General features: G+C 33.4%; 96 protein-coding genes and 2 tRNA genes (1 of these 98 running past the window's edge). 28 read left to right on the forward strand and 70 right to left on the reverse strand.

Translation table 11 applies throughout. The features are described 5' to 3' along the window. Positions 1 to 157: 157 nt before the first annotated feature. Genes murA through IEV72_RS10855 form a run of 3 tightly spaced genes read right to left on the reverse strand, consistent with a single transcriptional unit; the run spans position 158 to position 2,434 of the window. Positions 158 to 1,471 (reverse strand): UDP-N-acetylglucosamine 1-carboxyvinyltransferase, encoded by a 1,314-nt coding sequence (gene murA / locus IEV72_RS10845; protein ID WP_188459140.1) that lies wholly within the window; start codon positions 1,469 to 1,471, stop codon positions 158 to 160. Then, the gene (locus IEV72_RS10850; protein WP_188459141.1) at positions 1,471 to 2,112 is read right to left on the reverse strand and encodes a DUF4290 domain-containing protein; all 642 of its coding nucleotides are present in this window, start codon (positions 2,110 to 2,112) and stop codon (positions 1,471 to 1,473) included. Before IEV72_RS10850 ends, murA begins: the two co-directional genes overlap by 1 nt. A gap of 31 nt (positions 2,113 to 2,143) precedes the next feature. Continuing rightward, positions 2,144 to 2,434 (reverse strand): DUF493 family protein, encoded by a 291-nt coding sequence (locus IEV72_RS10855; RefSeq protein ID WP_188459142.1) that lies wholly within the window; start codon positions 2,432 to 2,434, stop codon positions 2,144 to 2,146. 63 nt (positions 2,435 to 2,497) lie between these two features. On the opposite strand from IEV72_RS10855, the gene IEV72_RS10860 reads away from it, so the two are divergent. The 5 genes from IEV72_RS10860 (at position 2,498) to IEV72_RS10880 (ending at position 7,015) form a co-directional block, all read left to right on the forward strand. Next, the gene (locus IEV72_RS10860; protein ID WP_188459143.1) at positions 2,498 to 3,040 is read left to right on the forward strand and encodes an AAA family ATPase; all 543 of its coding nucleotides are present in this window, start codon (positions 2,498 to 2,500) and stop codon (positions 3,038 to 3,040) included. Further along, positions 3,040 to 4,944 carry a RecQ family ATP-dependent DNA helicase gene (locus IEV72_RS10865; protein ID WP_229731893.1) on the forward strand — a complete coding sequence of 635 codons (1,905 nt, stop codon included), beginning with the start codon at positions 3,040 to 3,042 and terminating at the stop codon, positions 4,942 to 4,944. The genes IEV72_RS10860 and IEV72_RS10865 overlap by 1 nt, the downstream gene beginning before the upstream one ends. After that, positions 4,944 to 5,906, forward strand: a complete 963-nt coding sequence (gene fmt, locus IEV72_RS10870; RefSeq protein ID WP_188459144.1) for a methionyl-tRNA formyltransferase — start codon at positions 4,944 to 4,946, stop codon at positions 5,904 to 5,906. The genes IEV72_RS10865 and fmt overlap by 1 nt, the downstream gene beginning before the upstream one ends. Positions 5,907 to 6,070: 164 nt before the next feature. Further along, positions 6,071 to 6,343, forward strand: coding sequence for an HU family DNA-binding protein (locus IEV72_RS10875; RefSeq protein ID WP_188459145.1), 273 nt, complete (start codon positions 6,071 to 6,073; stop codon positions 6,341 to 6,343). A gap of 111 nt (positions 6,344 to 6,454) precedes the next feature. After that, complete coding sequence (locus tag IEV72_RS10880) at positions 6,455 to 7,015, forward strand: YqgE/AlgH family protein (RefSeq protein WP_188459146.1); 561 nt, start codon at positions 6,455 to 6,457, stop codon at positions 7,013 to 7,015. Between the two features lie 4 nt (positions 7,016 to 7,019). Here IEV72_RS10880 and IEV72_RS10885 read toward each other — a convergent pair whose 3' ends face one another. After that, entirely contained in the window at positions 7,020 to 7,868 is an 849-nt protein-coding gene (locus tag IEV72_RS10885; RefSeq protein WP_188459147.1) for an aminotransferase class IV, read from the reverse strand. A 10-nt stretch (positions 7,869 to 7,878) separates the two neighbouring features. Then, positions 7,879 to 8,265 carry an START-like domain-containing protein gene (locus IEV72_RS10890; RefSeq protein WP_188459148.1) on the reverse strand — a complete coding sequence of 129 codons (387 nt, stop codon included), beginning with the start codon at positions 8,263 to 8,265 and terminating at the stop codon, positions 7,879 to 7,881. Positions 8,266 to 8,401: 136 nt separating this feature from the next. Between IEV72_RS10890 and IEV72_RS10895 the strand changes: the two genes are divergently transcribed. Further along, positions 8,402 to 8,475 (forward strand) — tRNA-Met (locus tag IEV72_RS10895). Between the two features lie 54 nt (positions 8,476 to 8,529). On the opposite strand, the gene IEV72_RS10900 is transcribed toward IEV72_RS10895, so the two are convergent. The 5 genes from IEV72_RS10900 to IEV72_RS10920 all read right to left on the reverse strand — a co-directional run bounded on the left by IEV72_RS10900 (position 8,530) and on the right by IEV72_RS10920 (position 19,249). Continuing rightward, complete coding sequence (locus IEV72_RS10900; RefSeq protein WP_188459149.1) at positions 8,530 to 13,152, reverse strand: T9SS type A sorting domain-containing protein; 4,623 nt, start codon at positions 13,150 to 13,152, stop codon at positions 8,530 to 8,532. Positions 13,153 to 13,450: 298 nt separating this feature from the next. Beyond that, on the reverse strand, positions 13,451 to 15,616 hold the full coding sequence (locus tag IEV72_RS10905) for a T9SS type A sorting domain-containing protein (protein ID WP_188459150.1): 2,166 nt from the start codon (positions 15,614 to 15,616) through the stop codon (positions 13,451 to 13,453). 269 nt (positions 15,617 to 15,885) lie between these two features. Continuing rightward, positions 15,886 to 16,812 carry a T9SS type A sorting domain-containing protein gene (locus IEV72_RS10910; protein WP_188459151.1) on the reverse strand — a complete coding sequence of 309 codons (927 nt, stop codon included), beginning with the start codon at positions 16,810 to 16,812 and terminating at the stop codon, positions 15,886 to 15,888. A gap of 725 nt (positions 16,813 to 17,537) precedes the next feature. After that, positions 17,538 to 18,056 (reverse strand): DinB family protein, encoded by a 519-nt coding sequence (locus IEV72_RS10915; RefSeq protein ID WP_188459152.1) that lies wholly within the window; start codon positions 18,054 to 18,056, stop codon positions 17,538 to 17,540. After that, positions 18,056 to 19,249 carry a proline dehydrogenase family protein gene (locus tag IEV72_RS10920; protein WP_188459153.1) on the reverse strand — a complete coding sequence of 398 codons (1,194 nt, stop codon included), beginning with the start codon at positions 19,247 to 19,249 and terminating at the stop codon, positions 18,056 to 18,058. The genes IEV72_RS10915 and IEV72_RS10920 overlap by 1 nt, the downstream gene beginning before the upstream one ends. Positions 19,250 to 19,343: 94 nt before the next feature. Between IEV72_RS10920 and aroB the strand changes: the two genes are divergently transcribed. Then, positions 19,344 to 20,414, forward strand: a complete 1,071-nt coding sequence (aroB, locus tag IEV72_RS10925) for a 3-dehydroquinate synthase (RefSeq protein ID WP_188459154.1) — start codon at positions 19,344 to 19,346, stop codon at positions 20,412 to 20,414. On the opposite strand, the gene IEV72_RS10930 is transcribed toward aroB, so the two are convergent. Together IEV72_RS10930 and IEV72_RS10935 are read right to left on the reverse strand one after the other, a co-directional pair. Then, positions 20,402 to 22,471, reverse strand: a complete 2,070-nt coding sequence (locus tag IEV72_RS10930; RefSeq protein WP_188459155.1) for a TonB-dependent receptor family protein — start codon at positions 22,469 to 22,471, stop codon at positions 20,402 to 20,404. The genes aroB and IEV72_RS10930 overlap by 13 nt on opposite strands. A gap of 270 nt (positions 22,472 to 22,741) precedes the next feature. Then, on the reverse strand, positions 22,742 to 23,620 hold the full coding sequence (locus IEV72_RS10935; RefSeq protein ID WP_188459156.1) for a T9SS type A sorting domain-containing protein: 879 nt from the start codon (positions 23,618 to 23,620) through the stop codon (positions 22,742 to 22,744). Positions 23,621 to 23,680: 60 nt separating this feature from the next. Between IEV72_RS10935 and IEV72_RS10940 the strand changes: the two genes are divergently transcribed. After that, a complete protein-coding gene (locus IEV72_RS10940) occupies positions 23,681 to 25,399 on the forward strand; it encodes a M14 family metallopeptidase (protein WP_229731895.1) in 1,719 nt (572 codons plus the stop codon). Here the strand turns inward: IEV72_RS10940 and IEV72_RS10945 are convergent. Further along, the gene (locus IEV72_RS10945; RefSeq protein WP_188459158.1) at positions 25,377 to 25,988 is read right to left on the reverse strand and encodes an NUDIX hydrolase; all 612 of its coding nucleotides are present in this window, start codon (positions 25,986 to 25,988) and stop codon (positions 25,377 to 25,379) included. The two genes, IEV72_RS10940 and IEV72_RS10945, sit on opposite strands and share 23 nt — an antisense overlap. An 8-nt stretch (positions 25,989 to 25,996) precedes the next feature. Here IEV72_RS10945 and pyrE point away from each other — a divergent pair, with 8 nt between their 5' ends. Both pyrE and IEV72_RS10955 read left to right on the forward strand, forming a co-directional pair. Then, positions 25,997 to 26,647 carry an orotate phosphoribosyltransferase gene (pyrE, locus tag IEV72_RS10950; protein WP_188459159.1) on the forward strand — a complete coding sequence of 217 codons (651 nt, stop codon included), beginning with the start codon at positions 25,997 to 25,999 and terminating at the stop codon, positions 26,645 to 26,647. A gap of 3 nt (positions 26,648 to 26,650) precedes the next feature. Continuing rightward, a complete protein-coding gene (locus tag IEV72_RS10955; protein ID WP_188459160.1) occupies positions 26,651 to 27,049 on the forward strand; it encodes an SRPBCC family protein in 399 nt (132 codons plus the stop codon). Between the two features lie 4 nt (positions 27,050 to 27,053). On the opposite strand, the gene IEV72_RS10960 is transcribed toward IEV72_RS10955, so the two are convergent. Continuing rightward, complete coding sequence (locus IEV72_RS10960) at positions 27,054 to 27,791, reverse strand: biotin--[acetyl-CoA-carboxylase] ligase (RefSeq protein ID WP_188459161.1); 738 nt, start codon at positions 27,789 to 27,791, stop codon at positions 27,054 to 27,056. A 93-nt stretch (positions 27,792 to 27,884) separates the two neighbouring features. Between IEV72_RS10960 and rsfS the strand changes: the two genes are divergently transcribed. The 6 genes from rsfS to IEV72_RS10990 all read left to right on the forward strand — a co-directional run bounded on the left by rsfS (position 27,885) and on the right by IEV72_RS10990 (position 32,812). After that, on the forward strand, positions 27,885 to 28,250 hold the full coding sequence (rsfS, locus tag IEV72_RS10965) for a ribosome silencing factor (protein ID WP_188459162.1): 366 nt from the start codon (positions 27,885 to 27,887) through the stop codon (positions 28,248 to 28,250). An 18-nt stretch (positions 28,251 to 28,268) separates the two neighbouring features. Next, complete coding sequence (gene ftsH, locus IEV72_RS10970; RefSeq protein WP_188459163.1) at positions 28,269 to 30,389, forward strand: ATP-dependent zinc metalloprotease FtsH; 2,121 nt, start codon at positions 28,269 to 28,271, stop codon at positions 30,387 to 30,389. 74 nt (positions 30,390 to 30,463) lie between these two features. Next, complete coding sequence (locus tag IEV72_RS10975) at positions 30,464 to 31,066, forward strand: LUD domain-containing protein (protein ID WP_188459164.1); 603 nt, start codon at positions 30,464 to 30,466, stop codon at positions 31,064 to 31,066. A gap of 3 nt (positions 31,067 to 31,069) precedes the next feature. Beyond that, positions 31,070 to 31,873, forward strand: coding sequence for a phosphatidate cytidylyltransferase (locus IEV72_RS10980; RefSeq protein WP_188459165.1), 804 nt, complete (start codon positions 31,070 to 31,072; stop codon positions 31,871 to 31,873). Next, positions 31,863 to 32,513, forward strand: a complete 651-nt coding sequence (locus IEV72_RS10985) for a phosphatidylserine decarboxylase family protein (protein WP_188459166.1) — start codon at positions 31,863 to 31,865, stop codon at positions 32,511 to 32,513. Before IEV72_RS10980 ends, IEV72_RS10985 begins: the two co-directional genes overlap by 11 nt. Positions 32,514 to 32,515: 2 nt before the next feature. Beyond that, entirely contained in the window at positions 32,516 to 32,812 is a 297-nt protein-coding gene (locus IEV72_RS10990; RefSeq protein WP_188459167.1) for an acyl-CoA-binding protein, read from the forward strand. A gap of 26 nt (positions 32,813 to 32,838) precedes the next feature. Here IEV72_RS10990 and IEV72_RS10995 read toward each other — a convergent pair whose 3' ends face one another. Then, positions 32,839 to 35,469 carry a valine--tRNA ligase gene (locus IEV72_RS10995; RefSeq protein ID WP_188459168.1) on the reverse strand — a complete coding sequence of 877 codons (2,631 nt, stop codon included), beginning with the start codon at positions 35,467 to 35,469 and terminating at the stop codon, positions 32,839 to 32,841. Positions 35,470 to 35,530: 61 nt separating this feature from the next. After that, positions 35,531 to 36,880 (reverse strand): aspartyl protease family protein, encoded by a 1,350-nt coding sequence (locus IEV72_RS11000; protein WP_188459169.1) that lies wholly within the window; start codon positions 36,878 to 36,880, stop codon positions 35,531 to 35,533. 89 nt (positions 36,881 to 36,969) lie between these two features. Here IEV72_RS11000 and IEV72_RS11005 point away from each other — a divergent pair, with 89 nt between their 5' ends. After that, positions 36,970 to 38,160, forward strand: a complete 1,191-nt coding sequence (locus IEV72_RS11005) for a pyridoxal phosphate-dependent aminotransferase (RefSeq protein ID WP_188459170.1) — start codon at positions 36,970 to 36,972, stop codon at positions 38,158 to 38,160. Continuing rightward, entirely contained in the window at positions 38,161 to 39,174 is a 1,014-nt protein-coding gene (murB, locus tag IEV72_RS11010; RefSeq protein ID WP_188459171.1) for a UDP-N-acetylmuramate dehydrogenase, read from the forward strand. 116 nt (positions 39,175 to 39,290) lie between these two features. Here the strand turns inward: murB and IEV72_RS11015 are convergent, their stop codons facing one another. The 8 genes from IEV72_RS11015 to IEV72_RS11050 form a co-directional block, all read right to left on the reverse strand. Then, positions 39,291 to 42,095, reverse strand: coding sequence for a T9SS type A sorting domain-containing protein (locus IEV72_RS11015; protein ID WP_188459172.1), 2,805 nt, complete (start codon positions 42,093 to 42,095; stop codon positions 39,291 to 39,293). Between the two features lie 107 nt (positions 42,096 to 42,202). Then, positions 42,203 to 43,009 carry an NAD(P)-binding domain-containing protein gene (locus tag IEV72_RS11020; protein ID WP_188459173.1) on the reverse strand — a complete coding sequence of 269 codons (807 nt, stop codon included), beginning with the start codon at positions 43,007 to 43,009 and terminating at the stop codon, positions 42,203 to 42,205. Further along, positions 43,006 to 45,300: a M20/M25/M40 family metallo-hydrolase gene (locus IEV72_RS11025; protein WP_188459174.1), complete on the reverse strand. Its 2,295-nt coding sequence runs from the start codon at positions 45,298 to 45,300 to the stop codon at positions 43,006 to 43,008. The genes IEV72_RS11020 and IEV72_RS11025 overlap by 4 nt, the downstream gene beginning before the upstream one ends. 1 nt (position 45,301) lies before the next feature. Continuing rightward, a complete protein-coding gene (locus tag IEV72_RS11030) occupies positions 45,302 to 45,649 on the reverse strand; it encodes a hypothetical protein (RefSeq protein ID WP_188459175.1) in 348 nt (115 codons plus the stop codon). 108 nt (positions 45,650 to 45,757) lie between these two features. Then, positions 45,758 to 47,689 (reverse strand): OmpA family protein, encoded by a 1,932-nt coding sequence (locus IEV72_RS11035; RefSeq protein ID WP_188459176.1) that lies wholly within the window; start codon positions 47,687 to 47,689, stop codon positions 45,758 to 45,760. A 25-nt stretch (positions 47,690 to 47,714) separates the two neighbouring features. Next, entirely contained in the window at positions 47,715 to 48,635 is a 921-nt protein-coding gene (locus IEV72_RS11040) for a PorP/SprF family type IX secretion system membrane protein (RefSeq protein ID WP_188459177.1), read from the reverse strand. 33 nt (positions 48,636 to 48,668) lie between these two features. After that, on the reverse strand, positions 48,669 to 51,482 hold the full coding sequence (locus tag IEV72_RS11045; RefSeq protein WP_188459178.1) for a choice-of-anchor L domain-containing protein: 2,814 nt from the start codon (positions 51,480 to 51,482) through the stop codon (positions 48,669 to 48,671). Between the two features lie 14 nt (positions 51,483 to 51,496). Beyond that, the gene (locus IEV72_RS11050; protein WP_188459179.1) at positions 51,497 to 56,920 is read right to left on the reverse strand and encodes a T9SS type B sorting domain-containing protein; all 5,424 of its coding nucleotides are present in this window, start codon (positions 56,918 to 56,920) and stop codon (positions 51,497 to 51,499) included. Between the two features lie 172 nt (positions 56,921 to 57,092). Here IEV72_RS11050 and hflX point away from each other — a divergent pair, with 172 nt between their 5' ends. Continuing rightward, positions 57,093 to 58,325, forward strand: coding sequence for a GTPase HflX (gene hflX, locus IEV72_RS11055; protein WP_188459180.1), 1,233 nt, complete (start codon positions 57,093 to 57,095; stop codon positions 58,323 to 58,325). A gap of 492 nt (positions 58,326 to 58,817) precedes the next feature. On the opposite strand, the gene IEV72_RS11060 is transcribed toward hflX, so the two are convergent. The 6 genes from IEV72_RS11060 to IEV72_RS11085 form a co-directional block, all read right to left on the reverse strand. Next, entirely contained in the window at positions 58,818 to 60,137 is a 1,320-nt protein-coding gene (locus IEV72_RS11060) for an HTTM domain-containing protein (RefSeq protein WP_188459181.1), read from the reverse strand. Continuing rightward, a complete protein-coding gene (locus tag IEV72_RS11065; RefSeq protein WP_188459182.1) occupies positions 60,134 to 61,069 on the reverse strand; it encodes a bifunctional riboflavin kinase/FAD synthetase in 936 nt (311 codons plus the stop codon). Before IEV72_RS11065 ends, IEV72_RS11060 begins: the two co-directional genes overlap by 4 nt. A 3-nt stretch (positions 61,070 to 61,072) precedes the next feature. Then, positions 61,073 to 61,639 (reverse strand): aminoacyl-tRNA hydrolase, encoded by a 567-nt coding sequence (gene pth, locus IEV72_RS11070; RefSeq protein ID WP_188459183.1) that lies wholly within the window; start codon positions 61,637 to 61,639, stop codon positions 61,073 to 61,075. A gap of 126 nt (positions 61,640 to 61,765) precedes the next feature. Continuing rightward, positions 61,766 to 62,398 carry a 50S ribosomal protein L25/general stress protein Ctc gene (locus IEV72_RS11075; protein WP_188459184.1) on the reverse strand — a complete coding sequence of 211 codons (633 nt, stop codon included), beginning with the start codon at positions 62,396 to 62,398 and terminating at the stop codon, positions 61,766 to 61,768. 72 nt (positions 62,399 to 62,470) lie between these two features. After that, the gene (locus IEV72_RS11080; RefSeq protein ID WP_188459185.1) at positions 62,471 to 65,254 is read right to left on the reverse strand and encodes a delta-60 repeat domain-containing protein; all 2,784 of its coding nucleotides are present in this window, start codon (positions 65,252 to 65,254) and stop codon (positions 62,471 to 62,473) included. 38 nt (positions 65,255 to 65,292) lie between these two features. Beyond that, complete coding sequence (locus tag IEV72_RS11085; RefSeq protein WP_188459262.1) at positions 65,293 to 66,234, reverse strand: ribose-phosphate pyrophosphokinase; 942 nt, start codon at positions 66,232 to 66,234, stop codon at positions 65,293 to 65,295. Between the two features lie 313 nt (positions 66,235 to 66,547). Here IEV72_RS11085 and IEV72_RS11090 point away from each other — a divergent pair, with 313 nt between their 5' ends. Next, positions 66,548 to 66,793, forward strand: coding sequence for a GIY-YIG nuclease family protein (locus IEV72_RS11090; RefSeq protein WP_188459186.1), 246 nt, complete (start codon positions 66,548 to 66,550; stop codon positions 66,791 to 66,793). 16 nt (positions 66,794 to 66,809) lie between these two features. Further along, positions 66,810 to 66,891, forward strand: a tRNA-Leu gene (locus IEV72_RS11095). Positions 66,892 to 67,021: 130 nt separating this feature from the next. Here IEV72_RS11095 and IEV72_RS11100 read toward each other — a convergent pair. The 3 genes from IEV72_RS11100 to IEV72_RS11110 form a co-directional block, all read right to left on the reverse strand. After that, on the reverse strand, positions 67,022 to 68,794 hold the full coding sequence (locus IEV72_RS11100; RefSeq protein ID WP_188459187.1) for a MutS-related protein: 1,773 nt from the start codon (positions 68,792 to 68,794) through the stop codon (positions 67,022 to 67,024). A gap of 101 nt (positions 68,795 to 68,895) precedes the next feature. Next, entirely contained in the window at positions 68,896 to 70,500 is a 1,605-nt protein-coding gene (pckA, locus tag IEV72_RS11105; protein ID WP_188459188.1) for a phosphoenolpyruvate carboxykinase (ATP), read from the reverse strand. A 59-nt stretch (positions 70,501 to 70,559) separates the two neighbouring features. Continuing rightward, a complete protein-coding gene (locus tag IEV72_RS11110) occupies positions 70,560 to 70,967 on the reverse strand; it encodes a DUF423 domain-containing protein (RefSeq protein WP_188459189.1) in 408 nt (135 codons plus the stop codon). Positions 70,968 to 71,040: 73 nt separating this feature from the next. Between IEV72_RS11110 and IEV72_RS11115 the strand changes: the two genes are divergently transcribed. Further along, positions 71,041 to 72,408: a saccharopine dehydrogenase family protein gene (locus IEV72_RS11115; protein WP_188459190.1), complete on the forward strand. Its 1,368-nt coding sequence runs from the start codon at positions 71,041 to 71,043 to the stop codon at positions 72,406 to 72,408. Positions 72,409 to 72,555: 147 nt separating this feature from the next. Here IEV72_RS11115 and IEV72_RS11120 read toward each other — a convergent pair whose 3' ends face one another. The 3 genes from IEV72_RS11120 to IEV72_RS11130 form a co-directional block, all read right to left on the reverse strand. Next, positions 72,556 to 73,701 carry a geranylgeranyl reductase family protein gene (locus IEV72_RS11120; RefSeq protein WP_188459191.1) on the reverse strand — a complete coding sequence of 382 codons (1,146 nt, stop codon included), beginning with the start codon at positions 73,699 to 73,701 and terminating at the stop codon, positions 72,556 to 72,558. Positions 73,702 to 73,928: 227 nt separating this feature from the next. Then, on the reverse strand, positions 73,929 to 74,093 hold the full coding sequence (locus IEV72_RS11125; protein WP_188459192.1) for a hypothetical protein: 165 nt from the start codon (positions 74,091 to 74,093) through the stop codon (positions 73,929 to 73,931). A 52-nt stretch (positions 74,094 to 74,145) separates the two neighbouring features. Beyond that, positions 74,146 to 74,301: a T9SS type A sorting domain-containing protein gene (locus IEV72_RS11130; protein ID WP_308420176.1), complete on the reverse strand. Its 156-nt coding sequence runs from the start codon at positions 74,299 to 74,301 to the stop codon at positions 74,146 to 74,148. Positions 74,302 to 74,454: 153 nt separating this feature from the next. Here IEV72_RS11130 and IEV72_RS11135 point away from each other — a divergent pair, with 153 nt between their 5' ends. Next, complete coding sequence (locus tag IEV72_RS11135; protein WP_188459194.1) at positions 74,455 to 75,036, forward strand: helix-turn-helix transcriptional regulator; 582 nt, start codon at positions 74,455 to 74,457, stop codon at positions 75,034 to 75,036. A 30-nt stretch (positions 75,037 to 75,066) separates the two neighbouring features. On the opposite strand, the gene IEV72_RS11140 is transcribed toward IEV72_RS11135, so the two are convergent. The 16 genes from IEV72_RS11140 to dusB form a co-directional block, all read right to left on the reverse strand. After that, positions 75,067 to 76,440: a leucine-rich repeat domain-containing protein gene (locus tag IEV72_RS11140; protein ID WP_188459195.1), complete on the reverse strand. Its 1,374-nt coding sequence runs from the start codon at positions 76,438 to 76,440 to the stop codon at positions 75,067 to 75,069. A 7-nt stretch (positions 76,441 to 76,447) separates the two neighbouring features. Further along, positions 76,448 to 77,923, reverse strand: coding sequence for a hypothetical protein (locus tag IEV72_RS11145; RefSeq protein WP_188459196.1), 1,476 nt, complete (start codon positions 77,921 to 77,923; stop codon positions 76,448 to 76,450). Between the two features lie 225 nt (positions 77,924 to 78,148). Then, positions 78,149 to 79,675 (reverse strand): carbon-nitrogen hydrolase family protein, encoded by a 1,527-nt coding sequence (locus IEV72_RS11150; protein ID WP_188459197.1) that lies wholly within the window; start codon positions 79,673 to 79,675, stop codon positions 78,149 to 78,151. 389 nt (positions 79,676 to 80,064) lie between these two features. Next, positions 80,065 to 81,042: a deoxyhypusine synthase family protein gene (locus IEV72_RS11155; RefSeq protein ID WP_188459198.1), complete on the reverse strand. Its 978-nt coding sequence runs from the start codon at positions 81,040 to 81,042 to the stop codon at positions 80,065 to 80,067. A gap of 97 nt (positions 81,043 to 81,139) precedes the next feature. Continuing rightward, complete coding sequence (locus IEV72_RS11160) at positions 81,140 to 81,622, reverse strand: PIN domain-containing protein (RefSeq protein ID WP_188459199.1); 483 nt, start codon at positions 81,620 to 81,622, stop codon at positions 81,140 to 81,142. Beyond that, positions 81,615 to 81,863 (reverse strand): UPF0175 family protein, encoded by a 249-nt coding sequence (locus IEV72_RS11165; RefSeq protein WP_188459200.1) that lies wholly within the window; start codon positions 81,861 to 81,863, stop codon positions 81,615 to 81,617. Before IEV72_RS11165 ends, IEV72_RS11160 begins: the two co-directional genes overlap by 8 nt. Before the next feature lie 117 nt (positions 81,864 to 81,980). Next, on the reverse strand, positions 81,981 to 82,856 hold the full coding sequence (speB, locus tag IEV72_RS11170; RefSeq protein ID WP_188459201.1) for an agmatinase: 876 nt from the start codon (positions 82,854 to 82,856) through the stop codon (positions 81,981 to 81,983). Beyond that, positions 82,846 to 84,246, reverse strand: coding sequence for an arginine decarboxylase (locus IEV72_RS11175; RefSeq protein WP_188459202.1), 1,401 nt, complete (start codon positions 84,244 to 84,246; stop codon positions 82,846 to 82,848). Before IEV72_RS11175 ends, speB begins: the two co-directional genes overlap by 11 nt. A gap of 108 nt (positions 84,247 to 84,354) precedes the next feature. Next, positions 84,355 to 85,257, reverse strand: coding sequence for an MORN repeat-containing protein (locus IEV72_RS11180; protein ID WP_188459203.1), 903 nt, complete (start codon positions 85,255 to 85,257; stop codon positions 84,355 to 84,357). Next, entirely contained in the window at positions 85,257 to 86,114 is an 858-nt protein-coding gene (locus IEV72_RS11185; protein WP_188459204.1) for a DUF2490 domain-containing protein, read from the reverse strand. The genes IEV72_RS11180 and IEV72_RS11185 overlap by 1 nt, the downstream gene beginning before the upstream one ends. A gap of 12 nt (positions 86,115 to 86,126) precedes the next feature. Beyond that, entirely contained in the window at positions 86,127 to 88,109 is a 1,983-nt protein-coding gene (locus IEV72_RS11190; protein ID WP_188459205.1) for a hypothetical protein, read from the reverse strand. A 15-nt stretch (positions 88,110 to 88,124) separates the two neighbouring features. Further along, positions 88,125 to 88,934 carry a pseudouridine synthase gene (locus tag IEV72_RS11195; RefSeq protein ID WP_188459206.1) on the reverse strand — a complete coding sequence of 270 codons (810 nt, stop codon included), beginning with the start codon at positions 88,932 to 88,934 and terminating at the stop codon, positions 88,125 to 88,127. An 11-nt stretch (positions 88,935 to 88,945) separates the two neighbouring features. Further along, positions 88,946 to 89,566 (reverse strand): porin family protein, encoded by a 621-nt coding sequence (locus IEV72_RS11200; RefSeq protein ID WP_188459207.1) that lies wholly within the window; start codon positions 89,564 to 89,566, stop codon positions 88,946 to 88,948. A gap of 85 nt (positions 89,567 to 89,651) precedes the next feature. Continuing rightward, positions 89,652 to 90,557 carry a geranylgeranylglycerol-phosphate geranylgeranyltransferase gene (locus IEV72_RS11205; RefSeq protein ID WP_188459208.1) on the reverse strand — a complete coding sequence of 302 codons (906 nt, stop codon included), beginning with the start codon at positions 90,555 to 90,557 and terminating at the stop codon, positions 89,652 to 89,654. A 14-nt stretch (positions 90,558 to 90,571) separates the two neighbouring features. Next, a complete protein-coding gene (locus IEV72_RS11210) occupies positions 90,572 to 91,510 on the reverse strand; it encodes a mevalonate kinase family protein (RefSeq protein WP_188459209.1) in 939 nt (312 codons plus the stop codon). A gap of 141 nt (positions 91,511 to 91,651) precedes the next feature. After that, entirely contained in the window at positions 91,652 to 92,653 is a 1,002-nt protein-coding gene (gene dusB / locus IEV72_RS11215) for a tRNA dihydrouridine synthase DusB (protein WP_188459210.1), read from the reverse strand. A 209-nt stretch (positions 92,654 to 92,862) separates the two neighbouring features. On the opposite strand from dusB, the gene IEV72_RS11220 reads away from it, so the two are divergent. Continuing rightward, positions 92,863 to 94,449, forward strand: a complete 1,587-nt coding sequence (locus tag IEV72_RS11220) for a peptide chain release factor 3 (protein ID WP_188459211.1) — start codon at positions 92,863 to 92,865, stop codon at positions 94,447 to 94,449. A gap of 166 nt (positions 94,450 to 94,615) precedes the next feature. Here IEV72_RS11220 and IEV72_RS11225 read toward each other — a convergent pair whose 3' ends face one another. The 3 genes from IEV72_RS11225 to IEV72_RS11235 form a co-directional block, all read right to left on the reverse strand. After that, positions 94,616 to 95,596, reverse strand: a complete 981-nt coding sequence (locus IEV72_RS11225; RefSeq protein ID WP_188459212.1) for a PLP-dependent cysteine synthase family protein — start codon at positions 95,594 to 95,596, stop codon at positions 94,616 to 94,618. 337 nt (positions 95,597 to 95,933) lie between these two features. After that, complete coding sequence (locus tag IEV72_RS11230) at positions 95,934 to 96,227, reverse strand: Bor family protein (protein ID WP_188459213.1); 294 nt, start codon at positions 96,225 to 96,227, stop codon at positions 95,934 to 95,936. A gap of 61 nt (positions 96,228 to 96,288) precedes the next feature. Next, complete coding sequence (locus IEV72_RS11235) at positions 96,289 to 96,477, reverse strand: hypothetical protein (RefSeq protein WP_188459214.1); 189 nt, start codon at positions 96,475 to 96,477, stop codon at positions 96,289 to 96,291. 36 nt (positions 96,478 to 96,513) lie between these two features. Here IEV72_RS11235 and IEV72_RS11240 point away from each other — a divergent pair, with 36 nt between their 5' ends. Continuing rightward, on the forward strand, positions 96,514 to 96,903 hold the full coding sequence (locus tag IEV72_RS11240; protein ID WP_188459263.1) for a pyrophosphohydrolase domain-containing protein: 390 nt from the start codon (positions 96,514 to 96,516) through the stop codon (positions 96,901 to 96,903). A gap of 3 nt (positions 96,904 to 96,906) precedes the next feature. Here the strand turns inward: IEV72_RS11240 and IEV72_RS11245 are convergent, their stop codons facing one another. The 5 genes from IEV72_RS11245 to IEV72_RS11265 form a co-directional block, all read right to left on the reverse strand. Continuing rightward, positions 96,907 to 97,521, reverse strand: coding sequence for a deoxynucleoside kinase (locus IEV72_RS11245; protein ID WP_188459215.1), 615 nt, complete (start codon positions 97,519 to 97,521; stop codon positions 96,907 to 96,909). Between the two features lie 5 nt (positions 97,522 to 97,526). Continuing rightward, a complete protein-coding gene (locus tag IEV72_RS11250) occupies positions 97,527 to 98,312 on the reverse strand; it encodes a hypothetical protein (RefSeq protein ID WP_188459216.1) in 786 nt (261 codons plus the stop codon). Between the two features lie 8 nt (positions 98,313 to 98,320). Then, positions 98,321 to 99,703, reverse strand: a complete 1,383-nt coding sequence (locus IEV72_RS11255; protein ID WP_188459217.1) for a sugar transferase — start codon at positions 99,701 to 99,703, stop codon at positions 98,321 to 98,323. Positions 99,704 to 99,792: 89 nt separating this feature from the next. After that, the gene (locus IEV72_RS11260; RefSeq protein ID WP_188459218.1) at positions 99,793 to 100,719 is read right to left on the reverse strand and encodes a 2-hydroxyacid dehydrogenase; all 927 of its coding nucleotides are present in this window, start codon (positions 100,717 to 100,719) and stop codon (positions 99,793 to 99,795) included. Between the two features lie 169 nt (positions 100,720 to 100,888). Further along, on the reverse strand, positions 100,889 to 102,124 hold the full coding sequence (locus tag IEV72_RS11265; RefSeq protein WP_188459219.1) for an ABC transporter permease: 1,236 nt from the start codon (positions 102,122 to 102,124) through the stop codon (positions 100,889 to 100,891). On the opposite strand from IEV72_RS11265, the gene IEV72_RS11270 reads away from it, so the two are divergent. From IEV72_RS11270 to IEV72_RS11280, 3 genes are all read left to right on the forward strand, one after another. Next, entirely contained in the window at positions 102,125 to 103,315 is a 1,191-nt protein-coding gene (locus IEV72_RS11270; RefSeq protein WP_188459220.1) for an exo-beta-N-acetylmuramidase NamZ family protein, read from the forward strand. 225 nt (positions 103,316 to 103,540) lie between these two features. Next, positions 103,541 to 104,530 carry an aspartate-semialdehyde dehydrogenase gene (locus IEV72_RS11275; RefSeq protein WP_188459221.1) on the forward strand — a complete coding sequence of 330 codons (990 nt, stop codon included), beginning with the start codon at positions 103,541 to 103,543 and terminating at the stop codon, positions 104,528 to 104,530. 484 nt (positions 104,531 to 105,014) lie between these two features. Further along, positions 105,015 to 105,251 (forward strand): Fjoh_0651 family PID-CTERM protein, encoded by a 237-nt coding sequence (locus tag IEV72_RS11280; protein WP_188459222.1) that lies wholly within the window; start codon positions 105,015 to 105,017, stop codon positions 105,249 to 105,251. Between the two features lie 85 nt (positions 105,252 to 105,336). Here IEV72_RS11280 and IEV72_RS11285 read toward each other — a convergent pair whose 3' ends face one another. The 10 genes from IEV72_RS11285 to IEV72_RS11330 form a co-directional block, all read right to left on the reverse strand. Next, the gene (locus IEV72_RS11285; RefSeq protein ID WP_188459223.1) at positions 105,337 to 105,945 is read right to left on the reverse strand and encodes an acetyltransferase; all 609 of its coding nucleotides are present in this window, start codon (positions 105,943 to 105,945) and stop codon (positions 105,337 to 105,339) included. After that, entirely contained in the window at positions 105,946 to 106,548 is a 603-nt protein-coding gene (locus tag IEV72_RS11290; RefSeq protein WP_188459224.1) for a sugar transferase, read from the reverse strand. It lies immediately after the preceding gene. Between the two features lie 241 nt (positions 106,549 to 106,789). Further along, complete coding sequence (locus tag IEV72_RS11295; RefSeq protein WP_188459225.1) at positions 106,790 to 107,260, reverse strand: HAD domain-containing protein; 471 nt, start codon at positions 107,258 to 107,260, stop codon at positions 106,790 to 106,792. A gap of 18 nt (positions 107,261 to 107,278) precedes the next feature. After that, the gene (locus IEV72_RS11300) at positions 107,279 to 107,659 is read right to left on the reverse strand and encodes a hypothetical protein (RefSeq protein WP_188459226.1); all 381 of its coding nucleotides are present in this window, start codon (positions 107,657 to 107,659) and stop codon (positions 107,279 to 107,281) included. A 111-nt stretch (positions 107,660 to 107,770) separates the two neighbouring features. Continuing rightward, complete coding sequence (locus IEV72_RS11305) at positions 107,771 to 109,102, reverse strand: glycosyltransferase family 4 protein (protein WP_229731896.1); 1,332 nt, start codon at positions 109,100 to 109,102, stop codon at positions 107,771 to 107,773. Positions 109,103 to 110,203: 1,101 nt separating this feature from the next. Further along, on the reverse strand, positions 110,204 to 111,373 hold the full coding sequence (locus IEV72_RS11310; RefSeq protein WP_188459227.1) for a flagellar type III secretion system protein FlhB: 1,170 nt from the start codon (positions 111,371 to 111,373) through the stop codon (positions 110,204 to 110,206). Next, positions 111,370 to 112,440, reverse strand: coding sequence for a glycosyltransferase (locus IEV72_RS11315; RefSeq protein WP_188459228.1), 1,071 nt, complete (start codon positions 112,438 to 112,440; stop codon positions 111,370 to 111,372). The genes IEV72_RS11310 and IEV72_RS11315 overlap by 4 nt, the downstream gene beginning before the upstream one ends. Positions 112,441 to 112,444: 4 nt before the next feature. After that, a complete protein-coding gene (locus IEV72_RS11320; protein ID WP_188459229.1) occupies positions 112,445 to 113,536 on the reverse strand; it encodes a glycosyltransferase family 4 protein in 1,092 nt (363 codons plus the stop codon). Then, positions 113,536 to 114,531, reverse strand: a complete 996-nt coding sequence (locus IEV72_RS11325) for a nitroreductase family protein (RefSeq protein WP_188459230.1) — start codon at positions 114,529 to 114,531, stop codon at positions 113,536 to 113,538. Before IEV72_RS11325 ends, IEV72_RS11320 begins: the two co-directional genes overlap by 1 nt. Before the next feature lie 7 nt (positions 114,532 to 114,538). Further along, positions 114,539 to 115,343: the 3' portion of a polysaccharide pyruvyl transferase family protein gene (locus tag IEV72_RS11330; RefSeq protein ID WP_188459231.1), read on the reverse strand. 281 nt of this gene lie beyond the right edge of the window; the window shows 805 of its 1,086 coding nt (coding positions 282-1,086); its start codon lies off the right edge, out of view — the gene reads right to left on this strand; the stop codon is at positions 114,539 to 114,541.

A 115,343-nucleotide genomic window follows, 5' to 3' on the forward strand; every position in this document is an offset into this window, starting at 1 on the left:
TAAATATTTTTACAAAACACTCTACATTACCAAAACCAAACATCATAGCGAACTTGCGGGGCGCAAAAATACAACCTTTTTGCAATACAAAACAAATGTTTTTAAGGAAATAATTGAGGGAATTTTTACACCATCATAACACTCTCATAACAAGCATTTAAGCAACACGAGTAATCTTTGCTCCGATATTTTTTAATCGCTCATCGATATTTTCATAACCTCTATCGATTTGTTCTATGTTATGAATAGTAGAAGTTCCTTTTGCAGAAAGTGCTGCAATCAATAATGAAATTCCAGCTCTAATATCTGGACTTGTCATGGTAGTAGCTTTCAATTTAGATTGAAAATCATGTCCAATAACAGTTGCTCTGTGTGGATCACAAAGAATAATCTTTGCTCCCATGTCGATTAGTTTATCTACAAAAAACAATCGACTTTCAAACATTTTTTGATGTATAAGCACACTTCCTCTAGCCTGAGTAGCGACTACTAAAATTATACTCAATAAATCTGGTGTAAAACCTGGCCAAGGAGCATCACTAATATTCATTATTGATCCATCTATAAAACTAGCTACTTCATAACCATTTTCATGAGCTGGAATATATAAATCATCATTACGTCTTTCTACAGTAATACCTAGTTTTTTGAATGTAGCAGGAATTAAGCCTAAATTATCCCAGCTAACATTTTTGATTGTTATATCACTTTTGGTCATAGCAGCAAGACCAATCCATGAACCTATCTCGACCATATCTGGCAGAACAGTATGTTCACAACCTTTTAGCGAATCAACACCATCTATATGTAATAAATTAGAGCCAATACCTTCAATTTTGGCTCCCATGCTAACTAACATCTTACAAAGTTGTTGCAAATAAGGTTCGCATGCTGCATTGTAAATTGTTGTTTTTCCATTTGCTAAAACTGCGGCCATTAAAATGTTTGCTGTTCCTGTAACAGAAGCTTCTTCTAGAAGCATGTAAGTTCCTTGTAAGCCATCAGGAGCTTCAACACCATAAAAACGCTCTTCTTTATTGTAACGAAATTTCGCCCCCAATTTAATAAAACCTTCAAAATGGGTGTCTAGTCTTCTTCTTCCTATTTTATCTCCTCCGGGTCTTGGAATATACCCCTTTCCAAATCTTCCTAAAAGTGGACCAACAATCATAATTGAACCACGTAAACTACTCCCTTCTTCTTTAAATAGCTCACTTTCTAAATAATCTAAATTAAGTTCATCGCTTTTAAAGGAATAACTACCATTTCCTAATTTTTGTATCTTAACACCAAGATTACCGAGAATTTCAATTAACTTATTTACATCTCTGATATCTGGAATATTATTGATAACTACTTTTTCTGGTGTTAATAAAACGGCACAAAGAATTTGTAAAGTTTCATTTTTTGCTCCTTGTGGTTTAATTTCACCTTTTAGCTGATGACCACCTTCTATTTGAAAAGTTCCCATTAACGAATTCGTTTTTTTCGATTATTTTTATTGCTGCTTTTAACTCCTTTTTTTACAACATTTCTAGGCTTCTTCTTTACTAGATCTGAAGCTTGTTTTAATGCTTCTTCTTCCGTTTTAAGTTTGATTTTGCCATTACTTAATTCGTTTAGATGTTGAAAAATCACTTCATCTTTAACTGAATCTTTGTTCCAATTGAGGTAACATTTCTTCATATGGTTGGCTATGTTCAGAATTAGAGCTTCCTTCAAGTCACCTTCATCCATAGCAATAGCTTCATCAATCATCAATTGAATATTGTTTCCATAAAAACGATATTTAGGGTGATTTTGCGGATAATTTAATGGCTCAGGTCTTTCAAACAAAAGTTCTCTTGTTGGTTTGGGAAACGGAGCATCTACATCTAACTCAAAATCGCTGATTATAAATAATTGATCCCATAATTTATGCTGAAAATCTGCAACATCTCTTAAATGTGGTGACATATTTCCCATTACAGTAATGATGTTCTGAGCAATCTGGTTTCGTTCATTTTTATCTTCAACAGTTAAGGCATGCTCCACCATTTTTTGAACATTTCTGCCATATTCTGGCATTCTTAACTGTGTTCTTCCTGAATTGTATTCTAAATCTTCTATCAAAGTATTTATTTTAGAGTTGCAAAATAAGCAATTAAAGAGAAATAACTCCTTCAATTTTTTCGCCTACTTCTTTATATTTTGAAATTACATCTTGTGGGTTTTTCATTTTCAAATGAATAGATACACTGGTAAATTTACCCTTAGATGATTTTTTGGTTTTTATTACCGCTCCCAAGTTGTCAAATATTTCAACTAGCTTCTCTATCTTTGCATCTGAAGTTGGAACAATAAATTTATATAAATATGCCGATGGCCAATTGGATGTTTTAGCTAGTTTATTTTCTAAATTAGCATAAAATTCAGCATCATTTTTTTGTGGCATATATCTGTTTTTTTGCAAATATACTTATTGTTTTAGATAAAATATACTCAAACTTACCACTTAATGATACAGAAAATCCAAAAGCATTTGTTAATAGGCGGTCCTGGAACTGGTAAAAGTACAACTTTAAATTATTTGTCTAGCTTAGGTTACTGTTGTTTTCCTGAAATAGCAAGAGAAATTACTTTAGCTGCAAAAGAAAAAGGAGTTGACCAACTTTACCTTACAGATCCACTTGCATTTAGCAAAGCTTTGTTGGAAGGCAGGATAAAACAATTTCACGATGCAAATCTAATAAATGAAAATGTAGTTTATATAGATCGTGGAATTCCAGACGTTTCAGCTTATTTGAATTATTCTAACCAAAACTACCCAGCTGAGTTCAGCCAAGCTAACAAGAAATACATTTACAATAAAGTCTTTTATTTTCCTATGTGGGAAGAGATTTTTATAAGTGACAATGAGCGTTATGAAAACTTAGACGAAGCCAAAGAAATAGATTTTCATCTTCAGAAAACATATACTGACTTGGGTTATGATTTAATTAGTGTACCTAAAGTTAGCATTCAAGAACGAGCAGACTTCATCTTAAAACATCAAGACTGATGAAAACACCTCTCCAAATTTTAGAAAAATATTGGGGATATACTTCATTTCGCCATCCGCAAGATGTTTTAATTAAGCATGTTTTAAACGGCGACAATGTCTGTGGTTTTTTGCCTACTGGGGGCGGAAAATCAATTTGTTTTCAGATTCCAGCATTATGCAAAGATGGTATTTGCATTGTTATTTCTCCTTTGGTTGCACTCATGCAAGATCAAGTTCAAAATTTAAATGATCGAGGAATTGCAGCAACTTATCTTAAAGGCGGAATGAATTATAGGGATGTAAACAGAATTCTTGACAACTGTATTTACGGAAAGATAAAGTTTCTTTACATATCTCCAGAGCGGCTTCAACAAGAGCTTGTACAAGAACGAATTAAGCAAATGAATGTGAATTTATTTGCCATAGATGAAGCACATTGTATTTCTCAATGGGGACATGATTTTAGACCGGCTTTTAGAAAATTAACCGTTCTAAAAGAGTTGAAACCCAAAACAAATACAATTGCATTAACAGCAACAGCCACTGAAGAAGTTCAGAAAGATATTCTAGAACTTTTAGAGTTAGACAATCCTAAAGTGGTAAAAAAAAGCTTCAAAAGAGCCAATATTGCTCTAAAAGTAAAATTTGCATTTGACAAACGCTACGAGTTATTACAAAAGCTTCAGCAAAAAAAAGAAACTTCTATAATTTATGTCCGCAGCAGATCTGCTACCAAAGAATTGAGTTCGTTTTTAAATCAAAATAAAATACCATCACTTTCTTACAATGGTGGTATGGAACATAAAGAAAGAAAGAAAGTTTTAGAGAAATGGCTTGATGAAAGTGTTCAAACTGTTGTAGCTACAAGTGCATTTGGAATGGGAATTGACAAAGCAAATGTTAGACAAGTAATTCATTTTCATCTACCCGAAAATCTTGAAAGTTATTTTCAAGAAGTAGGAAGGTGTGGCCGTGACGGTTTAGCTTCAACAGCAACTATACTGTATAATGAAAGCGACTTTAAAAGGTTAAAACAACAATTTATTGATGTAATTCCAGAGTTAAATGAAGTTATTGAAATTTATAAAAAGTTAACAGCATTTTTCAAAATAGCCTATGGCGAAGGTGAAAATGAAACCTATGATTTTGACTTATTTTCATTCTGTAAGAAGTATAATTTTAATACCCATTTAGTTTACCAAACCTTAGAATTATTAGAAAGATTAAGCATTCTAAGTCTCAACAAATCATCAAACAAACAAACTTCTATTCAGTTTATTTGCAATCAGAATCAACTTTTCAATTTTTTAGATCATCATCCTTCTTATGCGAATGCTATTCAAACTATTTTAAGAACCTATGGTGGCTTGTTTGATAATAAAGTAAATATAGATTTTAATTTAATTTCTCATTTGGCTAAGGTTTCAAAAGAAGACTTGCTCAAAAGCATTCATCTTCTAGAAAAACAAGCATACATTAATGCTGAAATATACATGCATGATTTAAGCATCACTTTTCTTGTACCAAAAGAGAATGAAAGAAGTGTTTTAATGCACGCCAAATACATTAAAAAATACAAGCTACATAAATATGAAAAAGCAAAAGCAGTTGTTGAGTTTGTTAGAAATAAAGATGTTTGTAAAAGCAGACAGTTAATGCAGTATTTTGGAGAAGAAAAATTGGAAGATTGTGGTATTTGTTCGGTTTGTTTAGGCGAAGAAGACAAACAAAACCATAAAATAGAATATGTTGAAGTTTCTGAATTTATATTAGAAAAACTTTCTGAAAACGAACTAGATGCTAGAAAACTAATTGAATTTGGTATATTTTCTAAAACTGAAATTATAGCAACATTAAAAAAACTCTTAGCACAACAAAAAATTAAACTGAGTTTAAAAAACACTTATAAATTAACAAAATAATGGAAAAAAGATTACGTGTTTGTTTTATGGGAACACCAGAATTTGCTGTAGGCAGCTTGTCAAAAATAACAGAAACTAATCATGAAATAGTAGGTGTGGTTACAGCTGTAGACAAACCCGCTGGACGTGGCAGAAAGCTACAAGAATCTGATGTAAAAAAATTCGCCATGAAAAACAATTTACCTGTTTACCAACCAACCAATTTAAAATCAGAAGAATTTCAACATCAATTGAAACAAATGAATCCTGATGTAATTGTTGTTGTTGCTTTTAGAATGTTACCAAAAGAAGTGTGGAATTTCCCAAAATATGGAACTTTCAATTTACATGCATCATTATTACCTAAGTACCGAGGAGCTGCACCTATTCATTGGTCTATTATTAATGGTGAATCTGAAACAGGTGTAACTTCATTTTTTATAGATGAAAAAATAGATACTGGGCATATTATTTTGAATAGAAAAACCAGCATTAACCACACAGAAAATGTAGGTGATTTATATAAAAGACTCATGAATTTAGGTGCAGAATTGGTTGTTGAAACGCTCGATCTTATACAAGAAAAAGGTACTCATATTGAAACAAAACCCCAGAAGCTTGATCCAAACAAAACTATTCCAGCAGCTCCAAAACTCACCAAAGAAAACACCAGAATTGAGTGGAATAACAAAAGTAAACACACATATAATTTAATACGCGGTTTAAATCCTTTTCCCGTTGCATGGACAAAATTAGTCCTAGACGAAGAAGAAATTAACGTAAAGATATTTAGTTCCACCTTTGAGATTACTGAACACAACAAAACACCAGGGCAAGTACTTTTTGATAAACGGAAATTAGGAATTTTTACGCAGGATGGTATTCTTTATGTTGAAGAATTAAAAACAGAAGGAAAAAGGAAAATGAAAATTATAGACTTTTTAAATGGCTTTAGTTTAAATGAAACTGCTAGGTTCGAGTAAAATCGGCACTTCATACAAAGAAACTTTTACAAGTCAAAAGTTATTAACAATTAAGGCGATTTATTAACAATATCGGGTAAATTAGTGCTCATGCCTTGTATGGTAAGGAATTCCGTATAAATTTGTAAACAATATTTACGTTTAACCATAATTTAAATTTAATCATGAACAAAACAAACTTAATTGATGCAATGGCAGAAGATGCTGGCATCTCAAAAGCAGCAGCAAAAAAAGCATTAGAATCTTTCTTAAACAATGTAGAAGGAGCCTTGAAAAAAGAAGAGCGTGTTTCTTTAGTAGGATTCGGTTCTTGGTCTGTTTCTAAAAGAGCAGCTAGAGAAGGAAGAAACCCACAAACTGGAAAAACTATCAAGATTGCTGCTAAAAATGTAGTGAAATTCAAAGCTGGATCAGAATTACAGAAAGCAGTAAACTAATTTTTGTTTACATACTAAACTTAAAAAGACCTTTAATTAGGTCTTTTTTTTATATAAAGTAGTTTGTGTAATTAAAAATTTCAATTTATTTTTATATAAATAAAATATGTTATGAAAGAATTAAATCCACAAAAAGGTAGCTTACTTGTAGCAGAGCCATCTATTATAGGTGATTTATCTTTCAATAGATCTGTAATACTATTATCGCATCATACCGAAACAGGTTCAGTTGGCTTTATTTTAAACAAGCTTTTAAACGTTACGCTAGACGAATTGGTGCCAGATGTAAAAACAAAATTTAAATTATATAACGGCGGACCAGTAGAACAAGACAATTTGTACTTTATTCATAAAGTACCTGATTTAATTCCAGGTAGCGTAGAGATTTCGAATGGAATTTACTGGGGAGGCTCATTTGAAGCCATTGTAGAATTAATAAATGAGTATAAAATAAGCGAACACGAAATTAAATTCTTTTTAGGATATTCTGGTTGGGATGCAAAACAACTTGAAGATGAGCTTAAATCTGAGGCTTGGTTAGTGGCTGAAGACGTAAATTACAACCAAGTTATTATCGCTAAAGATTCTATTTATTGGAAAAATGAAATTCAAAAAATTGGAGGTGAATATTTAATTTGGCAAAATGCTCCAGAAAACCCAAGCTACAATTAATCAGCTAATCTGAAAGTCTCGCTCTAGCATTTAATTTACCTATTAATTGAGTTGAAAATTCAGTATTGAATTCTTTTTTTCTGTATTTGTTAATTGATACTATTCCTTGTATAGCATTGGTATAAAATAATTCATCTGCTTTTTGAAGCTCAAAAGGAGAAATTGAAGCTTCTTCAATTTCATACTCATCAAGCTCACCTACAATTTCAACCAATTGTTTTCTAATAATTCCATTTAAACAACCGTCCGATAAAGGCGGAGTCTTTAGTTTGTTATTTTTCAATAGAAACAAGTTTCCATTAGTGGCTTCAACTACAGATTTATTTTCGTTCAACATCAAGCAGTTATCGTATCCATTTTCTTTAGCAAAAATGCTAGCTAGAATTTGAGTAAGCTTATTATTGGTTTTTAGCGTAGATAATAATCCACTATTTAAGTAATGGTCTTTAAACAACTCCACTTCGCAATACGAATTACTTTTAATAAAGAACGGCGATGAAATTGGAGATGCGCTTATTATATAACCAACATGTTTAGAGTCTGGCAAATACAAACCTTTGCCATCACGATATACATTTATCTTAACTTTTACAGCTTGAGATAGGTAGTTGTTAGCTTCAACTACATCGTGAATTAGTTCGGCTAATTTTTCTGGCGAAAAAAAATCTGGTATTTCCATTCTTAGGATTCGCATTGAAGACATAAGTCTAAAGTAGTGGGTTTCCCAAAACATTATTTGGTTATTAATTACCCGAATACTTTCAAACAAAGCATCTCCATATTGAAATCCGCGATTTAAAATACTAAGTTTAGCAGATTTTTCTTCTACTAGTTCGCCGTTTAGGTGAATCATGTAATTATTTTTATGCTGATCCTAAAATTTGTTTTAACTCTGAAATCATGTTTTCCCATAGCATTTTACCTTCGTCAATCTCATCATCGTAGGCAAAATCGGTTATCATGAGCGAAACATCCTTGGTAATTTCATCAACTTGAATGCGCATTTGAAAATAAGCAGATGGATCTTCATCTTCTACCCACTTAAGTTTTATTTTTTCGTCAGATTTTTTAGTAACCAATTTGGCTTGTTCTTCACTGCCTTCCCATATAAAAGTAAATAACTCTCCTCTTGAGTTTACATTATCTGCAAACCATTCGCTAAGGCCTGAAGGTGTAGAAATATATTGATATAGAAGCGATGGCGACACCTGAATGGGAAATTCCATCTCGTATTTTACTTTTTCACTCATTATCTTTATTTATAATTGTTATATATAATTGAGCAATATAAAAAATAATTCTCGAAGCATTAATTTTTTAGTTCGAAAAAATTAAAATGTATGTTGTTTTAAAGACTTAAGATTGTATATTTGCAAACTCAAAAATGGCGTGATAGCTCAGTTGGTTAGAGCGTCGGATTCATAACCCGGAGGTCGCCAGTTCAATTCTGGCTCACGCTACAAAAAAAGGGAAAGCATCTAGTGCTTTCCCTTTTTTATTTTAAAATATTTAGATTACTTCTTAAGTATTTTATGCGAATATTCATTTCCATTTGCATCTAACACTTTAAGTAAATAAGCTCCTTGGTTTAGATTAAAGTTATTAATTTGCATTCTTCCTGAACCATCTACTTCAAGGGTTTTACTGTAAACTTGTTTACCTAGCATATCAAATATTTGAATGCTTGTTTTCTGATTTGCAACATTTGGTATAACAACATTTAAAGTACTTTCTACAGGATTAGGGTATACTTGTAAAGTGTTCTTTTCTACAACTTCCGTATTTAAAGTTTCATTCTCAAATACTATTGAAAACCGATTAAAAGCTACTGAGGCATTTACACTGCTATTTACTGTGAAGTAAACTTCATTTTGACCTGCATCTAATACATGTAACTCATCGGTATAATTATCTTTTAAAAATACATTAGTATTTGCATCAAAACCTTCCAAGTCTAAAGTAAATACATAATCTGTCATACGGTATTTATTCACAAATAAAGGCAAGACTTCTCCTTCTTGTGGTAGATTTCTTTTTTCGTAAGAACTTAGATCTCCAGCTATAAAGCGAGCTAGATTTTCATCTGCATTTTCCATTTTAGGTGCATCTTCAACTTCAAAAGCATTGTTGTAATATTCAGAAAATTTGATAATGATTGCATCTCTAGAAGTACTTCCTGAATTATACGAATTTTGATCGAACAATTTAATAAGCATCTGCTGGCTCGAAGCTGGCTGACTAAATATGGTGGTTTGATCTTCTTGTATTCGCTTATCAGATTCATTAAAAACAATTGATGGCTGTCCGTTGCCATCTGCAAAAAAGTAAATTCCTTGGTAAGCTTGCAAATATTTATTTGCATCGCTATCAGGATTGGAACTTTGGTCTTCTAAATTTGGTTCATTTAAATCTATATTGGTAAATGCGCCTCGACCACCTAAAAATCCATCGTTTTCAACTCCTCCTAATTTTGGATCCCAAACCTGCACAAACGAGCGTATATTTGATGAATTGGCTAGTACCAATTCTAAGTCTACAATAGCTTGAAATGGATTTCCTATAAAAATCACATCATCAAAGTTTTGCCCAAATCCAGCATCATTAAAAGTAACAGGACCTCTCTCGATGAGGCCAGTTCCTCTTAATATCGTATTACTTGATGCAGATGCATTAAATTGAATATCTACATCCCGAGAACCACGAATCATAATTCGATAAGGTTTTCCAGCTTCTAAAGTATTTACGTCTGTATTATCTATAGGTGACCAAGTACCTGTAGAATTATCAAACTCAAATAAGGATGGATTTCCAGAAGGTTGCCAATCAAACCCGTTTAAGCCATCGTTTGTTGGGGTTTCATTTTCTACACCCAAACCAGTAATATGTGTACCATAACCAGGAACAGGATTATCATTCCAAGCACTTGCATCTTCTTGCCAATATTCTCGTATAGGACCCGTTGTGTTTACGCTTGAAGTAACAAAACGGAAAGCACGACGACCTGGAAAACATTGTTGTGTAGTAACATCTCCAACAACTCTTGCTCCTGATGCTAATTCATCTATCATGGCTGTTTTTGGATTTGTTCCTGAAAAATCACAGAAAAATGTAGCTCTTCCGTTTGACACAAAATCTCCTACTTCAACATTCAAAGAACTAGTTATTATAATGTCGTCTTGGAGTGTTAATCCTGAAGAATTGTCAAGTTCGATATTTGTAAAAGTACCTGCATAAGTTCCATCACCAAATATGTTTTGAGCAACAGCACCATCAAATACAACAACACCATCTCCTTCAAAATCTCCGTTGTTGGTCAGATCTCCTTTGATATTTACTGTATTGCCGTTGTTTATACTCACTGTGTAAGTAGGGTCAACTTCTAGATTATTTATGGCTTGATTAGTGCTAACTGTAGAGTTAGCACGGATTATAGCATTATTATCTAAGGTCGGCACGATGTCAAAATTCCAGTTTGAAGCCGTAGACCAGTCTCCTGCAACATCTTGAATAAAATCACAACCTCTAACCACCGTATCATCAGTTACTGATGAAAGATTTGTACCATCATAACCAGCGGCAATAACTAAACCGTCTGAATCTACACTTGGTGTACCTAACCCAAAGACGCCATCGTCTCCACCATCAGCAGTATTACTCTCGTAATATTCATTAGCATCGCTACAACCATCTCCATCCGAATCTAAATCTAGATTATCAGGTATACCATCACCGTCCGTATCAACTGTATAATTTAAAGTTCCGGATGCATTAGTAGGACCAACTATTGATTGACCAATAACGATTGTATTATTTGAAGTCCAAGTAACATTATCAACACCTAATTCTGGGTACATAGGCTCTAATGGTGATGTTGCAGAACGTCTACCAAAAAAGCTAACATTACCGTTGCCATCAATAATAACACGAACGACAGGCTCTGCTGTAAATGTCCAAACACTTGCAATCCCACATTCTTCATAACGACAATCATCAGAAAGAAAACGCATAAAATTAGAATCTACTGGTACAGCACTTGTAGAATATTCAAATTCTGGATCGGATGGGTTTAAACTTTGGCCATTAAAAGTTAAGTTAAATGAATTGTCGAGACTAGTAAAATCTAAAACTAATTGCCCACCGTCAGTACCAATATTAGGTATATTATCAAATGTAAAGCTATCCCCTTCAGATATGTTAAATGTATCATTAGCTACTTCATCTGTATCTAAAATACCATCATTATCATCATCAAGGTCGTCTACATCTAAAACACCATCACCATCGGTGTCCACTTGAGGTGCAACAAATATAGAAGTATTATTATTACTTAAATCTGGATCTCTTAAATCACCATCAATGGTAGCTGAGTAAACATGATCGCCAGTGGCATTTACCGTAGCGACAACTTCAAGCGTTTCACTATCGCCGAAGTCTAAATCACCAAGTGTCCATAAACCCGTACCAGAATCATAAGACCCAACACTCGGGCTGGCACTCACAAAGCTATAACCATCAGGTAAAAGTGCATCAATATCAACACCAGTTGTATTAGATGTCCCTAAATTTTCAGCTGTAAATGTAAAGGTAACATTATCATCTGGGTCAGGCGTAGTGTTACTCACTGATGAAGAAATTTCTAAATTAGACTCGCCAACTGAAAACCCAATATAAAAGCCATCACCTGCAGGATCAGTTGTGTTTGTAGACCAATTACCAGCGCCATCACCGCGTAAATAAGTTCTTAAAGTTAAACTCGTTAAGCCTTCACCATTTAAGCGAACAGAACCCGAGCCAGCCGTTGCACCTGTTGCGCCAGGACTAGCGTCGGAGTGATTAATTTGATTACCAACTACTTCAAAGGGTACTGTTCCGGATAAGCGATCAAGTGTTACGCTAGTATTGGTATTCACTACGTCAAATTCTACTGAAAAATTAGTACCGCCTGCTGAACCTCCTAAACCTGCAATATGAAGAATAGGATTATCAACAGGGCGATCAAAGTTGATTTCAATATCATACATTTGTTCACGACTTGATGTCGCTACGACACCATTTAAAGTTGATGATATGGCTTGTAATTCAACACCTTGATTTTGAGTTACATCAATTCCTGAACCAGAAACCGAATTATAAGATGTGAAATATGCATTTATACCGCCACCAATGATATTCATATTTTCAAATACAGGGTTGGCAGCATTAGCATAACCAAAAGCACCTGTTGCAGAAGCAGCAAATCCAGAGAAATTATATTGATGATTAGTCAGTGTAAAATCAACATTTAATTCCGGTGTATAAGTTGAAAACGTATTAGCCGCTGGGTTATCTTGGTTATTTCTAAACCGGATTGAAGTTGACTGTATTGGGCCATTACCAGTTGGATTACCATCGCCTTGGGCAAATTCTAGAGCGCCATCTTGCCCGCTATTTGTTAATTGAGTATAAGAGATTACTATACGTCCATTACCACCAGCTCCACCATCGGGAGAGCCACCAAAAGAAACTCTTCTTGAGCCACCGCCACCGCCACCAGGAGCTTGACCAGCACTACCACTTCCAGACCCAGAAGTAAGACCATTACCTCCGATACCGCCTCCGGCAGGAGCTGAAGCCCCAGTTGATCCAATTGCATTATTACCATTTGAAGAAGTTCCAGCCGATGAACCGCCACCACCTGAATTATCTGATGATTCACTTGCTCCATTACCTCCGCTGAAACGAACTGCGCCTATACCTGATGAAGCTAATCCACCAGAACCCCCAGGAGATGAATTATCACCTACTGAACTACCACCGACTGCGCGCACAAAAACACTTGAATTTGTGCTAGCTTCTGAAGTTCCTCCAGAAGCCGTACTTGTTGAGCCAGCACCAACGGTATAGCTGATTATTTGACCTGGAGAAACGCTAATTGTTTGGCGAGAATAAGCGCCGCCGCCGCCGCCGCCAGATGCTTCAGTTCCACAACAGCTTGCATCACCTCCACGGCCACCGCCGCCCCAGGTTTCTACTGTAATTTCTGAAACACCTGAAGGTACCGTAAAAGTTCCTGTGCCTGGTGTTGTAATGGTTTCTACTTCTTGTGCGTATCCTAAAGACACCATAAGCATGATTACAACTAATACTAAACGTTTCATAATGAATTATAAAAATATTATTTACAAAACTAATATTAATTATCATGATTAAAACAGATTAGCTGTAAGTGTTTTTCTACAATTTTAATTATCTACAATTTTGATTATCTTCAACTTACATTAAAATATCAATACAAAGAAGTATCATAAATTAGGTTTATTTTGTATTAAAAAGATTAAATGAATGATAAATAATAAAAGCATCTTATGTATAGATACGTATAGATTTTGTAGACCTAAAGCCAAAATAAATTTTTATTGTAACCGGCATTATTCAAAACTTATTTCGCCAAAAAAATTAACTTTTTATAAACTTAACCGTAGTATTTAATTTTTGCTGATCTTTAACTTTAAGAAAATAAACTCCACTATTCAAGTTTAAATTTTCAATTTTTAATGAGCTTGAATTTTGATTTTCGTAAATCTTCGCATTTACTTTTCTTCCTTGCACATCAAATATTTCAACTGAAATATCACCATTTAAATTTTGCGGAAGTTCTACATATAGGTAATCTGATTGTACTGGATTTGGGTACAGAGTAATTGCATTTTCATCTTCAAAAGTGGATGTGTTTAAAGTAATTTGTTCGAAGCTTAATGAAAAACGATTGTAAGCTCTAGATGCATTGGAAGCATCAACTGAAAAATTCACTAAATTAATTCCTTCGTCTAAATCATGAGTGATGCCTGTGTAGTAATCAACCAATTTCATTTCTACATCTTCAAATTCAGGCACATTCAATTTTACGGTGTAATCATCACAAGAAAATTGATTTATAAATAAACCTAAGTTTTCATCTGCCACAGGATAGGCTCTATTTTCTACAACTAGTAAATCTCCATTATGAAATCTTGCAAAATTTTCGTCTACATTATCCATTTTAGGAGCATCTCTGTAGTCTATTCCGTTGTATCCATCATCTGTAAAGTGAATTACAAATGCATCTGAAGATGTGCTGTTTGCATTAAATGCTTCTTGTGTATACAATTGAACTTGCAATGTTTTGTTTTCGTTTTCTTCAACAGAAAAAGTTTGCAAAGTTGTTTGGTTTATTGCTTTGTGTTCTTCTTTAAATTGAAGACTTACCGCTCCGTTATTTTTAGTTTGGAAAACCACTGCTTGATAAGGCTGTAGAAAACCATCGAATTCTGAATCAGAATTCGAATCTACTCCACTTGAAAGATTGTAGGTTATCCACGCACCTCTTCCACCTGGCTGACCTGGCTCTGGAACACCGCCTAACCATGGGTCCCAAATCATTACAATTTCAGAGATATTTGTAGCATCTTGGTAAACTTGATGTAAATCTACTACTGCTTGATAAGGGTTGGCAATAAATGCATAATGATTTGCATAAGGTGAAAATTGATTAGAGAAATCTTGCGTACCTACACTCATGCTTCCATAAGTACTTAATTTAGTAGGAGAAGGCGCCGCATAAGAAGAAGTAATATCTGTTGTACGATCTCCTCTTACCATTAATCTATACGCATCTCCAGACTGAAGTATGTTGAGGTTTGTATTGTCTATTGGACTCCAAAATTGATTGTCTTTACTCCAAACAAACATTGATGAATTTCCTGAAGGATTCCAATCAAAACCATCTGTAGTATCATAGGTTGGGCTCATACTAGAAAAACCTAATCCAGTAATGTGAACTCCATATCCAGGAACTGGATCATGACTGTAAGCAGTTGCTCCTTCTTGCCAGTTGGTATGAATGCTTCCGGTTGTATTTACAGGAGAACCTACAAATCTCCAAGCTCTTCTTGCTTCAAAACATTGCTCTACGTCTACATCTCCAATAATTTCGGAGGTTGCAGGCACCTGATCAATTTGTGCAGTTTGAATTGATGAAGTGTTAAATTCACACGCAAAAGTTAAGCTTGCTGCCGAAACATTCAAATCACCTGCATCTATTTTAAGTAATTTGGTAATTTTTAAATTATTAGTAATGCTTAATTGGCTTGGGTTGTTTAAACCTAACTCCCATAATAAATTATCTTTTATACTTGAAGCATCAAAATTTTGTTGACTTGCACCAGAAAATAAAATTTTTGAATTTGATGCGGAAGCAACAATCTTACCTCCGTTTGTTTCAATATCGTCATCGTTAATAGTTAGTGTAAAACCATTCAAATTTAATTCTGAATCTACACTTAAAAGTAATCCTGCTACTTCTAAATCTCCTGTTAAGGTAACAGTTGTAGCAGAAGCCACTTGAATGTACTGAGTTGAATTTGGTGTAAAACCATTTTCTCCATCATAACCATACCATAAATCATAGGTTAGTTCTTCAGCATTTAATGCTGAAATGATCTCTGCGTTTGCTAGTTCTAAAGCCTTGTTTTCATTTACAAGTGATGAAACTTTGCTGTTTGCCAATAAGTTTGCGCTACAAACAAACATTAAAATACTTGAAAACACAAGTGTAAAAAACTGATTTGTGTAATTTGCTTTCATGGCTTTTAAATTTTGATTACCTTTTAAGTAGTATTTGTTCTACAAATTTAGATGAAACAGTAGTATAAATTCTACTTTATTGTAGAATATTTTTAAATTTTAACACTTTCACACCAATGAATTCTTTGTATTCAAGACTTAGTAAGTGTTTTGCTAACAGACACATGGGGATATTTCACAAAAAAAACTCCAATAAAAGTTCGTCTAATTAAAAAAACCGTCTTGTAGAATTTACAAGACGGTTTTGAAATTAAAAATGTGCGTGGGTTCTATGACTTAATAAACTTCTTAGTTACATTCAAATTATGTTTACCTTGAATTTTGAAATAATATACCCCTTGGGTTAGATTTAAATTGTCAACTTTAATGGTATTTGATGTTTGGTTTTTGAAAACTTGAGTCTTCACTTTTCTTCCTTGCGCATTAAATATTTCTACAAGTACATCTGCGTTTGAATTGCTTGGCACTTCAACATAAAAATAATTGCTTTTCACTGGGTTTGGATACAGACTAACTTTTGCTTTGTTTGCATAGTTTACAGTACTTAGCGTAATTGGTTCAAATACTAGAGAAAAACGGTTGTAAGCTTGTGATGCGTTAGAATTATCTAAGACAAAATTAACTGTACTTTCTCCAGTTGGCAAATCATGACTTACATTGGTATAATTGTCTACAAGTTTCAATTTTACATCTTCAAATTCTGGCAAAATAAATTTCAGAACATAATTAGTTGTAGAAAATTGATTCATAAACAATTGTAAATTTTCATCTGCTTCAGGAAAAGCTCTGTTTTCTAACACCAAAAGTTCTCCATCTTGAATCCGCGCTAGATTTTCATCAACGTTATTCATTTTAGGAGCATCTCTATCGTCTAAACCATTAAAGCCATTTATTGTAAAGCGAATTTCAATTGCATCTGAAGATGTGCTACCTGCGTTGTATGAATCTTCTCTATATAAAAGTACATTCATTTTTTTTGTATCTTCTAATGTTGGTTCTTGAATTTGATCTACTGCAAGGGCTTGCCAATTTGCTTCGCTTTGCTCTTCGAGATTAAATATTTCATTTTCTAAAGTAACATTGTAGTTATAATCTTCCGTTGCTAGGTGGTTTGCCTTTGCAGTAGTAAAGCCGATAAGCATTGTCAGGCTTAGGAACACTAAAGAAAAAATCTGGTTTCTGTTTATAGTTTTCATGACGTACAATTTTAAATTAATAACAAGTAGTATTTATTCTACAAATCTAAGACGAATTGTAGTACTTGTTCTACTTACGAATATGATTCTTATCAGGTTTTACTTTATAAAAAGAAAATGCAATTCAATATTGATATTAAAACAGATTGAACGCTCTAGAAGATTGGATTTTACTTGAGGAAAAGTGATTAAAAAGTTATAATTTAATCTCAGCTTGAGAGCGGTTGGAAATTTTATTTAATGGAAAGTGACAATTAAAACAAATTTATTTATCTAAAATAATGTATCAGCTTCATCCCTTCCATTGATGGAAGGTTAGAGATGGGTGTAAAATAACATACTAAAACACCCTTTGCCTTTCGGCATTTCCCTTATAGGGAAAAAATTTCAATCAAACTTATTCATTAATGGTAAAGCCATTTTTGATAGTAGCTGAAAACAGACAAATTACATAAAGAGGTAATTGATAGTGATTTTTTGATAAAAAAATCGTGTCGAAAACCAATTCATATCCAAAAATTCTTATTCCTGATACTCCCGATACTTTGGAATCACTCATTTAAAACGTGAAATTTATTCGAATTGACAGAATTCTATCAAAATGCACAATGGGTTGAAGCTTTCTAGTTTTATTGAAATAGCATCAGTTGGATTAAAACAGCACTAAACGATTTTTCTTCTAGTTGAAAAAGCATTGTTAAACATTAAACCTTTAGATTTCTGTTTTACAAATATCTTTCTTGGATTATATGTATGTGGTGAAGCTCATGTCCTAATAAAATAAAAGGAATTGCGCGAACACTAATTGGCCCGCCACTTGCTTTTCCTAAACGTTGAAGCATTTCTGCATTAAAACCTTTATACAAGGCAATATTTGCTTTGCGCAAACTTGTAAATTCTTCTACTAATTGAAGTATGGGTTTTTGGTTTGCTTGTGAAGGTGGAACATAGGCATTTTCATCAAAACCGGGTAATTCCGTAGTGTCGTTTCTAGAAATTCGAAGTGCTCGGTAAGTAAAAATACGTTCTGTATCAATTAGGTGTTGTAAAATTTCTTTGGGCGTCCATTTGCCTTCTGCATAAGCATATAAAAGCTTGGTATCTGGAATTTCTTTAAAAAAAGTAGGCGTAGCATCTAAACTGGCTTCAAAACCTTGCATTAAACCTGTAGATGCTTCAACATTTTTCAGGTAAGTTTCGTAATATGTATCGTATTCCTTAGTAGTAAGGTCAATTTTTTTCATTATTCAACTCGTTTTACATATTGTCCTTCACGTCTTTGTTTCTCTTCTTTCAATAAAGCTAGTTCTCTTCCAGCTTCTCCTTGCACAGATGAGTTTTCTTCTGCTCTTCTAATTAAATAAGGAACCACATCACGAATAGGACCAAATGGAAGTAGTTTTATAGCATTGGAATTTACTCCTGCAATATTGTAACTAATATGGTCACTCATACCATACAACTGCCCAAACCAAACTCGGTCATCATCACTTTCAATTTCTTTTTGCCCCATAAGCTGTAATGCCATATAACTACTCACTTCATTATGCGTACCAATAAACATCCAAATGTCATCTAGGTTATCTAAGCTGTATGTCATAACCGCATTAAAGTTTACATCTGTTGCTTCTTTGTTTTCACAAATAGGTGTGGGATAACCTTTGCGTTTGGCTCTTCTATTTTCTTTTTCCATATAAGCTCCTCGTACAATTTTGAAACCCAATTTATAATTTTTCTGTTTTGCACGATCATGCATTTCTTTTACATAAGAAAGTCTATCCCATCTATAGCATTGTAAGGTATTATAAATAATAACCTGTTCTTTATTGTACTTTTCCATCATGCGCTCGCATAATGTATCTGCTGCATCTTGCATCCAAGATTCTTCAGCATCAATTAAAAGTTTGGTGTTGTTTTGGTAAGCGGCTTCACAAACGCTTTCAAATCTCTTTTGAATACGCTCCCACTCTTTTTCTTCATTAACCGAAAGCTGTTTATTGCTTGTTACTTTTTCCCAGATATCAAATCTTCCTAAGCCTGTTGGTTTAGCCACAGCAAAAGGAATTTCTTTTGCATTTGCAGCAAATTTAATAATGTTAATTTTATTTTTAGCCGCTTTATCAAATTCTGCTTCTGTATCTTTTCCTTCTACAGAATAATCTAAAACGCTATGTACTTTTTTAGTATACATTAATTTTACAAGCGGTAAACATTCATTTTGAGACTCACCTCCACAAAATTGAGCAAAGATGGTTTTCCTAATAATCCATTCTACTGGTAAACGAAGTTTTAAAGATAAATTGGTGAAAAAAGTGAGTAATGGTACTAAAAAAGGAATACTCATTAATCTGAAAATAAATAAAGAACGATTTAAGTCTGAGTCCGACTTTAATACAAAAGCATCTTTTGTATTATTGAATATTTTAGTATCAATCATGTAAAAAAATTTGCGTTCCAAATATATTAATAGAACTAGGATATTTTTGTTATAATTCACCTTATTTTAGCAACATTAACAGAAGCCTTTTTAAATGAAACCACTGCAATTAGAAGAATGCGCTATTTATTTTGAAAATGAATCCTACCACGCGGTAAACAAGCATATTGCAAATGCAAATTATTCATCTGTATTTATTTTAACTGATAGTAATGTACATGAATCTTGCTTAACAGAATTTTTGCAAAACCTTAGTATACAAATCCCATTAGAAGTTATAGAAATTGAAGCTGGAGAAGAAAATAAAAAACTATCGGTATGTAACGAAATTTGGAAAACCTTATCCGATTTAGGTGCAGATCGAAAAAGTTTAATCATTAATTTAGGCGGTGGCGTAGTTACAGATTTAGGTGGTTTTATTGCAAGTACATTTAGACGCGGTATTGATTTCATTCATGTACCAACTTCGCTTTTAGCCATGGTTGATGCTGCTCTAGGCGGCAAAAATGGAATAGATTTAGGCCATTTAAAAAACCAAGTTGGCACTATTGTTTTGCCAAAAATGGTTTTGGTAATAACCGACTTTCTTAGAACTCTACCACAGGAAGAATACAGAAGCGGACTTGCCGAGATGATTAAACACGGCTTAATTTATAGCGAAAGCTATTTTAGCTATTTTGAAAAGCTTCAAAACTATGATGCTGCTTTTTTAGCACAACTTATTCACGATTCTATTAAAATTAAATTGAATATTGTTGAAGCCGATCCTTTTGAAAACAACCTTAGAAAAACACTCAACTTTGGTCACACACTTGGACATGCTATCGAGTCTTACTTTTTAGCAAACGAAAGCAAAAAAAGACTTTTGCATGGTGAAGCCATTGCCATAGGAATGATTTTAGAGAGTTTTATTTCCTTCAAAATACTTCAATTAAATGAAGAAGAGCTAAATAGAATTACTCAAGCCATCATGCCCGTTTACAAAAAAGTACATTTTACGAAACAAGATATTGAAGAAATTATTCAGCTTTTAAAATACGATAAGAAAAATACAGGCTCGCAAATTAATTTTGTATTGTTAAACAAAATTGGAGATTGTGCGCTAGACCAAGAAGTAGATAATGAGTTAATTTATGAAGCCTTTGCGTATTATCAAAAATCGTAGTTAAACTGTGCTCCAAAAAAGTAATTTCTAGGTAATCCCGGATAAAAAAATCGGGCAGGTGAATTACCAAATCCTACTGCATTAGGCAAAACACTAGCTGCATATTTTTCATTTAGCAGATTGTTTACTCCCGCATTTAATTGAATATCAAAATTTCTACCTATTTGAAAAGTGTAGGCCACTTTCAAATTAACTAATCGGTAGGATGCAGAACTCAAACTGTTTGCATCATTTAATGGAATTTCGCCTACATAATTCCAATTGGAAAAAACTTGTAAATTTTTCCAAGCAAAATCTAGACCTACATTAATAATCATATCGGGAACGCCCGTTAAATCATTTCCACTGAAATTGTTTTCTTCATCTACAAAATCATCAAATTCAAAGAAATTAAAGCTACCCGAAAAATAAGGTTGCCAAAGTGTTTTACCTTTATTTATGTTTCCTTTTATCAAACTTTCAATTCCGTTGTGTATGGTTTTCCCCGCATTAATTCCAATAAATTGATCTTCGGCTGTTCGGCGAGCTACCAATAAATTATTTACATGTAAGCTATATAAATTCACTTCTGTATACAAGGCATTATTAAAGAAATTCAATTTGCTGCCTACCTCGTAATTCCATGCTTTTTCTGGTAATAAATCTGTGTTTAAAATTCCGCTAGGCGTTAAACTTTCTGCGACTGTTGGAACAGCAAAACCTCGGCTGATGTTAGCATACAAATATTTGTTTCTACCTACTTCGTAATTTATTCCAAGCCTTGGATTTAAGGCTGTTTCGTAACGGTGCTTACTACTTTGATCTATTCCATCATTTAAAAAACGATCTTCTATTTGAAAGGAAGTAGAATTTAAACTTATACCAGTTTCTAAATTGATTTTTGGAGTGAGTTCGTAACTCAATTCAGCAAAATAATTTTGGTAAAACCGTACTTGATCTATATTGAAAAACAAATCGCCTTGTACACTGCCTTGGTTTGGAAATTCCTGATACAAATTATCGTAATTGGTAGTAGCATGCCATTCATACATTAATTCTGTTCCAAAATTGAAGCTGGCATTTCTGTTGAATAATTTGGTCTGTAATTCAAAATTAGAACGCAAACCTAAACCCGTAGTGTTTTCATCTAAAATATCAAAGGGTCGTGGTTCGTAAGCATTTTTAAAATTGGTAAATACACTGGTTTTATTTTTTAAATTATCTGTGATTTTCTGATTTAAGGTAACACCAAATAAACCTCGCGTATACGACTCAAATCCTTGAGCAGCATTCCAATTAGAAGCTGCATTACTCGGATTATTTTCTAAATCTTCTTGTGTTATAGAACTGGGTATAAATGCTTTTAAATCGGTTAGCACACTAAGAAAATCAAAACTTGTATTTTCGTTAGCATATAATTCACTAATTATATTTAAAGATTCTCTTTGGTAATTGCTGTTTTCTCTAAAACCATCTTGTTGTAAATTGTGATAACTTACTAGTATTTGTTTGTTATCAGACTTATGTCCTGCTAGAATACTATGTTTTTGGAGCCCATAACTTCCAAACAAATTCGTGTATTTAGAAAAGTTTTTATCAATTGAAATCTCTTTGGCACTTAATTGTATTACTCCACCAATATCAGCGCCAAATTGCGTGTTGTTAGGTCCTTTTGTAATTTCAATTTGTTCAAGAATTTCAATATCCAAATCATCTAAAGTGGTTTCTCCGTTTGCACTTGTTAGCGGTATGTTATCTAAATAAGCTTTAAGCCGATTGGTAGAAAATTGTGAGCGCGCACCAATACCGCGGATTGTAATTCTGTTGGTATTTAATGCACCTTGTTGCATAAACACACCAGGAACACGATTTAAAACAGGAGTAATAATACTTGGATCTATTCTGGATATTTCCTGTTTACTTACTAAATGTATAGGTTTGGAATTGTTCTGGATTTGTTTTTGTCGGGTACTGGATTTTACAACTACTTCTTCAATTTGAGTAGTATCTTGTTGAATTTGAGAAAAAGAAAATATTGTAAATAAAAAAGTAATTACCAAGCTTATACCCTTTCTCATCTTTTTTTCGCCAAAAGTAATTTGTTCAAAATAACTTCGCATTAAAAAAGTGATAAAAAAAGCCCGATGTTTCCATCGAGCTTATGTGTATTTTAATTAGTGTTATACTTATTTAACCATAAAATGGCGTTATTAAACTCATTCATTTTCCCTTATATTTTCTTGTTCATCATTTCTCCCGAAGCTTCAGGACTATGCAAATAATTCACAGCGTCATATAAGAAAAAAGCAATTTCGTTTTCTTAAGGACATTGTATAATCAAATTGGTATTATTTTTTCAATATATTATGATTGTAATTTCCCGCACTTGTTTGTAGAGTTAAAATATATTGTCCTGCAGCTAAATCTGAAGCATTCATTTTTCCATCTACAAAATTGGCTTCTAATTGTTTCCCATTCATGTCTGTAATTCTAGCTTGTTCAAGAATTAAACCTGCGGGTAATTCTAGATTAATTACATCTGAAACAGGATTCGGGAAAACTTCAATTTTTTCTAACTCAGCTTGATTAATTGAAAGAGTTTCTTGCCCAATTACATTCATCAAATAGTGTTGTCCTCCACCAATACCTGCCGAATCCATGTAATCATCTACACCACAGTTTGAAGCTTTTATATAGCAAGGTTGAGTTTGTCCATCTGAATTAACTCCCATGAAAAATTCTTCGTCTGTTTCTGTCCCGCTGTTGGGCACAAAAACTTCCATTACTAAAATCTCACCTGCGGGAACTACAGCGTCAATAGGAACAAAAAGCACCGTTTCGTCAGCTTGAGAAATAATAAAAACATCTTCACTAGCAATTAAATCAAGCGTTAAGTCCTCACTCGTTAAATCCGTAGTGTTGGCTGTATATAAGCTAACTGTAATGGTTGTATTTCTTCCTGTACCTTGACCAATTTCAACAGAAGAAATAGTAAAGTCCGATTCTATATCGTGGTCCGTTTCCAAATCAAAAGCTCTAGCAAAGTAATTATCAAAATACATTCCTAGAAATAAATCTTCATCTTCATTAACTTGATCTGGCCCAACTGTACATGCAACAGCAGAAGTGGTTACATTGTTAGGATCATTATTTTGGGTTATGGTTATGTCCTGAGCAGAAACAAAAAAGCCAAAAAATAAAAATAAAATAAGTGTAATTTTTTTCATGTTCATGGTTTTAGTAATATTACCAAACAAATCTACAAATATTTTTAATCGAAAATGAAAATGTATCATAAAATATTGATTCTGTTAGTAGTATCATCTCTACATTCCTGCAAAAACAAATCTGAATTTACCTTCCCAATAGCTTTTGAAGCATCTTCTGGTAAACAGACATCTAACTATGCAGAAGTGCTTCAATTTTACAGTGAAGCTTCAGCTTTCGCTGATGCTGTTTCGTTAAAAAAAATTAAAAATACAGATAGCGGTGAAGAATTACAACTGGTTAGCATTAAACCAGAAAAACCTATAAAAAATCCCTTAAAAATCTTAATTTTAAATGGAATCCATCCAGGGGAATCAGACGGCATTGATGCTAGCATGTTGCTTGTAAAAAAAATAATCAACAAAGAATTTAAACTACCAAACGAAATAGAATTAAACATTGTACCCATCTATAATATTGGTGGAGCATTAAACAGAAATAAATTTACAAGAGCCAATCAAAATGGTCCAGAAGAATATGGTTTTAGAGGCAATGCACTGAACTACGATTTAAATCGGGATTTTATAAAGTCAGATTCCAAAAACAGCAAGGCTTTTTATCAGATATTTCATACAGTAAATCCAGATGTATTTATAGACACACACGTAAGCAACGGAGCAGATTACCAATATATTCTCACACATTTGTTTACACAGTCTCAACAACTAGGTGGCAACTTGGGAGCTTATATCAGTACCGATTTTATTCCAAAATTAGAAGATAACTTACAAAGCAAAAACCTAAGTATTACACCTTATGTAAATGTATTTAACCAGACTCCCAAAAAGGGTTTCACTCAATTTCTAGACACACCTAGGTATTCTACAGGTTACACTAGTTTGTGGAATTCGCTTGGTTTAATGATAGAAACGCATATGCTAAAACCATATCCAAAAAGAGTAAATGCAACTTTAGAAATGTTGGAAAGTGTAATTGAATTAAGTTCAGCCGAAGCAGAGGAAATTCAATTGAAAAGAGCTCAAAATTTTGAAAAATACCTAAATGCAAAAAATTACAATTTCAATTTTAAGGTAGATACTACAAAACATGAAACATTCTCATTTTTAGCTTATGAAGCAACTCAAGAAATTAGTGAAGTAACAGGAAAAAACAGACTCAAATACCAAACAGACAAACCCATCACCTATCCAGTAAAATACTATAATTATTTTAGTCCTGCTGCTTCGGTAGAAATTCCTAAAGCTTATGTAATTCCAAAAGCCTATCATAATATCATCGAATTATTTAAATTGAATAACATAAAAATGAACACTTTTCAAAAAGACAGTATTCTTGCTGCTGAAGTGTATTATATAGACCAATTTGAAACCAGAACAAATCCTTATGAAGGTCATTATCTACATTATAATACCGATGTTAAAAATAAACTTGAAAAAATTGAAGTAAAATCAGGAGATGTTTTGGTAAATACTAATCAGCCAGGCATCCGGTATTTACTTGAAACCTTAGAGCCAAAAGCGGTAGATTCCTTTTTTAATTGGAATTTCTTTGATGCTATTTTGCAACAAAAAGAAGGTTTTTCGCCATATGTATTTGAAGATGAAGCTGCGAAAATTTTAAATGAAAATCCTAAATTGAAAACTGAATTTGAAGCGCTAAAGAAAAACGATAGTCTTTTTGGTAATAATGCCTACGCCCAATTAAATTGGATTTATAAGCATTCCAAATTTTACGAAAAAGCACACAATCGCTATCCTATATATCGGATTCTGGAATAGTTTGGTCTATAAATAGTTCTCTAATATTGGCATAGGATTTTTGTAAAGCTTTGTCTGTTTTTTCAGCATTTTTCCACTTTACTTTGGTAATTCCTTCTTCTTTTTGTGGCACTAATTCTCCTTTAAAAGAAGTTTTCATTTTATACCAATAGGTTTCTTTAAGCCTGTACTTCCCTTTTCTTTTCATGATATGGTAAGTTACTTGCAAAAACTGATCTATTTCAAGATTTTTCACCTTTGTTTCTTCTTCAACTTCTCTAATTGCAGCTGCTTCAATTTTCTCAAAACGCTTTTTACCGCCTTTGGGTAAATCCCACTTTCCATTTCGGTAGATAAAAAGGGCTTCCCCTTTATCATTATATACCAAACCACCAGCTGCTGTAATTACTTTTAACTTACGCCTTAAGTGTTTAATAAGTTTCTTTTCGTTTTTATGATATAAGTTTACATATAAAACTGCTCCTTGTTTAATTTGTCTAATTAACCACTTTAGGTTTGTCTTTTTAATTGGAAAATTAGTGTACTTTTCTCCATAATTTGACTTTGTAGACAAAATAATTGGAAGGTCATTAAGAAAAACTTTATACATTTGCAGTTATGATTTTCGATAAACATACCAGCCGAGAAACCTCGGAATTATTATTACAAATTAACGCAATAAAATTGAAACCACAAGAACCATTTACATGGGCTAGCGGTTGGAAGTCTCCAATATATTGCGATAACAGGATAATTCTTTCTCACCCTAAAATTAGAAATTACATAGCTGAACAATTGGCTAAACAAGTTGAAAAAATCTACGGCAAACCCGATGTAATTGCTGGCGTTGCTACTGGCGCAATAGGTATTGGAACATTGGTAGCTCATTGGCTAGGATTGCCTTTTGTTTACGTGAGACCAGAACCCAAAAAACACGGAAGAAAAAACCAAATTGAAGGTCAACTTGAAGCAAACCAAAATGTTGTGGTTATTGAAGATTTAATCAGTACAGGGAAAAGTAGTCTAAATGCGGTAAAAGCCCTAAAAGATGAAGCTAACGCCAACATAAAAGGGATGCTTGCTATTTTTAGTTATGGATTTGATGTAGCTAAAGACAACTTTGAAAAAGATAAAGTTGAATTGTACACCTTAAGCGATTACGAAACGCTGATTAATCAAGCCTTCGAGAATAGTCATTTATTTAAAAAAGAACTTTTAGTTCTACAGGACTGGAGAAAAAACCCAGCAGATTGGAATCCAAACACATAAAAAATGAATTTAGAAAGCCCAAAAGTAAAATTAAATAAAACACAAAAAGAAGTTTTTGATTTTTTAGCCGATGTAAAAAACTTTGAAAAAATAATGCCCGAAAGCATTGAAAAGTTTGAAAGTTTAGACGAAAATAGTTTCCTTTTTCAATTGAAAGGAATGCCTGTTTTAAAACTTACTTTAAAGGAAAAAACCGAAGCTAGTAAAATTATTTTGGGAGCCAAGAGTGAAAAACTTCCATTTAAATTAATTGCAGATATTCAAGAAGTAGATGGATCTACATCTGAATTACAACTTTTATTTGAAGGTGAATTTAATGCCATGATGAGCATGATGATTAAATCTCCTATTCAAAAATTCATAAAAAGTTTAAGCGAAAATTTAGAAAAGCGATTTAACTAATTGGTTAGTACAAAAGTTTAATTTCTTTTACATCAAAACTTTCTTCTTGTTCATCTTCAAAAAGAACGCGTAGACTTCCATTGGTTTTTACACCTTGTATGATTCCGGGGAGTTTTCTTCCGTCTGGAAATTGAAACATAGAAGCACTTTGTTTTCTAAATAAAAGTTCATGATAACGTTCAAATATTTCAGTTGTATTTCTGGTTTTCAACTGAATGGGGATTTTCTGCATTTCAGATAATATTGCATACAGCACTTCGTCTAAATTGTAATGTATTCCCGTTATTTTTTTTAGAGAAGATGCTTGCGGCAAACCAACAAACTCGGTTTGATTTACATTTAAACCAATACCCACAATTGCAGAATTTACCAATCTATTTTGAATAATAGTTTCAATTAAAATTCCTGCAATTTTATATCGGTTAGAAATAATATCGTTAGGCCATTTTAGTTGAACCTTAAAAAAGCCAAGGTTTTTTAAAGCATTTATAAGATTTAAAGAAACCAAAGCACTTAATTTAAATTGATTTTTTACATCTAATTTTAAATTTTGTAGAACCAAACTGAAAGTTAAATTTTGTCCTTTATCGCTTTGCCAACTAGCACCAAGTTGCCCTTTACCAGCAACTTGATTAGGAGTGAGCACGCAAAAATTAGTAGTTATGTGGCCTTCATGTAATAGCTGCCGAGCATAATTATTAGTAGATTCTGTTTGAATAATTGATAATACTTGAAACTCCATGTTGTTTACAGCAATAAATGTTTTGTTAAGTGGCTAATTAAAAGACTAAAAAAAGCTAAATTTGCATAAAACTAATAAATATAAAGCTTAGCATTGAATAAAATTAACCCTGACCAACAAATTTCCCTAATTATTAAAGGTATTGAAGATGTTAAAGGTAAAGACATTAGTATTTTAGACCTCCGCGAAATTGAAAATACCATTTGCGATTATTTTATAATTTGTACTGGCACATCTAACACACAAGTAGATGCTATTGTTACATCTATAAGAAAAACAGTGAGTAAAGATTTACAAGAAAAACCTTGGAACATTGAAGGACAATCCAACTCAGAATGGGTGTTGGTAGATTATGTAAATATTATTGTACACGTATTCCAAAAGCAAATACGCGAACACTATGATATTGAAAGCCTTTGGGGAGATGCAAAACTAACTCAAATTGAAACTGATTATTAATTTGGTGGAAAACTAAACATGACAAAAAAGACAAATAAAAATAACCCAAAACAAAGTAAAAACCCACGTGGAAATGGTCCTAAAAAACCAAAATTCAATTCGTATTGGATTTACGTTGGTATAATTGTTCTATTTATTGCTGTTCAATTCTTTGGCGGAAACAGTTTTAATAAAGTTGCGGAAACCAGTCCGAGTGAATTTGAAAATTTTCTTAGAAATGGTGATGTTGAACGATTAATTATTTACAAAAATACACGTATTGCTGAAGTATTTTTAACCGAAGAAGCAAAAGAAAAAACAGAACATCAATCGGTTTCCGAAAACGAATCTTTTAGTGGGCAAAGTCCTGACTATAAGTTTGAATTTGGAGATTTACAGAATTTTGAAAATAAGATTAATCAAATCAAAAGAGAAAACGATATTCAGTTGAACCCTCGCTACGAAACCAAAGAAAATTTCTGGGGAGATATTTTAATTGGATTATTGCCATTTGTAGTCATAATTGCTATTTGGATTTTCATAATGAAAAGAATGAGCGGTGGCGCAGGTGGTGGCGCAGGTGGCCAAATATTCAACATCGGAAAATCGAAGGCTAAACTCTTTGATGAAAAAACAGATATTAAAACTTCATTTAAGGATGTAGCTGGATTAGAAGGCGCCAAAGATGAAGTGCAAGAAATTGTAGATTTTCTAAAATATCCTGATAAATACACCAACTTGGGTGGTAAAATTCCAAAAGGAGCAATATTAGTTGGTCCTCCAGGAACAGGTAAAACCTTGTTAGCAAAAGCCGTTGCTGGTGAAGCTGGAGTGCCATTTTTCTCTTTGTCTGGTTCAGACTTTGTAGAAATGTTTGTTGGTGTTGGTGCTTCTCGTGTTAGAGACCTTTTTAAACAAGCAAAAGAAAAATCTCCATCTATTATCTTCATTGATGAAATTGATGCAATTGGTCGTGCTCGTGGAAAAAGCAATTTCTCTGGATCTAACGATGAAAGAGAAAATACACTAAACCAACTTTTAACGGAAATGGACGGATTTGGGAGCAAAACAAATGTAATTGTTTTGGCGGCAACTAACCGAGCAGACGTATTAGATAAAGCTTTAGTAAGAGCAGGTAGGTTTGATAGACAAATTTATGTTGACTTACCCGATTTAAATGAAAGAAAAGAAATCTTTGAAGTACATTTAAGACCTTTAAAGAAAGTAGCAGACGAGTTAGACACAGATTTCTTGGCAAAACAAACACCTGGCTTTTCTGGTGCAGATATTGCCAATGTATGTAATGAAGCTGCTTTGATAGCTGCCAGAAACGAACACACCGCCGTAGGAAAACAAGACTTCTTAGATGCAGTAGACCGAATAATTGGTGGTTTAGAAAAGAAAAATAAAATCATGACGATGGAAGAGAAAAAAGCCATCGCCTATCATGAAGCAGGTCATGCCACAGTAAGTTGGTTGTTAGAACATGCGGCTCCATTGGTAAAAGTAACTATTGTACCACGTGGCCAATCTTTAGGTGCAGCTTGGTATTTACCTGAAGAAAGATTAATTGTCCGCACAGAACAAATGCTAGACGAAATGTGTGCAACCATGGGTGGTAGAGCTGCAGAGAAAGTAGTTTTTGATAAAATTTCTACCGGTGCTTTAAGCGATTTAGAAAAGGTAACAAAACAAGCTAGAGCTATGGTTACCATTTATGGCTTAAATGAAAAAGTAGGTAATTTAACTTACTACGATTCTCAAAATCAAGATCCTAATTTCACAAAACCATACAGTGAAAAGACATCTGAACTGATCGATAAAGAAATTTCAACTTTAATTGAAGCGCAATATCATCGTGCAATCCAAATTCTTACAGAAAACATAGATAAGTTGCATAAATTGGCAGATATTCTTTTAGAGAAAGAAGTTATCTTTAAAGACGACATGGAAGATATTTTTGGCAAAAGGCCTTTCAAAAAACCAAAAATGTCTGAAAGAAATGGAAAAACAGTAGTTAAAGAAAAACCTTCAGAAGAATTAAAAAGTGAAGATAATCATGAAAAAAATGATCATCAGGATTCAGATTCTAATGAAGAAACAAAAAAAGATGATCAAAATGAATCATCGAACAATAACAAAGATACAAGCCATAAATAATCAAAATTAATTTTTGAATAATCATATAAGCAACTCAATTTGAATTTTATATTTTTGGAAGTAACAATTAATATATGAGTTTTTTAAAACGTCTTTTAGGTATATCGGATAAAAAAGACAAGAACACTTTACGTAAAGATCCAGACGAAAGTAAGTTCATGCCTGAAAAAAGCCTACCTATTGATGAGATGTTTATGAATAATTTCAAAGAAAACGGTGGCAAATTCCTGTATTGTGAAGATGAAAACGAATTGCAGTCTACATTCAAACAAATATTAAACGAGAATAACTGGAAAAAAGAAAATGTATTTGCTAAATCTTCAGATTTATTGAAGCGTTTTCAAATCAAAAATTCACTTACTCGTCCGTTAGACGCAGATTACTTTCTTACTACAACCGAATATTTAATTGCTAATACTGGTGCTTTGCTGGTTAATTCTGACCAAATAGGTGAAAAAAAATTAAACGATTTACCCTACAACTTTATAGTAATAGCTACTACAAGCCAGCTACTTGAAACAATTGGCGAAGGTTTACAACTCATTAAACGTAAGAAAAGCGAAATACCTAGCAACATTACTACAATGAAAACTTTTGAAGGCAAAGTAGAATCTGATTTTATGAGCTATGGTAGTCCTTCAAAAAACTTATATTTGCTTCTACTTGAAGATTTATAAGGAATGAATGAAACGCTTAAACGCTCACTTGCCGGTGTAGTTTACATGTTTTTAATTATAGGTGCTGCACTTTTGGGTGAGAAATCACTCATACTGGTTTTCCTGATTCTAGGAATTGCATCAATTTACGAAGTACAACGTTTACTAAAATTCAAAAACCTGATAGGATATTTACTATTAGCAGCATTATTGTATAGTCTAGCAAGCTTTAGAAGCTACTTTAGTTATGTTTATTTTTTAATTCCGCTGGTTTTATTAATCAAAGTGCTACTGTTGAAAGACTTATTTTCCAAAAAAGATTTCGTGATCATTTCAGATAAAAAACCACTTATTTCTTGGTTATTTATTGTTCCATCATTTTTATTTCTTTGCTTGTTGCCAACTGTTGGTGGCGAATATCAACCTTATCTATTCATTAGTTTTTTTGTTTTAGTTTGGACAAACGACTCTTTTGCATATTTAATCGGGAAAAATATTGGGAAAAATAAATTATTTGAACGTGTATCTCCTAAAAAAACAATGGAAGGTTTTTTTGGAGGCGTAATTATGACATTAATTTTTAGTTTTATTATTTATAAAATTTTAAACATATACTCGACTATTATTTGGCTGGGAATTGCCCTATTAGTGAGTGTTTTTGGTAGTTTAGGCGATTTAGTTCAATCTAAATTTAAACGTGTTGCCAACGTAAAAGATAGCGGCAGCATCATGCCTGGTCACGGTGGTGTTTTTGATAGAATGGATAGTACCATTTTTTCTATTACATTTGTATATACGTTTTTATTAATTATAGAATATGTTTCATAAGGAAGGTTTTAAAATACTTGGTGTTTCGCTAATACTATTATTAGCAATAAACTTAATTACAAGTTACTTAACCACAATAGATTGGATTATTTATGTTGTATTTGGAATATCTTCTATTCTATTTATTCTAGTTGCACAGTTTTTTAGAAATCCGAAACGCGGTGTTACTGAAAATGAAAATTACGTAGTTGCCCCAGTAGATGGTAAAGTTGTTGCTATTGAAAAAGTTGAAGAAAAAGAATATTTTAAAGATAAGCGTTTATTGGTTTCTATATTTATGTCTCCTATAAACGTTCATGTTACTAGATATCCTGTGAGCGGAAATGTTAAATACAGCATGTACCACAAAGGAAAATATTTAGTAGCATGGCATCCAAAGTCTTCTGAAGAAAACGAACGTACAACGGTAGTTGTAGATGCTCCTAAATTTGGAGAAATATTGTACCGCCAGATAGCTGGTGCTGTAGCAAAACGCATTGTGAATTACGCAGCTGCTGGGCAAGTTGTAACACAAGGTGCTGACAGTGGATTTATTAAATTTGGTTCTCGAGTAGATGTGTTTTTACCAACAGGATCTGAAGTAAAAGTAAAGATTGGTCAAAAAGTCCGCGGTGCGGAAACCATTATATCTGAATTATAATTGTGAATTACAAAGAACTTACAGACGAAGAATTAGAAAACGTCTTTTTAAAGGCGTATACTAAAGTGGGTAAAACCAAAAAGAAGTTCCCACAAGATGTATTACTTCATTTTTACTCCTATTATAAACACGCAACTAATGATAATAACCTACAGGTTATTCATCAACCAGAAAATGGTGAAGAGTTAGTAAATGCATTTAAAGCAAATGCATTATTCCAAATAAAATCAATTTCTCAACGCGAAGCAAAAATTAGCTATATAACTCTTGCTAAGCAACAGTTAAATGGAGAGTTCTAATAAATTTACCCTGCCTAATTCTTAGTTTAGAGCGCTTTTAAACTTGCTTCAATAGTTTCTATTTTTGCCAAAGCGTCTGCTTGTTTTTGTTTCTCAATGGCAACTACTTTTTCTGGAGCATTGTTCACAAACTTCTCATTGGAAAGTTTCTTTTCAACCGATTTTAAAAAGCCTTGCAAGTAAACCAATTCGGTTTGTAGTTTTTCCTTTTCTGCTTCTACATCAATAGCGCCGTCCATGGGAATAAAATATTCGTTGGCTTGCACTCGAAATGAAAAAGCACCTTCTACACTATCTTGAACTACTTCAATAGAATTTAAATTACAAAGCTTTTGGATAACGCCATCAAATTGATTTGAAAATGCTTCATTGTTGATCATCTTTAAGTCAATAGCATCTTTAAAAGCGATGTTTTTCTCTTTTCGGATGTTTCTAACTCCGCTGATTACTTCTTTGGTGGTTTCAAAATCCTTCAAAAAAGTCACATCAAATTCCTTTTGAATTGGCCATTCGGAAACCACTAAAGCTTCTTTTGGATCTCTTTCTGCAATATTATGCCATATTTCTTCTGTAATAAATGGCATGAATGGGTGCAACAATTTCAAATTGCTTTCTAACAAATCAAGCACTTGTTTTAGAGTTTGTTGATCGATGGGTTGTTGGTAAGCTGGCTTTACAATTTCTAATAACCATGAACAGAAATCGTCCCAAACCAGTTTGTAAGTTGCCATTAAAGCATCAGAAATACGATATTTACTGAAGTGGTCTTCAATTTCAACTAAAGTAGATTGCAATTTTGTTTCGTACCAATGCAAAGCAATTTTTGAATGTTCGGGTTGCATTTCGTTTTCAGAAACTTCCCAACCTTGAATTAACCTAAAGGCATTCCAAAGTTTGTTGGCAAAGGCTTTTCCTTGTTGGCAAAGTGCTTCATCAAACAGCAAATCGTTTCCTGCGGCGCTACTCAACAATAATCCAACACGAACACCATCAGCTCCAAATTCTTCCATCAACTTGAGTGCATCGGGAGAATTTCCGAGCGACTTAGACATTTTTCGGCGTTGTTTGTCTCTTACAATTCCAGTTAAATATACATTATCGAATGGCTTTTTGCCAGTATATTCATAACCTGCCATGATCATTCTAGCCACCCAGAAAAACAAAATATCTGGACCCGTTACCAAATCTTTGGTTGGATAATAGTAGTTGAATTCTTCATTTTCTGGATTGCGAATACCATCAAAAACACTCATTGGCCACAACCATGAAGAAAACCAAGTATCCAATACATCTTCATCTTGATGAATATCGGCATGACTTAATGTTGGATTCCCTGTTTTTTGAATGGCTAATTCCAAGGCTTCTTCTGCATTTTTAGCCACTACAAAATCGTTTTTGCCTTCACCAATATAATAGGCAGGAATGCGATGTCCCCACCACAGTTGCCTAGATATATTCCAATCACGAACATTCTCTAACCAGTTGCGGTAGGTATTTTCAAATTTCTTTGGAAACAATTTAATTTCTTCAGTTTTCAGTACCGCATCTAAAGCTGGTTTTGCTAAATCTTGCATGTTCAAAAACCACTGATCAGAAAGTTTGGGTTCGATAACGGCTCCCGTTCTTTCTGATGTTCCCACTTTGTTGATGTGGTTTTCAACTTTTACTAAATATCCTTTTTGTTCTAATTCTTGTGCAAAAAGTTTTCTAGCTTCAAAACGATCTTTGCCTTGGTAATGCATACCAAAGTGATTCAGACTAGCATCATCATTAAAAATATCAATCACTTCTAATTGATGCTTATCGCCTAACATCTTGTCATTTTCGTCATGTGCAGGCGTTACTTTTAAGCAACCCGTTCCAAATTCTACATCAACATATTCATCTTCAATAATAGGAATGCTTCTATTAACCACAGGTACAATGGCGCGTTTTCCTTTCAGGTGCTGATAGCGTTCATCTTCGGGATGAATGCAAATGGCGGTATCGCCAAACAAGGTTTCTGGTCGAGTTGTAGCTATGGTTAAGTGTTCCTCAGTTCCTTCAATTTGGTACTGAATATGGTATAATTTTCCTTGTTTTTCTTGGTACACCAATTCTTCATCAGAAAGTGTAGTTTTGGCTTGCGGATCCCAGTTCACCATTCGGTAACCACGGTAAATTTTTCCTTTGTTATGCAAATCGATAAAGGTATTGATTACCGATTCATATAAATCCTGATCCATGGTAAACTTCACCCGATCCCAATCGCAGGAAGCGCCTAGTTTTTGCAGCTGGTTTAAAATTTGCCCACCATAGTTTTCAGTCCAATCCCAAGCGTGTTTTAAAAAGTCTTCTCTAGAAATTTCAGCTTTGTTGATTCCTTCCTCTTTCAACTTAGCTACTACTTTGGCTTCCGTAGCAATAGATGCATGATCTGTGCCTGGAACCCAACAAGCGTTAAAGCCTTTGAGTCTTGCTCTACGAATTAAAACATCCTGAATGGTGTTGTTTAACATGTGTCCCATGTGCAAAACCCCAGTAACATTCGGTGGTGGAATGACAATGGTATAGGATGGTTTTTCGTTAGGTTTGGAATGGAAAAATTTGTTTTCCAACCAATATTGATACCATTTTTCTTCAACTTCTCTAGGCGAATATTTTGCAGCTATGGGCATGTAAAAATTATTTAAGCCGCAAAAATACCATTAATGCCATTAAAGTGAAAAAACTTAGGCTTTAGTTTTCAGAATTATTCAGTAAATCTTTTAAACGATCTCTCAGATATATTTCCTTTTCGATATTCTTGTTGTTTCTTAGAAATTCCAACTTTACTTTATTCCCTTCTTTTTCAGCTAAAATAGACTGGATTTGTTCTAAACTTAAATCGTAAGCATTTTTTCCGTTGATTGTTAAAAGTTCGTCGCCTGGTAAAATATCAACATCTTTTGCTGGCGATTGATCTCGGATTGCTTTTACCACAACTTTTGGTTTTACACCTATGCTCATAATAAAATCGTTGGTGTTGTTGTAGCTAATTTCATCCGAATCAGACTTGGTTTTCATTCTCACATTCTTCAACTCTTTGACTATTTTCACGCCATCATAGTCAAATACAATGCCACTCATGTCGTAATTAAATGAATCATCGAAATATATATTTGGGCGGAAATAAATGCGTTTATTAGGATAATCGAAGAATAATTTAAAGCGTCGAAGTACTTCAGCTCCAACTGTTCCATCCCTAACCACATTTTTTTCAATTTCAAGGATTTGTTGAACATCTGGATAAGCTGAATTGGGCTCTTCAAATTCATACTTACCAAAAAATACTTTTTTTACTTTAGATCTTTTTCCTTCAATAATTGAGCTCAATCCATATCCTAAAATATCTTGAAAATACAATTCAGGTTCGCTGATATGTTCATTTTCAAGAAACCAAAAACTGGAGCCTGAACCCGTATCTATCAAAAAAGTTAAATTGGACTTGGATATAGATTCATCTTCTACTTTAAGCGTTGCATAAGGTTTATTTTTATAAAATTGTAAAGGAAGCTGATCGTAGCGCCGTAGTTTTCTATTGAATTTATCGGGATTGTAGAGCTTGATATATTTGGTTTTGTAATTGATTCGAACAATAAAATCTTTAAAAAAATCGTACCCAATTATTCCGTTTACAGGTAGTCCGAGTCTTTTTGCTAATTCATTATTTTTATCAATAATAAAATATACTTCTTGGTTTATGTTTATTGCATCGTTAATTTCTAGTGTATTTCCTATAGACTGAAATGCTTCAAAGCTATCTTTAGAACCTAAACCGCGTATTTTTACTTTTTGAGCTTTTTTTAGATCCAAACTATCTCCAGTACCCAATGCAATTAATAATGTTTTATCTACACCAGAATCTAGTAAAAAAGTAAGCTCTACCCCATTGAGTTTAACGGGCACAATAATTAAATTATTGACTAGCTCAAATTTAATTTTCTCGCTTCGTTGGTCTGGATCTTTAAACCTAAAACCCGTATCATTTTGAGCATTCAGCGTTAAACTGAAAATTAAAAATAAAAGAATACTTCCTAATTTATACATTAGTTAAAAGTAATAAATCCTTATTAAATCGATTATTTGAAGCCACTTATGTAACATATATTTTGCATTTTTGCGAAAAATAAAATACAATGCCAAAAATATCTCAAAAAGGGCTAGCTATGCCAGAGTCACCAATTAGAAAATTGATGCCTTATGCAGACATTGCTAGAAAAGCAGGAAAAAATATACATTTCTTAAATATAGGGCAACCTGATATAAAGACTCCAGAAGTTGCATTAAATGCAGTTAAAAACAACAGGCTTGATATTTTATCTTATAGTCCTTCTCAAGGTTTTGAAAGTTACTTAAATAAACTATCTGAATATTATAAAAAAAATCAAATTCCTTTACATCCTGATGAGATTTTGATAACAACTGGTGGTTCTGAAGCCTTGCTTTTTGCAATGGGTTGTATAACTGATCCAGGTGACGAAGTGATTATTCCAGAACCATTTTATGCTAATTATAACGGTTTTGCCACAGCATCTGGAGTTCGAGTTCGTGCGGTACAATCTAAATTAGAAGATAATTTTGCATTGCCACCCATTGCCGAATTTGAAAAGCTCATCAATGAAAATACCAAAGCTATTTTAATTTGTAATCCAGGAAATCCAACGGGTTATTTATACACTCAAGATGAGATTGAACAATTAGCCGATTTAGCTTTAAAGCACGATATTTTTATCCTTGCAGACGAAGTATACAGAGAATTTGCTTATGATGGTGTAAAACATTACTCCATTATGCAAGTTGAACGTTTAGCAGAACATGCTATTATGATTGATTCCGTTTCTAAGCGATACAGCATGTGTGGAGCTAGAATTGGTTGCATTGCTTCTAAAAATAAAGAATTGATTGTTAACGCTATGAAGTTTGCTCAAGCTAGATTAAGCCCACCTACTTTTGCTCAAATTGCTGCTGAAGCTGCTCTAGACACAGAAGATGAATATTTTGACAATGTAATTGCAGAATATGTAGATCGAAGAAATACTTTGGTTGAAGGCTTAAAAAGCATTAAAGGTGTAAAAGTAGCTGTTCCAAAAGGAGCATTTTATTGTACGGTAGAACTTCCTGTAGAAGACACCGAAGATTTTGCAAAATGGCTTTTATCTGAATTTGAAGTGAATGGAGAAACCATCATGGTAGCACCCGCAGCCGGTTTTTATTCAACCCCGGATACAGGGAGAAATCAAATAAGAATTGCTTATGTGTTAGAAAAAGAAATCATTTTAAAATCAATTCATATTCTTAAATTAGCTTTGCAATCTTATCCTAATTAAATGCAAATAGAAAAAAACGCTTCGTTAAAGGAATTCAACACCTTTGGTCTAGATGTAAAAGCAAAGCAATACATCGCAATTAATTCTGAAGATGAATTAAAACATATTTTAAAGCGTTTTTATGCTGAAGAACTTTTTGTGCTTAGCGGTGGCAGTAACATTTTGCTCACGAAAAATGTTGAAGCTACCGTTTTGCATATTCAGATAAAAGGAATAAAAGTTATAAAAGAACAAAAAAACCATGTCTTGGTGGAAGCAAAAGCTGGTGAAAACTGGCATGCTTTTGTACTGTGGTGTATTGAAAAAAATTATGGAGGTTTAGAAAATTTATCTTTAATACCTGGTTATGTTGGTACTTCTCCAATCCAAAATATTGGTGCTTACGGCGTAGAGTTAAAAGATAGCTTTGTTTCTTGTAAAGCAATTCACAAACAAACTCTTGAAGAAGTCACTTTTACAAAAGAAGACTGTAAGTTTGGCTATCGCGATTCTATATTCAAAAATGCTTATAAAAATCAGTTTATCATTACGTCTGTTTGTTTTGAACTTACAACTAAAAAACACAGTTTAAAAACAAGCTACGGAGCAATACAGGCTGAACTAAAACAGCATAAAATTGGTAACCCTAGCATTAAAGATATTTCTGAAGCAATTATACAAATTAGGCAATCTAAACTTCCAGATCCTCGTAAAATTGGAAATTCAGGTAGCTTCTTTAAAAATCCAGTTGTAGATGCTGCTTTTTTTAAGAAAGTATATACAACACATCCTGAAATGCCATTTTATGAGTTGCCCGATGGCACTTATAAAATTCCCGCTGGCTGGCTAATAGAAAGCTGCGGATTTAAAGGAATGACAAAGGGTGATGCGGGTGTTCATAAAAAGCAAGCCTTAGTTTTGGTGAATTACGGAGAAGCAACTGGAGAAGATATACAAAATTTAGCAAAAGCTATACAGTATAAAGTTCAGCAAGTATTTAACATACAACTAGAAGCAGAAGTAAACATTATTTAATACCGATTGGTATTTTTAATGTTTCAATATGTCTGTTGAGGTATCTGACCAACAGCAGATTTCATAAGGTTAAAAAAACTACAGGATTCGAGATTAATTTCTCAAATTGGTACAATTTACTCCTTAATGACTTTAGTAGTAATGTGTTTCCCTGAATTTGATTCAATCTTTACAATGTACAAACCAGAACTCATATTCAAATTAGTTAAGTCTACTTTTCCTGATGCATCAAACTGAGTGTGTATTGTCTTTGCTATTTTTCCTAGTGTATTATAAAAATGTACAGCCACATCTTCACCTGATAAGATTTGCGAATGTATTTGCAAACGGTTTCCTGAAATGGGGTTGGGATAAATTGAGAAATCTGTAATTTCATCTGCATCAGTACTTAATGAAACTGGGTTCACAATTAAACTAAACCTGTTGAAAGCAATACTAGCATTTACATTTTGGTCTACATCTACTTCAATTGTATTTATGCCGTTGGCTAATGCAATTTGTTCTTGTGTATACTTGTCTTTTAAAAATAATTCATAACCTGTAAAATTTCCTGTTTCAATTTCAAAAATATATTTATCTGTAGTATACGTATCAATGTAAAGCGGCAACTCTGTATAGGTTTCAGGAATACTTCTACTTTCAATACTAACTAACTGACCTTGATGAAATCTTGCCATATTTTCATCAAGATTAGACATTTTAAGCGCATCATTATGATCTAGGCCATCACTCCCATTTTGAGTAAAGGAGATATGCAAACCATCTGAAGATTTTTGATTTTGTTGGTATAAAGTTTCAGAAAACACATTGGCTTGAATAAACGGGTGTTGGTTTTCAGCCAAAACAACAGGAACAGTTTTACTTGGATTTTTATGCGACTCCTTAAAAATAATTTCAGCATCGCCATCATCTTCAGTAATAAAATAACCTGCCTGCTGTGGCAAAAGAAATCTTGATATTTCAGAATTGTTATTACTAATTTCTAAGGTATTCAAATTAATAGCAGCAAAAGCTCCTCGACTTCCCAATGTTGGATCCCAAATAACAAAATATGGTAAAATGTTATCTGAATCGGCATAGACTTGCACTAAGTCTACCACAGATTGGTATGGATTAGCTACCAAGTTAAAATCGTCAGAAACTGAAGATAAATCTGTAATTAGCTTATCTCCTTGGTGTAAATTACCAAAAGCTCTTAATATGGTTCTATTTGGTGCTGCTGAATTAACAGTAACATCTACACTTCTACTTCCACGTAACATTAATCTATAAGGCTGTCCTGCTTCTAAATTTGATGTTGTATTTGGAATTGTACTCCAAGATTGATTTATATTATCGAAAAAAAACATAGATGGATTACCTGAAGGTTGCCAATCAAATCCGTTGTATGCATCTGGATTGTTTCCAACTCCGGTAATGTGCGTTCCATATCCAGGATTGGGGTTATGGTTGTAAGCATTTGCATTTTCTTGCCAATTTTCTCTTATGCTTCCTACGGTATTCACGGAAGATCCGAGCATGCGAAAAGCTCTTCTACCTATATAACATTGTTCAACTAAAACATTGCCAATAATATTCCCAGAAGTTTGACCTACTTGACCAACTTGAAAGGCTTCTAAGTACGGATTATTGGTTAAAAACTTACATTTTAATGTTAGTTTATCGTTGGTTATGAAATCTGAATTGTTTTGCAGAGAAAGTAAGTAATGTAAATTTAAATGATTACTTCCAGAAATGCTTACACTTTTACCAGAAGAAACTACCAAAGAAAACATATTGGCATTGCCATTTACAAGTATGCTTTGTGTTTTGGTTGATGCAAACTCAAAATTACCTTCTTCAGCATCTAAGTTTCCATTGATTTCTAGGTCTCCAATAATAGTAAGACTGGCTTCATTAGTAATTTGTAAACTTGAATTTTCTTCAATTGTAAGATCTAACATTTCGAAATTTCCTGATGCTAATTCTGGGTTCTTATCAGTTTCAGGTATAATTACATTTTTCTGATCTGTAGGCAAACCATTTGACCAATTTTGCAGTTGATTAAAATCAGTATTGTTTCCTAACCATATTGTTTCTGAAGTAGATGCTCCACATGGAGTTGTACTCACATTTCCGGTAACATTTTGTGCATTTGGAAAACTTGTCATAGTCAAAAAGCCATGATTAGCAGTTATTTGACCATGCCATTGATTGATGTTTGTAAAATAAATTTCGCTACATTGGTTGCTGGCATTGGTTTGTAAATGCACATTCCCCCAAATATTTACATTTCCTGTAACATCAAAGTAAGCATTTTCTAGATATAGATTTGATGAATTAAAAGTAGCGTTACCACCAACTGTGTAATTTCCTCCTATGTTTAGATTAGATTCAAAGGTTAAATTTTGAGTTGTATTTATTTCTCCGTTATTAGTGAAATTGATGCTGGAGCCAAAAACAGCTGAATTTAAAATATTAAATGTAGCATCATTATAATTGAAGAAGGAACCTGAGCGGAAATCAATAGTGTTTGTATTGTAAATTCCGTAATTGTAAAGCACTTTAGCATCGCCTTGATTAAAATTAATGTTGGCAGTAGTTTCACCATAATTGAAAAAATCTACATTGGCTAATGCATTAACAGTTGGATTATTAGGAACAAATGCACCGTAGTTTTTAATGGTTTTATGATCTCCCCAATTTCCAGAAACACCTCCTGTAAGAATAATATCTTCTCCGATGCATAACTCAGTATTGTTTTTCAACTGAATATTATGCGTATAGGTATAAGCACCTGTTATACATATTGTTTTATCTGAAATATTGTTAGGCAGTGCTTGATTAGAAGTAATAGTTATATCACAATTGCAATCTGATATTGACTGCGCATCTGAGAAATGAAAAGAAAGTAGAAGTATAAAAAAAACTAAGTATTGCATAGGGTTATTTTAGCTGTGCAAAAATAGCTCAAACTACTTGCAATTTATGGGTAAAACGGGTAGAATGATTACTACATATAAAACGTAAATATTTGATTTTTATGCAATTAATAAACCGAATTATTAAACTCTATACTTAGTAGATTTGATGTGAATTCAGCAGTAATTTTCTTTCCAACATTAACTTTTTTATCAAAAAAAGGAAGTTCCAAAGATCGTTTTTGAGCTGCTTTTTTATAGAAAGTAGCTTTACTTTCTGGCGAAGATTGTACACCATGAAATACCTGATTAAACTTATTTGTTTTGATGATTGTTTTAATTAAGTTAATGCAATCTGCTAAATGAATCAAGTTAACAGGAGCCATAGGATTGGCAAGATTAGGTTTACCTGCTATATAGTAAACAGGATGTCTTTGATTACCAACCAAACCACCAAACCGAATAACCGCAGTTTCAAATTCAGGTGTTTTGATAAATGTTTGTTCTGCTTTAATTAATTGTAATGCTTTGGGAGATGTAGCATTGGGTGTAGATTGCTCGTTATAAACTGGAAAATTTAAAGCATCTTGAAAAACACTAGTAGAGCTAACATAAATTACTTTTCTAATTTGATGTTTTAAGATTTCAATATGTAGACGGTGTATCTTTTTTGAATAAGTTGAAATATCATCTTTGGGAATTTTTGGTGGAATATTAAGGATGAGTATGTCTAGATTTCTGAAAAAAAAATCAGCGTCTCCTACTATTCTGTCTGCTTCAATTTGGATTTGAAAAGCCTGAAATCCTTCCCTTAGAAGTTGAAGCTTTTTAGCTGTTGTTGTAGTTGTTCCACTTACTTGAAAACCTTCCTTTTGAAGCTCTTCAGCCAAAGGTTTCCCGAGCCAACCCAATCCTAAAACACCTATTTTTCTCATAAAAACGGAATGGTATAACTTACAATGGTAGCGTCGTTTAAAACAAAAGGCATTGGTATTTCTGTATTAGGCCGTTCAGGTACTTTGAGATCAGGATGATTAATCAAATTAAATGCGCTTTCGTAAACAACCACATTAAATGCTTCATCTGTATGCACTGTAAATTCAACTTCTAAAGCTTCTTGATTAGCTACATAGTAGTTTAAAAATCTAGTAATTTTTGGCAATGCATCGTCTTCAAAACCAAAATCTTGTATTTCATCATTCACTTTTACATTTGATAAGGAAATAGGCGTATCAAAAAACATTTCATAACGGTTAATGTTTCGTTTGGGTTTGATATAAAATTTAAATGTCTTCTGGTTTACAGTTTCATTCAACTTTTGTACATCAACAATAGATGTTGGTATTGCCATATTTTCAGCTGAAGCAAAATGAGCAAATCGATTTGCATATTTACTTTCAAAATTGATTTTTGCCTTAGCTTCAGATTCATCTTTAAAATAAGTTGAATTCCAAGTTGAAAGGCTTGGATCGTATGAAGCCCAATAGGCTTTATTTTGAGCTTCGTCTTGAAAATAAACCAAACTAGATGGTCTAGGTTGACTAGAATTAAAACTAGAGTTAATATGCGCTCGGCCGAAAAAAAACAAACTTGTGCAAAACAATAGAAAGGCAACTCCTTTAAGCAACCTAAAGTTATACAATAATGGTGAAATGAGCAGTAAAATAAGCACACTTAAAACACAAGAAATAAAGATTGAAGAAATCCCCAATCCTATTGGGAAAAAGTGAACAAAGGGAACAATAAGGAACAAAACTGGCAAACTAATTATAAAATGAAGCGTTTGATTATTTGTTTTTAAGATTACTAGACTAGTGAGTATGAGTAAACCAAAAAAAGCTGGTATAACAAAATAACTAGCACCAGGTAAATACAAATAGGCTAAAAGCGACAATACTAACCAAATAAATATAGCAGCAGGTAAAAAATTAGACAAACTCAAAATTTTACTATACTTATAAAATAATCGAAAATACGCTGCTACAATTAGACTTACAAAGGCAATGATATAAGAAAATGCATTGTATGGGAAACCTTGTAGAATCAAGCTGTAATCTGGATATAAATAAGCCATTAATTTCCAACCAAAATAGCCGATTAAAAAAGAAAGTAAAAGACTGCTTAAAATAAAAATGAAACTTTTTCCTATTAATTTTAAGTCTATTCTATTTTTTCGAATACCAATATGTACAAGTAGCAATAAACCTAGAAAACTTAAAATAATGAAGCCTAGTGCTAAGCTGGTTGAAAAGTGAATTATACCTACAAATGGAAAATTAAAATATACATGATCTGTTGTTGAATTTAAGTTAGCTAAAGATGTATTAGAAAAATAATTTAGTAAACTTAATGCGTACTCACCTTGTTGATTGAGCGAATGTACATCTAAATGCTCTACCGTATCTAAAGCAGTGTGGTAATTAAAATGTTTATCTATAAATGCAAAGAAAAAGCTTGGAACATCTGCTTCTGTTCTAAAAACAGTTGAATCTGTATCGTTGGGTAATAATTTGTAAACCGAATACATCAATGAGTTTGCAAAAGGTTGTTGAATGTTAGCATTCGCAAAATGATTAATCAAATTTTTGTTTCCGCCATTAACTTCAAGAATCATAGAACTTGGACCTGAACTACCTCTGGCTTCAAAATTTAACACAAGTCCAATATTTTCTGCCCAAGGATGTTCTTTTACAAATAAATTAGCGCCATTAAGTCCAACTTCTTCTGTATCTGTAAACAAAATAACAATGTCCTGATTGGGTTGTTCGCCTTGTTCCAAATAAACGCGAACCGATTCTAAAATGGCAGCTATACCGCTAGCAGCATCTGCAGCGCCAACGGCAGAATGAACAGCAGTATCATAATGAGACATTAACACTAAAGCTGGTTCGTCAGGATTTTCACCTTCTATTTTAGCAAGTATATTTTCTGGAACGGCAATACTTAAGCCTTTAAAATATGTTGTACTAAAACCACTTTGCAAATGCGGTTCTAAGCCTAAGTTTTCTAATTCTGAAACCAAATAATTTCTAACTAAGGCATGTTCTTCAGATCCTGTATAATGTGGCTTTTGTGATATTTCCTTAACATGAACTAATGCATTATCTACATTAAAATTGGTGTTGTTTTTTGTTGAAGTTATGCTGGGTTGCAAACTTGTAATTGAAAATGCAATGGCTGCACCAAAGATTAAGACTTGAAGTAAGGCTGAAAAATATTTCATCATCTTAATTTTTTTTGACTACTGCAAAGTAGTCTTCATTTAATGGAAGATACCCATAATCGTATACAAAATAATAAGTTTGTCCTTTTTTTGTGGTGTAAATGCTGGTAAACAAATTAAAATCGAATCCTTTAGAAAGTAGTTTATCTCGAGTAGTTTTAGTGGTAGGTTCAGGTTGAAGGCTTTCTAGAATGCGGTAGTTTTTTCGAAGCTGATTATTGGTGTTTCTAATTAGGTTTTTAGTATCAGAGTTAATTCTGTTATTGTATGCATTCCTACAATAATCTGAACAGAATTTTTGATCTGCTCTACCGGTTAGCTTGCCCTTACATTCTTTACATACACGTTCCATGTATAAATTTTAATAAATATAGAAATTTAATTTGAAAAAACATGATTTTCATAAAACAGAAAACCCTAGCTTGAGCTAGGGTTTTCGAAATAAATAATCTTTTTAAAATTATTCTTTTGAAGATTCAACTTTGGTTTCTACACCGTCTTTTTCTTCAATAATAATAAATTCACTACGTCTGTTTTCTCTGTGTTGATCTTCAGTACAACCAGCTGAACAGTCGTTTATAGGCTTAGATTCTCCTAGACCAACTGCTTCTAGTCTATCTTCTGCTATGCCATTTTCAATCATATAAGCTACCGTACTTTTCGCACGTTTCTCAGATAATTGTTGGTTGTATTCTTCAGGACCTCTGCGGTCAGTATGGCTTTCAACTCGTAAACGAATATCATCATACTTCTTAAGCGTGGCAATTAATTGATCCAACTCAAGGGCTGATTTTGGTATAATTTTAAACTTATCAAAATCGAAGTAAATTTCATCTAAAACTACTTTACGCTCTATAATAAGTGGCTCGATTGGCACAAGGGAGATATTTACTGGCATCTCATTTCCTTCAGCTTTCAATGATTCTGATCCGCTTTCGTATCCTTTTCGGTTAGCCTGTACGTCGTAATCTTCGTAACTAATTACAAGTAGTTTAGCAATACCATCTTTTTTAGTTGCAGCTCTTTTAACTTCATTTTCTTCATCATCGTAAACAATAACTTCAACACCTTCAATTGGCTTTTTAGTTTCTGAATCGGTAACGCTAACAATTAACATGGTTTCATCCATTGGTTGAATTAGTTCTAATTGGTAGATATTATCTGCCGTTCCTAAACCATCTCTGTTAGATGCAACATAACCTGCTTTTTTAGCTGGATAGTAAGAAAATGAAAAGTCATCTGCTTTTGTATTAACAGGCTCACCTAAATTAGTTGGGTAAGAAAATCCTGTTTTAGTTTCTCTGGTATAAAAAATATCTAAACCACCAAGACCTAAGTGACCATCTGTAGAAAAATACAAAGTTTCATCTGTATCTATAAATGGGAAACTTTCTCTTCCAGGTGTATTGATTTTATCTCCTAAATTTTCTGGTTCACCAAAACTTCCATCTTCATTTAAAGTAACTCTGTAAATATCAGATTGTCCGAAACCACCTGGCATGTTGCTTGAAAAATATAAATGCTTGTTATCAGGACTTAATGCTGGATGACTGTATGAATATTCAGAATCTGTAAATTCAAGTTCTTGAACGTCTTTCCATTCACCACTTACCCAAGATGCACGGTACAATCTTAATTGACCAACACCTTCAGAATTGGTTTGGTATTTTCTACCTGTGTAGTCATTTCTAGTGAAATACATGGTTTTACCATCGTTAGTAACCGCAATTGTTCCTTCGTTGTAGTTGGAATTTACATCGCCTTGTAATTCTACTTCATTTTTAAAAATACCACCTACGTTTTGAGCAACAAATACATCGGAACCGGGTTGGTCATTCCAACCGTAAGTTTTTCTAGATTCGTTTCTAGTTGAAACAAAATAGAGTAAACCATCACGCTCATAAGCGCCGTAATCGGAATATTCTTTTGCACTTAATTCCAATAGTTCTCCAGTAAAGTTAGGTGCTTTATTTTGAAGCTTTTCTAAGTAATTAGGATTTGCTTTGAAGAATTTTGCACGTTGATCGTTAGGTGCTTTTTCAGCAAATTCTTGCATTACTTGGTTAGACTCGTCAAACTTAGCATTGGATTTTAAAGCTTGCGCATATCTAAAATAATCTTCAGCCACTAAATCATCTTCAGAACGCATAGCTAGTCTGTAAAAGCGTTCAGCTTGCTTCATTTTTACTAGATTATAGTAAGATTCAGCAAGTTTTCTGTAAACATAAGGATTACCGTTTCCTTTGTCTACAATTTTTTGGTAGTCTTCAGCAGCTTCATAAAAAGCAAAATTATCGAAATGCTTATCTGCTTTTGCTGTGGTTCGATCTTGCGCTTGAAGGGCTGTAACTGCCATCAAAAACACGAACGTTATATTTATAATTTTTTTCATAATTCTATATTATTGAATTTAATGATTAGAAGTATCTTGGTGATAAGTAAGCTTTTTTCTTGAAGAATATATCGAATATAATAAATGCTTCGTAAGATGGTCTGTTCAAGTCTGATTGGGTAGCATCGTAAGCAAAACCTACATGCATCCATTCAAATGGTTTAACACCAACCAATGCACTAAATGCATCATCTACTCGGTAAGACGCACCTACTTCAAAACGCTCATAAAATAAGAAGTTGGCGTTAAAATCGTAAGATAGAAATTCTGAATCGAAATCAGAAAGTTGTGTCTTTACAAATGTAGAAGGTTTAAATTTAATAAAATCGTTTAACTCAAATACATAACCCATAGTACCAAAGAAGTGGCGATTTTGATTTCCAAAGGCAGTTTCTCCATCGGTAACAAAGTGCGTAGATTCTAAAAAGTTAGGAACAGATAAACCTACATAAAAGTTGTTGTTGTTAAGGAATAATCCTGCTCCAAAAATACCATAGGTTTCATTGTAATTAGCTCCAAACGCGGGATCTAAACGAATTTGTCTTTCAACACTTGCTAAACCAATATCGTGAAATGTGGCTCCACCTTTCACACCAAATGCCAGATTCCAGTCATTTCCTAATCTTAAGGTATACGAAACATCTGCCATTAAATCGGTTTGTTCAACAGGACCGATTTGATCGTTAATTCCAGATAGACCAATACCTAAATTATTACCAATTGGCGAATGTGCAGCAAAGGTAAAGGTTCTTGGTGCTCCGGAAATTCCAGACCATTGGTCTCTAAATAATGTACCAACAGAAAGGCTTTCTTTAGATCCTGCATAAGCGGGATTTACCACGTTCATATTGTACATGTATTGTGTGTATTGTGGATTTTGCTGGGCATTTGCTTCAGGAAGAAGCGCTAAGCCAATCACACAGATTAAAACATAAATTTTTCTCATCGCGAAATCTTTAAATTATTGTTGTTGTTACTTTTATTGTTGTTCTCTATTTATGTACACCCATCCTTTTTCAACTTGTTCGAAACCAGCGCCAGCTTCTTCTAAGTCTAATACAAAGAAATACGTTCCGGTTACTAAGTTATTGCCTCCATCATCCTGACCACAAAATTGGTTAGTGTAATTAGAAGATTCAAAAACTTTTCTTCCGTATCTATTAAATATTTGTAGTTTTTTAATACCCGGTTCTGAAGCTAAAAAGCTTAAGTCGAAACAATCGTTTACGCCATCGCCATTAGGTGAAATACCTTGTGGAAGCGAACAACTGTCTATAATGTTTCCTGTATTTTCTGTAGATGAAGCTAAACCTTGTCTTCTAAAATCAACATCAAAAGTAGTTGAAACTTCACATTCTGAAATAATGACAGTTAATGTATACATTCCTACTATTTCATTTTCTGCTACACTAGAACCTGAAGCGATATTCCAATCTAAGTTTAAGTCTGATTGATCTTGAACTGTAGTTCCATTTGGTGTTTCCCAAATAATTTCATCAGCATTTTCAAAGTTATAACCGCTTTCAACACTTAAGTTACCTTCGTCAAAACAAATAACTTCATCAGCAACAAAAACTTCGTGAGCTTGTACAAATTGAACTTCAATTTCATCAAACTCTTCACAACCATTTAATGTAGTGGTTAAAGAGTATGTTCCTGATTCTGTTACAGTAATGTTTGGTGTAGTTTCGCCTGTACTCCAAGCGTATTCCACATCATCTAAATCTTCACTGGCCACTCCACTAATTGTTGGAACAATAGTAAATTCTTGAGATTGTCCTTCTAAAATACAAGGAAGCGGCGCATCGCCTAAGCCTACCATATAGTTTTCAATAAACACTTCTGCTTCAGCAGTTGTTGAACAATCAAAGAAATTAACTTCAACACTATAAAAATCAGGCTCAGACACTTCTAAGATTACATTTTCTTCACCTGCTAATTCTGTTCCATTTTGAAACCAAGTATACGAAATGGCATCAGCGTCTATAGCATTTATTTCGTCTATGTTAGTTGGTGTTGCATCTAAAGTAATGGTGCCATCGTCACAAATTGCCACATCTTCAATGCTTACATCAGGAATGGGTAAGAAAACCACTTCAACTTCATCGGTTTCTTCACAACCGTTAACAGTAGTAGTTACAGAATAGGTTCCTGATTGATCTACCATAATTGTTGGAGTAGTTTCGCCTGTACTCCATGCGTAAGATGAAACATCACTTTCTTCCGCATCAGTGAATTCGGGTATAATTTCAAAACTAGCTGAATCGGTTACGGCAACACAGTTTTCTACATCATCACCTAAAGAAACTTCATAGTCTACAAGAGTTAATGTTGCGTCTAAAGTAACCAAACAGGTATTAAAATCTATTTCAACTTCGTAGAAGCCTGGTGCTTCTGCTGTTAAAACTGCTTCTGTTTCGCCAGCTATTTCATCTCCGTCTAAAAACCATGTGTAACTTGGTCCAGTTGGGTCTTGGTCTAATAAGGTATCTAAATTATCTGGTGTTGCATCTAAAGTTGCTTGACCATCAACACAAATGAAACCGTCATCGATATTTCCTTCTGGTGTGTCAAAAAACTCTACACTGGTTACCCCGGTATTAAAACAACCTAAAGGTGCGCCATCAGGCCCAGGTATAAAAGCAAAGACTGCATAGCTTCCTGTATCTGAAACATCTAAAGAAGGGCTTTCTTCACCTTCTATAAGTTCTGTTGGGTTACTGCCTACTTCACCAAAATACCATTCAAAAACAATTTCGGTACCACTTGGCAAACCTGTATCTAAAGTTATTGGTAATCCGGTACATTGTGCTTCTGGATCTTCTAAAGTAATTGGATCTCCTAAATCTATATCACCCAGTGTAAAGCTTTCTCCTTCGATAAATACGGCAGAATTAAAAGCAGAATCTCTACTGTCTCCAATAGCTAGCTTAATTTTATAAATCTGACCAGCAATAACATCAGCAGATGCTGTTAAAGGTACAGTTTGACCATTATAATCTGTAGAACCATTAGCAGAATTTGCGGTATCGAAAAATTGAGCTGCTGCAAATTCTCCAGAGTCACCTTGACCACAAGTAGTAAGATTATGAATATTTGTAACGGTTGCTAGAATATTGGTACCTGGTAAGGTAGCGATATTCAATCCCCCTAAGTCTATATCAACATCTGGAGTATTAGGGTTACCATCAAGATTATAAGAATTTACTGGCTGAAAAACACCAGGTGTTCCTTCTGGGAAATCATCAATAATCAAGTTTCCATCTGTATCGTAAGGTCCACTGATGATAAAAGCAAAAATATCTTCGTAGTTACATGGAAATGAACCTGTATATTCATTAGAAGCCATTAAATAATTGAAAGAGATTTCATTTACAAAAGGCACAAAATCAAATTCAACTACAGTTGCATTATTAATTTCAGGTGTACCAAAGTCTGGATCAGGCGTTAAAGCAAGCAGGTCATCATCGCCTGGCCAAGAACCCGCTCCAATATTAGAAGGAATTTCACTTACATCATTTGATGCCAGCACAATACCATTTTCGAAAGGAAAAGGAGCTCCATCAGCTTCAAAATATCCAAAACTTTCATAATTTTCACCTCCGACACTAGAGTTCATTGGTGATGCAATGTTATCCACCTGTGCACAGTCTCCTTCAATGAGTATTTCGTTAATTAAATAATCAACTGTATAACCATCTGTTGGAGCTGGTGCTGGATTTATCGTAATTTGTTGAGCAAAACTCCATATTGGAATTATACCTAACAATATCAAGTAGTTTAATTTATTCATGTTGTTAAGTTTTATTATTGTTCTCTGTTAATATATATCCAACCTTTATGTTCTCTACCATAAACTGGATCTTCTTGATTAAATTTAATTACATAGAAGTAAGTACCCGTTACTAAACTTGTTCCATTTTCGTTCTGTCCAATAAACTCGTCTGTATAATTAGCTTGTTTAAATACAGATTTACCAAATCTATTGTAAATCTCTAAGCTTTTAATTCCAGAACGGTCTGCTAAGAAACGTAAATCTAAAGTATGGTTTACTCCGTCTGGAGACATACCTTCAGGAATTATACAGTTGTCTAATTCATATCGGTCTAAATCTACTTCTGCTGTATTAGCAACACAATCTCCACCTACATTTACGCTTAATGCAATTACATCTTGGTTTGGATTAGTAGAATCACTTCCTACTTCGTATACATATTCGCTTTGGTTTTGGTTTGGTTGCTCTACACCATTTACAAACCATGTATATGTAATATCATCTCCTTCAGCTCCAGAAACATCAGCAGCAATTACCACTTCTTCTCCTACACAAAATAAATCATCAAAAGAATCTGTAGCCAAGCTTGCGCTTACGAATCTAGGTGCTACTTCAATTTCTTGAACAAATGCACAGTTTTCTGAATCGCTGTAAGCTGTTAATTCATAAGTTCCGAAGCCATAATCATCTGCAGAAACTAATTCCATGAATTCATCTTGTAACAAAACACCGTCTAAACGCCACTCGAAAGTTGTTTGCGTTGCATCTACATTTGCAGGTGTGGCATCAAAAACAATACTTGACAAATCACAGGTTTCAACAGAAGTTGGTAAGTCAATCTCTGGCGATTGATTAAACGTGTATTCCACTTCAGCTGTTTCAACACATCCGTCTACCGATACTTCTACAATATAGGTTCCTGATTCAGAAACTTGAATAGTCTCCGTGTTTTCTCCAGTGCTCCAAGTGTAAGTTATTACAGCATCATCTTCTACATTACCAACCAAATCAGCTGTAAGACTTTGCGAAGCTTCTTCATCACAGAAAGTTAAATCTCCACCTAAATCAATTTGGTATTCTGCACCACTTACGTTCACTTCAAAAGTATTCTCACATGTGTAAGTTGTACTTCCTATTGATCCTTCTGTGGTAATTTCAACAGTATACAAACCTGTGTTGTTAATGGTGAATTCAGCATTTGTAGCTCCATTTACAGGACCATCTTGATCCGACCATTGGTAGTTAACACTTAAGTACTCATCACTATTTATTGGTGTTGCATCAAGAGTAAACGTTTCTCCTTCGCATAAGTTCTGATTTAAATTGAAGTCTAATTCTGGGAACGCATTGAAAGCATAGCCTACTTCTGCAGTTTCAACACAGCCATCAACACTTACTTCAACACTGTAAATTCCGGTTTCAGAAACTTCAATAGATTCGGTTTCTTCGCCTGTACTCCATAAATAAGTGATATCTGCGTCTTCTCCAACATTACCGGTTAAATTTGCTGTAATCGTTTGTGGATCATCATTTTCACAAAAAGTTTGATCACCACCTAAGTCAATAGCATAATCAGAACTGTTAATATTAATTTCGAAAACATTTACACATTCAAAATTTGTACTTCCTAGCAACTCTTCAGTTGTAATTTCTAGGGTGTGTAATCCTGTGTCACTAAAAGTAAATTCTGGTGATGTTGCTCCATCGATCGGTCCATCTTCGTCTAACCATTGGTAAGAAATGCTAGAATAATCATCACTATTTATTGGTGTTGCATCAAGAGTAAGCGTTTCACCTTCGCATAAATTATGCTCTAGATCCATGTCTAATTCTGGTGTTTCTGATAATCTTACCGTGAAGAATTCTTCTGCAAAAGAATTATCTTGTGCTTGAGAAATAACAAAATAATTACCCGACTCTACAGCTAAATAATCTTGTTCTTCGCCATCTTCAACAGGTATATAATTGGATGTATCTGTAGGATCTGCTTCTGGATCTTCTAAAATGAACCATTGATACGCAGTTCCATCTTCAACTTCTGAAGAAATAGTAACTCCATCTGATGCACAACCATTGACTACTCCAAATACGTCATCACAATTGGTAGAACCTCCTCCCGGTTGATTTATGTTTGTTTGGTTAAGCGAAATATATCCTGGAGATTGGTTAAAATTAGTAATTAAAACCACATAAACTTCTCCTTCTATAGCATTTGGTATAGTCATGATTTCTTCTGAAGTTGGACTATAGCTACAATCTACTTCGTTAGCGCTGTTTAATTGATCACAGTTGTCTTCAACATCACTAAAAGGTCCGTAAGCAATAAAGTCTACATCTAATAAATCTCCAATAACTTGACCATTTTCATCAAAAGCTGTTGCTTGTGTTAATTCAAATTCTAAATCTCCACTTTCTTCAACAGTTAAATAAAACCAAGCTGGGTTGGGTTCTGAACCAAGACAACCATAATCGGGACCGTCTTCAGCCACATTTTCGTTCAAATAAAAGTATCCATTTGGAAAAACAAGTGGAGTTGGATTTCCTTCGTCATCTACAGGAGCACAAAATGGCTCGATATCAGAACAAAGGTCATTGTCTTCAAAAAATTGTGGTGTTGTTATACATAGGTCAAAATTCCCATCCTGAGCAGCTGCACTACCAAAATTATATATCCTAACGTAGTAGGTTTCACCTGGTGTTAAACCTTCTGCAACAATAGCATTACTATTACCAAAATTATCAAATTCTGTACTACAGTAAAGTTCTGTTAAGTTACCACAATCATCTGCATAAATTGCTGAGCCAAATGGCGGAGAAAATGCCGAACCATTTTCAGGAATTACGGTTGTAGTATGCACTTCTGCAGTTGCTTCAAACTCAAACCACACATCTTGTGTAATATTTGGATGACATGAAGAAGGAACATTTGTTGCATTTGCTTGTAATAAGGTACCTGCATTTAATTCTACACATAAATTTTCTTGATTAACTACCGCTATTTCTGCTGTATCACAAGAAGTATTGTCTGGCGGACAAGCGGTTTGTGTTAGGTTTCCACTATCTATTATACAATTTGCATCGTCTACATTTTCAACTGAAATTTCTACATTTGTTCCATTTGGATATGGGCCAAATTGCTCTATTCCTACTGCATCTACGCCCAAAACTTCGTTGCCTTGGTTATCTGTTATATCTAAAGTTGTGGCTGAACCTAAATCCAGCACGTCTACGTCTATGAAAAATTGATCATTTCCACTCGCGCAATCGTCAATAATTTCAAAAGAAACATCCTGATTTACACAAGTAGCACAAGTAACTGTGTATACAAATTCATCCTGACTTCCTGACTCACAAGAAACCGAACCATCTGAAGTAATTTGAAAAGAGATTGAATCTCCCGAAGATTGAAAAGACAAACCTTCAAGATTACCATCACCATCAAAAAGAATCGTTCCATCAGAATCGAAAACTATTAAATCATCAAAGCCACCTTCTACAGTTCCTTCATCAAATACAAGGTTTAAAGGCGCACCGTCTTCACTAATATATTCCAATGTGGTATCTTCATTTTCGCCATAACAAAAAGTTTCATTTAAAGGAGCATCACAAGCCACTTCCGTTAGCGTACAAAACTCTTGTGTAAACACGCTAGAGTTAACTGAACAATTAGCATCGTCTAAACTTTGCACAGTAACAGTTACGTTACTTCCGTTAGGATATGGTCCTACTTGCACAATTCCGGTTTCGGTTACGGTTTCTGTTGAAACACCTTCCGAGTCGGTTATTTCTAATGAAGTTGCAGAGCCTAAATCGGTTACATCTACATCTATAAAAAACTGTGGTGCATTTAAACAGTCATTTACTTGTTCAAATTCTACACTTGGATTTTCACAAGTTGCACAAGTTACTGTATAATCTAGCTCTGGTTGCTGACCTGTCTCGCAAGAGTTAAAGCCACTTGATGTTATTTGAAAAGAAATACTGTCTCCAGTAGACTGAAAAGTTAAGCCTGTCATATCGCCGTCACCATCAAAAAGTACGGTAGTACCGTCTGAATCAAAAACTATAATATTATCAAAACCATCAATATTACCTGCATTAAAAGTCAAGTTTAATAAAGAACCATCTTCACTAACAAATTCTATCTCAGTATCATCATTATTAGGATAACAATATGAATCTTGAAATGGACTACTACATACTACTTCATTTAGCGTACAAAATTCTTGAGAAAATTCATTAGATGCAACTGAACAATTGGCATCATCTAAACTTTGTACATCTATTGTAACGTTGGTGCCATTTGGATAAGGACCTACTTGTACTACTCCAGTTGCAGTCACCGTTTCTGTAGAAATTCCTTCTGAATCGGTTATTTCTAAAGATGAAGCTGAACCTAAATCGGTTATATCTACATCAACAAAAAATTGTGGCGCATTTAAACAATCGTTTACTTGGGTAAATTCTACTGTAGGATTTGTACAAGTTGCACAATTTACAGTATATTCTATCTCGGGACGCGATCCTGATTCACAAGAAACTGAACCATCTGATATAATCTGAAAAGAAATACTATCACCAGTAGATTGAAAAGTTAAACCAGCAATTACGCCGTCACCTGTAAATAAAACTGATCCATCTGAATCGAACACGTTAATAACATCCCATCCTGCTTCAACATCGCCAGCATCAAAAGTTATATTTAAAGGAGAACCATCTTCACTTATAAATTCTAAGGTAGTGTCATCGTTATTCGTATAACAATAACTTCCTTCAAAAGGTTGAGTGCATTCTATTTCTGTAAGCGTACAAAATTCTTGAGAAAACACGTTTGACGAAACCGAACAGTTTGCATCATCTAGACTTTGCACATCTACCGAAACATTAGTGCCATTGGGATAAGGACCTACTTGAACTACACCAGTTGCAGTCACCGTTTGTGTAGAAATTCCTTCTGAATCAGTTATTTCTATAGATGAAGCCGAACCTAAATCGGTTACATCTACATCAATAAAAAACTGCGGTGCGTTTAAACAATCGTTTACTTGCGTGAATTCTACGCTTGGATTTGTACAAGTTGCACAAACCACATCGTATTCTATTTCACCAAATGAACCTGAATCACAAGAAACCGAACCATCTGTATCCATTTCAAAAGAAATACTATCTCCACTAGATTGAAAAGTGAGTCCAGTTAAATCTCCATCACCTGTAAACAAGACTGTACCATCAGAATCCAAAACAGTAATTATATCCCAACCAACTTCTACAATTCCAGCACTAAATGTCAAATTTAACTGAGAACCGTCATCACTCACAAATTCAAGAAGACTTGTATCATTATTTCCATAACAAAAAGAATCGGATAATGGAGATTGACAATCTACCGTAGTAGTTTGAGCGGTAATACTTAATGTAAACAAGAATATAAAACTGAAGAGTATTTTTTTAATCATCTAAATGGGTTTTATTTGGGGGTCAATATAACAATTTGTTGGCTATAACTTAACGATTCTCTAAGAAAATATATTCAATTCTAGCTAATCTCCCTAAAAATGAATAATATAAATTAACTTAAGTACAGCGTTTATAAGAACTTCTGTACTTTTGCAAGAGATTTTCAAATATATGATAGAGAAAGAAAAAATTGAATACGAAAAAGTAGTTTTAATAGGAATCATTAATCAAGCTCAAGATGAAGAAAAATCTAAGGAATACTTAGATGAATTAGAGTTTCTATCCTACACAGCAGGCGGTGAAGTAATAAAACGTTTTCAACAAAAACTAGATAAACCACACCCTAAAACCTTTATTGGAACTGGAAAATTAAATGATGTGAGAGATTTTGTTGATGCAAATGATGTAGGTACCGCTGTTTTTGATGATGAACTTTCTCCCGCACAACAGAAAAATATTGAAAAAATACTGAAGTGTAAGGTAGTAGACCGAACTTACCTAATACTAGATATTTTTGCACAGCGCGCACAAACAAGCTATGCAAGAACTCAGGTTGAATTGGCTCAATACGAATACTTATTGCCTCGCTTAACTGGATTATGGACTCACTTAGAGCGCCAACGTGGTGGTATTGGAATGCGCGGTCCTGGTGAAACCGAAATTGAAACCGACCGTAGAATTGTAAGAGACAAAATTTCTTTATTGAAAAAGAAGTTGGAAACTATCGACAAGCAAATGGAAGTACAACGTGGCAATCGCGGTAGCTTAGTTCGAGTGGCTTTGGTGGGTTACACCAATGTTGGTAAATCTACATTAATGAATGTAATTAGCAAAAGTGAAGTATTTGCAGAAAATAAACTTTTTGCTACATTAGATACCACGGTTCGGAAAGTAGTGATTAGAAATCTTCCATTTTTGTTAACAGACACGGTAGGCTTCATTAGAAAGTTACCAACACAATTAGTAGAATCCTTTAAATCTACTTTAGATGAAGTCCGCGAAGCAGATTTATTGCTTCATGTAGTAGATATTTCACATAAAAGCTTCGAAGATCACATTGCTTCAGTTGAAGGAATTTTGCAAGAAATTAAATGCGAAGACAAACCTTCTATTATGGTATTCAATAAAATTGATGCTTACGAAGCTGAACCTTTCGATAAAGACGATTTGATTACAGAAAGAACAACTGATCACTATTCTTTAGATGAGTGGAAAAAAACCTGGATGAATAAATTGAATGAAAATGTTTTATTTATCTCTGCTATAGAAAAAGAAAATATAGAGAATTTCAGAAAAAAAGTATACGAAAAGGTTAGGGAAATCCATATTACTCGTTTTCCTTATAACAACTTCCTGTATCCTGAATACGAAAAATTTTTACCAGAAGATGAAACGGAAGACTAAGCATTTTTAAAATCATACTTGTCAGGTTGATGAGCTTTAAACATGAATTTTATTTACTTGATGGTAATATTTAAAAAATAGATCTATTTCCTATCATTGGAATAGTTTGCTAAAATTTCCTCCCTTGAGGGAGGATAAAGGTGGGTGTTCTTTCTCATATATAGATGATTGCTGAATTTTATAATCTAGCTTATTCATTCTGGTTTTACTCAGGTTGTGTTACAAGTTCTCGACTTCACTCGAACTTTATACATCTCAAATTCCTTGATGTTTAAACACATTAATTACTTACTTAAAGTTGACTCAATCACTATGGACTTAAAGCCCATAGGTTTGATTGCAGACTGAAAGTCTGTTTAGCCACGAATACACTAATGATTTTAAAGTACAAACCGTATTTATTGGTGTAATCGTGACATTTAATAAGTTTTTAGAAGCCAAAGCGGATGCACTAAAGTGCATAGTTTTAACTAAATTTGAGACCAATAAATTTTAAAATTTTTCTGGTTTAGGTAACACCCAAGGATTTGGTGTAAAGTAATGAAATTTTGCAGTGGCTAAATCAACATCAGAATCTATCAATTGGTAATATGGCCTTTGGTTTACGCTTATTTTTGTATTCGCATACACTTCTACATCTATTCCTTGGTCTGCAAAATCTTCATGAATGCGCTGTGCCAATTGCCAAATGCAATCCGGTTTAGACATCACTTTGTGCTGGCGCTTGGTTAAATAATCTTCAGTTTTTACACGAATCTGCTCACCCGTTTTTTTGTCAATTACTTTATATTTTGTAATTCCGTGCTTAGAGCGTAACATCATTCGCCAACTTAAACGGTGTCCTTCTTCCGTCCACAACACATCGTTTGGAATAAATCGATGTCTCAAGGGAAGTCCGATTTGAATAACAAACCAAACTATTAAAAACACTTGTACAACTTGAATTTTAGAAACGAATGGCAATTTTACTTCGTTTTTGGTATACAAAGGTTTCTGACTCAAGAAATTTTGATTAATGGTTTCTGCTGAAAAGAAAAACAAAGTAAAAGCTAAAGACATATAAGGAAAAATCCCAATTTGAAAAACCAAACTATTGAATAGGTGAAAGAAAATACTAAATATGAATATAAACATTCGTGTTCGTTTCCACAGTAACAAAGGAATAACTAATAAATCGAATAAAATTCCAACATAAATGATAGATTGATGAGCAAAAGAAGTTTGCAATAAATCTCCAACCCAAATTAAATTGCGTTTTCCAGACATTAGTAATTCTGGAAAAGTTCCATCTAACCAATCTGGATAAAATTTTGCCACCGAAGCAAAAGTGTACACCACCCACAATTGCCCAATAATAAAAATACGTATCCAATTGGGCATACTTAAACTCTTAATATTGGGATTGCGTTTTGCATCAGCTGAAAAGTATTTGTGTGCAGGAGCCAAACACATAAACACCAAGATTAAAATCAATAAATAATAATGATTATTGTATGCTGATTTTTGCATAAAATAAGCCGCCATCCAAAAAATTGTATAGCCAATTATTCCTACACGGTAGCGAAAACCCGTCATGACCATTACGCCAAAACAGCCCATAATTAAAAAATGGGCGTACATATATGGACCTTGCAAAAGCTGCAAGAAATCAAGACCTAAAAAGTTAAAAGTAAACTTTGGATCCACTAAAACTTCTTTCACCCAGCCCGTTGCTATTGCGCCCCAAGCTTCTAAGGTAATAAGCAGTCCAAATATTAATCTAAACACAATTAAGGAAGAATTGTCTATGCGTTTAAACAACCAATTTTTCATTTTGTATTGCTTTTGAAATAGTCTCGGGTGTACAATTCATCTTTTTTCATCGCAACTTTTAAATGTTCAACAGAATCAAAATTAACTTCTCCACGAATTCGCTGTAAAACCTCAATTTGAAGATGTTGTCCGTACAAATCTTTATCAAAATCTAGAAAGTGAATTTCTATAGTTTGTTGCGTTCCACCAACGGTTGGATTGGTTCCAATATTCATCATTCCATTTTGATAAACACCATTTATATTAGACTGTACAATATAAACTCCCTTTTTAGGAATAAGCTTATAATCTTCTTTAATAAGAATATTTGCTGTTGCATAACCAAAGCCTTTTCCCATTCCTTTTCCTCTAACCACTTCTCCAGTGAGCAAAAAGTTACTAGCTAAGTATCTATTGGCTTTTTCAACTTCACCATCTTCTAAAGCTGTTCTAATTTTTGTTGAACTGATGCCCACATCTTCAATATCTTGTTTCGAAATTTCTTCCACTTCAAAATTAAATTGGTCGGCATATTTTTTTAAATCAGAAATATCTGCAGTTCGGTTTCTACCGAAGCGATGGTCGTAACCAATAATAATTTTTTTTGCATTTAACTTTTCAATTAAAAACTCTTCTACATATTGTTGTGCGGTTAATCTTGAAAATGCTCTAGTAAATGGATGGATAATGAGATGCTCTAAGCCTGTGGAAGCCAAAATGTTTTTTCGTTCATCAATGGTATTAATCAAACGCAAATCTGCATTTTGTTGAAGCACCATCCTTGGATGCGGAAAAAAGGTAAGCAATGCAGATTGGTAATTGCTTTCCTTAGCGGAATTTACTAATCTTTCAATAATTTTTCGGTGACCAATGTGCACACCATCAAATGTTCCAATGGTAATAACTGTTGGAATTTTAGCATCAAAAGAAGAAGCTTTAGAATAGGTTTTCACAGTTTATTTTCCGTTAAATTGATTCATGGTTTCATTGATTCCTGCCACCCCAAATTCTTGAATTAATGCAGCAGATTTTTCTAAGCGTTCACGTAGTTTTGAGCGTTCGGTTTCATCCCATTCGCCAAGAACATAATCTATTTGATTTCCTTTTGAAAAAGCATCGCTAATTCCAAATCTAAATCTTGGATACACCGTGGTATTAAGTTTATCTTGAATATCTTTCAAACCGTTATGCCCACCATCACTTCCTTTTTGCTTCAATCGTAAAGTACCAAAAGGCAAATTTAAATCGTCTGTTATAACCAATAAATTGTTGATACTTATTTTTTCTTTTTCTAACCAATAACGGACTGCTTTTCCGCTTAAATTCATAAAGGTTGTTGGTTTTAGCAAGGTAAAATTTTTTCCTTTAAAATTGAATTTAGCAATATCGCCATAGCGTTGCGCTTCAAAAGTAAGGCTTTTCTCGGCTGCTAAAAAATCTACAATTTTAAAACCGATATTGTGGCGGGTTTCAGCATACTTTGCACCTGGATTACCTAAACCAACCACTAATATTTTTTTCATGGAATGAGTTTTAGTTTTTGACTTTTTACTGAAAAGACGAGCCAAAAATTGCATTGAAATATTTTTTGATAAAAATAAAAAAGCATCCTTAAAAAAGGATGCTTTCTATAAATTATTTGAAGCGGTTTATTCTTCAGCATTTTCTTTTGGAGTTTCTTCTCCTCCTTCTGCTGCGTCTTCATCTTCATCGTCTGTTGCGTCAATAGCAGCCACATTTCTAGAAGTTTTAACTTGGCAAATTACAGTATTATCCGGGTGCAAAATGCTATAATCTTCGCTTTGCACAGCAGTAACATATAATTTGTTACCAATTTTAAGTGGAGTTACATCTGCTACAATATAGTCAGGCAAATTACTAGCCAAACCACGAACAGTCATTCTACGTAAGTTGAAACGTAAAACACCACCATTTTTAACCCCTTTAGGAACTCCTTCAGCGTGAACTGGGATTTCCATAGTAATGTCTTGATCATCTTCAAATTGATAAAAATCCATGTGAAGAATTTCATCGGATACTGGGTGAAATTGAATGTCTTGGAGTACTGCATTCATTTTAGTACCATCATTCAGCTCCAATCTAACCGTGTGTACATCTGGTGTATATACCAAATCTTTGAAAGCAACTTCTGGCGCGTTAAAATGAACAACGCTTTTCCCTCCGTAAACTACGCAAGGAACCTCTCCAGCATTACGTAAGGCTTTTGTTGCTTTTTTGCCTACGCTTTCTCTTTTAGATCCTTTAATCGTAAGTGACTTCATTTTGTAATTTTAAATATTATTGTTTAAATCTCTCATTTTGAGTTTGCAAAATTAAGCATATTATATAAAATACTAGTGCTTAACTATTATTTTTTTAGTGCCTGCAACTCTGGAAGTTCTAATTTGTACAAAATAGATTCCATTACTGATACTTTGAGTATTAATTGTTACTTCTTTACTGTAAGGTTTACTTTTAAATAAGGTGTGTCCCTTTAAATCAAAAATTGCTATGTTTTCAATTAACTCAGTATATTTTATAGTGATTTTTTCTTGAGCTGGATTTGGAAAAAGTTCAAAATCTTCGCTTTTAAATCTATTCACATTTAGCGTGTCGCAATCTTCGCTAGCATCATAAGGATCACTACCACAATCCATTTCTTCTTGGTTTGTAAATCCGTCTCCATCTATATCATCATCTCCTTCATCACAAATGCCATCGCCATCCAAATCATCGCCATCATTATTTACATCTCCGCCCGAACCGTCAGGTCCTGTTTGCGAGCAGTCATCACAGCCGTCGTTATCCAAATCTCTACAGATAAAAGGGTCGTTTGGATCAGCATCAAATTCAAGACCAACACCATCATTATCTGAATCGTTATTTAAGGCTCTTGAAATATAGCCGCGTTGCAATTGATTAACATTAGTAAAATACCCACCAAAAATCAAGTCGCCAAATTCATCGACCACCATTGTAGATACAATTCGGTCATCATCTATTTCTGATATTGAAAAGGATGTATCAATAGAACCATCGCTTAATAATCTGGCAATACCATCCGTATCGTGTCCGTCTATTGAAAAGATACGGCCACTTATTAGAATTTTATCATCAGGAGTAAGTTTGATGTCCCAAACTTCTGATATTAAATCGGTATCTTCAAAAGTTGTATCAACCGAACCGTCAGTATTCAATTGAATTATTTTACCTCTGTTTTGACCATTAAAGCTACTTGCATTCCCGCCAACTAAAATTTTTCCATTTGGTTTTACAACAGCTGTTCTCAAATAATTATTTGAGCCAGACCCGATGTCAAAAGAAGAATCATAGGTGCCGTCTGGATTTAAACGCACAATATCAGAACTAGAATTTCCTAAATAGCTACTAAACTGACCCACAAAAATTATTTTGCCATCTGGTTGAATGGCGATTCCTTTTATATCAATAAATGATGGTCCAACAAAAGTTAAGTCTTCTGTACCGTCTGTATTGAGTCTATAACTAAAATTAAGAGTTCTTCTGTTTGTAATAATTTTTCCGTCATCCTGAATAGCTAAGCTAGTAACCGTAGTATTATCTTCAAAAGCATTAGCAAAGCTATTGTCTAAAGTTCCGTTTGCATTAAGTCTTACTACTGCTGGTGTTGTGTTTACATCTGCTAATTCTGAATTTAAGAAAGAACTGGCTACTACTAATTTACCATCATCTTGTACAACTACATCACTTGCACTTCTGTAGGCAAATGTTAAACCAGCATCAAATGATGGATCAACGGTTCCATCAGGAAACAGCCTAACAATTCCAAATCGGGTGTAATTATTAAATTCCTGAAATTGGCCAACAGCTATTATTTTACCATCTGGTTGAACAACGAGTCTCTCTACTATCTTGTTTGCCCCAAAACCAGGATTAAAACTAGCATCTAAAATACCATCTGCATTGGTCTGTGCAATATAGTTTCTACCGGATTTTTGATAAGAATTAAAATCGCCACCAAATATTAATTTGCCGTTACTTCTAAGAAAAATCTCTCTTACTCTTTTATCTGGAGCGAGTCCAGAAAAATAAGATGTATCTAGTGAACCATCAGCATTTAATCGAGCTATATATTCTGAAGGCTCAAACTCAACAGAAGTAAAATTCCCAGCTATAATTAATTTTCCATTGGGCAATAGCTGAATATCATCTATTTCCCGATAACCTGATGTTATTTCTGGCTGAAAAGAAGTGTCTAAGGTTCCATTTTGGCTAAGCTTAGCCAAGAAGCGTTGTGTATTGCTATCAATTTCATCAAAAGGTCCACCTACGTAAATTGAATCATCTGTTAATACAGAAACGCAGTAAACATCATCATCAAAATCTGGTGCGCTAAATGAAGTATCTAAAGTTCCATCCGGCAAAAGTCTAATAACATTTTCAACAGAAGTTCCATTGTAGAAATTAAAATTACCTGCAACTATAATTTTACCATCACTTTGTAGATCAATATCTCTTATATCTGAATCTCCAAATGTTACTAAATTAGAACTCGGATAAGACTCAAATGTAGTGTCTAAAGTTCCATCATTATTAATTCTAGTAATTCCCCTGTTTGATATTCCTAGCTGATTATAAACGCTACCTGCTATTAAAATTTTTCCATCAGGAAGCAGATGACTATCATAAACTAAGTTAGATGTAATTTCAGTAATATCTCTATTGATGCTTCCATCACTGTTTAGTACCATAGCGCTACTTAGGCAAGCTGATGATAATCCGCAATCATATTCAAATTGTCCAGTAATGAGTATTCTACCATCTTGTAGTAAAATAATATTTCTAACTGAAGTAAAGTAAACATCTAAGAGTGGCGATTGAAAGCTGTTATCTATGCTTCCATCTGCAAAAGTGCGAACTATTTTTGGACTAACCGTTGTGTTATAATTGAAAAAACCTCCCCCAATTATAAGTTTCCCATCAGTCTGTTCTGCTATGGCATAAACTCTATTGTTATCTAAAGATCCTGAAACATTGCCATTTGGACCCTTAAAATTTAATTCATTAAAAGGTAAGTCTCCCCAATTAACATCTACAACTCCGTCTTGAGATTGTGCAAAAAATACAGTTAACAAAAAAAAGTATACACAATATCTCATAGAAAAGACTGAATTAAAAATAATTTAATGCAATGAATTTACATTAAAAACTTAGAGCTAATTGACTTGTTGTAGTGTACTGCTTTCATTACGTCTGCAAATAATTCAGCACAACTCACCACGCGTATTTTTTCACTCTTTTCTTTCAGTGGAATACTATCGGTTACTATAAGTTCTTCCAACTTTGAATCTTTTATTTTTTGATATGCATTGCCTGATAAAACAGGGTGTGTACAAATTGCTCTTACACTTTTAGCCCCGCGTTCAATCATTAAATTGGCCGCATGTGTTAAGGTTCCAGCAGTATCTACTAAGTCATCTACTAATACTACGTTTTTACCCGTTACATCACCAATTAATTCCATGTGAGAAATGGTGTTGGCTTTAGCACGTTGTTTGTAACAAATTACCACATCAGATTCTAATGCTTTTGAATATGCGTAAGCACGTTTTGAACCACCCATATCTGGAGAAGCAATAGTAAGGTTGTTTAATCCTAAGTTTCTTAGATAAGGTAAAAATACAGTTGAAGCAAATAGATGGTCTACTGGTTTTTCAAAGAAACCTTGTATTTGATCAGCATGTAAATCCATACTAATAATACGAGTTGCACCAGCGGTTTCTAGCATTTTAGCTACTAATTTTGCCGCAATTGGAACTCTTGGTTTATCTTTTCTGTCTTGTCTTGCCCAACCAAAATAAGGTAAAACAGCAGTAATGTGTCTAGCTGAAGAACGCTTTGCTGCATCTAACATCAGCAGCATTTCCATTAAATTGTCTGAAGATGGAAAAGTTGAGCCGATAATGAAAACGCGCGAACCTCTAACAGATTCTTCAAATGATGGCTGAAATTCTCCATCGCTATAATGAGATGTAATTACTTTACCCAAAGGCATCCCATAATGTTCGGCAATAGCTTCAGCCAATTCTGTGCTTTGGGAGCAAGCAAAAATCTTAGCGACTTTTTCTACATCATTCATAATTAATGTGTTGTGTTGTTGTGTTTTAATTGGCTGCAAAAATAGAAATTTAATCGGAAGTAAAATCGATTATTTTAAATGAATTTAGTGCGTGGTCTATAAATTTATTTACTTTTGCATCTGCAATTGTCAAGTTCTTTTATTGAATTTTTGGAAACAAAAATTGCGACAATTTAGAGATAAGTTGTAGATTTATAAAATTGCTCAAGTGCCTGCCTGCCGTTAGGCAGGGCGGAACTAGTAGACCTTTCTATGACAGGCAGCCCTATCTTCGACAGGCAGGCGCGCTAACTGAAATGTTCTCATCAAAATTATGTTTACTGTTTACGCAATATATAGTCTGAAAAGAAATTATATTTACGTTGGGCTCACATCCAACTTAGAAAATAGACTTGAAAGACACAATGCTGGAAGAGAAAAAACAACAAGACCTTATTTACCTTTTAAAATAATATATACAGAAGTACATCCAGACAGAAAATCAGCTAGAAAAAGAGAAAAATACTGGAAATCTGGAATAGGTAAAGAAAAATTGCTACAATTTAGAGATAAGTTGTAAATTTGCAAACTTAATTGCTCAAGTGGCGGAACTGGTAGACGCGCTGGATTCAAAATCCAGTTCTTTCGGGAGTGCGGGTTCGATTCCCGCCTTGAGTACAGAACAACACCCCAAACAATATTTATTGTCTTGGGGTGTTTTTTATTTATGAATAAAACATATTTTGTTTACGCTACTTCTAGTTCAAAGAAAAACTGTATAATTATGTAGTCAATTTGGTTTAGCATTCTAAACCAAGCCCATTTTTTCTAATAAAAAGGAAGCATTCATGTTTTTACAAACCCCTTCTTTTATTCGGTAATCAAAATGCAATTCGTCGTTGATGATTTCTGCGTCAAAATAGTAATTTTCAATAGTAGAAAATTCATCGGCCAAAGTACATAAGCTTAAATCATGGGTTGCAATAATACCAACTGCTTTTTCTCTGAGCAGTCGTTTCACAAACTTTTGCGCTCCAATGGCTTTGTCTGTAGAGTTGGTGCCTTTTAAAATTTCATCTAAAATAACAAAGTAATTTTCGTTTTCTAAAGTGTCTACAATTTGTTTTAAACGGGTTAACTCTGCATAAAAATAAGAAGACTCATCTGCTAATGAATCTGTGGTACGCATACTGGTAATTAACTTGATAGGGCGGTAAATACATTTTTTAGCACGCACTGGCAAACCTATATTTGCCATGATAATTTGCAAGGCAAGTGTTCTTAAAAAAGTACTTTTACCTGCCATATTTGCCCCCGTTAAAATCACGAAGTTTTCTGTTTGTAAACTTAAATTGTTTGCAACTGCAGTTTCTGTTTCCAATAAAGGATGAATAGCTGCTTCCACATGCAATTGTGTTTTGGCTTGCTCATCAATTGTTGGAAAAACATAATTTTGGTGGTTAAAACTGAAATTCCCTAAACTGGATAAAGCATCGAATTCTGCTATGACATCAAAGGTGCTTTTTACTTTTAAATAATGTTGCTTGATCCAGTTTTCAATTTTATAAGATTGCTGTAAATCCCACAACAAAAATCCATTAAAAACAACACCTAACAACATATTATTTCTTTGTTCTAAATTATCAATATGTTTAGAAAATTTCTTCAAATAAGCAGAAAATTGAATTTGGTCTTGGCTAATTGTAGATTGAATTTCTTTTCCATTTATAGATGTGAACTCAGTTTGTTCGATTAAATCAAGCAATTTTGCATATTGCTGAAAAACACTTTGGGCTTTTCCTGCAAATTGAGACAAGGCATTTACTTTTTTTAGAAAAATACCCGAAATGCCAATCCCTATAAAAAACCAAAGTAAAAATTGACTCCCACTTAAAATCTCAATATAAAAAAGGACAATTACTACTACAGAAAGACCACTAAACACATACGGAATCCAAGACATGAATTGCGGTACAAATTTCTTGTAATTGGTTAACCACGAAAGAATTTTGTCTGTTTTTTCATCTGTTTGCATCAATTTTGCGTGGGCAGCAAAGTCTTGTCGAAAATCAATTTTCTCAGCAATTTCTTTTATTAGTTCTTGTTTTTCAACAATGGCTTCAATATGATTTTCCTGTAGTTTATTTGCTAAACATTTTTCGCCTTCTGGAAGTTGGGTGCGATTCAAGTATTGAAAAAATGATTTATGACCAAATAAATCTGTATCCTGACTAAAAGCATGTTGATCGTTTTGATATTTTTCTCCATCTGGGAAAAAACTGAAATTTGAACGGCTAGTTTTGAATTCTGTTTCATTAATATCAAGTAAAGCTTCTAACTTTTTATTTTGATATTTAAAATTGGAAAACAGGTGAATTAATGCAACAAAAACAGCTATCCCAACAAATAAAATAAGTGCTACCACCCGAAAATCTCCCCAAAATTGATATGCTCCATAAACTACTAAAGCAAAAACAAACAAGCGTAACAAACTGAATATCAATAATTTTTTTTGAACTTTTTTCTTGCTGTTTTTGAATTCAGCTATACGGTTTTGGTAAATCTGTTTGGGATCTGTCATAAAAACAAAAGTAATTTTTTCTACTTAAATAAGGTCAAAATAAAAACGGCCTTTTACAGCCGCTTTATAATGTATAAACTTAAAAAAACTAAACTAAAAAACTATTCAAATTTAGGTGCACCAGCCATGATTTCTGGATTAGCATACTCTTCAAATTTTTCAAAATTATCTTTAAAAGATTTGGCTAGTTGTTTCGCTTTTGCATCATAAGCATCTTTATCTTTCCATGTGTTTCTAGGATTCAACACATCTGCTGGCACATTAGGACAAGTCTTAGGCATGTGTAAGCCAAAGATTTCGTGTTCTTCAAACTCAACTGTACTCAAATTGCCTTGTAAAGCTTCTGCAATCATAGCGCGCGTATACTTTAACTTCATACGGTTTCCTGTTCCATAAGGTCCGCCAGTCCAACCCGTGTTAATTAACCATACGTTTACGCCTGCTTCTCTCATTTTATCGCTTAGCATTTCTGCATAACGCGTTGGGTGTAGCGGCATAAATGGCGCACCAAAACAAGCCGAAAAACTAGGCACAGGCTCGTTAATTCCTGCTTCAGTTCCTGCCACTTTTGCTGTGTATCCGCTTATAAAGTGATAAGCAGCTTGACCCGGGGTTAACTTAGAAATTGGAGGCAATACACCAAAAGCATCTGCTGTTAAAAAGAAAATATTTTTTGGGTTCTCTCCAACCAAATCAGGCTGCACATTATCAATATGCTCTATTGGATAACTTACTCTTGTATTTTGAGTAATGCTATCGTCTTCAAAATCTACTTTAGCATTTTCATCTATACCTACATTTTCTAATATAGCTCCTTTTTTAATAGCTCTAAAAATGTCGGGTTCACTTTCTTCTGTTAAGTCTATTACTTTTGCGTAACAACCTCCTTCAAAATTAAAAACTGTATTTTCTTTAGTCCAACCGTGCTCATCATCACCGATTAGTTTCCGACTTGGGTCTGCAGATAAGGTTGTTTTTCCAGTTCCTGACAATCCGAAGAAAATAGCGGTATCTCCTTCTTCACCCACGTTGGCAGAACAATGCATGGGTAAGGTGTTTTTTTGTGTTGGTAAAATGAAGTTTAATGCAGAAAAAATTCCCTTTTTCATTTCACCAGTATAACCGGTGCCACCGATTAATGCAATTTTGCGTTTAAAGTTAAGGATGGCGAAATTTTTTGAACGTGTTCCATCTACTTCTGGAACAGCTTGAAAATCTGGCGCATTTACAATTTTCCAATCGGCTGTAAAATTTTCCAATTCAGCTTCATTTGGTCGAAGAAACATATTGTAGCAAAATAAATTGCTCCAAGGATATTCATTTACAACGCGAATATTAGTCCGATAATTTTGGTCTGCACAAACATAAGCATCGCGAACGTACAATTCCTTTCCGCTTAGGTAGTTAACCACTTTATTGTATAGTGCATCAAATTTATCACTATCAAATGGCATATTAACTTTACCCCACCAAACATCTTCAGCGGTAATTTCGTCTTTTACTATAAAACGATCATTAGGAGCTCTTCCAGTGAATTTACCAGTATTTATAGCCAATGCGCCAGAATCTACTTCTACGCCTTGACCTTTTTCAACTGTAATTTTGTGAAGTTCTTCTGGGCTTAATTGATAATGCGCAACAGCATTTTTAATCCCAAATTCTTTTTCTAACGAAAACGTTTTCGTTAATTTAGATTTTAAATCCATAAGAAATAGTTATCTATTATATGGCAAACAAATTTAAAGACTTTTATGAAACAGATGCACTAATCTGAAACTTTATTTTTGTTCTTTTTAAAAAAACTGAAAAGCATTACAAACCACGCAATAATTATGAGTGTTCCACCGATTGGTGTGATGAAAGCAATACTTTTAAAATCGAAATTGGTGTAGTTATTTGTCGCTAAAAGATAAATAGAAAATGAAAAAAAGATGATTCCAACAAGCAACAGATAATAAATAGCATTTTTTGCCTTAGGTTGTATTCTTTTTTCGACTCCTAAAAACAAAAGTAATAAAGCATGATACATTTGGTACTTTACTCCTGTTTCAAAACTAGCAAGTGCTTCTGCACTAAGCATTTCTTTTAAAGCATGAGCGCCAAAAGCGCCTAAAATAACCGCTGTAACACCAAAAATACTACCTAGTATTAAAAATTTTCTTTGCCTATCCATGTTTAAGGAATTTTTAAATTTCCTACTTTCGTAGTAAACAAATTTAATAAATTCTAAAAATAATTTTCATTTTATGAGAAATATATTAATTATTGGCGCAGGAAAATCCACTTCATCTTTAATTCGATTTTTAGCTGAAAAAGCTTCAACTGAAAATTTACACATAAAAATAGGTGATGTTCAATTGGAATCGGCACAAAAAATGGCTGCTGATTTTGATACTTGTGAAGCTTTTCAATTGGATGTTTTTGATGATAAACAGCGCCAAGCTGCTATTCAAAATGCAGATATTGTAATTTCCATGCTGCCTGCTCGTTTTCATATTGAAGCGGCTAAAGACTGTTTAAAATTTGGCAAAAACATGGTTACTGCTTCTTATGTTTCTAACGAAATGCAAGCTTTAGATCATAAAGTTAAAGAGAGTAAGCTCACTTTTATGAATGAAATTGGTGTAGACCCAGGTATTGACCACATGAGTGCAATGCAAGTAATAGACCGAATCCGAAACAATGGTGGAAAAATGCTTTTATTTGAATCGTTTACAGGCGGTTTAGTGGCTCCAGAAAGCGATGACAATTTGTGGAATTATAAATTTACTTGGAACCCAAGAAATGTAGTGGTTGCTGGACAAGGTAGCGCTGCTGAATTTATTCAGGAAGGAAAATATAAGTATATTCCGTATCAGCGTTTGTTTAGAAGAACGGAATTTTTAACGGTGCCTGGATATGGACGTTTTGAGGGTTTAGCTAACCGAAATTCTTTAGCATATCGGGAAGTTTATGGATTGGAAAAAATCCCAACTTTGTATCGAGGTACTTTGCGTCGAGTTGGTTTTAGCAAAGCTTGGAATGTGTTTGTTCAATTGGGAATGACAGACGATACTTACCAAATGCAAAATACTGAGAACATGAGCTACCGCGGATTTGTAAATTCGTTTTTACCTTATTCTCCACATGATTCGGTAGAGTTGAAACTTCGCCACAGCTTAAAAATTGATCAAGACGATTTAATTTGGGATAAACTTTTAGAACTGGACATTTTTAATGCCAACAAAAAAATTGGGCTTAAAAATGCAACTCCAGCACAAGCGCTTCAAAAAATATTAGAAGAAAAATGGACGCTAGGAGCTGACGACAAAGATATGATAGTCATGTATCATAAATTTGGATACGAACTCAACGGAGAGAAAAAGCAAATAGACTCTACTATGGTTAGTATTGGCGAAGACCAAAAATATACTGCCATGGCAAAAACGGTTGGAATTCCTGTAGGAATTGCATGCTTAAAAATCCTGAATAAAGAAATAACCAAGACAGGTGTTTTACGTCCTATTTACCCAGAAATTTACGAGCCTATTTTAAAAGAGCTCGAAGATTTTGATATTCAATTTAAAGAAACTGAAAAAGATTATACCGGTTACAATCCTGACCAATTGGATTAATTCAATAAATTGAAATTTTAATAACACTACAATAGGTTTTCTTTTTGAAGCTTTTAAAATCAAAAAAAGTGCTGGGTAAATTACTCAGCACTTTTTTTTGATTTGTTTCAATAAGTTTGAAGTAGAGTTTTTTTCCAAGTAAGTAATTTAGAAAAGAGAAACTTTCAATTTCTGTTTCACTTTCTCTTTAAAGTCGTGTGGATACGTGCGATCGCCCATAAAGATGTCAGTCATATATTCTGCTGCACGTTGACCAAATTTCTTCAACAATAAATTGCGTAAAGTTTTATTTTCGTAAAACAAAGCAGCTAGTTTAACGCCTAATTCCAATTCGGGAATTAATTTATGATTTAGTTTTTCGTTGTATAGTTTTTCTGCTTCAACAAGATTTAAATCACTTTCAGCAATGGCTTCTGCAGCTAATTTTCCGCTGTAGATGGCGTTGGAAATTCCTTCTGCAGTTAAAGGGTCTGCAAAACCCGCAGCATCACCAATTAAAAAAACATTGTGTTTTACAAAGCCATCTTTTCGTGGCGAGATAGGAATAATAAAGCCATGGGCTTGTTCTTCTAAAACGGTTTCAATGCTTAGCATCTTTAAATATTCTTTATAGTTTTCTTTTAAATTGATTTTTTTATTGGATTTGGTAAAATTCCCTACTCCTACCGAAAGATGATTTTTCTTCGGAAAACTCCAGCCATATCCGTATGGAACAACGTCAATATCAAATCTTGCTGATTTAGAAAGACGTTCAAAGTCTTCATCGGGAACTTTTATTTCATATTCTAGTGCAGGACACATCATTCTGGTTTCTTGCCAGCCTGCTAGTTTAGCGGTTGCACTTAAAGCGCCGTCGGCAGCGATAATGAATTTAGCCTGAATTTGTTGGTTAGTTGTAGTTAAAGTGGTGTATTCACTTTGAAAATCTAATGAAATTAATTTTTCACCTTGTAAAACTTCAACTCCAAGTTCTTCTGCCTTTTGCACGATAAGATAATCAAATTCATCGCGCATAATCATGCTAATAATCGGGCTTTTACGGATGGTATTTAAAGCAAATTTTTTGGCGTCGAAACGGATGTCTACATCAAAAAATTCGCGTTCTACTGCTGTTGAAACATCAAATGGCATATTTCTTCTTCCTCTAAAAACAAAGCCTCCACCACAAGTTTTGTATCGGGGTAAGTTTTCTTTTTCGATTATAATGACTTTTAAGCCTTTTTTTGCCAATTGAAATGCAGCACTTGCTCCAGAAGGCCCACTACCTATAACTGCTACGTCATAAATTTCCATGAATTGATTGTATTAGAAAGGGTAAAAATAGACGATTCTAGAAAATACTAAAATTTTCAACTAAAAATAATGAAAAATAGAACTGATTTTGATGAAAATCCAACTCTGTTGAATACTGTTCTTAAACTATTTTCCTTTTCATTTACTATGTTTAAAAACTTCTAGAGTAAAAAAAAGCAGCACTCCTAAAAAGTGCTGCTTTTCACATTGGGTTAGTTAATCCGCTGCTAATTGTCTTTTATTTTTTTGATTCCAAGATAAGCTCCGATGAACAAAGCTAATGGAATTGAAAAATGAATAGGTTCTTCGGGGACATCGTTTACCGTTTCCGAAAAACCTAAAGCATCTTCTAAGCTTTGCGTTTGGGTATTGATGCTAATTAATAATAACATTGCTACACTAAAAACTATTTGTTGTATGTTGAATATTCTACTTTTCGTCTGTTTACTTTTTAATCATTTTTTGAGAGAAGCTAGTTTCTTCACTTTCTACTTTTACAAGATAAACTCCTGCTTCCAATTGATGTAAATCAATCGCTTCATCTGCTGTTTTTACTTTGGTTTGCAATACTTTTTTACCCAACAAAATGTAAAACTGTATTTAAGCAACTACACAAAAGAACAAGAGTTAGCCAATTTAAACCTATTAAATCAGAAGCAATCTTACCAAAATAGACTTTTAAGTATTTTAATTTGTTTCGCTGTAATTAGCCTTATTTTTTATTATTTCTACAAGCGAAAACAAAAGCAAATCATGCTCACTAAAATTCAACTCAATGAAACTGAACATAATAAATTAAAAGCCGAACAAAAGTTAAAAGAAGAATTGATTCTACGTAAAGAACAAAATGAAAAAATACTGAAATTGGCTTTTGATAATGAGTTGAAAGGAAAAGAATTACTTCAATTACAATTGCAACAAAAACAAAATGAAATTGAAGCAGCTCAACTTGAAAAACAATCCAGTGTTAACTTATTAAATGAAGCTTTTTTAGCTTTAAAAGATGAAAAAATAAACGATGCAAGCCTATTGTTGAAGAAACTTCAAACCAATAAAATTATTTCTCAGCAAAACAATAGTTTAAAGGAATTATTCGAATCTATTTCGCCTAATTTTATGCAACGCCTTAATGAAATCAATCCAAATTTAACCGAGCAAGATATTTTATATTGCGCCTTAATTCGGCAAAAACATTCCACAAAACAAATTGCAAATTTTCTAAATGTTTCACCTAAATCGGTCAACCAACATAAATATCGACTTAAAAAGAAGTTGGCTATTTCTAAGGAAGAAAACATCAATGATTTTATTTCAAAAATTGAATTTTCAGCATAATTAAAATCAGAAATAGCTTCAATTCCATTGCTAATTTTCTTCTAAATAAGCATTGTATTCCGTGAGGGTTTCTTTCAGCTGATTTTCGGTTATTGGGTCATCACTTCGGTATTTGTGCATGGAGTAATCTGCTATGGTGATAATTTTGTAATAATTACTTTCTTCAGAAACCTTTTGATGTATGGCAATGTATAAATCATTCAGTTTTTTCAGGCTTTTAATTTCATCAATCTTTCCTTCTGGCTTTGTTAGTTTTAAAATCAATTTCTTTAGGTTTGGATAATTAGAAATGTGATCATTAAAGCTTTCTAATGAACTTAACATACTTAAATGCATGATTTCTAAAGAAGACTTGGAAGCTAAATCTTCAAAACGAAAGTCTAGTGTTTGATTAGGAAAAGCAGTGGTAAGATTTAATTTATTTAAGTTAGGAAGTTGATAGATCGATTCAGGGAATTCTGAAAATCCACAACCTATACTTAAACTCTTTAATGTATTTGGAAACTTAAAGTCTTTTGGTAAATTTATTTCGCAATAGCTTAATTTTCTTGGGCTTTTATTATAACTACTGTTCCCTAATATTAAATGTTCTAATTTGGGTAAATCCTGAATAAAACCAAGGGCTTCAACTTGGTTGTAACCACCCAATAATTTGGGATTAAATCCTATATATAAGTTAGTTAGGTTTTTGAGTTCCCCAACTTCTTTAGGAATGGTTTTCAGTTGGTTTCCTTCTAAATTCAGAAAAGTGAGTTTAGTACATTGTCGAATAGGTTTGGGCACAAAAGATAATTCTTTATACGATAAATCCAATTGAGTTATGGTATCTGGTCGATTAAAAATAGCCATCATCTCAGGTGAAAATGCTTCAATTGGCGATGTATAAAATTCTTGATCTGGGTCTGGCAAATCGGCTATAGTAGTAAATTGAAAAGGTATTAAAGTAGCTCCAGTTTCTTCATGAATATAACCCCATTTTCCATTTTTTTGAGCTGCTATCATAATGCTCCAAGAATAATCAGATTCAATAATGGCTAATTTATCATAAGTGCATCGAATACTTTCTAGCGACCCATCATTACTCCATGGACTTAAAATCAAACCATATTTCTGGTTTTTTTTTACAATGGTAAAATTTGGGCTTTGATCAAAAAAACCTAAACTGTCATACTTAAAAGGAACGAGTTGTTGTGGTTTACCTTCGCCAAAACCCTGGAACATTCCCCATTTTTGAGTCTTCTTTGAGCGCGCAATAAAAACACCATCGCCATTGAATGAATCTTGCACTATACTGTCTGCTCTTAATGTACGTTGCAAACCTTTTAAATTATCATTTGGCTGAGCTAACAACTGATTAGCAAAAAACATGGTTACAAAACTGAATATTAAAAATTTACACTTCATGCTATCATCAATTTAATTCATCTAATAATGCGTTGTTTTTGTCTCTAACTTTATAGTAAAAATCTGCTGGATAGCCCGCTTCTTCTAATCTTGCAAAGTCGGATAAATTGTCTTGCAAAATTTGTTTTGCTTGTTCTTTGTTTCCTAATAAATTATATAAGCTAGCAACTTGAAAGGCAAAATCGTTGTACTTAACTTGGTACTCAAGTTCATCATAACTTATTTCAATGTAGCCAGACAAATCTGTAGTGTTTTTTTTAAGTTCTTTTTTGTATTCCAAAAGTTCCTTCAGAATTTCTTGTGCTTTTGGGTTGTTATTGAGTCGGACTTCTAATTCTCCTAACCTAGCTTGTAACATTTTAGCTCCATAGGTATTATTTTGTTCCAGCTGAAGCTGAACTAATTGGTTTGTAAAAAATTTAGCTTTATCCCAGTTGCTATTATCATAAGAAATACCGTAGCCAACAGAATTTAAAGCAAAAAGGCTTTCAAATTGAAGATGTTCAGGATTTTTAAGCAGCCGCTCGCTAGCTTCTAAAGCCGAATCCAGTTTTGAATCTCCAAGTAATTGATCTATGTAAGTTGCAAAAATTTGTTCCCATTTTTTGATGGTCTCCAAATCATTAGCTTGATCAAAATTTAATGTATTAAAATGATGGACAAGTAAATTGAAGCCTTGATCAGATAAGTCTATATAAGCCAAATCATTCACATCAAAAACTAATAAGTCTTCCCATTTTAAGTAATTAATTTCTGTTTTTTTTAATTCGCTTTTGTCATACAAACTATAAGTTATTTTCTGGTATAGCGTATCCTGATTATTTATAATTTGAAAAGCAGTAGGTCCCATTTTCTCTTTATCCAGTATTTTGAAGTCACTTTTCATTTGGTAATCAACCACAGAATCTTTTGTATTTTGATCTACACTAAATACTTTAAAAAACGTATTCTGAATATTTCGTTTTTTATATTGCATCTCAGATATCTCAAAATAATCACGATTATCTTGTGATTCGTTGTGCTTGATAGATTCAATTAAATAGTCATTTTTATTGTAGGTATAATTTACAGTAGAAATCTCTCCTGAAGATTCATCTTCAAAAAAATCGTATTCTTGATATACTTTACTCAACTTTGGGTAAATGCTTTTGTGATTTTCTATAACTTCCTCTAAGACGTAATTCCTTATTTCACCCTGTTCAGAAAATTTCGTTATAATTTGTTGAAGTGTATCATCTTCGTACAAATAATACTTTGTTTGTTCAAAATTTGGATTTCCAAATACAGATTTTGACAACAATCCGTTGGGATAATAAACAAGTTCCGTTTTTGATGTATTGATAGTATCTAAACTTTGGTCTGTATTGTAATATATTACTTTTTTTACAGGCTGATTATCATATTGGCTCCACTGATTTTGGGCATTAACGAAAAGAGTAAAAAGAAATAAGTTCAAACCGAAATAAATGTAAAAGGCTTTCATACACCATAAAATTTAAATGTTGTGTAAATTACAAAATTTTTTCAAACTACTGTAAATTAGACAGTAAGTAGATTCAAATCTTGTGAACACGCAGAATAGCTTAAATTTTAAGCAGTTTTATACCAATTCTACTTTAGATTATTTTTCTCTCATAAACTTTCTTTTATCAAAAAAGAAAGTCTATAAAATATACATTCCTAAAATAGACTGAGTTCGGTTTTATTTCTATTTTTTTCGTTCCAAAGTATACACGTCTTCTCGTCTGTCTTTTAAATTTCGTACGCTTCCAAAATTATGCAGTTCGGTTAAGTCGTCTAAATTTACATCAGCAATCAAAATCATTTCAGTATTGGGTGTAGTTTCAGCTTTTACACCATTGCTCGGAAAAGCAAAATCGGATGGTGTAAATACAGCTGATTGTGCGTACTGAATATCCATATTGTGTACTTTAGGTAAGTTGCCTACGCTTCCAGCAATAGCTACGTAACATTCATTTTCTACAGCTCGGGCTTGTGCACAAAGTTTCACTCTAGAAAAACCGTTTTGGGTATCGGTTAAAAAAGGAACAAACAAAATATTCATGCCTTCTAGGGCTAATATTCTTGATAGCTCAGGAAATTCTACATCATAACAAATTAAGATGCCTATTTTACCACAATCCGTATCAAATGTTTTTAGTTGGCTACCGCGTTGCATTCCCCAAACTTTGGCTTCATCTGGAGTTACATGTATTTTCTCGAAACGCTCAACACTACCATCGCGTTTACACAAATAACCTACATTGTACAACTTATCGTTAATAACTTTTGGCATGCTTCCAGAAATAATATTAATGTTATACGCAATAGAAAGTTCAGCCATTTTATCTTTAATGGGTTGGGTAAATTTGGCCAACTCTCTAATGGCTTCCGGTTCACTTAAATGATTGTATTTTGCCATTAAAGGCGCGTTAAAGAATTCTGGAAATAAGGCAAAATCTGATCGGTAACCTGAAAGCGATTCCACAAAATACTCCACTTGGTGAAGTAATTCATCTAAATCTGAATACGAACGCATTTGCCACTGCACTAGACCCAATCTAACTTCCGTTTTATTGGTAGAAGGTTTTACAGAGTCTTTTTGAAAGTATATATTATCCCATTGCATTAAGACTGCATACTCTTTGGAATCGGTGTCCCCTTCTAAATAATTAGAGAGAATTCGAACGGGTCTAAAGTCATTTGCCAATTGAAAATTAAGTACATGGTCGTCAATTTCTCTAGAACGTACTTTGTTTATGTATTGTCTAGGAGTTAAATCAGTTGCATGTTTATGGTAGTTGGGTATGCGACCACCAAATACAATTCCTTTAAGATTTAATTGTTCGCATAACTCCTTGCGGTAATCGTATAAACGTCTTCCTAGCTTCAATCCACGGTATTCTTTTTTAATAAAAATATCAATTCCATAAAGCATATCACCATCGCTGGTATGCATTTTAAATTTGGCATCGCCTGCCACATCATCGTAAGTGTGTTTATTGTCTATTTTGTTGTAGTCTACAATCAATGAGAACGCACAGCCCGCCAAATCGCCATTAACCGTAATTACTACTTGACCTTCAGGAAATTTAGATATAAGTTGTCTTAGTTCACTTTTTTTCCAATATGCATCTGGTGAATCACCATAAATCTCTACAAAAGCTTCTTTTAAATCTTCAAAATCGTTTAATGAAAGATACTTTAACTCTACTTGTTCTATTTTGTTTTCCATGCTTCAAAAATACGTAAATTTAAGGACAGGGTTTTTTATTGTTTTATGGTATGATTTCAATATCTACCACCATCCAAAACATTCAACAAAACCTGTAAAAGTTAAGTTGAAAACCTGAATTCGATTTATATATTTATTTATCAATGTTTGTGAAATAAGATAGGTGTTCTTTTTCATATTTAGATGGTTACTGTATTTTAAATTGAAATCATGTAATACAAAAAGCTCATAGTAAAAACTACAAGCCTTGATTATTAATTGTAAGTGAAATTACACTGATTTAAAAGTTCATAACGCATGTAGACATTTACGAGTATAAACCGATGTTCTTACCCGCGATAGACAGTCGATTTTAGGAGAATGATTGTGATGCTTAAACTAATAACTGGTTACATCTCCAACAAATAAGCAAATACCAACGGTGCAACAATCGTAGCATCACTTTCGATAATGAATTTTGGGGTATTGATATCTAATTTCCCCCAGGTAATTTTCTCGTTTGGCACAGCTCCAGAATACGACCCATAACTGGTGGTTGAATCTGAAATTTGACAGAAATAACTCCAAAACGGTGTGTCGGTTCGTTCCATATCTTGGTACAACATCGGCACTACACAAATTGGGAAATCACCCGCAATACCTCCGCCTATTTGAAAGAAACCAATTCCGTTATCGTTGGTTTTTGTGTTTTCTGTATACCAATCGGCTAAAAAGGTCATGTATTCTATCCCTGATTTCATGGTAGAAGCTTTCAATTCTCCTTTAAGTACGTAACTCGCAAAGATGTTTCCTAAAGTAGAATCTTCCCAACCAGGCACAACAATAGGAAGGTTTTTTTCGGCTGCAGCGTACATCCATGAATCTTTTAAATCTATTTCGTAGTGTTCTTCTAAGGCACCAGAAAGCAAAAGTTTGTAAACGAATTCATGCGGAAAAAAACGTTCACCTTTAGCTTCTGCATCTTTCCAAATTTTCACAATGTGTTTTTGAATTCTTCTAAAAGCTTCTTCTTCTGGAATACACGTATCCGTTACTCGGTTTAAGCCTTTTTCCAACAAATTCCATTCGTCTTGTGGGGTTAAATCACGGTATTCGGGAACGCGTTTGTAGTGGCTGTGAGCAACCAAGTTCATTACATCTTCTTCTAAGTTTGCACCTGTACAGGAAACAATATGCACTTTATCTTGGCGAATCATTTCGGCGAAAATTTTACCGAGTTCTGCTGTACTCATGGCACCGGCTAAAGAAACCAACATTTTATTGCCTTGGTTGAGTTGTGCTTCGTAGCCTTTTGCAGCATCTACTAAGCTTGCAGCGTTGAAGTGTAAATAATATTTTTCAATGAATTCTGAAATGGGTTTACTCATGGTTTTGATTTTAATTTTTGTTTTCTCGCCAATCTGCCTAATGGCCAGACAGGGTCGCTAAGTCGCAAAAAGATTAACTATGAAGTTAATATATAGTTTATAATTCTCCAGCCTTTCGCAAAATTACATTTTTTAGGCTTTCACTTATCCAAACCTTATTATTTGTTAATTGATTCAATAAAGGTTTTAATTCGGCAATCAGCCCCTTAGTTTTTGCTTTTAATAAAACTCCAATAGTTCCTGTAAGTTTTAAATTAGCATGCTTTGCATGAAAACGACCTAGTTTCTCATCGATGATAATCAAATCTGCTTTTAATTCTGTAGCTAAAACAATTGCTTCTGCTTCTCCTAAATCAAGATCTAAAAAATACTTTATGGCATGTTCATCATTTATTTCAACAATATTTACCCAACTTATTTTAGCTAAATCTTTGTAGTATTCTTTAGTTTTGCCTGCTTCTATTTCTTGATAAACTGCGTGGGGAATATAAATTTGGTTATATAGATCCTTTAATAAATCAAGACGATTTAATTTTAGAAAAGATATTATTGGAGTTGTATTTGAAACTACTTTAAGCATTCACAATATCTTCACTTAAATCATCTTCATTGTACGTCTCAAAAATGGAAACCTTATATTTTGATAGCAATTCCAAAAATTCAACTCTTGAAATATTTAAAACTTTAGCAGCTACACCAGAAGAAATTTTACCCAATTCATAAAGTTTGACCAATGAACTTACTTTCATTTCCAGCTCAAAATCTTTTGCATTTAATTTCAATGTATTGGCTAAGTATTTAGGATATTTAATTTGTATCATAATTCTAAAGTTAGAATTTATCAAATATAACGAAATGATAATAAACTTACCGAAAAGCTTGATTTTTGTTCTCGCAAAGTCGCCAAGGCGCAAAGTGTTGAATTGATAATTACATTTTTAATCTTCTTCATCCGTTAAAATTCGATCGGTATAAAACTTATAGCTCAACATTTTATAATACAACTTCGCAGCTAAAAAATCAGATGATTTTTCGTTTTCATTTGGGCAAAGTTCTACAATATCAAAACCGACTACGTTTTTCTTTTTGAAAATCATTTTCAAGAAATCCAAAGTTTCATACCAAAACAATCCACCGGGTTCAGGTGTTCCTGTAGATGGTAAAATGGAAGGATCAAAAGCATCTAAATCTATGGTTATAAATACATTTGGCGTCATTTGTCCAATAGCATCATCCATCCAATCATCGTACAAATCATGTGCAAAATAAGTTCTTCCTTCATCCATGTGTTCTACTTCGCTACTATCCATCGAGCGAATTCCTACTTGAATCAAGTTGGTATTTTTACTGGCTTCATGAACTGCGCAAGCATGGTTACAAGCAGAACCTTCGTAACTTGGTCGCAAGTCTGCATGTGCATCAATTTGAACAACGGTTAAGTCTTCAAAATGTTCGTTGAACGCACGGATACTTCCAATGGAAATGGAATGTTCTCCACCAAACAAGGTAACAAATTTGTCTTGCAGCAGATAGTTCTTAATGGTTTTATGCACGGTTTCTACCATCTTCTCTGGAGAAGAATTTTCTGAAACTGCTGGAGCTAAGTACACTCCTTTTTTATAGACTTCAGACTTGGTTTCTATGTCGTACAACTCCATGTTTTCTGATGCGTGCAGAAAAGCATCTGGGCCTTTATCTGCTCCTTTTCCCCAAGAGCTTGTTCCATCGTAAGGAACAGGAATTAGCACCACTTGTGCATCATCTAAACGTGCATACTTATCGGGTATGCCGGCGTAATTGGTTTTAGCTTTCATGATAACCTAAAATTTTTAAAAATGCTTCACTTGTTTGTTGTTCTTTAAATAGTTCTGTTGTAATATTTCCTTTTTTGTCTTTTTGTATTAAAATATGTTTGGGTGCAGGTATTAAACAATGCTGCAATCCACCGTAACCACCAATGGTTTCTTGGTATGCACCTGTATTGAAAAACCCGATATACAAGGGTTTTTCTTTTTCGTATTTGGGTAAATAAATGGCGTTCATGTGTTGTTCCGAATTATAATAATCGTCACTATCGCAGGTTAAACCGCCCAATAAAACCCGTTCGTAGCGTTCTGACCATTTGTTAATAGCCAACATGATAAAACGTTTGCTAATAGCCCAAGAGTCTGGCAGTGTAGTAATGAAAGACGAATTGATCATATTCCATTTTTCTCTGTCGTTTTGTTGTTTTTGATATAAAACTTCATAAATAGCGCCGCCACTTTCGCCTACGGTAAAGCTTCCAAATTCTGTAAAAATATGCGGAACAGGAACACCTTCTTCCTCACAAGTTAATTTAATTTGATTAACTACTTCATCTATCATGTATTCATAATCGTAAGTAAAATACAACGAATTTTTAATGGGAAAACCGCCACCGATATTTAAGCTATCTAAACTAGGACAGATTTTTTTAAGACGTGTGTAAACGCGTAAACACTTTTGCAGTTCGTTCCAATAATACGCATTATCTCGAATGCCTGTATTAATGAAAAAGTGAAGCATTTTTAATTCTACTTGCTCATTGTTTTTGATTTGCTCTTCGTAAAATGGAACAATATTTTTATAGCCAATTCCTAATCTTGAAGTATAAAATTCAAATTTGGGTTCTTCTTCTGATGCTATGCGAATTCCGATTTGGAAGCTTTTTTCAACCGCATTGGTTAGCAGATTTAGCTCTTCGTAATTATCTATAATCGGGATGCATTTTTGGTGTCCCTGATTGATTAATTCAGCTATATTTTTAACGTATTGATCTCTTTTAAAGCCATTACAGATTACATAATTATCGTTAGATAATTTTCCTGTTTTCTTTAAATGCCTTACAATATCTATATCGAAAGCTGAAGAAGTTTCAATATGAATATCATTTTGTAAAGCTTCATCTAAAACATGTTTAAAATGCGAAGATTTGGTACAATAGCAATAATGATATTTTCCGTTGTAGTCGTGTTTTTTAATAGCTTCTGCAAACCATTTTTTGGCACGTTGAATATTATCTGAAATCTTAGGTAAGTAGGTGAATTTTAAAGGAGCTCCATATTTTTCAACCAATTGCATTAAGTTGATATCGTGGAATGTAAGTTGATCTTCTTTAAGTTGAAATTCTTCTTGTGGAAAATCGTAAGTCTGACTAATTAAGTCGATGTATTTTGTATTCATTCTTTTATAGTTCGCTAACAAAGTTAATTATTCAGTTTTAAACTTTGCAAACGAAAGTATTAAATCATTATAAAGTTTTTAGGATTTTGAATTGAAGAAGATGTTTGTTTACTGTTTGGGTTTGTCATTTTTCCACTCCCCTTCATATTCTTTGTTTCCATCTGGGTCAAACAAAGTTCCTTTTCCGTTCATTCGGTTATTAGCAAATTCACCTACGTATTTTTCGCCGCTAGGCCAGTAATAGGTTCCTTTGCCTGACCGCATATCGTTTTTAAATTCGCCTTCATAAACTTGACCATCAGCCCATTTAAATTCGCCTTTTCCGTGGCGCATATTATCTTTCCATTCGCCTTTGTAAATTGAACCTGTATTCCAAATACCAATTCCTCCGCCGTTAGCTTTTCCGCTTTTCACTTCGCCGAGATAGTGAATTAAGTTTCCATTTTCATTTGAAAAGCTAATCACTTGTTTTGCTTGATTTCGGGCAAGTTCTTTTTTCTGCTGAGTTAAATTTTGTTGAAGACTGTCTATTTGTTTGGTCTTAAGTGTATTTTGAACCAATTCACTTCGCTTTAAACTATCTACATACCTAGTTATGGAATCAATTTCATCTTGTTGATTAGCCAATTGACTGCGTAAATTTATTTTAGTGATTTCATCATCTTCTTCCGAATTGATAATTTCTTGTGTATATTTTATTCTAGACGAAATGGAGTTTTGTAGTTGTCCTTCTGCATCATCAAAAATGGCTTGGTATTGTTCTAAAGCTTTTTGTGGATTTGTTCTTGAAATTAACAAATCGTCTGCAGCAAGAATGGCAAGTAAGGTTTGGTTGTTCTGGTTAATACTTTTTAGTTCTTGTTTAATTTCAAGAATTTCATCAGAAGGCTTTGTATTTTTATTTTTTGAAGTAATAAAAATCATACTCACTCCTACAAAGCCAGCTAAGATTATAAAAAACAGAACTTTGTAAATGTTTTTTCTTTTTTTAGAACTTGTATTCATCATCATTAATCGTAAAAACTTGTTTCGGGAATTTTATCGTCAAACTTTCTGAAATCTAGATTTATGTATACATTAAATTTCACGATAAAGCGTTCTCTATAAATATAACCTGCCTGACTAGTTTGACCTGTTGTGTACATTAATCCAGCAGAATAAGTTACTCTTGGATTAGCAATATAAGCAAAGGTGGGAAAAATCCTTAAATCTTCCAATGGGTTGTCTGTAATTTTACTTCCTGTTTGCATGATTAATTCTACATCTGGACTAAAATAAAATGCACCAGGCTGAAGTTTAGGTTTATTCAATGGAATTTTCATTAAGAATTTATAACGCCATCGATTTCCGAAAACATATTCATCTCCTTTTTCAAATCCTTTTTTCCAGCGGTGTTCAATTCTAATTCTGTGGTAAATTCTAAAGCGCTCATAAGGCATGGTCCAAATGTATTCGTGCCAGATACGCGGTTCGAGTATCATGCTATTAAAGCCTTCTTCTGCATTTGGGTTAAAATCTAAACGCAAAACACCTCCTGCGGTTGCGCTAAAGTTTTTAGTGGGAATATATTTTATACCATGTCTATTATAAACCTGAGCCATTTCGCCAAAGAATAACGTCTTATTAGATTCATTTCTTCGGTAGTGTAACTCTCCATGCCAATACCATTTATCGGTTAGCCTAAATGTTCCATAAGAATTAAACCAAGTTTGTGTTTGAGCTTCTCTAACTACTGAAGCATCTGACTTTTGGTCTCCCATCAAGGCTGTTTCCATTTCTCCAATTCCTTGAGCTGTAAGAGAATTAGAAACAAGGCAAAGTAGACCTAGTAGGCAACAAAAAGTAAAAACATTAATTTTTTCGAGCATTCTAATCTTGGTTTACTTAAGAAGAATTTGTTTTATTTCATCAGCATCTCGAACTCGTCTTAACTCTTTTTCTATGTCAGAAGTATCTTGGTCGCTTAATTCTACCATTCTATTATATAATCTTTCTAAATCATTCAAATGCTTTGGAAATTCATCACAATCTATATCTTGTTTAATTTCTTTCATTAATTCAGGAAAAAGATAGTCTTCAAAAGCTTTGTAAATACGTTCTTTAATGCGTTCAGACATGTCTACCATTAGGTACGGATTAAATGAAGTTCTGGTATAAACATCATCTAACCTATCGAGTTTTCTTGGTATATCTGCTAATTCTGTGTAGGTATTTAATAATTTTTCAATGCAAGTTAAAGTAGATTGAATTTCATCTTTTTTCTGGTCTACTGGAAGTTTTACATAATTTTCAAACACTTGATTGGTGTATTGTATAACTCCTTCTGCTACATCTTCATGAAACTCATTGTAATTATCTTTTTCATCTTCATTAGAATACAGTGCTATGAGTTCCGTTTTTCTAGCAACTAATTCTTCTTCGTCTTCATTCAGTGCTTCTTGTTTAGATAAATCTTCTAAAATACGTTCTACTTCTTCTTCAATTTCAACAACATCTTTATGCCAGTTCCCTACAAGTTTGGCTAAGGTTGGAATGCTTAAATTGTTCTGCTCTGGTATTTCAGGAAATCTGTGTTTTTCTGTAATCTGCTCTTCTTGGTAAGTATAATTTAATTGTGAATTGAAATTGATCTCTAAATTAAACTTAGGTAATAGTGCTTCGCGGTCTACATATTCAAAAGCGGGTTGAGTTAGCTTATTTACTATTTTATCTAACTCCGGATAGGCTTTTTGGTATTGCTTTAAAATAGATTCATACTTGTTTAAAGTTTCAAAATTGAGTTTACCAATTTCAATTTGTGAGTTAGAAAAGAAATTGGCTAAGCTTTCTTTAATTTGTAAAGATTGATCTTTAAGCTTGGCTAGCTGCTCTTTCTCATTTTTAGTGTAAGTGTATTTTCTTACTTTAAATTTACCAAATTGTATGGCTTGATTTCCTTTTAAACTGTTCCATACTTCGAACTCGTTGTAATAACCAAAGGACAACAAAGCGTTTTTCAAAAACTGATTAGATTTCTGAGTAGTGGCTTTTATATCTTCTACAACATCTTTATTGGCTTCTTCTTTAAAACCAAAATTAGTGAGCTCTAGAATTTTAAAATAATCGTCTTTAATTTCTATGTCTACCCAATTTTCGTTTTCTTCAACAATAATATCTAAGCCAACATGTTCAATATGGTATTTTTCATCGTTGATTAAGAAATAATGAGACTTAAAAATTCCATCTTCATAGCTTCTTATTTCAACCAACTTCTTGTTATCTAAACGGTGAATAATTTCCCAGTTTCCATCTAGAAGTCCATCTTCAGTAAAATTACCATCGATGTTTACCCGATTGGATGCTGCACTAAAATGCGCTACCATTTTAGCATTCTTAAATTTTGAAGAAATACTGTAAAGCGTATCTGTTGGATTAGACGATTCAAATTTTTGATTGACCACTTGCCAATCGCCATCGGCTAAACCATCTTTAAAGTTTCCGTTTATTTTGAATTCGCTTCCTGAAGTAGAAAAAGTGACTTTGTAATTCTTCTCTTTGAATTTCTTTTGGGGAGTAAGTTCTTTTTTACTGAAAACCCATTTACCTGTTTTTTGGTTTTCTTGGTATTTGCCTACATAATTATACGAAACTACATCTTCTTGGTCTTTTACTTTTTGGGTAGAGTTAAACTCGAAGTTGCCATTGTAAATTGTATCTTGATTGTTTAAATAATATTGAAAAAACACTTCACCAATAATACTATCGTTAATTTTCTTTGCTTTTGTAATTTCTTGCGCAGTGGTGTGTAAGCTGAACAAAAAACAAAGGCAAACCAAAAGAAAACCTATATTTACAATTTTGTATTTAAAAAGATACACTTTCATTTTTGATGTTTTCAATTAAAACATTCCTAAGTTAATTATTTCTTGTTTAGTTAAATGTCTGTAATGTCCTCTTGGCAAGTTTTTCTTGTCTAAATTAGCATAAACCACGCGGTCTAGTTTAATAATTTCGTAATCAAATTTTTTAAAGATTCGTTGCACAATGTGCGAACGCTGACTTCTTAATTCCAAACCTACTATGTTTGGCGGTTTATTATCTACAAAGGCAATTTCTTCGATAATTACTTTTTTGCCTTCAACAAATGGACCTTCAGCAATAATGTCTAAATCTTCTTGTCTAAAAGGTCTATTTAACTCAATTTGATAAATCTGCTTTACTCCTTTTTTGGCATTGCTTAATTTTTGAGATAGCGTCCCATCGTTGGTAAAAAGCAGTAAACCTGTGGCAGAAGTTTCTAATTTCCCTACTGGAGCAATTCTGGCTTGAGTTGCGTTGTGCACTAAATCCATCACTGTTTTGTTCGATTTTTCGTAACTACCCGTTACGTAAAATCCTTTGGGTTTATTCAATAAAACATAAGCTTTGGGTTCTGGGTTGATGCGGCGACCGTCAAATTTTACTTCATCGTCTAATTTTACTTTGTAACCCATTTCATTAACCACTTTGCCGTTTACAGTTACATTTCCAGCTTGTATATAAATATCGGCATCGCGACGAGAGCAAACTCCCGAATTAGAAATGTATTTGTTTAGGCGCATTCCAGCTTCTGGATTTTTAACTTGCTGATCTACTTTAGACTGAGCAACTTCCTTTCTTGTGAAGCCTTTTTTATTGGTTTTTTTATTGTTGTTTTTTTTATTATTCATGTGTTTGTGAATTAAAATGAATACCCAAAATACATTTGAAATTGAGCGTTGTATTGGTCTTCTAAAATACTGCTGGCATTTTTTGAAACATTTATAAAACCGCGCGAGTAACGAAAACCTAAGAAAAAGTTCCATTCGGTTTGATAAGTAGCACCTATAGCTAATCCAGAATCAAACTTTTCTATAAGATCATAAAAATTAGAAGACTCAAAATTGGTTCCTTCTAAAATTTCTTTTTTTGCTGTAACAAGATATGATACGTAAGGTCCAGCTTCAAAAGAAATATTATTCTTTAACCTATATCTTGCCAAAATTGGCAATTCTATATAATCTAAAAGCAATCGGTTTTCTGCTCTTAAACTAGATTGCGAATCTGTGCTTCTAGACATTTCTCCTTTTCTCGAAAAAAGCAATTCTGGCTGAACAGACCAAGTTGAATTGAGTTTATATTCCGCATGAATTCCAGCAAGAAATGTTGGTCTTGGCTCGACACTGTTAGAACTTGTTATTAAATCAGACAAAGATAAACCAAAACGAAAGCCAAAATCAATTTTATCTTCTGTAACATCTTCTTTTTGCGAGAAGCTACATGTGCTAATTAAAGCAAATATGTACAATATGCTTTTACGCATCAAAATATTTTTAAAGCGCAAAAGTACGGAATTAAGTAGAATAAGTCTTTAAGAAAACTTAAAACTAAAACACTGGTTCATAAAGTTATAAAAATCGCTTGATAACCAAGTCTACATCGATTAATAAAATGCAAAAAACACCCAATACAATTAAGAATTTCAACAAATTATGAAGCCAAACATACTGGTATTTTGAAGCCGATTTCCAAAGCATAATTAAGTAAAAAAGCAGGACTACTAAGCTGAGCATGAAATAATAGTTCATGTATCCCAAATCAAATTTTGTTAAAAGTACAATTACCGGAATACTGGACATCAAAACCAATATACTTGCTGTTTGCTTGGCTAATTTACTACCAAACTTTACTGGAATAGTTTGGTAATTCTGCGCAAAATCTCCTTTAATATTTTGCATATCTTTTGTAAGTTCTCGTAAGCTAATAAGCAAAAACAAAAACAAAGCATGGACAAATATTACCAGGTCAAAATTTCGATAATAAATAAACACCGCAAAAAAAGGAACAACTGCTAAAATGGAAGCGGTTATGTTACCGATAAAAACATTGCGCTTTAATTGATGCGAATACAACCAGATAGCAAATATGTAAGCCGAAAAGAAAAGTACTGCATTAAACGAAATAGAGCTAGCAATAATAATGCAGGCAAAATTTAATATAAAGTAAAGCGACAACTTGGTTTGTTGGCTCACCATATTTTCCAAATAGGTTTTTTTGGGTCTATTGATTAAATCTTTGGCAGAATCGTAAAAATTATTGATGATGTATCCCGATGCAATAGCTAGCGCGCTACTTACTACAATCAAAAACAAATTAACATCGAAAACAATTTTTTTAGCCGAAAGATAATTGGGCGCAATGATAAAAACAGAAGCCAAGTATTGAGCAACAACTATTACCAAAATATTGTAACCACGAACCACCGCAAACAAACTCAATAATTTGAGAAATATATTGGGTTTTTTAGGTGACATGAAGTAAAATGAATTTAGAAAGTGTAAACTACTTCTAATTTATGACCTTCCAAAGCTTTCTTAGCTTTTTCTAAATCTTCAGTAAAACCTAAAATATAACCTCCACCACCAGAACCACATAATTTTAAATAGTATGCGTTGGTATCGATTCCATTTTGCCAAAGTTGGTGAAATTGTTTAGGAATCATTGGTTTAAAGTTATCTAAAACCACATGAGAAAGCTCTTTTACGTTAGTGTAAAGCGATTTAAAATCTCCAGATAAAAAATTATCTACGCACGCATTTGTGCTTGTAATAAACTTATCTTTCATCACTTTCTTGAAGCTTTCCTGCTTCATGTTTTCCATAAATATATTTACCATTGGTGCAGTTTCACCAACAATACCACTATCTAATAAAAACACGGCACCTTTGCCATTTTGAGCTTGTGAAGGAATTCCAGCAGGCTCAATATTTTCTTTAGAATTGATTAAAATAGGAAGGCTTAAATAGGAGTTTAACGGGTCTAAACCAGATGATTTTCCATGGAAAAAAGATTCCATTTCAGCAAAAATTCCTTTTAATGTGGTTAGTTTTTGCTTTTCAAGGTTTTCTAAAACGGTAATTTTATTGAAAGCATATTTATCGTAAATAGCAGCTACTAAAGCGCCGCTACTTCCAACGCCATAACCTTGCGGAATGCTACTGTCAAAATACATGCCTTGGGCTATATCTGCGTTTAAAGCATCTAAATCAAACTGCACTAATTTGGATTGCTCTTTCTGAAGCTTTTCTAGATGAGTTGAAAAATTGGCTAATTCTTTATTAGATTGTTTTGCAACACCACTTAATTCTTCTTCGATTTTTAAAGCTCCATTGTAAAAATTGTAAGGAATAGATAGACCTTTAGAATCTTTGATAATACCATATTCGCCAAACAATAAAATTTTTGAATAAAATAATGGTCCTTTCATAGTTAATCATTTAGTTAGTTGCTGCAAATATCTGTAATAGTTGCAATTAAACAAAACTTATTTCAAATCAAATGTAAAATGAATCCTTTTGAATAAAAACGAATTGGTTTTTGTTTAACATTTTGCTTAAATAATTAAACACTAGAGTGCGTTTTCAAACTGATAATCACCAAAAAGCTGTTCAACTTCATCAAAAGTAGCAAACACATCTGCTGGATCATCGCAGGTTACCATTTTAGTTCTAAAAGGTTTAAAATCAGGAATTCCTTTAAAGTAATTGGTGTAATGTCTTCGGGTTTCAAAAACACCTAGTTTTTCGCCTTTCCAATCAATAGCCATTTGCAAATGTCTTCTAGCAACTTCTATGCGTTCTTGCATGGTGGGTGGTGGCAAGTGCTCACCGGTTTCAAAAAAATGTTTTACTTCTCTAAAAAACCAAGGATAGCCTATACTTGCACGACCAATCATGGCTCCGTCTAAACCAAATTTATCCCGCATTTCTACTGCACGTTCAGGAGTGTTTACATCTCCATTTCCAAATACCGGAATATGCATTCTAGGATTGTTTTTCACTTCGGCTATGGGATTCCAATCGGCATTGCCTTTATACATTTGTGCGCGTGTTCTACCGTGAATAGAAATGGCTTTGCAACCTACATCTTGTAAGCGTTCTGCTACTTCTACAATTTTTATAGAATCGTGATCCCACCCCAAACGGGTTTTTACCGTAATAGGTAAGTTGGTGTGTTTCACCATGGCTTCCGTTAAAGAAACCATTAAATCTATGTCTTTTAAAATGCCAGCGCCAGCACCTTTGGAAACCACTTTTTTAACTGGACAACCAAAATTAATATCAATGATATCTGGCTTAGTTTTCTCAACAATTTCAACTGAGCGCAACATGGAATCTAAATTTGCTCCAAAAATTTGAATCCCTACTGGACGTTCTTTTTCGTAGATATCTAATTTAATTACACTTTTTGCCGCATCGCGAATTAACCCTTCCGAAGAAATAAACTCGGTGTACACCACATCTGCGCCTTGTTCTTTACACAAAGCACGAAATGGCGGATCACTTACATCTTCCATGGGAGCAAGCAGTAAAGGAAAATTTCCAACGTCTATATCACCAATCTTTGCCACAGTCTTTTTTTTTGCAAAAGTAAGCAAAAAGTGAGTGTTGCTCAAAATCAATTTGTTAATGTAATTTCTAAAAAAAGTAATTATGAAAAAGAAATGTACATCAGTAAAAGTAGACCTTCAAGCTACCTAATTAAAAGCTCTACAATACAATCATTTTTTCCCATCTTAAGCTTTCCACATTTTTATTAACTTTAACTACCTTTGCCGCCATGAAATTTAAGCAAGAAATTAACCGAAGAAGAACTTTCGGAATTGTATCTCACCCCGATGCTGGTAAAACAACCTTAACTGAAAAATTACTGCTTTTTGGCGGTGCTATTAACGAAGCTGGAGCTGTAAAGAGTAACAAAATAAAGAAAGGAGCCACGAGTGACTTTATGGAAATTGAGCGCCAACGTGGTATTTCGGTAGCTACTTCTGTACTTGGGTTTGAATACAAAAATATTAAGATAAATATTTTAGATACGCCAGGTCACAAAGATTTTGCAGAAGATACTTTTAGAACGCTTACGGCTGTAGACAGCGTAATAGTGGTTATTGATGTAGCAAAAGGTGTAGAAGAGCAAACCGAAAAACTAGTAGAAGTTTGTAGAATGCGCAAAATTCCAATGATTGTATTCATCAATAAATTGGATCGAGAAGGAAAAGATGCATTTGAGTTACTCGATGAAATTGAGCAAAAACTTCACCTAAAAGTTACTCCTTTAAGTTTTCCTATCGGTATGGGATACGACTTTAAAGGAATTTACAATATTTGGGAAAGCAATGTGAATTTATTTACTGGCGACCCTAAAAAAGACATTGAAGAAACCATAGAAATCAGCGACCTTGCTACTTCCCAATTGGACGAATTAATCGGAACGGATGCAGCAGAAAATTTACGAGAAGAATTAGAGTTGGCGCAAGGCGTTTATCCCGATTTCAACAAAGAAGCTTACGTAAACGGAAATTTACAACCCGTTTTTTTTGGTTCAGCCTTAAATAATTTTGGAGTCCGTGAGCTACTTGATTGCTTTGTAGAAATAGCTCCTTCGCCCCGAACCAAAGAAAGTGATGTGCGATTGGTTAAACCAGACGAAGATCAATTTACAGGCTTTGTTTTTAAAATCCATGCCAATATGGATCCCAAGCATCGAGACAGACTGGCTTTCGTAAAAGTAGTTTCTGGGAAATTTGAACGCAACAAACCTTACCTGCACGTTCGTCACGGAAAAAACCTGAAGTTTTCCAGTCCAAACGCTTTTTTTGCTGAAAAAAAACAAGTGGTCGATGAAATGTTTCCTGGAGACATTGTCGGTTTGCACGATACAGGAAACTTCAAAATTGGCGATACCCTAACCGAAGGCGAAGAACTCAATTACCGCGGAATACCGAATTTTTCACCTGAACATTTTAGGTATATTAACAATGCCGATCCTATGAAAAGTAAGCAGTTGTACAAAGGCATCGAGCAGCTAATGGACGAAGGTGTTGCACAGTTGTTTACCTTAGAACTCAACGGCAGAAAAATCATAGGGACGGTTGGTGCGCTGCAATATGAAGTCATTCAGTATAGACTCGAACATGAATATGGCGCCAAATGTTCCTACGAAAACATCAATGTACATAAAGCTTGTTGGATTGAACCTAAAGATGCAAAAAGCGAAGAATTTGCAGATTTTAAGCGCGTTAAAGCAAAATATTTAGCCAAAGACAAGCAAGGTCAATTGGTATTTTTGGCAGATTCGTCTTTTTCTTTACAAATGACGCAATCTAAGTATCCAAATATTCATTTTCATTTCACTTCAGAATTTTAATTTGAAATAGGTTTAGAGAAGCCAAGAACCTGCTTCAACGCCAAGTTCGCAGTATCAATGAAAAACCCTGCAAGGGTTTGAAACCCTTGCAGGGTTCATATTTATTCAGCTTAGCAAGAAGCTCCAAAGTTGAAAACTTCGCACTAATTTAATGTCGATCAAAAAACTATTCCAAGTATCCCATTTTCTTCATCCAGTCGTCGTTGTACATTTTTCCAACATACCTACTTCCGTGGTCGTGAAACAAAACCACCACTACATCATCTTTTTTAAAATGTTCTTTTAACTGTAGAAGACCTTTAACAGCAGCACCGGCAGAATTTCCTAAAAACATGCCTTCTTCTTTGGCTAATTTTTGTGTATAAACGGCAGCATCTTTATCGGTTACTTTGGTGAAACCATCAATAACTTCAAATCGAACATTTAAGGGTAAAATATCTTCGCCGATGCCTTCGGTAACGTAGGGATAGATTTCTTTTTCGTCAAAAACACCTGTTTCATGATATTTTTTAAAAACCGATCCATAGGTGTCAATTCCCCAAACTTTCACATTCGGATTTTTCAATTTTAAGTAGCTTCCCACTCCAGAAATGGTTCCGCCAGTTCCAACACCTACTACAAAATGCGTTACTTTTCCATCGGTTTGTTCCCAAATTTCGGGTCCAGTAGTTTTAAAATGTGCTTTACAATTTGAAGGATTATCATATTGGTTTACATACCAAGAGTTCGGCGTTTCTTCAGCCAAACGTCTAGAAGTAGAGTAATAGGATTGTGGGTCGTCTGGAGAAACATCGGTTGGGCAAACATGCACTTCGCAACCAACCGCTTTAAGGATATCCATTTTTTCCTTACTCTGTTTATCGCTTAAAACGCAAATTACTTTGTAACCTTTTACAATAGCTACTAATGCCAAGCCCATTCCAGTGTTTCCAGAAGTTCCTTCAATTATGGTTCCCCCTGGTTTGAGCCTTCCATCTGCTTCAGCATCTTCAATCATTTGCAAAGCCATTCGGTCTTTGGTAGAATTTCCTGGATTAAAGGTTTCGTATTTAGCCAAAACCAAAGCATCAATTTCGTTTACAATAGAATTCATTTTAACCAAAGGTGTGTTGCCTATGGTTTCAATAATGTTATTTGCGTAATTCATTCTTTTTTCTTGCTTTTTGGGTACAAAGGTAACAAACACCTTTGTTATGTGAGAAGAGAAGTGAAAAGAAGTAGTATAGAAATTATTTTTTCTTTTTTCTAAAACTGAGGTAGAAAAAAAGCATACTCAAAAGAAATAAAAAACCACTTCCCCACACCAATCCTTTTCCGAAATTTGTTATAATGCTATAATCAGGTACATATTTGTAAAGCTGAGAAGCGGAATAAATAAATAGGATGATAGCTACAATGAAATAGATAATTCTCATAAAATAAAATTAAAAAAAATACTGATTCGGATTAGAAATCTGAATCAGTATTTATAAAAGTATACAATGCTATTTGGTAACTTTTGTAGTTGTTGGGTTGTAAATTCCAAAAGTCAAACTATTGATTAATCCATCGATAAAGGAATGTGTGATGGTTACATCATAATTTTCAGCTCCACCAGCCATTTCGGTAGGATCTGATTGACTAATGTTTGCCAAACCGTAAATTAGATAATGGTTTTTCTTTTTTACTTCAACCCCAGTTTGTGCACCGTCTCCTACACTATAAGTATAGGTATAACAAGATGTCATCACAAAAGCAAAAGCCAATAGCATACAAATTTTTGTTACTTGTCTTTTCATAAGTTTATGTTTAAATTTTTACTAAAATAATAAAAAAATCACAAAACAAGAAAATGTGCTTTTAATTTTTAAGTAAAATTTTAAGTGCAAACAGAAAAACAACAAATAAAACAAAGCCAAGCAGTATTTTCAAACTGCCTTTGTACTGTTTTTTGTGTAGCTTTTTATCTCCTCTGTAACTAAAAATCATAAGTATTACAAAAGCAACAACAAAGAAACCTGCAAACCACCATTGTCCTTCAGAAAACATATATTTGATATTTAAAACAAAAGTAATTTTAAAATGATAAATAAACCTTTAGATGCCGTTAAAAAATTTCATGAAACTTACGGATTAGGCGTTAGCGAAAAACCGATTGCAAGCTTAGGTAAAGCCAAAAATTTGTTACGTTTTAACTTGATGAAAGAAGAAAATGAAGAATATCTTGCAGCTGCAAATGCGAATGACATAGTTGAAGTAGCCGATGCACTTGGAGACATGCTGTATATTTTATGTGGCACCATGATAGAACACGGCATGCAAGAAAAGATTGAAGCTATTTTTGATGAAATACAGAATAGTAACATGAGCAAATTAGGGGAAAATGGCAAACCTATTTATCGTGAAGATGGAAAGGTTTTAAAAGGTCCCAATTACTTTAAACCCAACATTAAACAGTTTTTTAAAGAAGATTAATTTCTAAAATAATCCGTTAATTTCTGCATCGATTTTGTTGATGATGTTTCCTAAATCTTCCGGATTGGAAACAAAATCCATATTATCTACGTCTACTATAAGTAAATTTCCTTTGTTGTAGTCATGTATCCAGGCTTCGTAGCGTTCGTTTAGACGATTGAGGTAATCTATAGAAATTGAATTTTCGTAATCTCTACCACGCTTTTGAATTTGGTTAACCAAATTAGGCACTGTGCTTCGCAAGTAAATTAATAAATCTGGGGCTTTGGTAACTGATTCCATTAAATCGAAAAGCGATTTATAGTTTTTGTAATCACGGTTACTCATCAAACCCATTGCGTGTAAATTAGGAGCAAAAATATAGGCATCTTCGTAAATGGTTCGATCTTGAATAATATCTTTACCACTTTCTCGAATTTCTAAAATTTGACGAAAGCGACTGTTCAAGAAATAAATTTGAAGATTGAAAGACCAGCGAGACATTTCGTTATAGAAATCTTCCAAATATGGGTTTTCCAGAACGTCTTCAAATTCAGGCTCCCAATTGTAATGTTTCGCTAAGAACTTTGTTAGTGTTGTTTTTCCTGCTCCAATATTACCAGCAATCGCTACGTGCATACAATTTAGTTATTAGGGGTAATTTTATAGATATTAATCTTTTTTCCGTCGTAAAGATATAGTTTTTCATTGTTTAAGAGAGCTTGTTTGTAATCAATTTTAGGCATTTCTATATTGCTCAACTCTTCACTCTTATAATTAAAGTAATAACTATCTCCTTTTTTGTTGAGTAGTAAAATGTAGTTTTTGTACAACTCTAGCGCATCAAACTTAACGGCAACTTCTTTAATTAAGCTGCCATAAACATTAAATTGTTTGTAACCATTTTCGGTTTGTAGCCAACAAAAATTAAAGTTGCTTTTTTGATTTATAATATTTTCAGAAATGGGAAGCGTTTGTAACGCTGATTTTTCTTGGTTGTAATTAAAGATTTCTAGCTCTTGAGTATCTGCATTAAAAATCCATAAACTTTTATCGTTTGCAGTAGTACAAAAGTCTACCATTTTAAAATTAGCTATTCTATCAAAAGCAATTCGTTTTAATTCGTTTAGGCGGTTGTCTAAAATTACAACCGTATTTGCATCTTTATAAAACACAGAAATTCGTAACGGATTGAGTAAGTCTACACTGCTTATGTCTCCTAATTGAAGTGCTTTATACTCAACTATTCTATCCTGACTTTTTCTAAAGAGTGTGTTTTTATTGATGTAGAATAGATTTTCAAATTTATCTTCCCCTACAAATCGATCTGCAATTAAACCTATTTCTTGAATTTTTTGGGTAGTATAATCCTGAGCAAAAATATTATTTGCAAAAAACAGCATTCCACAGAAAAATAAAAATTTGTACACTTTATAGTTTATTGTCCTCTAAAGAAGATTACAGTACTCATTGTTTTCAGAAAGATACGCAAATCTAAGAATACATTTCTTCTTTTAATATAATATAAATCGTATTGAAGTTTTTCTAAACTATCTTCTTCAGTAGATGCATACCTTGCATTTACTTGCGCCCAACCTGTTAGTCCTGGCTTTACCACATGTCTTATTTCGTAAAAAGGTATTTTTCTGTTCAGTTCTTCAACAAAAAACGGCCTTTCTGGACGAGGTCCTATAAAACTCATGTCGCCTTTTAATACGTTTATAAACTGCGGGATTTCGTCTAGTCTTGATTTCCTAAGAATTTTTCCAAATTTAGTTATGCGAACGTCATCTTTTATTGCCCATTGTGCGCCCTTCGTTTCTGCATCCTTAACCATACTCCTAAGCTTTACAATTTTGAAACATTTACCGTTTCTACCAACTCGTTCTTGCCTGTACAAAAGCGGTCCACGATTTCCTAATAAATTGAAAATAAGTATAAGTGGAGTGATAAGTAAGAGAAAGCTTAACCCAATTAATGAAATAAAAATATCCATAAGTCTAGTAAAACTTAAGTATAATTTATTTTGATTGCTTCGGCTGAAAGGGAAATAGCAATAAAAATCGTTTCGAACATTTTCTACTGGTATTTTTCCAGTTATATCTTCATAAACAGAAGTATAGGCTTTTATTGGATAACCTTTTTTGAGAACAGGAATTAGCTTTTGGTATAGTTCTGATCCTACACCTTGAAGCGAATTGGTAACTACAATTTCACTAATTTTCAATTCTGCCAAGGCATCTTGAAAATTATCTAACTCTATTCTTAAGCAATTTGAAACATAAGTGTTATTTACGTCTGTGTCTAAATATCCGACTATTTCGTAGTTGGGGTCTTTTTTTTGAAGCTCATCAATAATAGAATTTACATCAAATGTTTCACCCACAATTATTACTCTTTTGTAAAACCGTGGAGCTGCAATAAGTCCTACATAGGCAAATCTCCAAATGGTAATGGTAAGTAACAATATGCCAAAAAAGTAAAAAATCTGCAGTCTATTTTCTGGTAAGGGTGGAGTGTAAAAAGGCGTCATTAAAAAGCAAACTACACTTAATGATACCGTTAATGTTATGCTTTTAAATATCTTATAACGTGATTCTGCTTTTTGAAGATCGTACATTTCGAAAATGGTGCCAAACAAAAGAAAATAAAACCCGATAATTAAAAACCATTGCACATAATTTTCGGTATTTTTAAAATAATTGTTTTCGCCAAATTCACTAGCAGTATATATAGCAATACAGGCCACTAAAACATCTATTAAACGCAGCAATATTTTGCGCTCTGAAATTTCAAAATGATAAGATGTATTAGATTGCATAGCTAATTCTGTTATCAACAATAAATGATGATTCAGGCGAGTAAAAATATGACTTTTAGGCTTACCAAAAAATGGAAATTCAATTATTTTTAATAGGCCTTTTCTTTATCAATTTCATAATTCAATGACTTATTGACTTTGAACCTCTTATAATTCTCAGCAAGTTGAGAAACTACTTCTGTAGGTTTAGTCACGCTTGCTATGTGTGGAGTAAGGTGTATGGCTTCATTGTTCCAAAACCAATGTTCAGTTGGTAAGGGTTCTTCAGCAAAAACATCTAAAAAAGCGGCTTCAATTTTACCATTTTCAATAGCTTGCTTTAAGTCTTTTTCATTGAGGTGTTGACCACGCGCTACATTGATCAAGCAACTCTTATTAGGCATTTGACTAAAAATTGCTGTGTTTAAAATTCCTTTGGTTTCTTCGGTTAGTGGTAAAAGACAAACTAAAATATTGGTTTTCTTTAAAAAAGCCCTTAATTGATTTTTTGAGAAACTCTCTACTCCTTCAATTTGTTTTGTTGAATTAGACCAACCGCTCACCTTAAAATTTCGCGCAACTAGAGTTTCTGCAACAGCTTTCCCAAGTGTTCCTAAACCTAAAATGCCTACCTGTACATCTTTTGGCGCTTTGTATTGCTTAGGTTCCCACCTATTCATTTTTTGTTTTTTAAAATAATAAGGCGTCTTTCTTAGGTAATTTAAACATTGCATTAGCACAAAGTCGCACATGTCTTTGGTAAGCTGCTCATTTACAATTTTAGTGATTTTAAGGTCTTGGGGAAGTTCTTTATCGCTTAAAATGTGGTACACACCCGCACCAAAACTAGCAATAACTTTTAGGTTTTTAAATTCTTTAAAAATGCCGTGAGGGTGTTTCCAACTAATTGCAAACTCTACGTTGTCTGGATTTTCTACTTCGTCGTATAGTTCAATTTTAGTGTTGGGTAGCTTTTCTTGAAGCAACTTTTTAAATTTATCTAAATCTGAACGTTGATGTATTAAAACTATGCTCATGCCAATTGGTATTTATATACAAAGATAAATTTAATCAATTCAAACTTGTTTTTAGTCTTGAACTTTCTATGTTTTATTTGTTCTTCTTCAACAAAAATCTCTTCCCTTTCTTCGCTTTAGGTAGTTTTCTCCTATTTAAATGGTTTCTGATTTTTTATATCCCAATCACTTATTCAAATTGCATTGCTTTAATTGGGGTAATTTTTGAAATAATTACAGAAGGCAAAATAAGCATGAGCAAACAAAGAATTAGGGTGCCTAGATTAACACCAATTATATAGTATAATTGAATGCTAATGGGAGCTTCGGTAACATAATAAGTTTGTGGATTTAATGGAATAAGCTTCAGATACTTTTGAGCAAACAAAATTCCTAGTCCTATTAAATTTCCCCAAAATAAACCACGTAAAATAATGTAACTAGCATTGTACAAAAACACTTTACGGATACTCCAATCTGAAGCACCCAAAGCTTTTAAAATACCGATCATTTGTGTGCGTTCTAGTATTAAAACCAACAATGCAGTTATCATATTTATACCTGCAACCAAAATCATAATACCAATGATTAAAGCAATATTCATATCGAACATTTTAAGCCATTCGAATATAGTTGGATATTGCTCGATTATGCTAGATGCATTTAAAAAAGAATCGATATACTGATAAACTTCTCTTGTCGTGATTTCCAGGTCATCAAAATCGGAAACAAAAACTTCAAAATTCCCTATTTGATCTGCATCCCATTTATTGATGCGTTGAATTTGTTGTAAGTCTGCAATTAAAAATTGATCGTCGAATTCCTTAAAACCAGAATTGTAAATGCCCACTAAAGTAAAAGCGATAAGTCTTGGTCTAGATGAAGCATCTTCAGCCAAAAAATAAACTACAACTTGATCGTTTAATTGAAGCGCTAACTTATTGACTACACTTTGGGAAAGTAAAATTTCTGTACTGTTTTCTTTTTTTACATCAGGTAATTTTCCTTTTACTAGATACTCTTCAAAATAATCCCATCGGTAATCTTCACCTACACCTTTTACAAGGATGCCTTCAAAATCAGTTTCAGTTCTAATTATTCCGTATTTGGTAGCCACAGCTTGAATGTGTTCTACATTTTCAACTTCAGAAAACGCGGGGTAAAACTCTTGGTTTTTAGGAATTGAATTTTGATTAACTTGCTGGCTTCGGCTAGAGAAACTTTCAATTTGAATATGGCCATTAAAAGCAGCTATTTTATCTCGGATTTTTTCTTGTAAACCTAAACCCGTTCCAAAAGCAATAAGCATCATGATTACCCCAACCGAAATTGCTGCAGTTGCAATTTTAATAATTGGAGCAGAAATACTACTTTTAAAATCTTTTTCGCTGATTAAACGGCGAGAAACAAATAATTCAAAATTCAAATGAAGACATTTTATCTTTGGTTCAAAAATACATTTTTATTTTTTCTACTTGCGTGCATTTCTTGCAATTCCGTTTCTCAAAATTCACCCAAGTTAGGAATTGAACAAACCAAAGCTTATTTACCCTTGTTAAAAGACAAAAAAGTAGCCGTTGTAGGCAATCAAACTTCGGTTGTATTAAATAAAAATGGAGAGTTTGTACATTTAGTAGATACACTTTTGGCTTCGCAAATTTCAGTAAGCAAGGTTTTTGCTCCCGAACATGGTTTTCGAGGCAAAGCAGATGCAGGAGAAAGCATAACAGATGGAATAGATAGCAAAACCGGATTGCCTATTATTTCGCTTTACGGCAATAACAAAAAACCCACTCCAGTGCAATTGCAAAACATAGATGTGCTTGTTTTTGACATTCAGGATGTAGGTGCGCGTTTCTACACCTATATTTCTACTTTGCATTATGTTATGGAAGCCTGCGCAGAAAACAATGTTGATGTGGTGGTTTTAGACCGACCTAATCCCAATGGAAACTATATTGATGGTCCTATTTTAGAGCCTGAATTTTCCAGTTTTGTTGGTATGCATCCCATTCCTGTGGTTCACGGTCTAAGTATGGGTGAATATGCAAGAATGATCAATGGCGAAGGCTTTTTGAAAAATAAAATGCAAGCTAAATTGTGGGTGATTTCTATGAAAAACTACAATAAAGAAGACACATACCAATTACCCATTAAGCCATCTCCAAATTTACCTAATGCAAAATCCATCAACTTGTATCCAAGCCTTTGTTTTTTTGAAGGAACCAATGTAAACGCAGGCAGAGGAACAGATTTACAGTTTCAGGTATTTGGCTCACCTTATTTGGATGCAGCTATATTTCCTTTTGAATATACTCCACAGTCTACCGAAGGTGCCAAATCTCCAAAACACTTGGGAAAATTGTGTTACGGAGAAAAGCTAACCGATGCCAAAAATTTGAATCGCCTAGAGTTAAAATGGTTGATAAAAGCTTATCAAAATACAGCAAACAAAGAAAAATTCTTTAATAATTTCTTCAATAAACTTGCAGGAAATGCTACTTTACAAGAAGCCATACAAGCTGGGAAGTCTGCAGAAGAAATCAGAGCTACTTGGCAAGAAGGCTTAGCTAAATACCGAAAGCAAATAGAACCTTATCTGTTGTATAGCAATTAATTTTCTGGAGGTGATTATACATTTAGATTTCTTTGTTTAACCCTACTCAATAATTCATTTTATCCGCTTTTCGCTTAACAGAAATGCTCGATAATAGTGGTGTATGTAGCGTTTTTTCTGAAAATTATCTTTTTACTTCATCGATTCTATTAACGAAAACAAAAAGGAGCAAAAGTTGCATTCAAATCGATTACATTTGCAGCCTGAAATTTCAAAATAAATAAGATGAAAGTAGCTGTTGTAGGAGCCACTGGAATGGTAGGCCAAGTAATGCTGAATGTATTGGAAGAACGTAATTTTCCCTTAACTGAATTAATTCCTGTTGCATCGGAAAAATCAGTTGGAAAGGAAATTAAATTTAAAGGGAAAAAATACAAGGTAGTTAACCTAGCAACAGCTGTACAAATGAAGCCAGACATCGCCTTGTTTTCAGCTGGTGGAGAAACTTCTTTAGAATGGGCTCCAAAATTTGCTGCAGTTGGTACGCGTGTAGTAGATAATTCTTCTGCATGGCGAATGGATGCTGACAAAAAATTAATTATTCCTGAAATCAATGCGCAAACATTAACAAAAGATGATTTCATTATTGCCAACCCCAACTGTTCTACCATTCAATTATTAATGGCATTACATCCTATTCATCAGAAATATGGAATAGAGAGAGCGATTGTTTCAACCTACCAATCCATTACAGGAACGGGAGTAAAAGCAGTACAACAACTGGAAAATGAATACAATAATGTAGATGGCGAAATGGCGTATCCGTATCCAATCCATAAAAATGCTATTCCGCATTGCGATGTGTTTTTAGAAAACGATTATACCAAAGAAGAAATGAAGCTAACCAATGAAACCAAAAAAATATTAGGTGATGAGCAGCTTCAAGTAGTAGCTACTGCTGTTCGGATTCCAGTTGTTGGTGGACACAGTGAATCGGTTAATCTTGAACTAAAAAACGCATTCGAAATAAAAGATATTAAAAAACTATTAAGCGAAACTTCAGGTGTGGTTGTTCAAGATCAAGTTGAAGTAAATCAATATCCTATGCCAATTTATGCAGAAGGTAAAGACGAAGTTTTTGTTGGAAGAATACGAAGAGATTTCACCAAAGAAAATGCACTAAACTTGTGGATTGTAGCTGATAATTTAAGAAAAGGTGCAGCTACCAACACGGTTCAAATTGCAGAATACCTAGTGAATAACATATTCGTTTAATAGAATTAGTGTTGACTAAGCGAAGTTGCAAACTTCGCTTAGCATAGTGTAAAAAACACCCCTACAATAGGTCAATAGAGTATTTTATATAATAATCATTTTCCCCCTTACTATTACTGATTCACCCTTACTTGTCCTGAGTTAATAGTTGAAAACTGAGTTCGATTCATAATTTCTGTATCAATATTACATAATATATTTACTACTATATGTAAATGAAAACACCCCTATAATCCCATCAAGGGGATGTTCGTTTATAGTGATCTCGCTTTAAAGAATATAGCAGGTTGTTACTTTATTTTCAATCACAGAACTGAATAATTAAATCAAATTTGCGTTATTAAAAGTAGACTTACATAAAATTCTACAATTCTGTTCGCGTTTTGTAATCAAATGTATTCTATATTTGCAATTAGTATTGTTCGTTTTTAGTGTAATATTTACTAACTTGCAATACACCAATCTTATAATGAGATAAATATTTATGAGTAAAAAAATAAAATCTAAAGTTATAACATGCTGTTTGTTTTTATGTATGTTATCTCCTTTAGCGGTAATAAGTCAAGGTGGATTTAATCCGCCAACCCCTGGAGAAGGAGACGACGCTGGTTTTGGTGATGATGTAGATGATGAAATTGTACCCATTAACTCACTTATTTTATTAAGTTTAGTTGCTGGAGGCATTTTTGGCATTAGAAAAATACGAAAAAACAGTGCTTAATTTATAAGCATTTGTTACAAATTAAAAATCCCTGCTAAAAATTTAGCAGGGATTTTTTTGTTGTTGGAGATTGAGTCTTTACATTTTAATGAAACTTGATAGGCTTAGCAGGTATACCAACTGCCGTGCAATTGGCGGGGAGCGATTTTGAAACTACAGCACCTGCACCGATAATTGACCATTCTCCTATTTCTACACATTGAATTATAACTGCACCGATTCCTACGTGTGCTCCTTCACCTATATTTACTCCACCTGCTAATGCTGCGCTTGGTGAAATGTGAACGTAATCTTTTAGAATGCAATCATGTTCAACTATCGCACCAGAATTTATGATACAATTCTTTCCAATAATTGTACCTGCATTAACCACAGCGTTGGGCATAATAACCGTACCTTTTCCAATTACCGAATTTGATGACACTATTGCACTTGGATGTATTAAGGGTTTTTCAAGCTTTATTTCTAAGTTTTCATATATTTTTTTTCTTGTACGATTATCACCAATACTTATAATAGTTGTATTAATATCCAACAATTCTTTACTGTAAATTGAAACAACATTTCTTCCTATAAAGCTATTTATATCAGAATTATCATCAAAAATTTGTCCTACATCAAAACCATTATTTTCAATGATGTCAATAATTACTTTTGCATGACCACTTGCTCCAAACAAATTAATTTTTCTCATTTAATTCTTTTTGAATTTGTTAGCAGTTGCCTGTCCCACTTGGTTAATTCCTTCCGATACAAATACTTTCTTAATGGTTAACAATAGTATTTTTAAATCTAACATAAAGCTTTGATTCATTACGTATTCCACATCCAATTTAAACTTATCTTCCCAAGAAATAGCATTTCTACCATTGACTTGCGCCCAGCCGGTGATACCAGGTTTCACTAGGTGTCTTTTTTTTTGTTCATCACTATACAATAGCAGATATTCAGGTAATAAAGGTCTCGGACCGACTAAACTCATGTTACCCTTCAGCACATTTATAAGCTGTGGTATTTCATCTAAAGATGTCTTTCGTATAAACTTCCCAACTACCGTTAAACGTTCTGCATCCGACAGCAAATTGCCCTTTGTATCTTTTTTATCGTTCATGGTCTTAAACTTGATGATACTAAAAATACGCTCGTTTTTACCTGGGCGTTTTTGTAAAAAGAATGGTTTGCCTTTATTGGCAAGACCTAATAGAATAATTACAATAATAAATATTGGACTTAGGAGTATTAAACCTACAAAGGCTGTGAGAAGATCTAAAAAAGGTTTTAGGATTGCTTTGTACATTTTACTGTTGGCGGTTGGCGGATATCGGTTGTCGGTTTTGATTATTTCGGGTTGCGGGTTTGTTTATTAAGGGTTTAGTGTTAACTCGGAATAAAGCGTAGCGCAAACTCGCAATGGAGCGCAGCGACCAACTCGGAATTATTATGGGTTGCGTAGTTTTTTATTGCGGGTTATTTTATTACGGGTTACGGATTAACTCGCAATGGAGCATAGCGACTAACTCGGAATTTTCAAAAATGTATTATGCTGAGGTTAAGTGAACTTCTGAAAGTTTGGCAATTGCCATTTTAGCTAATTCATCGGTTAAACCAATACCACTACTTGTTTGAATTAATCTATCTTTTAGATTAGTGGGTAAGCCATTTAAAGATTTATCATCATCAATTATTACAAAATTTCCATGTAAACCATGCTTATCAAAATGATTTAATAATTCTTCTTTTCTGTTCAAATGGTTTTTATTTTCAGGAAGCCTACTTATTTGATTAAAGTTAAGGTTTCGTTCCTTAAATATTTTTTCCCATTCAGCTATTGAGTATGTTGTTTTGTGAGATGTTGTCAATACAATATTTGCCCCTGTAGTATTTACAATACTATTGAGTGCATTCACAGCTCTTATATTAAATCTAGGAAAACCATCATTAAGCATCTCAGGTCTTTTCCATGAGTTAGCAGAAACCATTACTCCGTCTATGTCTAGATATATTTGCATATTACAAATTTACAAAAATTAATCGGTTAAAGCCATTACATCTTTCAATGTTAAGTTGTTATAGCTTGCATCAATCTCATTTAATCGTTTAATTTTTTCTTTCGTATCCCATTCTTCATCGAGAAAAGTAACTGAAGACCATTTAAATTCTTTCGTTGCAGAAGTTTTTGGATAACTAACAACTTCTAATTTATTAAAACTAGCAAGTATTGAACTTACGTACCTGTGATGACCATCAATAATCAAATTACCATTGACTCTAATCGGCTCAAATTTTATACCATATTCCATTTTTTTAAGTATGCGATTTATTATTGGAATTGATAATTTATCGTGTGTTGATTTGTATTTTGCTTTTTCTAGATGTTTTAAAATTGTACTTGTCGTTATTTCATCCATAGCTTTGGTAGTTGGTTTTCTAGGGTTGTGTGAACCCTCCCCAATTGTTTAGACAGTATTTATGGTTTTCTTATTACGCGTTGCGGGTTAACTCGGAATGTCGCAGAACGACTAACTCGAAATCTCTCTCAACAAACTTCTATACTCATCCAACAAAGCTTCCCAAACTACTTTTTGCTCGTATCTGGAAGTAATCATCTCGCGAGCCTTGCTTTTGAGCTGCTGATGTAAGCCTTGATCTTCTAGAAGACTTAACATCGCTGTTTCTAAAGCTTCGGTTTCTTTGGGTGGAATAATTAAACCATTTTTGCCTTCAATAATAATTTCATTACAGCCATTAATATCCGACACTATACTGGGCAAGCCCATTGCGCCTGCTTGCATTACCACATTGGGAAAACCCTCACGGTAACTCGGAAAAGTTAACGCATCTGAAATAGCAAAATAAGGCCGTACATCTTCTTGAAATCCTACGGCAATGATATTTGGATTGGTTTGTATTTCTTGTAAAGTTTCGGGGAGTAAGGGGTCAAGTTCAGATTCTTGGGGACCGACGAGGATGAGTTTGGGGTTGTGGGTTTCTTTATTGCGGGTTGTTTTATTTTGGGTTTGCGAGTTGGTTATTGCGGGTTCTTTTATTACGGGTTGCGGGTTCACTTCGATACTATTCCGATGATTATCGGAATCACTCAGTGACCTTGGCGCACTAGAAACTCGTAATAGTGAACTCACAATATTTTCAGAAATTTCATTAGGTGTTTCTATGTTTCTTTCTATATCTTCGGTATAAAGGGACTTAAAAGCATCTACCAACTCATTAATGCCTTTGTCTCCGACTAAACGACCGACGAAAATGAAAACAAAATCTTCTTCTTGTATGCCTAATTGCTTTCGTAATGCTTGGTTTTGTTGTGGGGTATAGTTTTCTGGGTTAAAATAGGAAGTGTTTATGCCATTAGAGCTTCCATTGGCAATGACTTTTACTTTTTGTGCTTTGGCGTAGTTGTTTTTTAAAATAAACTTTTCTAATCCTTTGCTATTGGGATATACTTTAGTGGCGCAGGCATAAGTGAGTTTTTCGACCGCATCTAAAATTTTACGCTTAACTCCCGAAGCCTCAATAAGTGGCATTCCTGCTACGGTGTGCAGACGTATGGGAACACCAGCCAGATTTGCGGCTAACATCCCTAAAATTCCAGCTTTTGGGGTGTGGGTGTGGACAATAACGGGTTTATCTTTTCTAAAAATTCTAATAAGTTTAAAAAGCGCCAACAAATCTTTGATTGGCGTAATCTGCCTGCTCATGGCTACTTCTTGCACTGCAACGCCTTCATCATGCTCAACTGTTTCTAAGTCTGTTAAAGGACCTGATGAAATAGCTTTTACAACAAAATACCCACGCATAAAACCCAACTGCCCTTTGAGTAAATATTGTAAGGACATTGGAACAGTGGTTAGGCGGAGGAGTTTTTTTTGAGTTTTATAATTAATTGATTGTTTAAATATGGATAACACAGCAATATACAAAAAAGGCATATACATCATTTTTGTACGCATAAATAAGCCTAAATTTGAATACCTTTGAATATAAAATAATGAAGCTATTAAGAAAAATGACAGGCAAACTGACATCCAAGGCTTTATCTTTATTTTGCGGAAGTTTTTGATAAGTAAAAGCAAACCAATTATTATAAATAGAAAAGAAAAGATATTTTCTATACTTGCTAGAGTAGTAATACAACTATATGCATCATAAAAGAAAGGTCTAAAATTTAAAGAAAATATTTTATATACAAATGTGTAATCTAACATAGGCACATAACCCGTTGTACCTTTCAAGGACAAGACCGAAAACTCATTAAAATGCTGAATTCTGACCCAATCTAAATACCTGATGTTTGAAATTTTAAGCATTAAATAAAATAAAAAAACACCCATTGAAGATAAAATGAGACCTAATGAAATTTTAACTTTCTTATGAGTTTGCTTATTGAAACCAAGTCCTATGAGAAGTGCAACTAAGAGCATGAAAGCTACATGAGGTCTAATCATGATTAACATAAAGCTTGCTAATGCACCATAAACCCAGTATTTCTTAATATTTAGGCTTGTATAAAATAATGTTGAAATACTTAAAAAAACAATGCTTTCCTTCCCTATAATAGACGTCCAGATATGCAAATTAGGAGAAAGTAATACTAATCCTAGCAATAGTAAAACAAAAAAAGAATCATTTTTTAAGGCTAAAACTTTGTAAGACCATTTAGCAAAAATAATAATGCCCAAAAAACCAATCAACGAATAAATTAGGTGCCCCAACCAAAATGGAAAACCTAATTTTAAAAATGGATAATTTAAAAACACCATAAAAGGCGTTCCTACCTTAAAAAAATATAGCCAATCGTAATTGTGCACATCATAATTAAGAAGCCAATATAAGGTGGAGTCTGAGGGATTCTCTATAACATAGCTATACGAAAACCAGCTTATGACAGCATGAAAGATAAAAAGAAAAATAAGGTGACTTGACTTCAATTTATGAAATTAAGTAAAAGCTTTCTGAGCCTTGAGTTTTCTTTCGTGAGCGTAAGAAACACTCCATAAGATAATGAATATAAGAGATGGCATAAACATATTTTTTTGTCTTAACATAATGCCGAGATTTCCTAAAATTAGAGAAAAAGAAACTGAACCTATGATTAAAAATAACATCATATTTTTAAATAGCATTGTTCCTCTCTTGAACATTTTGTAAGGATTTAATTTGAAAAACTTAAATGTTAAAATGAATAAAATTAGATTTTCAAGACTGGCAACAAGACCTAAAATCCCAGATGCATCAAAAAATAAAGGCCTAAAAAGAAATGTGAAAATTTTTAAAGGCAAAGGGTAACCTGAAATATCCACACTTGAGCCAGTATTATCTTTACTTAAGTTTTTTACACTTGTATTTGAAAAGTTTGAAACCGATTCAGAATCCAATTCTTCTAAATTTAAAAATGCTATTAATGGATTTATTAAAACAGCTATGATTGCAGCGAAAATTATAAAGAAGAAAATCTTCTGATAAAGTTTTAGCTTACCTGAAAATATTAACGCTAAACCAGTAGAAAAAATTAAAAAAAGAGTGATGTGAGGTCTCACAAAATAAGATAGAACTAATGCGAATAGTATTTTACCCAAATTCTTTTTATAATCTAGAATGCCATAAAAAAACAAACTAATACAAAAAAATAGCAATGTATCCTTACCTACACCTGCAGTCCAAAAATGAAGATTGGGCAGAAATAGTATAGCGGGGAAAACATAAATTCCAAAAAATTTGAAATTATATCTTATGTATTTTTTAAAAAGTATATAATAAAAAATGAAGGCGAGATAACCTAAAAAAGCATAGATTATTGAACCTGCAAGAAACGATAAGCCTAAGATTTTACTTGGAAAATAGTTAATGACGTACATAAAGTTTGTACCCAATCCCCGTGCCAGATAATCTACCAAATATTTATTCCCATAATACTTGACCGTAAACCAATAGTTTCTAGCATCACCACCATTAGCGTTCACATACAAGTAGAAAACAATCGCTACAAACAGGTGGAGAATCCACAAATAAGATAGAATTTTTTTATCACTGCTATCAAACTTAAAATCAAACCAGTTTTTTGAAGCAAACCCAAGAAAAATAAAAAAAACAATTACAATAAGGTTCATGAATCTAATTGAGCTTTATACAATTTTGAGTGCTGAGATATTGAATAGGAAATATCGTATTTTTTTATTTTGTCATACTGCAATTCCAATATTTGTTTTTGATTCTCCTTGTCATTTTTAATTTCAAGCAATAAAGAGGCAAGTTGCTTGAAGTCTCCAACCTCAAACAAAAGATTTTTATCAGGTATAATCTCATTTAATCCATTAACATTAGATCCAAACGTAATAAGACCACATGCCATATATTCCAAGGCAGCTATTCCAAAACCTTCCCAATGGGACGACTGGATGCCATAACCACAAGATTTTAGTATGGAATACACATCATTTCTTAAACCTAATAATTTCACCCTACTATTTAATTTATTCTCATCAATAAATTCCTCTATCTTATTTCTTAAAACTCCATCTCCTATCAAAATTAATTTGAAATCATCTGGCAATTCTATTAATGCTTTCAATATTGTTAATTGATCTTTCTGTTGGGAAAAACTGCCCACCATAACTAAGAGTTTGTTATTATTATTAAAATCCAAAAGTTTTCTATCAATTGGTTTTGCATTGCCTATTTCTTTAAGATCAATGAAATTAGGGATAACAATCATTTCTTTCTTTTTCCCAATCCATTTTTCAAGCTCGAGTTTGACCGATTTTGAAATACAAATTATAGGTTTAAATCTTGAATAAATTATTTTTTCAATAGGCTTTAAGAAACTTTTGTCTCTTCTTCTATTGTAGGTATTATGTTCTGTAAAAATGTATTCTTTTTTTAAAAAAAATGAAATAAAACCCACGATGTATAGTGAAGGAAATAAATGAACATGAATCACATCGTAATTTTTAATAGTTTTAATGAGTTCGATTATATTCTTTAAAGAAAAATAGTTGTTTGATTTTGTGTTTACATGTTGCAGACTGGAAGCTTCGATATCTGTAAAAATATCGTTTTCATTATTAAATGTGAATACCCCCACGACATTGGTTTCAGCTTGTTTCTTCGCCAAACTACTTACAAGTTTTTCAGCACCACCAGCGCCTAATGAATTAATAACATGGAGAATCTTCATACTCTTATTCCTGTATAAATGATTTGTACTTAGCAAACATCGCCTCACTGCTGTATTTTTCTTTTATTTTACTGTAAGCGTTTAGAGCAAGTTTGTTCCTCATCTCAACTGAATTCATTAAACATTCCATTTTTTCAATTAAGTGATTTGTATTTTTTGGCTTGAAAAGTAAAGCCTCTTCACCATCCACCAACAAATTATTTATTCCTGGAATATCCGTAGCGATAATTGGAACTTTACATGCCATGACTTGAAGTAAACTCGTACTCAAGGTTTCTGCTAAAGAAGAGTGAATATAGATATCGGTCTTGTGTATTAAACTTATAACTTGTTCTTCATTTAGATTTCCTGTAAATATAATTTTGGAGGAAAGGTTTTTTTGAGCCACATAAGCTTCCAGCTCTTTCTTTGTATGACCGTTTCCAGCAAAAAAAAGTTTGTAGTCTTTATTATTGGAAACTTCTTTAAATGCATCAATTAATGTGTAATGATCTCTTAAATCTGTCATTCTAGATATCATTGAAAAATTAAGCGTGTCTTTTTCTATTAGTTTACTTTTAGGCTTAAACTTTCTAATATTGATACCGTTATTGATGACTTTAATTGATTTACCACTAGAAATTCTATTAAATTTATTTTTGGTTTCTCGCCAATAATTTTTTGTGAGGTAAACAATTTTTGGAGATAGCTTTAAAATTAGAAACGAATAGATCCAATCCTTTTTTGTCTTTGCATCATTTGCCTGATGTTCTACGCTTATAAAGTCTATACTATTAAACAGTCTGTATAACCAAACACAAATAATAAGGCTTGTACTGTGCATAATGATCACATCTGGTTTGACTCCTTTTATCTGACTGTAAACTTTAAAATAAGACCTTAAGGATAAGCCCTTTTTCTTTTTTACAGAGGTACAATTTACTTTGACTTCCTCTCCCTTTTTTATAAAACTTTCTGAAGGTTCTTCAATCCCATAGCCTAAAAGTTCATGAGTATAAAAGTTTACTTGGTCACCTTCAATTATTGAAAAGGCTACAGACGAGTGTCCACCTAATCCTGGATATAAGATTTGAAGTAAAACATCTTTCCTTACCATCAATGACGATGCAAAATTTCGCTAATTGGTTTCTTCTCTGAATAAGCAGTTTTAAATTCTTCTTTGAGATAGCCAACACCTATCATCATTATTAATCTTTCACTTTCTGTAATATTCGCTATTTTTTTTATGCGCTTTTCCGTCGTGTATGGCACACAAGTGTTTAAACAACAGGAACCCAATCCTCTAGAGTGAAGTGCTAATATAAGGTTCATTGAAAATAAACCACCGTCAGTAAAAACCTGATTGCCTTCTAGCCTTGTAAATTGTTTGGTGTCTGAGGTTACAACAAATAACCCTTTTATACTATTGGTAAATCCAGAATTGCCTGCTTGTAAAAATAGAAGTTTTTTCATTGTAATCTCATCCTCATAATAATGCAAGTTCCAAGCTTGTCTATTACACACTGAGGGAGCATGCCTCGCTATATCAACTGCTGCTTTAATATCATCATAATTAATTTGCATAGGTGAAAAATTTCGTACACTAGTCCTCGTTTGAACAAACTCTAAAAAATTAATGCCTATAGCATTTTGTATTTTTGCTTTATTAATAATTTTTGTACCTCCAATATTTTCAAACTCATGATTTAGTGTGAATTCGTCTATAGATGTTGCAAGAGAAGGATATACATTAGACAGGTTTGAGTTTGAATTTTTATATTCAAGCAAACAGTTTTTTATTAGTTGACTTAATTTATCACTTTCATATTTTTCAATATATTCTTTAGTAATATTTAAAAGAATCTCAATTTTTTCTTTTCCAAAATTTTGCCTTGGATTAGGTAGGCTCAATCCTTTTTCTAAAATATGGTATTGCTTTGTAAGAAAAGCTCTATAGTTAGATTTTGATCTCAAATTGTTTTGTGAAAAAGAATATTTTAATAAAATTCTGAAGCCATACATAGCATTGAGGAAATCTCCTAAACGCGTACGACCAAATAAAACTCCTCGAGTTCTATTCCTTATAAATTGTGAAAAACTTTCTTTAGACATCTATTTTTTAATTTAAAGCCTTTTCAATGAAGTCCTTAGAAGTCTTAATTAATTCATTGATTTTTATGTTAACGTCTTTATAATCAATTTCTCCTTCCATTGTGGTTGTTCCCATCCTAGTATCAAGATTTAAGGAGTTTAGTAGATCTTTCATTCTGGTGTTGATGCCAACGTTTCTATTGAACACTACAAATTGTTTTTCGAATATTAAAGAAAATGCCAAAGCATGAAAAGAATTACACAACACAAATTTTGAGTGGTATAAGAGTGTTAAAAACATTGCCGGATCACAACTCCAAAATATCTCATCTGCATAAGTTAGGTTTTTGTTTAGTCCAAATATTTTCCAACCCTTCTCTCTAGCTAATCTTAGAGCAGCATTTTTTAAATCAGTATTAGTATCGAAATCATATATAAGTATAAAATCTTCCGGAATTGGCTTAACAAATTCGTCTATCCAGAATTGTTTGTTTAATAAAAATACAGGATCCATAACCCGTGTTGAATTCTTAATACAAATGTCTTCAAGTATTTTAACTCCAGAGCTTTCCCTTACTGAAATATGATCTAATTTTTTTGCTTTTTGATACACAAAATCTTCGTATCCATCGTGTAAGTGATCGGTTGCAAAACTTGCAGCATAAGAAAATTTAATTTTATCTTCTGGTACGAAATCTAAATAAAACGCAGGGTCTTTTCCGTTTTGGAATAAAGTATTCCATATTTGATCGCTACCACAAATGTATGCATCAGCAAGGGGAAGGTTGCGAATGAGATCCTCGTTGCTTTGATAAATTACTTTAGTTTCGTCA

The organism is Psychroflexus planctonicus (assembly GCF_014640195.1).
GTDB lineage: Bacteria > Bacteroidota > Bacteroidia > Flavobacteriales > Flavobacteriaceae > Psychroflexus > Psychroflexus planctonicus.

Excerpts from the sequence above, each read along its gene's own strand:
- IEV72_RS11020 (WP_188459173.1), bottom strand. The coding sequence starts at position 43,009 with ATGAGAAAAATAGGTGTTTTAGGATTGGGTTGGCTCGGGAAACCTTTG.
- IEV72_RS11180 (WP_188459203.1), bottom strand. The coding sequence starts at position 85,257 with ATGATGATGAATACAAGTTCTAAAAAAAGAAAAAACATTTACAAAGTT.
- IEV72_RS11040 (WP_188459177.1), bottom strand. The coding sequence starts at position 48,635 with ATGAGAAAAATTTATGTTTTAATCTGTGTGATTGGCTTAGCGCTTCTT.
- murA (WP_188459140.1), bottom strand. The coding sequence starts at position 1,471 with ATGGGAACTTTTCAAATAGAAGGTGGTCATCAGCTAAAAGGTGAAATT.
- IEV72_RS11280 (WP_188459222.1), top strand. The coding sequence starts at position 105,015 with ATGAGTAAAAAAATAAAATCTAAAGTTATAACATGCTGTTTGTTTTTA.
- IEV72_RS11085 (WP_188459262.1), bottom strand. The coding sequence starts at position 66,234 with ATGAATGATGTAGAAAAAGTCGCTAAGATTTTTGCTTGCTCCCAAAGC.
- IEV72_RS11320 (WP_188459229.1), bottom strand. The coding sequence starts at position 113,536 with ATGGTAAGGAAAGATGTTTTACTTCAAATCTTATATCCAGGATTAGGT.
- IEV72_RS11080 (WP_188459185.1), bottom strand. The coding sequence starts at position 65,254 with ATGAGATATTGTGTATACTTTTTTTTGTTAACTGTATTTTTTGCACAA.
- IEV72_RS11060 (WP_188459181.1), bottom strand. The coding sequence starts at position 60,137 with ATGAAAAATTGGTTGTTTAAACGCATAGACAATTCTTCCTTAATTGTG.
- IEV72_RS11195 (WP_188459206.1), bottom strand. The coding sequence starts at position 88,934 with ATGAATAATAAAAAAAACAACAATAAAAAAACCAATAAAAAAGGCTTC.
- IEV72_RS11275 (WP_188459221.1), top strand. The coding sequence starts at position 103,541 with ATGAAAGTAGCTGTTGTAGGAGCCACTGGAATGGTAGGCCAAGTAATG.
- IEV72_RS11185 (WP_188459204.1), bottom strand. The coding sequence starts at position 86,114 with ATGCTCGAAAAAATTAATGTTTTTACTTTTTGTTGCCTACTAGGTCTA.
- IEV72_RS11155 (WP_188459198.1), bottom strand. The coding sequence starts at position 81,042 with ATGAGTAAACCCATTTCAGAATTCATTGAAAAATATTATTTACACTTC.
- IEV72_RS11145 (WP_188459196.1), bottom strand. The coding sequence starts at position 77,923 with ATGAAAGCCTTTTACATTTATTTCGGTTTGAACTTATTTCTTTTTACT.
- IEV72_RS11255 (WP_188459217.1), bottom strand. The coding sequence starts at position 99,703 with ATGCAATCTAATACATCTTATCATTTTGAAATTTCAGAGCGCAAAATA.
- IEV72_RS11115 (WP_188459190.1), top strand. The coding sequence starts at position 71,041 with ATGAGAAATATATTAATTATTGGCGCAGGAAAATCCACTTCATCTTTA.
- IEV72_RS10865 (WP_229731893.1), top strand. The coding sequence starts at position 3,040 with ATGAAAACACCTCTCCAAATTTTAGAAAAATATTGGGGATATACTTCA.
- murB (WP_188459171.1), top strand. The coding sequence starts at position 38,161 with ATGCAAATAGAAAAAAACGCTTCGTTAAAGGAATTCAACACCTTTGGT.
- IEV72_RS11030 (WP_188459175.1), bottom strand. The coding sequence starts at position 45,649 with ATGGAACGTGTATGTAAAGAATGTAAGGGCAAGCTAACCGGTAGAGCA.
- IEV72_RS11210 (WP_188459209.1), bottom strand. The coding sequence starts at position 91,510 with ATGAAAGGACCATTATTTTATTCAAAAATTTTATTGTTTGGCGAATAT.
- IEV72_RS11200 (WP_188459207.1), bottom strand. The coding sequence starts at position 89,566 with ATGCGTAAAAGCATATTGTACATATTTGCTTTAATTAGCACATGTAGC.
- IEV72_RS10960 (WP_188459161.1), bottom strand. The coding sequence starts at position 27,791 with ATGGAGTTTCAAGTATTATCAATTATTCAAACAGAATCTACTAATAAT.
- IEV72_RS10980 (WP_188459165.1), top strand. The coding sequence starts at position 31,070 with ATGAATGAAACGCTTAAACGCTCACTTGCCGGTGTAGTTTACATGTTT.
- IEV72_RS10855 (WP_188459142.1), bottom strand. The coding sequence starts at position 2,434 with ATGCCACAAAAAAATGATGCTGAATTTTATGCTAATTTAGAAAATAAA.
- aroB (WP_188459154.1), top strand. The coding sequence starts at position 19,344 with ATGAAACCACTGCAATTAGAAGAATGCGCTATTTATTTTGAAAATGAA.
- IEV72_RS11135 (WP_188459194.1), top strand. The coding sequence starts at position 74,455 with ATGCTCACTAAAATTCAACTCAATGAAACTGAACATAATAAATTAAAA.
- IEV72_RS10995 (WP_188459168.1), bottom strand. The coding sequence starts at position 35,469 with ATGCCCATAGCTGCAAAATATTCGCCTAGAGAAGTTGAAGAAAAATGG.
- IEV72_RS10915 (WP_188459152.1), bottom strand. The coding sequence starts at position 18,056 with ATGAAAAAAATTGACCTTACTACTAAGGAATACGATACATATTACGAA.
- pyrE (WP_188459159.1), top strand. The coding sequence starts at position 25,997 with ATGATTTTCGATAAACATACCAGCCGAGAAACCTCGGAATTATTATTA.
- IEV72_RS10940 (WP_229731895.1), top strand. The coding sequence starts at position 23,681 with ATGTATCATAAAATATTGATTCTGTTAGTAGTATCATCTCTACATTCC.
- IEV72_RS11175 (WP_188459202.1), bottom strand. The coding sequence starts at position 84,246 with ATGAATACAAAATACATCGACTTAATTAGTCAGACTTACGATTTTCCA.
- IEV72_RS11015 (WP_188459172.1), bottom strand. The coding sequence starts at position 42,095 with ATGCAATACTTAGTTTTTTTTATACTTCTACTTTCTTTTCATTTCTCA.
- IEV72_RS11045 (WP_188459178.1), bottom strand. The coding sequence starts at position 51,482 with ATGAATAAATTAAACTACTTGATATTGTTAGGTATAATTCCAATATGG.
- IEV72_RS11025 (WP_188459174.1), bottom strand. The coding sequence starts at position 45,300 with ATGATGAAATATTTTTCAGCCTTACTTCAAGTCTTAATCTTTGGTGCA.
- IEV72_RS11315 (WP_188459228.1), bottom strand. The coding sequence starts at position 112,440 with ATGAAGATTCTCCATGTTATTAATTCATTAGGCGCTGGTGGTGCTGAA.
- IEV72_RS11050 (WP_188459179.1), bottom strand. The coding sequence starts at position 56,920 with ATGATTAAAAAAATACTCTTCAGTTTTATATTCTTGTTTACATTAAGT.
- IEV72_RS10920 (WP_188459153.1), bottom strand. The coding sequence starts at position 19,249 with ATGATTGATACTAAAATATTCAATAATACAAAAGATGCTTTTGTATTA.
- IEV72_RS11075 (WP_188459184.1), bottom strand. The coding sequence starts at position 62,398 with ATGAAGTCACTTACGATTAAAGGATCTAAAAGAGAAAGCGTAGGCAAA.
- IEV72_RS11235 (WP_188459214.1), bottom strand. The coding sequence starts at position 96,477 with ATGTTTTCTGAAGGACAATGGTGGTTTGCAGGTTTCTTTGTTGTTGCT.
- fmt (WP_188459144.1), top strand. The coding sequence starts at position 4,944 with ATGGAAAAAAGATTACGTGTTTGTTTTATGGGAACACCAGAATTTGCT.
- IEV72_RS10945 (WP_188459158.1), bottom strand. The coding sequence starts at position 25,988 with ATGTATAAAGTTTTTCTTAATGACCTTCCAATTATTTTGTCTACAAAG.
- IEV72_RS11245 (WP_188459215.1), bottom strand. The coding sequence starts at position 97,521 with ATGCACGTAGCGATTGCTGGTAATATTGGAGCAGGAAAAACAACACTA.
- IEV72_RS11290 (WP_188459224.1), bottom strand. The coding sequence starts at position 106,548 with ATGTACAAAGCAATCCTAAAACCTTTTTTAGATCTTCTCACAGCCTTT.
- IEV72_RS11120 (WP_188459191.1), bottom strand. The coding sequence starts at position 73,701 with ATGGAAATTTATGACGTAGCAGTTATAGGTAGTGGGCCTTCTGGAGCA.
- IEV72_RS10935 (WP_188459156.1), bottom strand. The coding sequence starts at position 23,620 with ATGAAAAAAATTACACTTATTTTATTTTTATTTTTTGGCTTTTTTGTT.
- pckA (WP_188459188.1), bottom strand. The coding sequence starts at position 70,500 with ATGGATTTAAAATCTAAATTAACGAAAACGTTTTCGTTAGAAAAAGAA.
- IEV72_RS10985 (WP_188459166.1), top strand. The coding sequence starts at position 31,863 with ATGTTTCATAAGGAAGGTTTTAAAATACTTGGTGTTTCGCTAATACTA.
- IEV72_RS11295 (WP_188459225.1), bottom strand. The coding sequence starts at position 107,260 with ATGCAAATATATCTAGACATAGACGGAGTAATGGTTTCTGCTAACTCA.
- IEV72_RS10975 (WP_188459164.1), top strand. The coding sequence starts at position 30,464 with ATGAGTTTTTTAAAACGTCTTTTAGGTATATCGGATAAAAAAGACAAG.
- IEV72_RS11220 (WP_188459211.1), top strand. The coding sequence starts at position 92,863 with ATGAAATTTAAGCAAGAAATTAACCGAAGAAGAACTTTCGGAATTGTA.
- IEV72_RS11205 (WP_188459208.1), bottom strand. The coding sequence starts at position 90,557 with ATGTCACCTAAAAAACCCAATATATTTCTCAAATTATTGAGTTTGTTT.
- IEV72_RS11140 (WP_188459195.1), bottom strand. The coding sequence starts at position 76,440 with ATGAAGTGTAAATTTTTAATATTCAGTTTTGTAACCATGTTTTTTGCT.
- IEV72_RS11285 (WP_188459223.1), bottom strand. The coding sequence starts at position 105,945 with ATGAGAAAAATTAATTTGTTTGGAGCAAGTGGTCATGCAAAAGTAATT.
- IEV72_RS10930 (WP_188459155.1), bottom strand. The coding sequence starts at position 22,471 with ATGAGAAAGGGTATAAGCTTGGTAATTACTTTTTTATTTACAATATTT.
- IEV72_RS10955 (WP_188459160.1), top strand. The coding sequence starts at position 26,651 with ATGAATTTAGAAAGCCCAAAAGTAAAATTAAATAAAACACAAAAAGAA.
- IEV72_RS11225 (WP_188459212.1), bottom strand. The coding sequence starts at position 95,596 with ATGAATTACGCAAATAACATTATTGAAACCATAGGCAACACACCTTTG.
- IEV72_RS11230 (WP_188459213.1), bottom strand. The coding sequence starts at position 96,227 with ATGAAAAGACAAGTAACAAAAATTTGTATGCTATTGGCTTTTGCTTTT.
- hflX (WP_188459180.1), top strand. The coding sequence starts at position 57,093 with ATGATAGAGAAAGAAAAAATTGAATACGAAAAAGTAGTTTTAATAGGA.
- IEV72_RS11325 (WP_188459230.1), bottom strand. The coding sequence starts at position 114,531 with ATGTCTAAAGAAAGTTTTTCACAATTTATAAGGAATAGAACTCGAGGA.
- IEV72_RS11300 (WP_188459226.1), bottom strand. The coding sequence starts at position 107,659 with ATGGATGAAATAACGACAAGTACAATTTTAAAACATCTAGAAAAAGCA.
- IEV72_RS10900 (WP_188459149.1), bottom strand. The coding sequence starts at position 13,152 with ATGAAACGTTTAGTATTAGTTGTAATCATGCTTATGGTGTCTTTAGGA.
- IEV72_RS11110 (WP_188459189.1), bottom strand. The coding sequence starts at position 70,967 with ATGGATAGGCAAAGAAAATTTTTAATACTAGGTAGTATTTTTGGTGTT.
- IEV72_RS11160 (WP_188459199.1), bottom strand. The coding sequence starts at position 81,622 with ATGCTTAAAGTAGTTTCAAATACAACTCCAATAATATCTTTTCTAAAA.
- IEV72_RS10910 (WP_188459151.1), bottom strand. The coding sequence starts at position 16,812 with ATGAAAACTATAAACAGAAACCAGATTTTTTCTTTAGTGTTCCTAAGC.
- IEV72_RS10885 (WP_188459147.1), bottom strand. The coding sequence starts at position 7,868 with ATGATTCACCTAAACGGCGAACTAGTAGAAGAAAAATCTGCTAAACTT.
- speB (WP_188459201.1), bottom strand. The coding sequence starts at position 82,856 with ATGAAAGCTAAAACCAATTACGCCGGCATACCCGATAAGTATGCACGT.
- IEV72_RS10880 (WP_188459146.1), top strand. The coding sequence starts at position 6,455 with ATGAAAGAATTAAATCCACAAAAAGGTAGCTTACTTGTAGCAGAGCCA.
- IEV72_RS11035 (WP_188459176.1), bottom strand. The coding sequence starts at position 47,689 with ATGAAAAAAATTATAAATATAACGTTCGTGTTTTTGATGGCAGTTACA.
- IEV72_RS11310 (WP_188459227.1), bottom strand. The coding sequence starts at position 111,373 with ATGAACCTTATTGTAATTGTTTTTTTTATTTTTCTTGGGTTTGCTTCA.
- pth (WP_188459183.1), bottom strand. The coding sequence starts at position 61,639 with ATGAAAAAAATATTAGTGGTTGGTTTAGGTAATCCAGGTGCAAAGTAT.
- IEV72_RS10905 (WP_188459150.1), bottom strand. The coding sequence starts at position 15,616 with ATGAAAGCAAATTACACAAATCAGTTTTTTACACTTGTGTTTTCAAGT.
- IEV72_RS11090 (WP_188459186.1), top strand. The coding sequence starts at position 66,548 with ATGTTTACTGTTTACGCAATATATAGTCTGAAAAGAAATTATATTTAC.
- IEV72_RS11005 (WP_188459170.1), top strand. The coding sequence starts at position 36,970 with ATGCCAAAAATATCTCAAAAAGGGCTAGCTATGCCAGAGTCACCAATT.
- IEV72_RS11305 (WP_229731896.1), bottom strand. The coding sequence starts at position 109,102 with ATGTCCTTACAATATTTACTCAAAGGGCAGTTGGGTTTTATGCGTGGG.
- ftsH (WP_188459163.1), top strand. The coding sequence starts at position 28,269 with ATGACAAAAAAGACAAATAAAAATAACCCAAAACAAAGTAAAAACCCA.
- IEV72_RS10860 (WP_188459143.1), top strand. The coding sequence starts at position 2,498 with ATGATACAGAAAATCCAAAAGCATTTGTTAATAGGCGGTCCTGGAACT.
- IEV72_RS11270 (WP_188459220.1), top strand. The coding sequence starts at position 102,125 with ATGAAGACATTTTATCTTTGGTTCAAAAATACATTTTTATTTTTTCTA.
- IEV72_RS10890 (WP_188459148.1), bottom strand. The coding sequence starts at position 8,265 with ATGAGTGAAAAAGTAAAATACGAGATGGAATTTCCCATTCAGGTGTCG.
- IEV72_RS11260 (WP_188459218.1), bottom strand. The coding sequence starts at position 100,719 with ATGAGCATAGTTTTAATACATCAACGTTCAGATTTAGATAAATTTAAA.
- IEV72_RS11190 (WP_188459205.1), bottom strand. The coding sequence starts at position 88,109 with ATGAAAGTGTATCTTTTTAAATACAAAATTGTAAATATAGGTTTTCTT.
- IEV72_RS11100 (WP_188459187.1), bottom strand. The coding sequence starts at position 68,794 with ATGACAGATCCCAAACAGATTTACCAAAACCGTATAGCTGAATTCAAA.
- IEV72_RS10875 (WP_188459145.1), top strand. The coding sequence starts at position 6,071 with ATGAACAAAACAAACTTAATTGATGCAATGGCAGAAGATGCTGGCATC.
- IEV72_RS11165 (WP_188459200.1), bottom strand. The coding sequence starts at position 81,863 with ATGATACAAATTAAATATCCTAAATACTTAGCCAATACATTGAAATTA.
- IEV72_RS11000 (WP_188459169.1), bottom strand. The coding sequence starts at position 36,880 with ATGTATAAATTAGGAAGTATTCTTTTATTTTTAATTTTCAGTTTAACG.
- IEV72_RS11150 (WP_188459197.1), bottom strand. The coding sequence starts at position 79,675 with ATGGAAAACAAAATAGAACAAGTAGAGTTAAAGTATCTTTCATTAAAC.
- IEV72_RS11125 (WP_188459192.1), bottom strand. The coding sequence starts at position 74,093 with ATGTTATTATTAATTAGCATCAATACCCAAACGCAAAGCTTAGAAGAT.